This is a genomic window from Gimesia chilikensis (genome assembly GCF_007744075.1).
GTDB classification, from domain to species: Bacteria; Planctomycetota; Planctomycetia; order Planctomycetales; family Planctomycetaceae; genus Gimesia; species Gimesia chilikensis_A.
Genome location: NZ_CP036266.1, coordinates 6313248 through 6428590 on the forward strand (window position 1 = coordinate 6313248; position 115343 = coordinate 6428590).

At 52.0% G+C, this 115343-nt stretch carries 79 protein-coding genes and 2 tRNA genes (2 of these 81 cut by a window edge); 38 read left to right on the forward strand and 43 right to left on the reverse strand.

Features of this window, described 5'->3' with window-relative positions:
* Positions 1 to 435, forward strand: partial view of a hypothetical protein gene (locus tag HG66A1_RS23725; protein WP_145189970.1) — the 3' portion only. Its footprint begins 291 nt before the window's first position; only the last 435 of its 726 coding nucleotides appear in the window; its start codon lies beyond the left edge, outside the window; the stop codon is at positions 433 to 435.
* A 25-nt stretch (positions 436 to 460) separates the two neighbouring features.
* Positions 461 to 2116, forward strand: coding sequence for a hypothetical protein (locus HG66A1_RS23730; protein WP_145189973.1), 1656 nt, complete (start codon positions 461 to 463; stop codon positions 2114 to 2116).
* Positions 2117 to 2153: 37 nt separating this feature from the next.
* On the opposite strand, the gene HG66A1_RS23735 is transcribed toward HG66A1_RS23730, so the two are convergent.
* The 6 genes from HG66A1_RS23735 to HG66A1_RS23760 all read right to left on the reverse strand — a co-directional run bounded on the left by HG66A1_RS23735 (position 2154) and on the right by HG66A1_RS23760 (position 14352).
* On the reverse strand, positions 2154 to 2648 hold the full coding sequence (locus tag HG66A1_RS23735) for a hypothetical protein (RefSeq protein ID WP_145189976.1): 495 nt from the start codon (positions 2646 to 2648) through the stop codon (positions 2154 to 2156).
* Between the two features lie 293 nt (positions 2649 to 2941).
* A complete protein-coding gene (locus HG66A1_RS23740) occupies positions 2942 to 8266 on the reverse strand; it encodes a DNA repair ATPase (protein ID WP_145189979.1) in 5325 nt (1774 codons plus the stop codon).
* 152 nt (positions 8267 to 8418) lie between these two features.
* Positions 8419 to 10518 carry a flotillin family protein gene (locus HG66A1_RS23745; RefSeq protein ID WP_145189982.1) on the reverse strand — a complete coding sequence of 700 codons (2100 nt, stop codon included), beginning with the start codon at positions 10516 to 10518 and terminating at the stop codon, positions 8419 to 8421.
* Positions 10519 to 10522: 4 nt separating this feature from the next.
* Positions 10523 to 11143, reverse strand: a complete 621-nt coding sequence (locus HG66A1_RS23750) for a hypothetical protein (RefSeq protein WP_145189985.1) — start codon at positions 11141 to 11143, stop codon at positions 10523 to 10525.
* A gap of 427 nt (positions 11144 to 11570) precedes the next feature.
* Positions 11571 to 12386: an enoyl-ACP reductase gene (locus tag HG66A1_RS23755; RefSeq protein WP_145189988.1), complete on the reverse strand. Its 816-nt coding sequence runs from the start codon at positions 12384 to 12386 to the stop codon at positions 11571 to 11573.
* Between the two features lie 202 nt (positions 12387 to 12588).
* Positions 12589 to 14352: a sigma-70 family RNA polymerase sigma factor gene (locus tag HG66A1_RS23760; protein WP_145189991.1), complete on the reverse strand. Its 1764-nt coding sequence runs from the start codon at positions 14350 to 14352 to the stop codon at positions 12589 to 12591.
* Between the two features lie 1054 nt (positions 14353 to 15406).
* Here HG66A1_RS23760 and HG66A1_RS23765 point away from each other — a divergent pair.
* Positions 15407 to 16552, forward strand: a complete 1146-nt coding sequence (locus HG66A1_RS23765) for a citrate synthase (protein WP_145189993.1) — start codon at positions 15407 to 15409, stop codon at positions 16550 to 16552.
* 129 nt (positions 16553 to 16681) lie between these two features.
* Complete coding sequence (locus tag HG66A1_RS23770; RefSeq protein ID WP_145189996.1) at positions 16682 to 17569, forward strand: right-handed parallel beta-helix repeat-containing protein; 888 nt, start codon at positions 16682 to 16684, stop codon at positions 17567 to 17569.
* 32 nt (positions 17570 to 17601) lie between these two features.
* On the opposite strand, the gene HG66A1_RS23775 is transcribed toward HG66A1_RS23770, so the two are convergent.
* Complete coding sequence (locus HG66A1_RS23775; RefSeq protein ID WP_145189999.1) at positions 17602 to 18609, reverse strand: lysylphosphatidylglycerol synthase transmembrane domain-containing protein; 1008 nt, start codon at positions 18607 to 18609, stop codon at positions 17602 to 17604.
* Positions 18610 to 19008: 399 nt separating this feature from the next.
* Between HG66A1_RS23775 and HG66A1_RS23780 the strand changes: the two genes are divergently transcribed.
* Positions 19009 to 19326, forward strand: coding sequence for a hypothetical protein (locus HG66A1_RS23780; RefSeq protein WP_145043047.1), 318 nt, complete (start codon positions 19009 to 19011; stop codon positions 19324 to 19326).
* Positions 19327 to 19367: 41 nt separating this feature from the next.
* Here the strand turns inward: HG66A1_RS23780 and HG66A1_RS23785 are convergent, their stop codons facing one another.
* Complete coding sequence (locus tag HG66A1_RS23785; RefSeq protein WP_232106656.1) at positions 19368 to 20918, reverse strand: AAA family ATPase; 1551 nt, start codon at positions 20916 to 20918, stop codon at positions 19368 to 19370.
* Between the two features lie 481 nt (positions 20919 to 21399).
* Between HG66A1_RS23785 and asnB the strand changes: the two genes are divergently transcribed.
* From asnB to HG66A1_RS23825, 8 genes are all read left to right on the forward strand, one after another.
* The gene (gene asnB, locus HG66A1_RS23790) at positions 21400 to 23373 is read left to right on the forward strand and encodes an asparagine synthase (glutamine-hydrolyzing) (RefSeq protein WP_145190005.1); all 1974 of its coding nucleotides are present in this window, start codon (positions 21400 to 21402) and stop codon (positions 23371 to 23373) included.
* Between the two features lie 50 nt (positions 23374 to 23423).
* Positions 23424 to 23681, forward strand: a complete 258-nt coding sequence (locus tag HG66A1_RS23795) for an acyl carrier protein (RefSeq protein ID WP_145190008.1) — start codon at positions 23424 to 23426, stop codon at positions 23679 to 23681.
* An 18-nt stretch (positions 23682 to 23699) separates the two neighbouring features.
* Entirely contained in the window at positions 23700 to 25256 is a 1557-nt protein-coding gene (locus tag HG66A1_RS23800) for a class I adenylate-forming enzyme family protein (protein WP_145190011.1), read from the forward strand.
* Between the two features lie 91 nt (positions 25257 to 25347).
* On the forward strand, positions 25348 to 26343 hold the full coding sequence (gene nadE / locus HG66A1_RS23805; protein ID WP_145190014.1) for an NAD(+) synthase: 996 nt from the start codon (positions 25348 to 25350) through the stop codon (positions 26341 to 26343).
* 43 nt (positions 26344 to 26386) lie between these two features.
* Positions 26387 to 27436 carry a polysaccharide deacetylase family protein gene (locus HG66A1_RS23810; RefSeq protein ID WP_197996768.1) on the forward strand — a complete coding sequence of 350 codons (1050 nt, stop codon included), beginning with the start codon at positions 26387 to 26389 and terminating at the stop codon, positions 27434 to 27436.
* A gap of 298 nt (positions 27437 to 27734) precedes the next feature.
* Positions 27735 to 28340 carry a 30S ribosomal protein S4 gene (rpsD, locus tag HG66A1_RS23815; protein ID WP_145043061.1) on the forward strand — a complete coding sequence of 202 codons (606 nt, stop codon included), beginning with the start codon at positions 27735 to 27737 and terminating at the stop codon, positions 28338 to 28340.
* 207 nt (positions 28341 to 28547) lie between these two features.
* On the forward strand, positions 28548 to 29171 hold the full coding sequence (locus tag HG66A1_RS23820; RefSeq protein WP_145190020.1) for an adenylate kinase family protein: 624 nt from the start codon (positions 28548 to 28550) through the stop codon (positions 29169 to 29171).
* Between the two features lie 57 nt (positions 29172 to 29228).
* A complete protein-coding gene (locus tag HG66A1_RS23825; protein ID WP_145190023.1) occupies positions 29229 to 30704 on the forward strand; it encodes a sulfatase in 1476 nt (491 codons plus the stop codon).
* 15 nt (positions 30705 to 30719) lie between these two features.
* Here the strand turns inward: HG66A1_RS23825 and HG66A1_RS23830 are convergent, their stop codons facing one another.
* Both HG66A1_RS23830 and HG66A1_RS23835 read right to left on the reverse strand, forming a co-directional pair.
* A complete protein-coding gene (locus HG66A1_RS23830; protein WP_145190026.1) occupies positions 30720 to 31277 on the reverse strand; it encodes a hypothetical protein in 558 nt (185 codons plus the stop codon).
* A gap of 65 nt (positions 31278 to 31342) precedes the next feature.
* Positions 31343 to 32086: an SDR family oxidoreductase gene (locus HG66A1_RS23835; RefSeq protein WP_145190029.1), complete on the reverse strand. Its 744-nt coding sequence runs from the start codon at positions 32084 to 32086 to the stop codon at positions 31343 to 31345.
* A gap of 356 nt (positions 32087 to 32442) precedes the next feature.
* Here HG66A1_RS23835 and HG66A1_RS23840 point away from each other — a divergent pair, with 356 nt between their 5' ends.
* The gene (locus tag HG66A1_RS23840; protein WP_197996769.1) at positions 32443 to 33078 is read left to right on the forward strand and encodes a DUF1559 domain-containing protein; all 636 of its coding nucleotides are present in this window, start codon (positions 32443 to 32445) and stop codon (positions 33076 to 33078) included.
* Between the two features lie 206 nt (positions 33079 to 33284).
* Here the strand turns inward: HG66A1_RS23840 and HG66A1_RS23845 are convergent, their stop codons facing one another.
* The 6 genes from HG66A1_RS23845 to HG66A1_RS23870 are packed head-to-tail and all read right to left on the reverse strand — an operon-like array spanning position 33285 to position 37721.
* Positions 33285 to 34154, reverse strand: a complete 870-nt coding sequence (locus HG66A1_RS23845; protein WP_145190035.1) for a hypothetical protein — start codon at positions 34152 to 34154, stop codon at positions 33285 to 33287.
* A 54-nt stretch (positions 34155 to 34208) separates the two neighbouring features.
* A complete protein-coding gene (locus tag HG66A1_RS23850; protein ID WP_145190038.1) occupies positions 34209 to 35015 on the reverse strand; it encodes a tetratricopeptide repeat protein in 807 nt (268 codons plus the stop codon).
* Between the two features lie 24 nt (positions 35016 to 35039).
* Positions 35040 to 35510 (reverse strand): hypothetical protein, encoded by a 471-nt coding sequence (locus HG66A1_RS23855; RefSeq protein WP_145190041.1) that lies wholly within the window; start codon positions 35508 to 35510, stop codon positions 35040 to 35042.
* Positions 35511 to 35554: 44 nt separating this feature from the next.
* Positions 35555 to 36049: a hypothetical protein gene (locus HG66A1_RS23860; RefSeq protein ID WP_145190044.1), complete on the reverse strand. Its 495-nt coding sequence runs from the start codon at positions 36047 to 36049 to the stop codon at positions 35555 to 35557.
* The gene (locus tag HG66A1_RS23865) at positions 36046 to 36888 is read right to left on the reverse strand and encodes a hypothetical protein (protein WP_145190047.1); all 843 of its coding nucleotides are present in this window, start codon (positions 36886 to 36888) and stop codon (positions 36046 to 36048) included. The genes HG66A1_RS23860 and HG66A1_RS23865 overlap by 4 nt, the downstream gene beginning before the upstream one ends.
* Entirely contained in the window at positions 36885 to 37721 is an 837-nt protein-coding gene (locus HG66A1_RS23870) for a hypothetical protein (RefSeq protein ID WP_145190050.1), read from the reverse strand. The genes HG66A1_RS23865 and HG66A1_RS23870 overlap by 4 nt, the downstream gene beginning before the upstream one ends.
* Positions 37722 to 38025: 304 nt before the next feature.
* Here HG66A1_RS23870 and HG66A1_RS23875 point away from each other — a divergent pair, with 304 nt between their 5' ends.
* Positions 38026 to 39327: a carcinine hydrolase/isopenicillin-N N-acyltransferase family protein gene (locus HG66A1_RS23875; protein WP_145190053.1), complete on the forward strand. Its 1302-nt coding sequence runs from the start codon at positions 38026 to 38028 to the stop codon at positions 39325 to 39327.
* A 29-nt stretch (positions 39328 to 39356) separates the two neighbouring features.
* Complete coding sequence (locus HG66A1_RS23880) at positions 39357 to 40136, forward strand: BPL-N domain-containing protein (RefSeq protein WP_145190056.1); 780 nt, start codon at positions 39357 to 39359, stop codon at positions 40134 to 40136.
* A gap of 30 nt (positions 40137 to 40166) precedes the next feature.
* Here HG66A1_RS23880 and HG66A1_RS23885 read toward each other — a convergent pair whose 3' ends face one another.
* Together HG66A1_RS23885 and HG66A1_RS23890 are read right to left on the reverse strand one after the other, a co-directional pair.
* Positions 40167 to 40823: a hypothetical protein gene (locus tag HG66A1_RS23885; RefSeq protein ID WP_145190059.1), complete on the reverse strand. Its 657-nt coding sequence runs from the start codon at positions 40821 to 40823 to the stop codon at positions 40167 to 40169.
* 38 nt (positions 40824 to 40861) lie between these two features.
* A complete protein-coding gene (locus tag HG66A1_RS23890) occupies positions 40862 to 41869 on the reverse strand; it encodes a 6-bladed beta-propeller (protein WP_232106657.1) in 1008 nt (335 codons plus the stop codon).
* Between the two features lie 496 nt (positions 41870 to 42365).
* On the opposite strand from HG66A1_RS23890, the gene HG66A1_RS23895 reads away from it, so the two are divergent.
* Positions 42366 to 43394 (forward strand): PDZ domain-containing protein, encoded by a 1029-nt coding sequence (locus HG66A1_RS23895; protein WP_145190062.1) that lies wholly within the window; start codon positions 42366 to 42368, stop codon positions 43392 to 43394.
* Positions 43395 to 43509: 115 nt separating this feature from the next.
* On the opposite strand, the gene HG66A1_RS23900 is transcribed toward HG66A1_RS23895, so the two are convergent.
* Positions 43510 to 44187 carry a hypothetical protein gene (locus tag HG66A1_RS23900; protein WP_197996770.1) on the reverse strand — a complete coding sequence of 226 codons (678 nt, stop codon included), beginning with the start codon at positions 44185 to 44187 and terminating at the stop codon, positions 43510 to 43512.
* A gap of 369 nt (positions 44188 to 44556) precedes the next feature.
* Between HG66A1_RS23900 and HG66A1_RS23905 the strand changes: the two genes are divergently transcribed.
* Positions 44557 to 45360, forward strand: a complete 804-nt coding sequence (locus HG66A1_RS23905) for a GNAT family N-acetyltransferase (protein ID WP_145190068.1) — start codon at positions 44557 to 44559, stop codon at positions 45358 to 45360.
* A 416-nt stretch (positions 45361 to 45776) separates the two neighbouring features.
* Here the strand turns inward: HG66A1_RS23905 and HG66A1_RS23910 are convergent, their stop codons facing one another.
* Positions 45777 to 46886, reverse strand: a complete 1110-nt coding sequence (locus HG66A1_RS23910; protein ID WP_145190071.1) for a hypothetical protein — start codon at positions 46884 to 46886, stop codon at positions 45777 to 45779.
* Between the two features lie 173 nt (positions 46887 to 47059).
* A complete protein-coding gene (locus HG66A1_RS23915; RefSeq protein ID WP_145190074.1) occupies positions 47060 to 47707 on the reverse strand; it encodes a pentapeptide repeat-containing protein in 648 nt (215 codons plus the stop codon).
* A gap of 154 nt (positions 47708 to 47861) precedes the next feature.
* Here HG66A1_RS23915 and HG66A1_RS23920 point away from each other — a divergent pair, with 154 nt between their 5' ends.
* Entirely contained in the window at positions 47862 to 48398 is a 537-nt protein-coding gene (locus HG66A1_RS23920) for a hypothetical protein (protein WP_145190077.1), read from the forward strand.
* 37 nt (positions 48399 to 48435) lie between these two features.
* Here HG66A1_RS23920 and HG66A1_RS23925 read toward each other — a convergent pair whose 3' ends face one another.
* Both HG66A1_RS23925 and HG66A1_RS23930 read right to left on the reverse strand, forming a co-directional pair.
* Complete coding sequence (locus HG66A1_RS23925; RefSeq protein WP_145190080.1) at positions 48436 to 49605, reverse strand: hypothetical protein; 1170 nt, start codon at positions 49603 to 49605, stop codon at positions 48436 to 48438.
* A 377-nt stretch (positions 49606 to 49982) separates the two neighbouring features.
* A complete protein-coding gene (locus HG66A1_RS23930; protein ID WP_145190083.1) occupies positions 49983 to 51263 on the reverse strand; it encodes a glucose-1-phosphate adenylyltransferase in 1281 nt (426 codons plus the stop codon).
* A gap of 336 nt (positions 51264 to 51599) precedes the next feature.
* Here HG66A1_RS23930 and HG66A1_RS23935 point away from each other — a divergent pair, with 336 nt between their 5' ends.
* Together HG66A1_RS23935 and HG66A1_RS23940 are read left to right on the forward strand one after the other, a co-directional pair.
* Positions 51600 to 54947 carry a PVC-type heme-binding CxxCH protein gene (locus tag HG66A1_RS23935; RefSeq protein ID WP_145190086.1) on the forward strand — a complete coding sequence of 1116 codons (3348 nt, stop codon included), beginning with the start codon at positions 51600 to 51602 and terminating at the stop codon, positions 54945 to 54947.
* A gap of 280 nt (positions 54948 to 55227) precedes the next feature.
* Positions 55228 to 56568 (forward strand): replication-associated recombination protein A, encoded by a 1341-nt coding sequence (locus HG66A1_RS23940; protein ID WP_145190089.1) that lies wholly within the window; start codon positions 55228 to 55230, stop codon positions 56566 to 56568.
* 44 nt (positions 56569 to 56612) lie between these two features.
* Here HG66A1_RS23940 and HG66A1_RS23945 read toward each other — a convergent pair whose 3' ends face one another.
* The 4 genes from HG66A1_RS23945 to HG66A1_RS23960 form a co-directional block, all read right to left on the reverse strand.
* Positions 56613 to 57257, reverse strand: a complete 645-nt coding sequence (locus HG66A1_RS23945; protein WP_145043104.1) for a hypothetical protein — start codon at positions 57255 to 57257, stop codon at positions 56613 to 56615.
* A 376-nt stretch (positions 57258 to 57633) separates the two neighbouring features.
* The gene (locus tag HG66A1_RS23950) at positions 57634 to 58749 is read right to left on the reverse strand and encodes a DUF3524 domain-containing protein (RefSeq protein WP_145190092.1); all 1116 of its coding nucleotides are present in this window, start codon (positions 58747 to 58749) and stop codon (positions 57634 to 57636) included.
* Positions 58749 to 60488: a SulP family inorganic anion transporter gene (locus HG66A1_RS23955; protein ID WP_197996771.1), complete on the reverse strand. Its 1740-nt coding sequence runs from the start codon at positions 60486 to 60488 to the stop codon at positions 58749 to 58751. Before HG66A1_RS23955 ends, HG66A1_RS23950 begins: the two co-directional genes overlap by 1 nt.
* A 196-nt stretch (positions 60489 to 60684) precedes the next feature.
* Positions 60685 to 60990, reverse strand: a complete 306-nt coding sequence (locus tag HG66A1_RS23960; RefSeq protein ID WP_145190098.1) for a hypothetical protein — start codon at positions 60988 to 60990, stop codon at positions 60685 to 60687.
* A 370-nt stretch (positions 60991 to 61360) separates the two neighbouring features.
* Here HG66A1_RS23960 and HG66A1_RS23965 point away from each other — a divergent pair, with 370 nt between their 5' ends.
* From HG66A1_RS23965 to HG66A1_RS23975, 3 genes are read left to right on the forward strand one after another with little or no spacing between them, the layout of a single operon-like run.
* A complete protein-coding gene (locus HG66A1_RS23965) occupies positions 61361 to 65089 on the forward strand; it encodes a S8 family serine peptidase (protein WP_145190101.1) in 3729 nt (1242 codons plus the stop codon).
* Positions 65090 to 65131: 42 nt separating this feature from the next.
* Positions 65132 to 65527 carry a thioesterase family protein gene (locus HG66A1_RS23970; protein ID WP_145190104.1) on the forward strand — a complete coding sequence of 132 codons (396 nt, stop codon included), beginning with the start codon at positions 65132 to 65134 and terminating at the stop codon, positions 65525 to 65527.
* 21 nt (positions 65528 to 65548) lie between these two features.
* Positions 65549 to 65857, forward strand: a complete 309-nt coding sequence (locus HG66A1_RS23975) for a putative quinol monooxygenase (RefSeq protein ID WP_145043117.1) — start codon at positions 65549 to 65551, stop codon at positions 65855 to 65857.
* 6 nt (positions 65858 to 65863) lie between these two features.
* On the opposite strand, the gene HG66A1_RS23980 is transcribed toward HG66A1_RS23975, so the two are convergent.
* From HG66A1_RS23980 to HG66A1_RS24000, 5 genes are all read right to left on the reverse strand, one after another.
* On the reverse strand, positions 65864 to 69001 hold the full coding sequence (locus HG66A1_RS23980; protein ID WP_145190106.1) for a tetratricopeptide repeat protein: 3138 nt from the start codon (positions 68999 to 69001) through the stop codon (positions 65864 to 65866).
* Between the two features lie 307 nt (positions 69002 to 69308).
* Positions 69309 to 70589, reverse strand: coding sequence for a serine--tRNA ligase (serS, locus tag HG66A1_RS23985; RefSeq protein WP_145190109.1), 1281 nt, complete (start codon positions 70587 to 70589; stop codon positions 69309 to 69311).
* 227 nt (positions 70590 to 70816) lie between these two features.
* The gene (locus tag HG66A1_RS23990) at positions 70817 to 72562 is read right to left on the reverse strand and encodes an amidohydrolase (protein WP_145190112.1); all 1746 of its coding nucleotides are present in this window, start codon (positions 72560 to 72562) and stop codon (positions 70817 to 70819) included.
* Positions 72563 to 72835: 273 nt separating this feature from the next.
* A complete protein-coding gene (locus HG66A1_RS23995) occupies positions 72836 to 73147 on the reverse strand; it encodes a hypothetical protein (protein WP_145190115.1) in 312 nt (103 codons plus the stop codon).
* A gap of 171 nt (positions 73148 to 73318) precedes the next feature.
* Positions 73319 to 74296 (reverse strand): NAD-dependent epimerase/dehydratase family protein, encoded by a 978-nt coding sequence (locus HG66A1_RS24000; RefSeq protein WP_145190118.1) that lies wholly within the window; start codon positions 74294 to 74296, stop codon positions 73319 to 73321.
* 185 nt (positions 74297 to 74481) lie between these two features.
* Between HG66A1_RS24000 and HG66A1_RS24005 the strand changes: the two genes are divergently transcribed.
* Positions 74482 to 74555 (forward strand) — tRNA-Val (locus HG66A1_RS24005).
* A gap of 130 nt (positions 74556 to 74685) precedes the next feature.
* Here HG66A1_RS24005 and HG66A1_RS24010 read toward each other — a convergent pair.
* The 3 genes from HG66A1_RS24010 to HG66A1_RS24020 form a co-directional block, all read right to left on the reverse strand.
* On the reverse strand, positions 74686 to 76149 hold the full coding sequence (locus HG66A1_RS24010) for a DUF1501 domain-containing protein (RefSeq protein WP_145043128.1): 1464 nt from the start codon (positions 76147 to 76149) through the stop codon (positions 74686 to 74688).
* A gap of 2 nt (positions 76150 to 76151) precedes the next feature.
* Entirely contained in the window at positions 76152 to 78587 is a 2436-nt protein-coding gene (locus HG66A1_RS24015) for a PSD1 and planctomycete cytochrome C domain-containing protein (RefSeq protein WP_145190121.1), read from the reverse strand.
* 146 nt (positions 78588 to 78733) lie between these two features.
* Positions 78734 to 80206, reverse strand: a complete 1473-nt coding sequence (locus tag HG66A1_RS24020) for a neutral/alkaline non-lysosomal ceramidase N-terminal domain-containing protein (protein ID WP_409999487.1) — start codon at positions 80204 to 80206, stop codon at positions 78734 to 78736.
* 368 nt (positions 80207 to 80574) lie between these two features.
* On the opposite strand from HG66A1_RS24020, the gene HG66A1_RS24025 reads away from it, so the two are divergent.
* Complete coding sequence (locus HG66A1_RS24025; protein ID WP_145190126.1) at positions 80575 to 83253, forward strand: cation-translocating P-type ATPase; 2679 nt, start codon at positions 80575 to 80577, stop codon at positions 83251 to 83253.
* 108 nt (positions 83254 to 83361) lie between these two features.
* Here HG66A1_RS24025 and HG66A1_RS24030 read toward each other — a convergent pair whose 3' ends face one another.
* A complete protein-coding gene (locus tag HG66A1_RS24030; protein WP_315851616.1) occupies positions 83362 to 84414 on the reverse strand; it encodes a DUF1559 domain-containing protein in 1053 nt (350 codons plus the stop codon).
* A 471-nt stretch (positions 84415 to 84885) separates the two neighbouring features.
* Between HG66A1_RS24030 and HG66A1_RS24035 the strand changes: the two genes are divergently transcribed.
* From HG66A1_RS24035 to HG66A1_RS24055, 5 genes are all read left to right on the forward strand, one after another.
* Complete coding sequence (locus HG66A1_RS24035; protein ID WP_232106658.1) at positions 84886 to 85380, forward strand: carboxypeptidase-like regulatory domain-containing protein; 495 nt, start codon at positions 84886 to 84888, stop codon at positions 85378 to 85380.
* Between the two features lie 56 nt (positions 85381 to 85436).
* Positions 85437 to 87986 (forward strand): hypothetical protein, encoded by a 2550-nt coding sequence (locus HG66A1_RS24040; protein ID WP_145190132.1) that lies wholly within the window; start codon positions 85437 to 85439, stop codon positions 87984 to 87986.
* Between the two features lie 148 nt (positions 87987 to 88134).
* Positions 88135 to 91239 carry a TlpA disulfide reductase family protein gene (locus tag HG66A1_RS24045; RefSeq protein ID WP_145190135.1) on the forward strand — a complete coding sequence of 1035 codons (3105 nt, stop codon included), beginning with the start codon at positions 88135 to 88137 and terminating at the stop codon, positions 91237 to 91239.
* Between the two features lie 294 nt (positions 91240 to 91533).
* A complete protein-coding gene (gene mgtE, locus HG66A1_RS24050; protein WP_145190138.1) occupies positions 91534 to 92925 on the forward strand; it encodes a magnesium transporter in 1392 nt (463 codons plus the stop codon).
* A gap of 237 nt (positions 92926 to 93162) precedes the next feature.
* On the forward strand, positions 93163 to 95697 hold the full coding sequence (locus tag HG66A1_RS24055; protein ID WP_145190141.1) for a hypothetical protein: 2535 nt from the start codon (positions 93163 to 93165) through the stop codon (positions 95695 to 95697).
* A gap of 51 nt (positions 95698 to 95748) precedes the next feature.
* Here the strand turns inward: HG66A1_RS24055 and HG66A1_RS24060 are convergent.
* Positions 95749 to 95821: transfer RNA gene (locus HG66A1_RS24060), tRNA-Thr, on the reverse strand.
* A gap of 376 nt (positions 95822 to 96197) precedes the next feature.
* Between HG66A1_RS24060 and HG66A1_RS24065 the strand changes: the two genes are divergently transcribed.
* From HG66A1_RS24065 to HG66A1_RS24085, 5 genes are all read left to right on the forward strand, one after another.
* Complete coding sequence (locus tag HG66A1_RS24065; protein ID WP_232106659.1) at positions 96198 to 97868, forward strand: CocE/NonD family hydrolase; 1671 nt, start codon at positions 96198 to 96200, stop codon at positions 97866 to 97868.
* 84 nt (positions 97869 to 97952) lie between these two features.
* On the forward strand, positions 97953 to 98747 hold the full coding sequence (locus tag HG66A1_RS24070; protein ID WP_145190144.1) for an NIPSNAP family protein: 795 nt from the start codon (positions 97953 to 97955) through the stop codon (positions 98745 to 98747).
* Between the two features lie 394 nt (positions 98748 to 99141).
* Positions 99142 to 99672: an RNA polymerase sigma factor gene (locus HG66A1_RS24075; RefSeq protein ID WP_145190147.1), complete on the forward strand. Its 531-nt coding sequence runs from the start codon at positions 99142 to 99144 to the stop codon at positions 99670 to 99672.
* Positions 99659 to 100321 carry a hypothetical protein gene (locus tag HG66A1_RS24080; RefSeq protein ID WP_145190151.1) on the forward strand — a complete coding sequence of 221 codons (663 nt, stop codon included), beginning with the start codon at positions 99659 to 99661 and terminating at the stop codon, positions 100319 to 100321. The genes HG66A1_RS24075 and HG66A1_RS24080 overlap by 14 nt, the downstream gene beginning before the upstream one ends.
* A gap of 142 nt (positions 100322 to 100463) precedes the next feature.
* Positions 100464 to 101660 carry a PDZ domain-containing protein gene (locus tag HG66A1_RS24085; protein WP_145190154.1) on the forward strand — a complete coding sequence of 399 codons (1197 nt, stop codon included), beginning with the start codon at positions 100464 to 100466 and terminating at the stop codon, positions 101658 to 101660.
* A gap of 93 nt (positions 101661 to 101753) precedes the next feature.
* Here HG66A1_RS24085 and HG66A1_RS24090 read toward each other — a convergent pair whose 3' ends face one another.
* Both HG66A1_RS24090 and HG66A1_RS24095 read right to left on the reverse strand, forming a co-directional pair.
* Positions 101754 to 102296, reverse strand: coding sequence for an inorganic diphosphatase (locus HG66A1_RS24090; protein WP_145043160.1), 543 nt, complete (start codon positions 102294 to 102296; stop codon positions 101754 to 101756).
* Positions 102297 to 102358: 62 nt separating this feature from the next.
* Positions 102359 to 102871, reverse strand: a complete 513-nt coding sequence (locus HG66A1_RS24095; protein WP_145190157.1) for an FKBP-type peptidyl-prolyl cis-trans isomerase — start codon at positions 102869 to 102871, stop codon at positions 102359 to 102361.
* 279 nt (positions 102872 to 103150) lie between these two features.
* On the opposite strand from HG66A1_RS24095, the gene HG66A1_RS24100 reads away from it, so the two are divergent.
* Positions 103151 to 103573, forward strand: coding sequence for a GNAT family N-acetyltransferase (locus tag HG66A1_RS24100; protein ID WP_145190160.1), 423 nt, complete (start codon positions 103151 to 103153; stop codon positions 103571 to 103573).
* An 8-nt stretch (positions 103574 to 103581) separates the two neighbouring features.
* Here the strand turns inward: HG66A1_RS24100 and HG66A1_RS24105 are convergent, their stop codons facing one another.
* From HG66A1_RS24105 to mfd, 4 genes are all read right to left on the reverse strand, one after another.
* Positions 103582 to 104208, reverse strand: coding sequence for a peptidylprolyl isomerase (locus HG66A1_RS24105; protein ID WP_232106660.1), 627 nt, complete (start codon positions 104206 to 104208; stop codon positions 103582 to 103584).
* Positions 104209 to 104497: 289 nt separating this feature from the next.
* Positions 104498 to 109519, reverse strand: coding sequence for a hypothetical protein (locus HG66A1_RS24110; RefSeq protein WP_145190162.1), 5022 nt, complete (start codon positions 109517 to 109519; stop codon positions 104498 to 104500).
* A 400-nt stretch (positions 109520 to 109919) separates the two neighbouring features.
* Positions 109920 to 111191: a peptidylprolyl isomerase gene (locus HG66A1_RS24115; protein ID WP_197996772.1), complete on the reverse strand. Its 1272-nt coding sequence runs from the start codon at positions 111189 to 111191 to the stop codon at positions 109920 to 109922.
* 187 nt (positions 111192 to 111378) lie between these two features.
* Entirely contained in the window at positions 111379 to 114714 is a 3336-nt protein-coding gene (mfd, locus tag HG66A1_RS24120) for a transcription-repair coupling factor (RefSeq protein ID WP_145190168.1), read from the reverse strand.
* Positions 114715 to 114923: 209 nt separating this feature from the next.
* Between mfd and aroB the strand changes: the two genes are divergently transcribed.
* Positions 114924 to 115343 carry the start of a 3-dehydroquinate synthase gene (gene aroB, locus HG66A1_RS24125; RefSeq protein ID WP_145190171.1) on the forward strand. 753 nt of this gene lie beyond the right edge of the window, so only the first 420 of its 1173 coding nucleotides appear in the window; it begins with the start codon at positions 114924 to 114926; the stop codon falls past the right edge of the window.

The following is a 115343-nucleotide window of genomic DNA, read 5'->3' on the forward strand; positions in this document are numbered from 1 at the left end:
AGCAAACTCAAATCGGTTGCAGAATGCAGGCCCCTGTTCCAACAACTCAAAGCGCACCCCCGTTGTTTCCCGGAGTTTTATGACAAGTTCTGTAAACTGGTCATTGCCCCACCCGCCAAAGCGGTCACGCTCCGCATGAAATTCCTGGAAGAATCCCGCCGCGGACTGATGAGCCCCCGCTTCCCCAAGCCCAAAAAATACCGTCAGTTGGCCCAGATCATCAAAAAAGAGTTTCCCCAACTATACGAGCTGGAGAAAGTCTGGATCAATCAGCTGCTGGCGAAGCGGAATCGTATTTCGACGCTGGATAATTTCTTCTGGGCGGTCAACAGGGTGGTCTATGGAATCACCTATCTGTTTGTGATGTTAATCCTGGGATTTATCATCGTTTATGCCTCAGACTTTCTCAGCATGCTGTTGAGTTTTCTCGGCTGAGCCTAACCTTGCAGAGGAGCCGGATATGAGTGGCCCTGATGAGCCACAATGGGAATTATTGCCTGACCGACCGGAAGAATTTTTCGGCCTGGAGGGGGATTACGATGTCCTCGATCTGAAACGGAAATACAATTCCTTTATTCGGAAATTCAAACCGGAAAAATTCCCGGAGGAATTCCAGAAAATCCGCGCCGCGTTTGAATCCCTGAACGACGCCCTCCGCTATGGTGAGCCCCTGCCGAGTTCACAACACCTGCAGTTTGACTGGTCCAGTGATACGGAACAGTCCGATTCCGAACTTCAGACCGAGTTGACAGGCTCCCCCGCTGCAGATCCGCTCTACAATTCGGCCAGTGAAGCAACTGACAAAGGCCAGAAAACAGGTCTGCTGGAGCGACTCAAAGACGAACCGATCGACGTGCTGTATGCGGAACTGAAACAGCAGACCTCAAAATCTCCCTACGATTATTACGCGCTGGCCGTCTTTGCGGATCTGCTGCCTGAGACGAAAGGCCATTTTGCAGGCTGGATCCTGGAAGGCCTCAAGGTTCACCAGGAAGAGCCCGGACTGTTCGAATTACTGAAACAGTACTTCTCTCAGGAAATTCCACTCAAGGAACTCGCGTCCCTGTTGCTCAAAACGTCTCGCATCGTCAATTCAGACCGCTTTTATTATCTGACCGAAAAAGGCTGGGATCGCCTGATCCGCAACGCGCCCTTCAAGATATTTCGCAAGACACTCTCCAGCTGCGAAGCAAATTTACGCGACCATCGTGTCGACAACCTGCTGGTCTTCTATCTGCACATTCTGAAACCAGCCATCTGGAAAGCCAGTCAGAAGTGGATCGACCAGATCTTTGCTGAAGTCGACTCTCACTACGATGAACTGCCTTACTGGCTGGAACGCGAGTATTACCTGCTGGACCTGCTCCGTCAGTACCGTGAGCAGCGGGACACGTTTATCCAGGAGAGTGCCATCCGCGAGACCATCGACAGGGCCATCAGAAATTACAGTGTACTTCCCGAAAGCGAAGCCGACCTGGCCTTCCTCGAATGTCAGCTTCTACTGATCTCCTACGAAGATGATCTCCTGACGGAATTCCCCAAGCTGGACAAACAGCTGCTCAATCTGCGAATCCTTTGGGAACTCATCGCCGATGATGTCTATGAGCGCGTGGAAGTCTATGTGGAATATAGCGAGAGTGAGCAGAGAGACTCGCAAATTCAGAAACTGGCCGATCAACTGTTTCACGAAAATTATGGCCGTCGCTATCAGAACATCACCGAAATGACATCAACCACATATGTCCTGCTGTTCCTGGCTTCGATCATTTCCATTATCTATCTGATCTTTCGGATGTTTTCCTCTTTCTGGTCCTCACTGCTCTACATCGGCCTCATCGTACTCACCAACTTTATTTTCTTTATCCTCGCGGCCCTCTCCTCGAACTGGCTCAGAGACCGCTACTATCGCGCCGGCTGGCGGTTCGAGATCATGCGTTTCTTCCAGACCTGCTGGCTCCCCCTGGATGAAGTCGCCGAGGGCCTGGAAGCCCTGAACGGCACCAAAAAAGACGATATCGAATACGAAGAACTGGACGAAATAGCCAACCTCATGCGGCTCGATCCGGGGCTGTTTATCTACGTCACAGCCCAGCGATTACTGCATGCGAGTCACTGAATCTTACTGCAAAGAGAGACTTCGAAAACCGCCTCTTTCAGGCTGCACCAGCCACCAGCGCAGCAATAATCACAAAGATCACCCCAATCACGACTGCGATGAGGATCGAAATCAGATACTGACAGGCCGCGACACCCATCCCTCGCACAAAGGTCGTTGGCAAGAGACCAGCCAGCAAAGCGGAGGCTACCAGGAAACTGAAGGGCAGGGAAAACAGAGCGGGCAGCAATTCTGCCCAAGGCTGGCCCACTTCTTTCAACGCGACTGCCCCAAACAGTCCAATGATAAAGCCAACAACCCAGTTCACGAGCCCGGTAATGAAAACAATTCCCATTGCTTTCAGCATCTCAGGCTCGGGGACGCGCGACAGGTGATCTTCTCCAAAACCAGCGAATTTATTGAACAGGCTGATCGCTGCTCGCAGAATGACAGCGCCAATCGCCAATCCGATCGGAACCGCCACAAACAAGACGCAAAAAAAGGCCAGTAATGGTTCTGCAGCAGCTAATACCAGAGATGTCGCATTCAGCATTGGATTCATTCCTCGTTAAACAATTCGTCAGTACACAATCATTCAGAAATCACTTGTATACCCATTCCTGCAAAATGTCAATCATGTTAAGAAATTCAAATTCAGGTGAAATTGCATTTCACGGGATCCGAGTCCGCCCGAAAACCTGAGGCTGACCTTTTTCCCGCCGCGAGGATTTACTGAAAGGGTTCGACCAGTTGCGCACCGAACTGGACCGCTCCGGACGCCCGATCATGACGCTCCCCTTCGGAGAGCCGTTACACGAACTGGCATGATCGCGACGAGTAGACTGATTACTCGTCGTCCACGCGTTTAATCAGCGCGTTGTAGTCTTTCATGCAGCGTTTCACCAGATCCTTGAGTTCCTGGAACTCGGCCTGGTTGGCCTGCGAAGAATTGAGCAGAGGCTGCATCCAGCCCTGCATCAGGTCGAACTGCGTTTCCAGCACATTCAACAGTGAGCGGGGAATCTTATTGACCACGGTAATCCGGTCGTCGGGTTCCACAGCCGGTTTCTCAGCCGCCGCCTGTTGTGTTTCACGACTCTGCAGCGACTTCTCAAACAGTGTCGTCACATCTTTCGTCCCTGAGCTCAGGGCAGCCTGGATGGCGTGCAGGCTCTCGGAAAGATTCTGGAACCGCTCCGAGAATTCGCGGGCATATTGATCCAGATTGGTCTCTGTTTTCTCTTCAGTCAGTCTGCCGATGCCGGCGTTCATGGCTTCGCGGATGTCCTGCAGTCCTTCGCCCACATTCGCCAGTTGCAGAATGGCCTGCGCCATGCGATCTTCACCGCCCACACTCTTTAACTGCTGATTCTTGCGGAATGACTTTTTGATGTCGTTCCAGCGCTGCAGCTCGGCTTCCTTCAGGATGCCCATCAGTTCCTTGAACTTCAACAGGTTGGCTTCAGTATCCGAGGTCAGGGTCTGGGCGTCGTTTTCGTAATTGGAAACAATCAGCGTTTCCAGTTCCCTGTCATTCATCACCGCAAATACCTTCTCGGCGATGCGGTTCATGTTACGGTAGGACCCCTGCAGTTTGAACGCCGGTTCGGTCCGGTATTCGTCTGACTGGGCCGCAGAACGGATGTATTCGCGGTTCACACTCAAAATCACGTCGCGAACCCGAATCAGTTTCTTCATCGTGGAAACCATCTCGTTCAGTTCTTCGACGGAATAGTTGCCTTCCAGGTCGCCCCGTTCGCCGGTTCCATCTTCGGCCATCTGAATGATCGTATAAACGTCTTTCTGACTGCGTGACGAGAGCGGATTCAAAACCGGATTCGAGGTAATACAGTTTTCCAGGTAGCTCATTTCGAACGCATCCGCATGCTCGCCTATCACTTCACCCAGGTTATAAATGTCGGCACGGTTTGAAAGCATGTCGGGGATCTGGAACTTTTCCCCACTCTCGGTATATGGGTTTCCTGCCATGACGACCGCCACTTTGCGTCCCCGCAGGTCGTAGGTCCGAGTCTCCCCTTCGTAGACCCCTTCGATCTTCCGCTGGGCGTCACACAGAGAGATGAACTTCTGCAGGAATTCGGGATTACAGTGCTGAATGTCGTCCAGGTAGATCATCACGTTGTCACCCATTTCCAGCGACAGGTTCAGCTTCTTCACCTCTTCCCGGGCCCCCGCATTCGGTGCGGATGCGGGATCGAGCGAGGTCACCTGGTGTCCCAGGGCCGGCCCGTTGATCTTCATGAAGATGATCCCCAGGCGGTTGGCGATGTATTCCATCAGCGTGGTTTTACCATAACCCGGCGGAGACACCAGCATCAGCAGTCCCATGCGGTCGGTTCGCTTCTGTTCGCCCGCTTCCCCCATCTGCTTGGCCAGGTTATCGCCAATCACAGGCAGATAAACTTCATCCAGGAGACGGTTGCGGACAAACGAAGTCAGCACCCGCGGACGAAACTCTTCGAGTCGCATCGCATGCCGGGCTTCGTCGACGATTTCTTTCTTGAGCGTGACATAGGATTCGAAGCGGGGCACTTTCACCTGCTGGAATTCATTCAACCGCTGCATGAACCGGTTATAGTGCAGGTGATATTCGCCCTGCTGAATCCGGGAATGCGAACCCGAGAGCCCACTGATCTGATCGGTCACCCGGGCATCGATCAGTCGCTGACGATCCAGTTTGCCCGCCAGCAGCAGCAAGGCAATTTCATCCCGGTAATCTCTGTCTTCATCGGAATTCAGATGATCCAGGTAAGCGCCGACCCAGTCCCGGGCCAGCAGAAACCAGTTCAACGGATTGGCATGAGTCGCTTCGAGACTCTCCTGGAATCGTTCCAGTGCGTTATTGTGTTTTAAGTACTTCTCAAATTCCTGGAACAGCTCTCCCGCCCGCTGACTGACCACGAATTGATTGCCGTGCACGAGTTCCTGGAACAGATACTCTGCAGACTCGGGAACCAGCGCCGGTTCGAAACAATGCAGCCGTTGTACAAACTCCGTCAGCTGTTGTTGAAGTTCGCTGATATAGTACTGCTGTTTTCCGGTCTGTGGGAAGACCTGCATGATGCGACCAAAACCAGAGAGCTGCGATTCAAACAGCGTTTTCAGCTCCGGGGCACAGAAGTAATTCCAATAGAGATTAGACAGAGATCGAGCCGCAGGCTGGTATCGCAACAGTCCCAGGGCCGGCTTAATCTTGAGCAACGATTTGACGAGCAGCAGCGCATCCTGATCGTGCACTCCCTTTACGTAGCCTTCGCTGTAGCGGGGCCCCATAAACTTCTGAATGAATGCCAGCAGTTCTTCATCGGTCAGTTTCAGCACCGATTCCAGCGATGTTTCCGGATCGGAATCCAGTGAATTCAACAGCATATAGGCCAGGTATTCAACGCGATAAACGTCCCTGTTTTCGGAGACCAGTTCCTGGTTCCAGACATCGCGGGTCGCCAGCAGCCGTTCGTCTTCAATTTCAGAAAAGAAATTAGTCCCCGTCAGATGCAGTTGCAGCACATCGTCCCGCATGACCGTGGTCAGATCCAGGGACTGACGATTGACGGTAAAATTACGATTGCCCAGCCGGATGATATTTTCGCCATCAACGAACAGTTCCTGCTTGTCTTTCAACTGCCGGACCGCGTCTTCGCGAATACTCTTCAATCGGCTCTGGATGTCGTCCACCTTGACGGTGTCTTCCAGCTCACCCAGTTGCCGTACGATATCCCGCACTTTGTCGATCATCAGATCCGAGGCAAAGTAACCGTTGATCTCGTTGATCGATTCGAGCTGTTCTGCCCGACTGCGAATGCCGGTCAGAATCCGTTCGGCCGATTTCGCCAGCGAGTTGGCCCGCTTATTTCGGCTTTCCACAATCGCCAGTTTGCGCGATTCAAACGCCGCGTAGATCTCTTCCCGCTTCTCCGTCAACTGCTCGACGAACTCATCGAATTCAGCGAACCGGCCTTCCAGCTCTTCAACCTGAATCATCAGTTTCGTCAGGAAGTCATCACACTTCTCAGGGGAATCACTGACATCCAGGTAGTTAACGACTCCCTGGTTCAGCAGCTTGATCTGGGCATTGAACTCAGCGACGCCTTCGACCGACATCAGATCCTTGATGCGATTCTTCAGCGCGGCCCGGCTCTGATTGATGCGGGAGAAATTAGCGGAGATATTGTCGATGATCGCCGTCCGCTGCGTGGTATCTTCCACTTTCAGATTACTGACAATATCGATCAGCATCTCCAGTTCACCGGAACTGGCTTCGATCTCTTCTTCCACCTTCCGAGCGTCGGCGACCTTCTCGACCGTTTTGATCTTCTCAGACGCAGCAGAGATCCGATCGGCGTACGGTTTGAGGGCATCTTTTCGCAGCAGAAACTCGACACAACGTCCGGCCAGTTTTTCGGTTCGTTCGCTGACTTTGGCTTCCAGCTTTTCGACCAGCGTCACATCGACATACCGCAAATCTCGCAGGGAGATGACATCCCCCCGTAGACTTCGCAGGCTGGCGAGACTCTGGACGAAATCATCGATCTGATCGAACCGGCGATGATCGATGGCGACCAGGGTTTCGCGGGTCTGAGTTTCGACTTCGGCTGTCTTCTTCCTGGTATTCTGCCTGAGCTGCAGAACCTTTTCATACTCGGTGACCGCAGCTTCCGCAGCTTTCTTGATCTCCAGAACCACTTCACCCAGGGCATACGTATCCTGATGATTGATCCAGAAATAGGAATCCAGCACATCCGTTGACTGTTTCACCAGATCGACATACAGATTTTCGTAAGCGTCTCTGCGGTAAATCAGTCCCAGGAGTTCATGGCACTCTGCCATCCCGCGGACAATGTCCTTATTGCCGATTTTATTGAGATAGGAATCGGTCTTGTGGGGAACTTCAAACGATTCGCTGACGTAAGGCGTTTTCCAAAGCTGAATCGTGTGATGTTTTTGTGGCTCTCCCTGCCCCGAGAAACAGATCAGCTCGCCCCCTTCGAACAGCGTAAACCCATGACAGATCATCGGAGTATCGAGTTTCTGTTCGATCACATTGTACTGCAGGAGCACATGGATGCCTTGTTCGGGCTGATAGAAGACGTAGAGGAAGTCTTCCCCGTTCGGTGCCGCGATCCGTTCCTGGTAGAGCATGTCCTGCAGGTCGGTTTCAAACGTCTTCGAATCCCCGTTCTGCAGATAATAGCCGTTGGAAAACACGAGGCCATGATCATCGGGCAGCAGAATACAGGCATCCTTGATCGAATCCAGCCGCCGGGCCTGCTGCAGCTTTTCATTGTAGATGAAATAGCGAAATTTTGATTCTTTATAAGGACGAATCTTGAGCAGAATCAGTGAGCCGATCAATGCATAGAAAATCTCGGCATCATCGAGCGTCTGATCCGGGTCTTCCACAGGTTCCGCATAGATACCCTCACCGGTATCGGTGTTGTTCTCGATCTTGATGGTCAGGTCGCCGCCAATGGTCTCCACAAACAGACGGTCATCAATCGAGATGTGCGGATGCACGCCCGAATAATGCAGATCGCGGTGCGTCCGCACCCACTCAAATTCCTGCTGGGGCGGATACTCGACTTCGTGATCGCTGCGGTTATCCACATAGACCAGTTGATCTTCCTGGAAGGCCCATTTAAATGTTTTAAAATCGCGGGCTCCCTGCCCCACCTTGAACAGCATGTATAAAAAAGGTCCTTTGACAAAAAACTTGGCAAAGGTCGCATTCTTATAGTAGCGGTAGATGTCCTTGAAATCTTTTTCGAACGCCGGGTCCTGAATCAGATCCAGGGGCAGGTTGTGATAAGTTCCGTCTTTGAATTCGTAGACTGAAAACACATCACTCAGCTGGATTTCTGTTTTCAGCCCGAAACGTACGTTGTAGCCAAACAGAAACCGGTTCCCGACCGCCAGCATATCGCGGGGCACGCAGTTGTGCTCGGTCGTAATCCGATCGCTACCCAGTAACCGGGTTTCAATCGAACCAAAGACTTCCTTGCGACGTTCATTCAGTTGCGACAGGCGGGACTGCAGTTCCTTACCACGACTCTGCAGACGGTTCTGAATGATTTCATACGTACTGCTCTCCAGCGCAATGGCGTCCGCATTGTCGGCTGCAGTCTCGGATGTATGATTTTCTGAATCCGCCATTTGTATGTGAATCCCGTGGCTCACTGTTTCGGTTGATTGAGTGAAGCATTCGTCTGAGGCTGATGCCTGCTCTCACGGCCGGCTTCACCAGGCACAAGAGAGCAGACCAGACCTCTTATCCGTCCAGATAGAGCGTGACTTGCAGCTCTATTTTACGATTCCACCTTGGCTTTCATAAAGGAGGATACCTTCTGGTCGGAGATTCCGAGATTTTTGACGGTCGCCAGCAGGCGGTTCAGCGTCGAACGGTCTTCATCGCTCTCGGCCTGAACGAGCAGCTGTGAGATCAAAGCGGCAATCGACAGGTTCTTGGCATCTTCGAAGGACATGCCAAACCGGGAGATAAAGGTCTGGAGCTGGTCTTCAAAGTAGTCCGGATTTCCGTTGAAGAACGTGTTCTTGATATCCGTCAGGGTTTCACTGTTGTGCACGAAGCGATCGATGGATTTACCACTCTTGATCGAGTCCACAATCTTATCGAAGAAGGTGGTTTCGCCACCCACGATGTCGATCCGGGCCGACTTGAGAGCCTCGCCGACAATACCGGCCTGAGCCTCGGCGATCTCCTGTTGAGCCGAAATCGCTGCCAGTTCGATATCTTTCTCCTTGTTGAGTTTGATCTTGAATTCTTCGTGATCGCGGCCCACTTCGTCGAAGAGCTTCATCGCATTGGCTTTCTCTTCGATACCATTGGCTTCCGAGCTGAACTTCAGCTTCATCACGTTGGCTTCCGCGGTTCCGGTCTTCTCGGTCGCTTCGGCTTTGGCCATCATCACGTTGGCTTCGGCCTGACCGGTCTTCTCGGTGGCGGTTGCCTTGGCAATCATGACCTGGGCATCGGCCAGACCTTCTGCGGCACCGTCGGCCGTTTTGGCTTCCGCCATGACTTTGATCGCATCCGATTTCTTTTCGGTTGCCGTCTTTTCGGCTTCGGCTTCGATGACCATTTTTTCGGCCAGCAGTTCGGCAGACGACTTCTGTGCTTCGGCTGCTTTGACTTCCTTGACCAGGTTTTCCTGAGCTTCCATTTCCGCTTTGGTCACGGTGACCTGTTTCAAACGGTCTGCAGTCGCGAATTCGTGCGTATCCTTGATGCGTTCTTCTTCTTCGACCACGGCTCGTTCGACAATCACCCGCTCGCGGATCACTTCCTGAATGTTCCGTTTTTCGACTTCAATCGCTTTATCTTTCTCGATATCAGCGATGCCGACGACCCGTTCACGTTCCGTGACTTCCAACAACCGGTCTTTTTCAACCCGTTCGGTCTCGACCGCGTCGGTCCGTTCCTTATTCTTCTGAGCCACAATGATCTGGCGGAGTTTGTTTTCTTCGGCGATCGACAGTTCTTCGTCGGTGCGAATCCGCGCAGATTCGGCTTTCAGACGCTCTTGATGTTCTACCTGACGAGCTTCGGCTTCTTCACGAGCCGTCAACGATGCGATTTCCCGCTTCTGTTTCTCAACCGCTTCGACCCGCTGACGTTCCAGTTCCAGAATCGTTTCCTGGGCTTCCACGTCCTGTTTCTTGATCGTCTTTTCTTTTTCCCGCGTAATATTGTTCGACAGCACGTGTTCCCGGGCGGTGAGGTCGGTAATCTTCTTGATCCCTTCCGCATCCAGAATGTTGGTCGGGCTCAACTTCTCAAGCGGAGTCTGTTCCAGGAAGTCAATCGCACAGTCATCCAGAATGTACCCGTTCAGATCGGTGCCGATGATTTTGAGGATCTCTTCCTTGAACTTGTCCCGCTCATTGTAGAGTTCAACAAAGTCAAAATGCTTACCGACCGTCTTCAAAGCTTCTGAGAACTTGGCATCAAACAGTTCAATCAGGGCATCCCGGCTGGAAGCACGTTTACAACCCAGTGATTGAGCCACGTTGCGAATGTCATTCGAAGTATTGTTGACTCTCACGAAGAAAGCCACTTCGATATCGGCCCGGATATTATCCCGACAGATCAGCCCCGCTTCCCCTTTACGGGCAATTTCGATCCGCTTGACCGAGAGGTCCATCTGGTCGGCACGGTGCAGGATCGGAATTACAAAGATCCCTTCCCCGTTGGCAACTTTAAGGTTCCCGACCCCGGTTCGTACCAGAGCCTCTTCCGGTCCAACCTTGCGATAGAAACGGGAAAGTGCCATCGCAAAACCAGCCAGCACGACCCCGATCACGACAATTGCGGTGAAAATGGACCCACTGAATAAATCGACCCCCAGCAGTTGAGCTGTGGGTAACTGAAGTACCGATATGGACATGTTCTTAGGACTCCTGGTTAATTTTAACGACGTAAAAGGCCTGTGTTTCCTGGTTATAATCCGTCAGACGTACCAGATCTCCCTTCTGGATTGTTTCGTCTTCCGCACGAATATGCAGCTTGAGAGGGGCTCCTTCCGTCTCCAGTTCGGCCTGGCCGAACTTCTCAGTGACCGAACTGCTGGTCACACGACATGATTTGCCTAACAATGTTTCGATTTGATTGGGAGGAGTAAACTGAAAGTATCCCTTGAATGGCTGCGTGATCAACTTGGTAACCACCAGACTGATACCCAGATTTCTCAGGAACAGCGGGAGATAGTCCATCGCAGATTGAATCTCGACCCCGGCATCAAAGTTGATAGAAAGCATCCACATACTGAGCGAGAAAATACTCATCCAGACCATGACAGGCACTTCACCGAGATTCAGAAACTTCAAACCGATGAAGCCAAAATCCAGTATGGACGGGCCATGACCGCCGACTTCAAAGTCCAGATCAAAATCCAGCAGATCGAAGTCCAACACCCCGATAATCACACACAGCCAGTACAGCACGCAGATGGCGACCAGTACCGTTGCCGGCAGGGTGGGCCAGTTCAGAGCTGCGTGCAATAATTCAGTCACGGCGGGCTTTCAGCTTTAAAGGAAATAAAATCAGCTCACACCTCCCGGACAGCAGGGAAGTGCGAAATCCTCCCGTACCTCGCTGGAAAGAGAATCCAACGAGTATGGTTCTTTCAGTATGAACCATAAATCAGATTTGGCAGACTAAAGAACGTAAAAATCAGTCCACGGATCACGAAAACCGGGCAATCCGGCAGATTTTTTCCCGATAGAGGAATCGCGCCTAAAAAGGGAGTTGTTCAGCACACACCCCCTGTAGGGAAATCAGAATCAAAAACGGAGAAATCTTCTGTGAAGAAATAAAAACGGCTCAAGTAATGACTCCACGCCTCCGAAGTGCACCGCGCATGAAAAAACCACCTGTTGCAACGATTCTATGCAACAGGTGGTTCAACGGGATTATGCTGATTGCCCGCAGGGAGCAGGCTTAGCCTTCCATCTGCTGTAATTCGATTGGTGGAGCACCCATGATGTGGTAACCCGAATCGACATGGTGGTTCTCACCGGAAACACCACTCGAGAGGTCGCTCAACAGGTACATGCCTGCTTTACCGACGTCATCCGGGGTAATGTTCTTACGCAGGGGTGACATGGTGGAGTAGAGCTTCATCATCACATCGAACTCACCCACGGCTGAGGAGCTGAGTGTTTTCAGTGGGCCAGCACTCAGGCTGTTCACACGAATGCCTTCAGGGCCGAGTTCGTTGGCCAGATACATTACGGTGTTTTCCAGGGCGGACTTGCAGATCCCCATGACGTTGTAACCGGGAATCACTTTCTCACCGCCGAGGTAGCTCAACGTGAGCATGCTGCCGCCCGGCTTGAGAATTTCGCGGGCACGACGGGCGATGGTGATCAGGCTGTAAACGCTGATTTCCATCGAGAGCTTAAATCCGTCCCGGCTGACGTTGTAAACTGGTCCCTTGAGGTCGTCCATGGGAGCATAGGCGATTGAGTGCAGCAGAAAATCAATTTGTCCGTACTCAGCCTTAACCTTTTCGAACACCTTATCCAGGTCTTCTTCTTTGGTCACATCGCAGGGAATCATGATCTCTGCCCCACGAGGCTCTACCAGCTTCCTCAGCCGACGCTCCATGCGGGGACGCTCGGGGTCTTTATCGGGAAGGTGTGTGAAAGCCATCTCGGCTCCCTCATCATACAGCTTCTCTGTAATCGCCCAGGCGATGGAATGGTCATTTGCAATGCCAAATACAAGACCTTTTTTACCTTCAAAAAGCCCCATGCTGTGATACTCCGTAAATTTTTAAAAATCCAGATAGATTGAAGTGACGGGGATATTCAATCTGCTACTGTAAATCGCGTCTTAATACAGCGTATAAACTATTCGAATTGCCGCCAATAGAAAAGCCAAAGGCGGCCTGTTGTTCGTGAAAACAACAAACCGCCTTGAATCTAAGGAGTATCAATTTCAGATCAGAGCTGGTTTATTCCAGAGCTCCGACCATGCTGGAGGATTCCTGTTCTGACTGAACACCCTCTTCTGTCTGATTTTCCTCATCTTCCTTATTGGGGAAGATGGCATCCACGAACCCACGCAGGTGGGCACTTCGTGTCTGGTGCTGCAGTTTCCGCAGGGCCTTGGATTCGATCTGACGGATACGTTCGCGGGTCACCTTGAAGATACGACCGGTTTCTTCGAGGGTGTAGCTGTAACCGTCACCCAGACCATAACGCAGACGAATGATTTCCCGTTCGCGATAGGTCAGACTTTTGAGCACGTGCTCGATTTTGTCTTTGAGCATTTCCCGCATCGCGGCATCGGCGGGTGAAGATTCGTGTCCGTCTTCCAGGAAATCGCCGAAGCTGCTGTCTTCGCTTTCTCCGACGGGTGTATCCAGGCTGATCGGATGCTTCCAGGTCTTCATGATCCGCTCAGTCTCTTCCACACCCAGTCCAACGGAATCAGCCAGTTCTTCCATGGTCGGTTCGCGACCGGTTTCCTGACGAATCTGTTCGCTGCGTGCTTTGAGGGTCGAGATGCTCTGGAACATGTGAACGGGAATACGAATTGTCCGGGCATGGTCGGCAACGGCACGGGTAATTGCCTGACGAATCCACCAGGTAGCGTAAGTTGAGAACTTGTAACCACGGCGGTATTCGTATTTCTCAACGCCCCGCATCAGGCCGGCATTTCCTTCCTGGATCAGGTCGAGGAAGCTCAGGCCACGGTTACGATATTTCTTGGCGATCGAAACAACCAGTCGCAGGTTACCGCCGGAAAGTTGCTGTTTGGCTTCCGTCCAGTCATCGAAGCGACGTTTGATTTCACGTGAACGACTCTGAAAGTCATCAGCCGATTCAACAACCATGGTTGTCAGTTCTGCCAGTTCGCGTTCCAGCAGGCGTGTGTCCGTTGTCTTGTGACGCAACTGCCGAAAGTCTTCCAGCTGCTCCTGCACTTCACGCATCCGACCGGCAATCTGGTGAATGCGTTTCAGGACAGGCTGCAGACGCTGAGTTCGCAGACAGAGCTCTTCACAAAGGGTCGCCATTTTCTGACGACGAATTCTCATGCGTTTGCGTATCTCGCGTTGTTCGACCTTGCCGGCTTCGCCTGATTCTAGTTTTTCAAAATCGTCCCGATTTTTCTCCATTAACGCCTGCAAAGTGGCGATATTAAAAGGCATCCGGCCCATGATCTGATCTTTGGTGGCATCCTCAGTATCAGAAGTTCGCAGCGTGCGTTCGAAGGGCAGTTCACCCGCGTAAACTTTCTCCAGAGTATCGATGGCAATCTTCAGTGCAAAGTCAGATTCGAGCACGGTGCGGCGGAACCGCTTCCGCGTAATCTCGATTTTCTTTGCCAGAAAAATTTCACGTGAACGACTCAACAGTGGAATGTTACCCATCTGGCTGAGATACATGCGAATGGGATCGCGTGAAGAGAGAGAAGTATCTGCCTCCACCATCGACGAATTGGAATCGTCATCATCGTCTGAATTGGACGAAGCTTCCGGATCCGTATCTGCAGATGTATCCATCGCAGATACTTCTTCCTCATCGATATCTGCATTCGGATCATCAATCAGATCCAGGGCACGCTCTTCCAGACCGACGACGATGTACTCGATCAGAGACGGATCGCCACCTTCATCAGGCAGGAACGTGTGAACCTGCTGAAATGTTAGAAAACCTTGTTCTTCCGCTTCCTGAAATAATGAATTCAGATTGGCATCGAAACGGTGCACGGGTCACTCCCTTTAATATTTATTTGCAAAATTCTGTCGGTCACACGTCCGTGCGTAACCACGGCGTTTTTGTTTATGAGAATAAAAGGAAGGTCTGATCTAAAGCGTCAAAGCTGACCATCTGACATCCCTTTTCCTGTTGTTATATCTGTATTAATCGAGCGGACATGTTCTAATGCCACTCTACTCATACCTGTCTGGTTCCTATAGAGTCAGACAGTGAAATAATCATAAAACTCATCAAAACCTGAAGACGTTCTCTGAGCCCGGCGAAATAGTCCTTCAGTAACATCAACTGCGCGGAGAAAGGCTCAAAGCAGAACCTGGTCTTTTGAGGTAGATCGGGCGTCGCGTAGAACAAACTGCCGCTGGCATTGCTCAAATACGCACTCGTGCTCTTAGTCGGAGCATCCGGTTCGCCAACATCATTCTTCAAGAGGGTTCTCTCCCAAGGCATCCTTACAACTCCCGAGAACCTGAAAAAGCCAATAAGCCTCCAGCTCATATAGCCCCATACTACCACAACTTTCTGTAACGTCTACGGAAATCCCCATCACGAATTAAAAATTTGTAAAAAACCTCTCAAGCTTTACCTGTCAATAACTTACGACTAAATCCTGCCTGCACTCGCAGAGCCAGATCCACCTCCGTCCACAGGCTTGTTCATGGGATTTAAATCTCAATTGTGCAGCAATTTAAGGGCTCCACACTGAGACAGCTTCCCCAAGACGTTCCCTCGCATACTGTTATTTTCACACCACACCCCAAATAGTCAATCCCCCGATTTGGATCCTCTGCTGAACATTTAGGGGATCTTCCAGCTTTGACAGTTGTTCTGAAACCGACTCGACAGTTCTGGAGATGTCCTCTGGGAAACAATTGGTCTTGATTGAACTTATACCCGGGCTTGATATACTGGTTGTCGAGGCGTTTTCAATACATTGTTTAAAAACAATTGAGGCGGGTATCCGCCGGACCAGAGCCTTCGTTTACGTGATAGCTACCCTTTACTGTAAATTTATTGGCTGTAGATGAGAAAGTGAAATCAGTTCAAATGAGTGCAGACACAGAGAAAACATCAAGCGAAGCTGTCAAGGGTCTCAAAGGAATCATTGCAGCCGACAGTTCCATCTGTTTAGTCAACGGTACTGAAGGGAAGCTGCTGTATCGTGGTTACAACATCGATGACCTGGCGGAAAACGCAACCTTCGAGGAAGTTTCATTCCTGCTGCTGAATGGCGAACTTCCTAACGAATCTCAACTGGCAGACTACCAGAACGAGTTGAAGAAACATCGCAGCATCCCCGCAGAACTGATCGACACCCTGAAGAACTTGCCAGAGTCAGCACCACCAATGGCGCTGCTGCGGTCACTGACCTCTCTGGCTGGTGTTTACGATCCGGATGCTGAAGAAGAGTCTTACGAAAAGCGGCTGGAGATCTCGATCAAACTGATCTCTCAAATCCCCACAATGGTTGCCGCCATCCATCGGATTCGTAAAGGCCTGGAGCCTGTGGAACCCGATTCCAGTCTGTGCCACGCAGGCAACTTCATGTACATGCTCAACGGCGAAAAGCCGAGCGAAGACGCGACCCGTGCCATGGACCTGATTCTCACCCTGCACGCAGAACACGGTTTAAACGCCAGTACGTTCACCAGCCGGGTGATCATCGCCACACTGCCCGATATTTACTCCGCAATCACCGGAGCCATCGGTGCCCTGAAAGGGAAACTGCACGGCGGTGCCAACACCGAAGTTCTCAAGACCCTGTTCGAAATCGGATCAATCGAGAACATCACTCCCTACATCAAAAATGTTCGGGAAAACAAAGGAAAATTCATGGGCTTTGGCCACGCGGTTTACCAGGTGGAAGACCCGCGTGCCAAGCACCTCAAAGAATTGTCCCGTCGACTGGGAGAAGAGACCGGCGAACCCAAGTGGTACGAAATGTCGATCGAAATGGAAAAGCAGGTCTACGCGGAAATCAAGCGGAACTGCAACGTCGACTTCTACTCGGCCAGCCTGCAGCACTACATGGGCATCCCCGGCGATCTCTTCACCTGTATCTTCGCATCCAGCCGGATCGCGGGATGGTGTGCTCATATTCTGGAACAGTTGGATGGCAACAAAATCATCCGCCCCAAGGCGAACTACATCGGCTACGAAGAACGTTCTTACGTTCCGGTCAGCCAGCGTTAAGACGACGTTTTCAACTCGCACTCCAAAAACCCCGGCCAGGTTGCCGGGGTTTTTTCTGCATTTTGTAACTACACAATCAAACGCTTAATCAGTTCAATCTGGCGACAGAAATCAGTCAGGGAGTCCGCAATGCCAAATGCCAGCCGAAGTATCCGATTTCAGATCCGGTTCCTGTGCCTGCTGTTGATCCTGTCTGGCTGGCATATCACAGCAGAATGCGGCGTGATCTACGTCGACAATCGCGCGGGCAATAATTCCTTTAACGGCATCGCCCTCAAAACGACCAATGGCAAGAATGGCCCTGTCAAAACAATCCAGCGGGCCCTCGAGTATGCCGGCCCGGGAGACAAGATCATTCTGATCAACAACGATCTGCCTTACGAGGAAGCACTAACGCTCTCCGGCAAACGGCATAGCGGGCTGGGTAAGGAAAAATTCACGATCCTCGGAAATGGCGCGACCATCAGCGGAGCCATCCCGGTCCCTCAAAATGGCTGGCGCAAGCTGGACGACGGACTCTGGAAAGTCACTCCCTATCGCAAAGGTTATTTCAACCTGTACCTGGACGGGAAACCCGTACCGGAATTTAAACCATCCTCGGGCGAAGCCCTGCAGCTCTCCGAAATTCCTGCAGGAAAATGGGCGGTGCACCATGGATCCATCTTCTATCGCGAACAGAAAAACCAGCAGCCCTGGATGGAATCCTTCTCACTGGCCGGGAAGTCAGTCGGACTCTCGCTGATTGATGTTTCGGGAGTACAGATTTCAGACGTGACGTTTGAAAATTTCCGCGTGGACGGCATCAATGTCCACGATCGCTGCAAAGAGATCGTGCTGGATAAAGTCACCTGCACCGGAAACGGTCGCTGTGGGCTGTCCGTCAATGGGACCAGCCAGGTCGAAGTCATCGATTCCAAACTGATCGACAACCGCGTAGAAGACCTGCTCATCACCGAACAGGGTGTGGCCAATGTGAAGCAGACACAACTGGGCAAAGAAATAGAAGTGAAACCATAAGCTTCGTCTCAACATCCTGATGCTGCAATCGGCTAGTGTTCGCCGTCCTGCCCTTCCAGATCTTCGAGTTCCTTCTCCGCTTCCCGCTCGGCATCGCTCAGTTTCAGGCCAGTCCGATTCGAGTAATACAGGCCTACCAGTGTCACGGGAATATACTGCACCAGGTGATAGTAAATGGAAGCGGCAAATGCTTTCGCTTCAGGCACGCCAAATGGTTGCAGACTGATCTTGAAACAGAACTGAACCACTCCGAAAAAACCAGGCGTCGCGGGGACAGTCACCCCGAATGCAGTTACTCCCAGCACCACAAAAGCTGCCAGGGGAGTTATCTCGATCTGGAAACTCCAGAGTGCCACCAGAATACTCAGACCATTGACAAACCACTGTGCAAATGAGGTCCAGATGATCCCAAATGCCAGTCGCCCGCTTTTCATTGAAGCCATTCCCTCCGCTCCCGCACGCATCATTTCCAACACGAGGTGCGTCAGTTTTTCAGGCAGAAAGGGAATCAGACTGAACAGTTTCTGAAACAGGCGGATCACTGCTTCCGTCCAGATCAGATACGCGGCCAGTACCAGGATGATCACAGGCATAATACCTGCCAGAAACAGACTGGCTGTCTGATAATCTTTCGAAAGGCCAGGCGCGAAATAAATACCGCACCAGAGGTAACAGAGAATCGCCACAATATCAAACAACCGCTCCAGAACCACGGTTGAGAGAACGGTTGTTTTGGGAATCTGAAACTGCCGCCCAAGGACATAGACGCGTAAAAACTCACCCAGGTGCGCAGGCAGAATGTTATTCCCCATGAAGCCAATCATCATCGCCGGGGCCACTTCGGAGATCTTCAACTTCCGGACCGGTTCCAGCAGCATCCGCCAGCGATAGGCTTTCAACCAGAAGAAGAGAAACAGCAAGCCCAGCATCACGGGCAGCGTCCAGTAATTTGCCTGGCGGAAACTCTCCTGAATCTGCTGCAGATTGACTCCCCAGAGTGCCGCCACCAGGCAGGCAATCGTGACGATGACACCCAGCATCAGCTTGATCAGTTTTGATTTATTAATGGGAATCTCTCCAAAACACAGTCAGCGAACAAAGCAGAATACTTCAACAGATCGGAAAATCTTTTATCGCATCAACTTTATTTTTCAAAGGGGAATCCATGCGGCCGCGGTACCCACAACACATTTAGAACTCCATGTTTATCTATTTTCACAGAGATCGCACTGCTGACGCAGGAATTTTTTACAATGTTCCTACCTTTAGGTTAAAACCTCTTGCCAACTTAATAAGAGAATTTTATCCTTCTTTCCTCTTCGCACGTATTGGCATACTTTCCCAATCTCAAATTGCGTGCAGGGACTCTACCCCATAAAGATTCCAGTTCGGATTTACAGGAATATTTTATCAAGGGATTGAACGTAAGGAGCTCATGGATGAGCGTTTTAAAAATCTATTACCCCGAAGAAACTACCACCGAAACCCCCGTCACACAGACAGAATCTCAACCAACGATTCTGCCATTCCGTCGGGCACTTAACCGTCAGCCTCGGTTCGAACGACAGACTGACTGGGTTCTGAACCGCGCACGGATCCTGTTTCAAAATCAGCAGTGCCCGGCATGCAACAGTTCCTCAGTTGAAAAACTGGAACTGCGAGACGGCTTGCTCAACCGCAGGAACCGGATGATTCCGGGAACGTCTACGGTTGTCGGCTTCCGTTGTGAATGCTGTGATACGGAATGGCCTGCCTGAAACAGCTGCGATCCTTTCCAGGATAACGGTAGTTCGAGGACTTACATCACAGAGAAGTAGTTTTCGACAGCAAAGTCGAATGCCTCCGCGCTGAGTTTGCGCGGCAGTTCCTTGTAAGTGCAGAAGTTCTTGACCTGCAACAGGAGGTCGCGCGGCTGACAGGCGCGGAACGGTCGATCAACGGCTTTGTAGTGCGTATCGACCAGGTGCTGGTAAGCCTCCTCGTCAAACTGAAAGCCCATGATCGGCGACATCAACTCAAACAAGGCCCGGAATTCCTCCTCGGAGGGATCGAGGGCCTCGATTTTGTAAGGAATACGACGCAGAAACGCAGCGTCGACCAGATCCTTCGGCTCCAGGTTCGTCGAAAAGATAATCAACTGGTCGAAGGGCACCTGAATCTTTTTCCCGCTGGGCAGGTTCAGGAAGTCGTACCGTTTTTCCAGCGGAACAATCCAGCGGTTGAGTAACTCATCCACGGGCATTCGCTGACGTCCAAAGTCGTCGATCACAAACGTCCCGCAGTTACTCTTCAATTGCAGAGGGGCTTCACAGATCTTGGTCTGCTGGTTCTGCGTAATTTCCAGTTCCTTCATGGTGAGTTCCCCCCCGGCGATCACCGTAGGACGCACAATCTGCACCCACCGCTGATCAATGCCGGACAGGTCAAACAACCCCTCGCCTGTCTCTTCCTGGACGACTTCTTCGTGCAGTCCCGGGTCGAAAATCCGAATAATGTCTCCATCGATGCCCAGGCAGCGGGGAATCCAGATCGTTGAACCAAAGGCTTTGGTTATCCGCTCTGCAATACTCGTCTTCCCGTTACCGGCTTCACCGAAGAGGAACATCCCCCGGCCTGAGTTGACGGCAGGTCCCAGGCGATCGAGCATCTTGGGATTAATAATCAGATCGGAAAAGGCTTCTTTCAGATCCGATTGTGTGGCTTCCTGCTTGGCAATGCTCTGCAGTTCCATCGCCTTAAGGTAGTCTTTAAAACAGACGGGGGCAGCTCCGAAATAGGTACACTCCTGCGTATACCGTCGTGCGCGCTCCCGACCAAGTTCGGTAATCATGAATTCATAGTCGCCCATCTCGGCAGTACTGCCATAGGCAACCAGTTGATCCTGCTTGGCACGTTTCAGAATGGCGTCCACAATTCCAAAGGGCAACTTGATCTGCTTGCAGATCTGTCGTCCCGTTTGAGTTCCTTTTGCCAGCAGATACTTGAGGATCAATCTCTCGATTTCATCCTGGGTCAAACCGGTATCATCCAGCGTTTCCGGACACTGTGGAACGAATTTCCCCTGCGATTCTTCGGCACTCCCTTTCAGCAGGGACTGTACGCGATTAAACAACTGGCTCAGATGCTGATCCTTGCCAATCACCCGCATGGGTTCGCTTAATTCGGGAAGTGCAGAGGTCGACACCCCATCGGCGTCGTCTTCAGCATACGAGTCCGAATCGTCAGAAACCTCCGCGGCAGCCAGCTCCAGCATGCTCAAAGAGGCCAGAAGCTCTTCGGTATTCACCGTATTCGATGCGGTTTTCCCCGTGGCTTCTTTTTCATCATGATGGGATTGAAGATTGGACACGTCGGAAGTAGTTTCATGAGCTGACATATTCGGTTCACATTCCATCTAATGCGTTGAATGGAAAAGCCGCATCATCCGGTCGTATCTTTTCCGGCCAGGCCCGCTTTGATGTAAGTGAGAGGAAGTGCAACCTGCTTTCACACGCTGCAACGCAAACATAGCTCGGGTAATGTGAGAGTCAAATTTGTTTTTCAACTCTGATTGATCATCGCCCGCTTCAGGCAAATTGACTTGATCCACCACGGTTTGGTCACCCCCATCTCATCAGTGACCAGAAGTTCCCTGCAACAGCTGGACCGATCGCAGGAGTTGCACCAGTTAATCATCAAAATAGTCAATACCCTGTTTATTTTTCTAAACAGCCAGGCGAACACACAGGGAAAATTTGACTTGGTACCCCCTCGACCTAGATTCCCTCTGTAAGAGTATTCTCTTGCAGACAGGCAACTTCCATCTCTTCTTACTTGAACTGGATGCTTCTATGTGTGGAATTGCGGGCTTCATCCGCACTGATCGACGCCCCGTCGAACAGGCAGAACTGAAAAAGATGATTGCGACTCTGAATCACCGTGGTCCTGATGCCTCAGGCACACAGGTCTCGGATTCAGTCGGGCTGGCACACAGTCGACTCAGCATTGTCGACCTGGCCGGTGGTCTGCAGCCCATGCAGACTCCTGATGGCATGCTCAGCGTCACATTCAACGGAGAAATTTTCAACCACATCGAACTGCGTGCCGAGCTCCAGCAGAAAGGTTACCAGTTCCAGACCCACTCCGATACAGAAGTCATCCTGCTGATGTACGCCGAATATGGCCCGGAGTGCGTACATCACTTTAATGGACAGTGGGCCTTCGCGATCCATGATCGATGCAAACAGGAAGTCTTTCTGTCCCGCGACCGGATGGGAATCCGCCCGCTGGTCTATACGCAGACTCCCAGTCGCTTCTGCTTTGCCTCAGAAATCAAAGCCCTGTTTGCCCTGCCGGATGTCGAACGACGCGTCGATCACACAGCATTGAACCAGCTGTTTACCTTCTGGTCTCCTCTGCCTCCCCGTACATTTTTTGCCGGTGTCTCTGAACTGCCCCCCGGTCATTCCATGATCGTGAAAGACGGTAACGTCAAAATCTGGCAATACTGGAATCTCGACTATTCACCCAACGAAGACAACCGATCGCTGGACGACTGGGCCGACGAACTGCGGTCGCTGCTGATCAACGCCACCCAGCTCCGGTTGCGGGCTGATGTGTCCGTCGGCGCCTACCTGAGCGGCGGACTCGACTCTTCAATCACAGCAGCCATCATTCGCAATTACACCAACGCCCCGCTGAACACCTTCTCGGTCAACTTCAATGACAAAGATTTTGACGAAAGCCAGTTCCAGCAGGAAATGATCACCGAACTGGGCACAGATCATCAGACTGTCTGCTGCTCTTACGACGATATCGGCCGCATCTTCCCGACGGTAATTCAGCACACAGAAAAACCGGTTTTACGCACAGCACCTGCCCCCATGTTTCTCCTGTCGAAACTGGTCCGGGAAAGTCAGTTCAAAGTCGTCATGACGGGAGAGGGCGCTGATGAAGTCTTCGGCGGCTACGACCTGTTTAAAGAAACAAAAATCCGTCGCTTCTGGAGTCGGCAACCGGATTCCAAAATCCGTCCGCTGCTGCTCAAGCGTCTCTACCCTTACATGAAAAATCTGCAGGCCCAGTCCCCCGACTACCTGAAGGCGTTCTTCAAGATTCGTGAAGATGAACTCGACAGCCCCTTCTTCTCGCATCTCCCGCGCTGGGACCTGACAGCCAAACTCAAAACATTCTTCAGCGATGACCTCAAACAGGAACTGCAAGCACAGGATCCACAGGCTGAGTTCCAGCAACAACTGCCCGCTCAGTTTTCGGAGTGGCCCTCCTTCTGTCAGGCACAGTACCTGGAGGCCATCAATCTGATGCCCGGTTATATTCTGTCTTCCCAGGGAGACCGGATGGCGATGGGCAATTCAGTCGAAGGTCGGTTCCCGTTCCTGGATTACCGGGTGGTCGAGTTCGCTTCCCGCATTCCCGTACGCTTCAAGATGAACGGTCTCAACGAAAAATTCCTGCTGAAATACGCCTTGAGAGACCTGATTCCCGACAGCATTCGCCAACGTCCCAAACAACCGTATCGTGCTCCGGACGCTCACAGCTTCATCGACTCAAACAGCCAGCGGGCACGGTTTGCTTATGTCAACGAACTGCTGTCACCGGAACGCCTGGAGGCGCATGGACTGTTCCAGCCCACCGCAGTCCAGCGACTGGTCAAAAAGATGGAACAGGGACGCGCCATCGGCACGCGAGACAACATGGCTCTGGTCGGAATTCTTTCGACCCAGATTCTGGTCGAACAGATGATCAACGGCCAGACAGTCACAGCCGGAAAAGAAACAACAGCTCCCGCCACCATTACGAGTTAACACAATCCCTTAATAACATCTCCACTCAGTACAACTAAGAGGTTAATAACATGAATCCCATTCAATCAGAGGTCCGTAACTTTGTCGCCGAAAACTTCCTGTTCGGGGAAGATCCGGAATCTTTGCAGAACGACGACTCATTCCTGGAAACAGGCATCATCGATTCCACCGGCGTGCTCGAACTGGTTGCCTTTATCGAAGACCAGTATCACGTTGAAGTCGATGACGATGAACTTGTCCCGGAAAACCTGGACTCCATCAATCGTCTGATTGATTTCATCGACTCCAAAATCAAAGAACTGGCCTAATTTCAAAGGAGCGGGCTGTTGTTACTACAATCATTTCTGGAACAGAGCGCCAGTCATCATCCTGACAAAGTCGCCTTGATCATCAATCAGTCGCGGTACACCTACCGGGAACTGGAACAGCAGAGCAACCGGCTGGCACATGCCCTGCTGGAACGGGGGCTGCAAAGAGGAGACCGGGTGGCCATCCATCTGGATAACTCACTCGAAGCCGTCGTCGCGATCTTTGCGACCATCAAAGCGGGTGGTGTGTTCGTAATGGTCAATCCCACTACGAAAATCGATAAGCTGACCTACGTGCTCAACAACTGCCGGGCCAGCGTACTGATCATCCCCGGGAAGAAACGGACCTCGATCCTCGAACATTCCGATCTGCTGCCACACCTGAAAACCGTGGTGACCGTGGGTCCTGCCACCGGACATCCGGAGCAGACCGACCTGCAGATGCCCCGCTTCGCAGAGTGGGATCAACTGCAGTCTGATTTCGCGGACCAGAATACCCCGCCACACATCCAGACGATCAGTATCGATCTGGCGGCCCTGGTCTACACCTCAGGCTCAACCGGAAATCCCAAGGGGGTCATGCTGACTCATTTAAACATGACTTCAGCCGCACGCTCCATTACCACCTACCTGATGAATGTCCCCGAAGACATCATCCTCAATGTACTCCCCCTGTCGTTCGACTACGGTCTGTATCAGCTGCTGATGGCATTCCGCGTCGGTGCGACACTGGTTCTTGAAAAATCGTTTACCTATCCACATGCAGTGCTGCAGAAGATCATTGATGAAAAAGTGACCGGATTTCCGCTGGTCCCGACGATGTCTGCCATTCTGCTGAAAATGGATCTCTCCAAGTATGACTTCTCGCAGCTGCGCTATATCACCAACACCGGTGCCGCGCTGCCCACAGAGCATATCCTGACATTCCGCAAACGGCTGCCTCACCTGCAGATCTTCTCAATGTACGGTCTGACCGAGTGCAAGCGGGTTTCGTACCTGCCCCTCGATCAGGTCGATACCAGAACCGGTTCGGTGGGTATCGCCATGCCGGACACGGAAGTCTTCATCGTCGACGACGAAGGTCATCGCCTGCCACCCGAACATGTCGGCGAACTGGTAGTGCGTGGTGCCAATGTTATGAAAGGTTACTGGGAAGCCCCCGAACGTACCGCCGAACGTCTGAAAGCGGGAGAACTGCCGGGAGAAATGTTCCTGTATACCGGCGATCTGTTCCGCATGGACCGCGCAGGCTACCTGTACTTCGTAGGCCGACGGGATGACATCATTAAAAGTCGCGGTGAAAAAGTCAGCCCCAGGGAAGTGGAAAATGTTCTGTTTGCCCATCCGGCAATTTCGGAAGCCGCCATCGTGGGTGATCCCGATCCGGTCCTGGGACAGTCAATCCGTGCCATCGTGACTCTGATGCCCGGAGAGGAACTGACCGAAAAAGAGGTCCTTTCCTACTGTCGCAAGCACCTGGAAGATTTCATGGTTCCACAGAAAGTGGAATTCCGTGATGAGCTTCCGAAATCACCCAACGGCAAAGTCGATAAAAAACAGCTGGCTCTGCCCTGATACGGCGATCCACAAAGCGATTTCATACACAATACATACTTATTACCAACGCCTGCTGAATCGTTCTCAGTGGGCAACAGGAGAACCATAAATGTCGACCACAACTTCCACCCGTACTTTCAGTCCTGCTTTGTTAGATCTCGATTGTGCTGCAGAAACCGAACGCATTGTCCGCTGGATGCAGGAAACTGTCCGCAAGGATATGCGTAAGAAAGGCGCCGTCCTGGGTCTCTCCGGAGGGATCGACAGCAGCGTCGTGACCGCACTTTGTGTCCACGCCTTCGGTTCTGACCGGGTGCTGGGGATCATGATGCCCGAACACGACACAAAAGACGAAAGCCTGATCTACGGCCAGTTACTCGCCGATCATTACCATGTCGAGTCACTCGTCGAAAACATCTCCCCCATGCTGCAGGGAGCGGGCTGTTACGAACGCCGTGATGCTGCCATCAAAAAGGTCATCCCGGATTACGAACCTCACTGGAAATCCAAAATCGTGCTGCCCAACCTGCTCCAGGAAGGGGGCTACCGCGTCTTTTCCGTAGTTGTGCAGACTCCGGACGGGGAACTGATCAAGAAACGACTCCCTCTCTCGGCCTATCAGACCATTGTCGCAGCAACGAACTTCAAACAGCGCTGTCGAAAAATGATGGAATACTATCACGCAGACCGTCTGAACTACGCAGTACCGGGTACACCGAATCGCCTCGAATACGACCAGGGCTTCTTCGTCAAAAACGGCGATGGTGCTGCAGACCTGAAACCGATCGCGCACCTTTACAAGACGCAGGTCTATCAGCTGGCAGCTTACCTGAATGTTCCGGAACTGATTCAGATGCGTCCTCCGACTACAGACACCTACTCTCTGGAACAGTCCCAGGAAGAATTCTTCTTTGCCGTCTCTTACGACAAACTGGACTGCTGCCTGTATGGCTTAAACCACGGTTATTCCGCAGCTGAAGTGGCGGAAGGCATCGGACTGCCCGCTGAACAGGTTGCACTGGTTTACAGCGACATCGAATCAAAACGCAAAGCAGGTCATTACCTGCACATGTCACCACAATTGATTGAACGTGTCGCTAACTGAGACCGTTGCTGGAGAGGCAACTGTGATGGAAAGGATATGGGGTATGAGTAAAAAAGAACTGCTGGCCAGAGCGCTCGACTGGACAGGAATGAATCTGCTCGCGCGGAATACGCCCGTCTGGAATGGTCTGGTTGTTCTGAATTACCATCGAATTGGAGACAGGCAGAACTCACTGTTCGATCACGATCTCTGGAGTGCATCTGCAGAAGATTTTGAACAACAACTGCGATTCCTGACTCTGAATTTCGATCTGATCCGCATTCAGGATCTGGACCATATCTGGAAAAGCCCGCGGGGACGATACGTCCTCATCACATTCGATGATGGATACCTCGATAATTATGAATGGGCCTTTCCCCTGCTCCGTGCCTACAATTCACCAGCCACGTTTTTCCTGACCACCGGCTTTCTGGACGAGCGCAAGATCGCCTGGTGGGACGAAATCTCCTGGATGGTGCGCAGCTCGTCACAGAGTAATTTGAAACTGGCCCCCTGGAGTGAGCAGCAACTCTCTCTGGAACCTGCTCAGCAAAGTCAGACGATTAAAATACTCTTACAGATCTACAAGGGGCTGTCCGGGGAACAGACAGAGGACTTTATGACTGCCCTCGCAGACGCGACCGGCACCGGTCGCTGTCCCGCAGAAATCGCAGATCGGGTCTGGATGGACTGGGACATGATCCGCGAAATGAGTGAAGCGGGCATGGATATCGGCGGTCATACCGTCAATCACCCGATCCTGGCGAATCACCCGGAGGAAACTCAAAAATTCGAAGTCCAACACTGCAAGCACCGCATCGAAACTGAACTCAATCAGTCGATCTCAGCTTTCAGTTATCCCGTGGGTGCCCAAAATTCGTTTGACCAGCTCACGCGCAACTGTCTGGAGGAATCCGGATATCGCTGGGGATTCAGCTATTACGGCGGTTACTCGTCCCTGGGTGAGCATGATCCCTGGGACCTGCCTCGCATCGCCATTGAATCCGAAAATCCCGCGGCCCTGTTCCGGTCGTCGGTCTCTTTCCCGCAGGTCTTCAGCCAGAAGAAGGTGTACACTAACACAGACACCAATCCTGCAGTCTCAGCCGAATAATTCGACTCAGGGGGACTGTTTCTGATATTTTCTCAGAATTTGTGATCCGTCTCCCCAGTTGGTTGACGATTCCCTGAGAATTTGCGATAACAACGGACCGCTTTGCAGGTTGTGGTACGCGCGACTACGTGCTGTTTCCCACAATATCAACTGCTCTATCTGGTTTGATTTACCTGATACTCAGCCGCTAAGCTGTTATACAGGAATAGTTTATTTCGATCAAACCCTAATAATATTTCTTTGCCGTGTGTTACTGGAACCAAGCGGCAGCTGATGATTAATGTGGGAGAAAGACTGAATGGGTCGTTACACAGGACCAAAAGGACGGGTTAACCGCCGTTTAGGAGCTTTGGTTTTCGAAGACGCAGGTGCAACACGTGCACTGGACCAGCGGAGCATGCCGCCGGGAATGTCACAGCGTCGGCGGAAGCCCTCAAACTACGGTCTCGCATTAATCGAAAAGCAGAAGATCAAATTCTACTACGGTCTGCGTGAACGTCAGCTGCGTCGGTACTTCGACAAAGCCAAACGGACCAAAGGCAACACCGGGGAAGCTCTGCTAATCCTCTGCGAGCGTCGTCTCGACAATGTTGTCTGTCGGGCTGGATTTGCTCAGACTCGTCCGCAGGCGCGTCAGGGTATCGTTCACTCACACTTCCAGTTGAACGGCCAGACGGTTAACAAGCCTTCTATCTGGGTCAAACCAGGTGATGTCATTACCGTCCGCAACCGTCCCAACCTGAAGAAACTCTACGGCGAACTGGTTGAATCCGGTCGCCCCGGATGTGCCTGGTTGTCTCTGGACAAAAAAGAGCTGGCAGCAACCGTTGTCACAGCTCCTGGTTCAGAAGATGTCAGCCTGCCGGTTGACGTGGGTCAGGTCGTGGCGTTGATCTCTCGCTAAAGATCAATTCTCGTACAATTCAACACTCCGAAAAATCGTTCTGGTTTTTCGGAGTGTTTTTATTTACATTCGTTATAAAATCCCCTTCAGGGGTGAGAATTCTGTTGGAACACGTTATTGTGATTAACAGAATTGTTTTAATACTTGATGTACTACCCGCCGTGATCGCAACGACCTTCTACGGCCTTGAGAGAGAGAGGCATAACTATGGCAACGGACCGTCGAAAAGCCGTCCTGTTGTTTGGTGCTCCTGGAGTTGGTAAAGGAACTCAGGGGAGAATTTTAGGTCAGATCCCGGGCTTTTTCCATCTCTCCAGTGGAGACGTCTTTCGCTCGATCGATATCGAGTCTCCCGAAGGTCAGGAAATTTATAAATACAGTTCGCGCGGCGAACTGGTTCCTGATGAACTCAGTATCCGCATCTGGAAACAGGGACTCGATGCCCGGGCTACCCTCTCCATGTATAAGCCTCGTAAAGACATCCTCATCCTGGATGGAATTCCTCGAAATGTGGAACAGGCGAAAATCCTGGAACAATACATCGATGTACTCAAGGTGCTCCACTTAACCTGTAGTGATGAAGAAGAGATGATCCACCGCATCCGGCACCGCGCGATCCGCGAGAACCGGGCCGACGATGCCAACGAGAGTGTCATCCGTCGTCGCTTCGAAGTCTATCGTGAAGAATCAGCACAGGTTCTCAGCTGTTATCCACAGGATATCGTCGCACACATTGATGCGATCGGCTCTCCTGCGGGCGTCTTATTCGCCTGCCTTGAACAGCTCGTCCCCGTGCAGGATGCTCACTTCCGGGGTGAACACACTTCCTGAGTCAGAAAGAATCGTACCCGCCAGTAAATAAATCAGATTAGACAGAAAGGCGCGCTCATGGCCGGTTTGAACTGGGGTTTTTCTTTACTGCGAACGAAACTCTCAAATACCGGCTGGGCCCTGCTGCTCTGCCTGATCACATTACTGAGCCTGTCGCCCGCAAAAGCACAGGCGCGGCCGGCCCGCCAGCATCCGAACTTTGTGATCATCTTTACCGACGATCAGGGCTACCAGGATGTCGGCGTCTTCGGCTCCCCGAACATTAAAACTCCCAATCTTGACCAGATGGCCCAGGAGGGAGTTCGCTTTACCGACTTCTACGCTGCCCAGGCCGTCTGTTCCGCCTCACGGGTTGCCCTGCTCACCGGATGTTATCCCAATCGCGTCGGCATTCGCGGCGCACTGGGACCACAGTCCAAGATCGGCATCAACTCAGAAGAAACCACAATCGCGGAAGTCGTCAAGCCACAAGGCTACGCCACCGCAATCTACGGCAAATGGCACCTGGGACATCTCCCCGAATTCCTGCCGACCCGCCACGGCTTCGACGAGTATTTCGGACTCCCCTACTCAAACGATATGTGGCCGTTCCACCCGACAGCGGGAAAGCGGTTCCCTGACCTGCCCCTGATCGAAAATGAAACCGTCATCAATCCCAAAGTGACCGGCAAAGAACAGGCTCAGCTCACGACCTGGTACACGGAACGAGCCGTCTCGTTTATCAACAAACACCATGATCAGCCCTTCTTCCTGTATGTCCCACAGTCCATGCCTCATGTGCCTCTGTATGTCAGCGACAAGTTCAAGGGCAAATCAGAGCAGGGCCTGTATGGCGACGTGATCATGGAAATCGACTGGTCCGTCGGTCAGATCCGTCAGGCACTCAAAGAAAACGGCATCGCTGAAAACACCCTGGTGATCTTCACCTCCGATAACGGTCCCTGGCTCTCCTATGGAGACCACGCCGGCTCGGCGCTCCCCCTGCGGGAAGGTAAAGGCACCGCCTGGGATGGGGGCCAACGCGAACCCTGCATCATGGCCTGGCCCGGACAGATATCGGCAGGCACCGTCTGTCACGAAATGGCGATGACCATCGATCTTCTGCCCACTATCGCCTACCTCTCCGGCGGCAAGGTGCCTCAAGACCGCATCATCGACGGCAAAAACATCTGGCCCCTGATGAGCGGAGAATCAGGAGCCAAATCACCTCACGAGGTACTCTACTTCTACTGGGGCGATCACCTGAATGCAGTTCGCAGCGGCAAATGGAAACTGCACTTCCCGCATCCCTATCGCAGCCTCAAAGACAAACCCGGATCCGGCGGTACGCCCGGCCCCTACATTCAGAAGAAAACCGGCCTGGCCCTCTATAACCTGGCAGACGACATCAGCGAAAGTAAAAACGTCGCTGATCAGCATCCTGAAGTCGTCAAACGCCTCACTGCTCTGGGAGAACAGGCCCGCGAAGACCTCGGCGACTCCGGCACAAGACGCAAAGGCAAAAACAACCGCCAGCCCGGCCGGGTTGATTGAAGATAGTTCCAGAGATCATTTCAGATCTTTGGCGTGAGGAAAATACTCTCGATAGAGATCGGTCAGCTCTTTCTGATCGCTGCTCCACAATGGACGATACACCTCACCCCGATAACCGGTCCAGACATAGCCGGGCCGAAACGCTTTGCAATACTTTGGTCTCCCCAGTTGCTCATAGCGTGCTTCAGTGAAGACGCATTCAAGCCCCAGCCTACTCTCTCCCGGATCTCCCAACGGTTCCAGCCAGTCTTCCAGTTCCCATCCACCAATAAAAGTGGCCTCCCAGGCCACACGTGCAAACTGAAAATCAGGTCCCTGCTGCAAATGACGATAGAGCCTCACCCCAGCCTCTGTACATTCAATTGCATCTGTGACCGTTCTCACTGCACAGTCACTTAATTGCCGAGACCATAAGCTGCAGGCATACACGCCCTCAATATCTTCTGGCGAAAACTGCCAGTGGGTCGTTTTACCCGTCTGTAGCTCAAAGGTGAGCCCTTCGAAATGGGACTTGATCTCCCCTAGTTCTTCCGGCGTGTGGCACTCGACGTAAAGATCAAAGATGATGGCCAAAAATCAGTTCCGCAATCGATAAAGATATGTCACCAAGATGACACTTGAATTAACTAAGAGAAATCTTAATTTTCAGACATCTCGGCTTCAATCACATTTTTCGCGAAGCTCTCGTAAGCAGCTCCCATCTCTTTCGCCAGCGAATCAGGAAAGACATGAAACTCACCAGCTTGTAAAGCAGCAACCACTCCATCGGCCACCAGTTCCGGAGGCTCAGCGATTTCATCAAAGCCGGCAGTATGCCCCATATCCGTGGCGATCGGTCCCGGATGCACGCTGACGACCAGGGTCCCCTGCTCCTTCAACTGATCTTTCAAACCCTGAGTAACCGCATACGCAGCAGCCTTGGAGGCACAGTAAGTCGTGAATTCAGGAAATGTTTTTATGGATGCTACGGAATTCAGCTGCACCAGCGCGCCGCCCCCATTGGCTTTCAGTACCGGAGCGAATGCCTGTGCGACACGGATCAAACCGTAAACGTTGGCATTCATTTCGAATTCAAGTGAATCCAGTGCATTCTCAGACAGAGCGGAAGCCGTTTTCAACACCCCCGCATTATTCACGACCAGCGAGACATCACTGGCAGTCTGGGCCGCAGTCTTGATCGTTTCCGGTTTCGTCAGATCCAGCTCCAGGGGAACCACCTTATCCCCATATGCCTCGGTCAACCCGGAAACCGAAGCCGGATCACGCACCGCAGCATAGACTTTCGCCGCTCCAGCCTTCAGTAATGCTTCCAGAATCGCTTTCCCTATCCCCCGATTCGCACCGGTTACCAGTCCCACCTGACCACTGATCTCATAGCCCATCTCAGATACCTTTTTATAAAACAGAAATTCCTCCCACTGGCATCACCAGCAGTCGTCCAGGAGCGTCACCCGCATTCTACGTCACGGCTTCGCTGAGACAAGACTTGAATCTCAACTGACAACCGGGACTTCCGATACGCCCTGTATCTATGAGATTCAGGAAGTTATGATAAGTTTACATGAAGAAAATAATAGATTGAAAGAGTGTCCTAGACAGGAATTCTCAATTGAGTCCATCGCCGACAAGTGAATCAACGAAGAAAACGCTGCCATTCTCAATTCAGGCCTTAATCGTGTTCCTGATCGTCGGAGGCATGATTGCCCTGTTGTATCCTGCTGTGAAACAGGAACGTGAAATGCGTGCCAACCACAGGGGTAATCTGCGTATGCTCGGTATGGCGCTCGAATTATATAGCGACGTATCCAATCAACATTTACCAATAGGCGGGACTACGGATCAGCAGAACCAACCTCTGCATGGATGGATGACGAGCCTGCTGCCTTACATAAACGAATCCGCCATGGCGCGAGAGATTGATGATTCCCGTCCCTGGAATGCACCGGAAAACAAAAAAATATTTTCAATTGTAATCCCACTCTTCCTGAACCCTCATCTTCCGAATGGACCAAAGAAAAATACCGAGGGATATGGTTTATCTCATTTCAGTGCCAATTCGCATCTGTTTCCTGTCGATCAAAGCATCAGAGCCGAAACAATCCAGACCGCAGATGGCCTGTCCAATACGATCATGATTGGCGAAATCAACTCCCGCTTTCCAGCCTGGGGATCAGCTACGAATGTTCGTGACCCAGCCCGGGGACTAAATGGCTGCCCCGATTGTTTTGGGAGTCCAGACAAAAAAGGAGCTTTTCTTCTGTTCGCAGATGGACATGTCCGTTTCATCGATCAGAATATCGACCCCGGGGTTCTCAAGGCCCTCAGCACACCTGCCGGTGGTGAACCAATCCCCAAATGGGATCACGAGCACTAAAATTTTCAGATGCGAGGTAGCGTTATTTAAGAGTATTTAACATGATCCTGAGCTCGAAAGCCTCGTTCAAGTAAGTATTCACTGTAGCCGAGGGTATGCGCTTACTCTTGTTTTCAGGATTTCAACAACAGAACAAAATGAGCCGCAGGGCATCAGCCCCGGTTGAAACGAGTTTGGTTTTTAACATCCGAACTAAGAAACGCGATCTAGAGTCTAAAACTTTTTGATTCGAGTACGGGAGCAGGGAAAGATTTCACTTCCTCAATCAGTTCAACATCTAATGGGGACGGTAGTTCTTTGCCCGCACCTTCATCAGAGAATTCCCAGACACGCACACCCGCGCCAGCCACCCAAACCCCAAAACGGTTCTTGCTGATCCAGCCGGCTCCCCATCCAGAACGCCAGTCGAAATCCTGCGACAGGGGGACGGTTATTATCTCTTGAGGCAGAAGCAACTGTGACTCTCGCTTCTCATAGTCGTAGACGCGTACGCGTAATTCTGCCTGATCTCCTTGTGCATTCCAGACCTGATTCACGACCAGTTTCTTATCCGGAGAGCTAAGAGCGATGTTCAGAAAATGATCAATCAAATCAGAATACAGGTCCTGTCCTTCTGTTTTAAATCGTTGCAGCAGTTCAATCGCCAACAGGTACTCATTCCATTTCACTTTGCCATTCTCATCAGGCCAGGTCCGATTCGTCTTGAAATCATGCATGATCATTACATTAAAATTTCGCCTGAAGGCAATCGTCTCACCATCCCGGGTTGAAAGCACCTCCAGCCGGCCTGACGGGACCCTTTGTGATCCAATCCCACTAAAGTCTCGTTCAGGCACCACAATGCTTCCATTTTCTGTGATTTGAAATGAGACATATCCCGGTGGTTCATAAAAGAATTCACCCTCACAGTAGATATCCAGGGACCGCCCCTGCCCCAGATCAAAATGAAAATCGCTTTCTTTAGGGAGTGACGCCAGCCAGAGTATTATTAAAACCATTATCCCCACGAGAATCAGAAACAGTCCAACTGATACTAAAAGAATGTTGAACTGCTTACGAGAAGAATCAGCGCGCATCGGTAACTTTCCCTAAACAATCATCTTGATGATACACCGAAACCCTGTCCTTCTTCACTTCCAGAACTGCCACCACTTCTTTGTCAGCCGGCGTTCACAGCGTTTGCAGATCGTCAGTGGCCGGCCTTCTACGGTAATCATCACTCCCTGTTCGTAGTCCTTCCCACAGATGGCGCAGCTCGACAGATCGGGGCCCGTCGTCTCGACCGATTCGAAGTCTTCTACCATCGGTCCGCCCTGACGCAGATGCGCGATATACTTCAACTCGCTGAGTGCGATTTCACTTTCAGGGTCCAGTTCCAGCGAAGCATGAAAGGCGGCTTCCGCATCATCCAGTTTTCCCATTTCGATCAATACGAATCCCCGACCGCGACGTGCCATTGCCAGTTCAGCCTGACTGACATGCGGTCCGGTCTCCACCACCTGATCATACAATGCGAGGGCCCCCTCTTTATTCCCCAGGTGAATCAGCGCCTGCGCCTTCTCGAACAGAAACTTCGGATTCTCCGGCTCCAGGCTGCGGCCCTTGTCGAGATACTCTACAGCCTGGGCATACTGCTGCTGTTTCACACACAGGAACCCCAGGTAGTAATAAGCCCGCGGATAGGCATTCCCGATCCACTTCACCGCCCGCTCGGTTCCTTGGTCCTGCATCCAGCTCACGTATTGCATGAACTCATTCATGCTCCAGAACTTGATCGCCACCCCTTCCCCGTCTGCCTCTTCATTTTCATAGGTCTCCGGCGTATTGGCAATCACCTCCTGAAGCAGCCGCTCCCCCTGTTGCAGCTTACCCGCCGTCAAAGCTTCCAGAGCCGCTTCAACTTTGGTCACGTCCTCTATTTCGACTTCACTTGCCATGCAGCCAGTCTTTCTAAAAGGGAATTACCAGATCAGTCCTTTGGTTGCCAGTACGATTAGTCCCTCTCGATTTGTCCCTGCCTCACGAAATGCCCCCAGTATCCGTTCGCCTCTCTCATCATCTTCGAAGCGGACTTTTAATGTCACAGATGCTCCAGGTAAGAGAGAAAAGTCTTTTTTTCCTAAACCACACCAGTCCCAGTTTGCTTTTCGCCAGAGTCCTCGCCGAAACACTTCCTGATATGACTGGATGTATTCCGGTCCTGCTGAGTGATAGATTAAGGTCGATTCCCCAGTATTCCTCACAACGACGAAGACCTCATCTTTAACCTGATTGCGGGAAATAATGACAGGACGATTTTTCAAAGGCACCATCTCTTCAAATTGAGTCCTCCGCCAGGCTGGATCCGGCAGTTGATCAGGCGGAATCGTTAAGCGAACCCGCTTGTCCTCTGCTGGAACGTTCGAAATGGGACTGAATGAAAACAACAGCAACAGGAGGCACCTGATTGCATTCCACTGAACTAGTTGATGATACATTAGTCAAATCCCCCACTCTCAGTCGCCAGAACGATCATCGCTGAATGCAGATAATCCTCATCTCTGAAATGCCCCAGCATTCGTTCCCGAATTCCCTGTTCCCAGAAATCCACTTTCAGTTCAACCGTCTCACCCGGTTTTAATAGAACGGACTTTTTCCCCATACCACACCAGTCCCAGTTGGCCGCCTGCCAGCGCCCCGACAGATCGGTTTCCTGAAACAGTTGAATTCCACTGCGCCCCACTGAGGTATAGCGCAGAACTGTATTTCCCGAATTGCGAACCTTCACCCAGATCAGATCCCCTTCACACCTGCGGGAGATCACTTCTGGAATATTATGTAGCGGTTCATCTCCTCGAAAGAGGGTTTGTCTCCAATATGGATCCGGTGACTGTGTTACAGATGCCCTTGCCAGGCGCTCTCCGCTACTGCTGGAGATCACAGCCAGTGCAGACATCAACAGCAGGATACGACAGATAGCAGACTGACTCATTTTCTCACTCCTTCCACCAGCAATTGCTTGTCGTCCAACCCTGCCATCCACACCGCCAGATCACGAAATGTCTGTAATTCGGGTGGAAGTGGATTCGATCGTCGCTCCATCAGCCAACCGACCAGGCCTGTCAGAGGAATCAAAGTGAAAGCACTAAAGTAGTAGCAGGATGGATCGACCTGTAACGAGAACAGAATGGCTCCCATGAACGACACATAGGCCAGCATCAAGCAAAGTACTCGTCTCCCCAGCCTGTGATCGAATTGCGCGAGATCCGGCGCACGTTGCTTTGTGATCCAGCGCACTTTCAACCAGAATAAAGCGAACGCGTTCCCCGTCAGCACGTCCCGAATCCGGGTGCCTGGTCCAAAATCCCGAGGACGCTTTTTAACCTCGCGTACCAGTTCCTGGATCCCGTGAAACGCCCCCGCAGGACCGCACTCCTGCCCGATGACATTGACCGGCTCAAAAGATATCGCCGTCGCACGCGCCGCGATTAACTGTGCGACCCGACGATAAGTAAAGTCGGCTGCATGCAACCGCTCCCACGCCTCAAAATCATCCCGGCAGACATCCAGCCTGAAATAATCGGACCATTCCTGGCGCGTACATTCAAATCGAAAGCAGGATTGCAGACTTTTGTACAAGTCGACCAAGTCACTAAAATTGATCTCTTCCCCGGCCCACCTCGGTATTCCGGATTTCTGATGCACATCAATCCGATCATCGGGCTGGAAGGGCGTATAACGGGGCAGAAAGAACCACTGCGTCTGGTGCCGTTCCCATAACTCCTGCATGCCACACAGTATCTGCGTTTCGGAATAACGAGTCTCATTCATGAAGACTCCTCTTCACCCTTACAAAGCAGATCCGTCTGAAGAGGTCGCACCGCATCGCAATCGAGATCAGCAATGAACAGTGCCAGATCGCGGAACGTCTGTAGTTCTGGTGGCAAGGGATCGGAATAGTATTGATAAGCGGAAGACAGGATCCAGAACGCAAGCAGATACACGAATAATGCGGCCGCGTAGACAGCATTGCCTGTCGCAAAAGAGGAAGGTATAGCAATCAGAGTTGCCCCCCCTGCTACCAGGCAACCGGCAGCAATCAGAACATCCCAGGTTCGTGATATTTGCGGAACCTTCTGTTCGGTTCTCCAGTGCAATTCATCCCAGAATCGATCCAGACGCGAACCTCGCAAGACCCCGAGTATCCTGGTACTCGGTGCAAAACGGCATGGGGCACGCCAGGCTTCCGCTGTTGATGTCGCTACCTGCTGGAGACCATAAAAAACGCCAGCGGGACCACACTCGCGATTCATCACTGTCACAGGTTGAAATGAAACAGTATTGATTGCCTTCTTCTGGATATATCGCGCAATGACACCGAAAGTGAACCGGGGAGCCACATCCCGCTCCCACTCTTCCAGGGTAAACGGTCCCTTGATTTCCAGTTCCCGAATCCATTCATCCAGAGTAGATTCGAAACCAAACTGTCGTTCAAAGCGATAAAAAACATCGGCGAGATCAGTATCATTCCAGAGGTTTTCTGATTTCATGTACTGATATACCTGAGTGTCTGCATCAAAGCGAGTTTCCGTCCCCATCGCATCGCACCAACAGACATACATGCCACACATAATCTGTTTTTCAGTATATCGCATTTCCTGCATCAAAGTCCCCTTTCCGGATGCAACACTGTAATGACAGCGAACACAGCTGCTTTCCTGCCTCCAGCATAAGACATCTGCATCCTACCTGACAGAATATCTTTCCTTTTCCTCTCCGAATCTTAATTTTTTGTTTTCCTGCTGGGAATGACATTGCACAATATGAAGATTTGATGCAGGTTTCGTGCAGGCACCTCTGCTGACTTGAGGTTCTCAAAATCGGAACCCAAAATGTCCTCAGAATTTAGATTCTGGACGGAATCACCATTAAGAGACTTCTGGTTCTTCATAGAAGGTCTGACACGACATGGCTCGAAACGTGACTTCACTGCTGCGGATGCTACTGCTGCTGGTTCTGATTTCAGGAACAGGGTCTGCTTCCTCCCGCGCCTGCACGACCGCTGTTATCAGTGGCAAAGCGACCGCTGACGGCCGACCACTGCTCTGGAAAAACCGGGACACCTCAAACATTCATAATGAAGTGGTACTCTTCAAAGAGGGTCCGCTCCGCGCCATCGCCGTGGTCAATGCAGGCAGCCGAAAATCCGCATTCATGGGCGTCAACGAAGCCGGCTTCTGCCTGGAAAACTCGTTAAGCAAAGATCTCGGCACTCCCGGTAAAAAGTCCGGCATGGGCAATGGACGTTTCATCAAACATGCTCTGGAAACCTGTGAAACAGTCGAGGACTTCCGTAAACTGCTCGACGAAACCAACAAAACAGGCCGTCGCACTGTTTCCAACTTTGGTGTCATTGATGCTCGGGGAGGCGCCGCCCTCTTCGAAACCGGTCCCGACAGTTACACGATGTTTGACGTCAACGATCCCCGGACAGCCCCCAATGGCTACATCGTTCGCTCAAACTTCGCCACTACTGCCCAGGGTCTGCCGGCCCTTCCCGAGCAGCGACACCTGGGGAAGATTTATTCCGCCGAACGCTATTCCCAGGCCTGTTCCCGACTCGAACAACAGCGGGGAACTGGTATCACCGTGGAGTATCTGCTCCGCAACCTGACACGCGACCTGTCTAACCAGCAAGGCACTCCTCACCCCGGCACCGTCAACGGCACCAAAGGCAAGCTGCCTGAAATCATCCAGACCGCAAACACCATCAGCCGATCCACCACCGTTTCTGCAGCCGTCTTTCATGGCGTCAAACCCGGAGAAAATCCCGGCCTGACAACCATGTGGACCATTCTGGGCAATCCCAGTTTTTCACTGGCCGTTCCCTGTTGGGTCGACATGAAACAGGTCGCTGACCCGCTGGAAGATCGCAAAGGAGCCGAGCTGGGAGAGATTGCGATTTCCCTGCGCGCCTGGAGTAAATCAGCCGAGGGTGACGGCATCGATACCCAGGCCCTCCCCGGCATCTGGGAAGACCTCTGGAGAACAGAAGACAAGATCCTCAAGCTCACGCATGCGTTTCAGACCAGCCGCAGACAACACGGTTATTCACAAGGCGCAGTCACCCGCTTTCATCAGAAGATGGCGGCACTCGCCATGCAGGCGATGCAACAGGAACTGCAGGAAATGAAGCAGGCCGCGATCGACCTGCCTGCTCCTCCGCCTCCCCGGTTCGCACCGGTCAAGAAAACAATCGTGATCCCCTGAAACATCTAACGAAACCAAGGATAGCTTCCATGCGTTCTACTATTATATTCCGTTGTGCGAATTTCTTCATCCTGTGTCTGGCCTGTCTGCCGATCACAGTTCAGGCAGAAGCACAGACAGCTGAAACGAAACTGGTTCGTGTCGCCGTGTTTGACTATCCGGACAAGGAATCAAACGGCCCGCGTAATCTGAAACAGTTCCTCACGCCGGCCAATGGATTCAAGTATCAGGTCGTCCGTCCTGCCGAGATTCGTAACGGCATACTCAAAGACTTCGACGTTCTCATCATGCCCGGCGGCAGTGGCAGTAAGCAGTCGAAAGCACTGGCACCGGAAGGTCGCAAAGCCGTCCGCCAGTTTGTGCAGAACGGCGGTGGTTATGTGGGGATCTGCGCCGGGGCCTACCTCGCCTCATCGCACTACCCATGGTCGCTGGGAGTGATCAACGCCCGCGTCTGGGATCGCCAGCACTGGGCCCGCGGCGCTGAAACCGTTGAAATCGGTCTGACACCCGCCGGACAACAGGTCCTCGCCCGCGGTCCAAAAAGTTACAAAGTACGCTACCAGAACGGGCCACTGCTGGTCCCCGACAACCAGCAGCACCTCCCGGGCTACGAAGTACTGGCGAGTTTCGAAACCGAAGTGGCCCGTAACGGTGCCCCCGCGGGAGCGATGGTAGGCACTCATGCCATCATCCGTTCCAAATTCGGTGCCGGTCGCGTGATCTGTTACAGTCCTCACCCGGAAGCCCAGGACGGTCCGAAATCACTGGTCGCCTCTGGAGTCTACTGGGCCGCCCAGGTGGACTGAACGATTCCCCCGCTCAGCCAAAGAGAGACTTCATAAATCCCAGCGGGAATACCAGACCCGATTCTGCACAGGATCCAGCAGCAGGATCTCTCCATTGTTCCAGGAGTTCTTTGCCCGCTGTCGTGCGGTGTAGCGAACCTCTGGAGAATCCAGCAGGCGTTCTATCTGCGACTCTTCGATCGGGCCCACAGCTTCAGTTCCCAGAACGGAAGCACTAATCCCTGAGACACCAAAGTTGAAAAACCGGGGAATCTCAGCTGGCACCGGTCCCTGTTGCCAGTCAGTTTCTCCCCACGGGGCAGGTTGCTTTAACCAGTGTAATATGGTCTCCGCATCGGTGTCGAAGACCAGGTAGTATTCACCATCCCCCAGGAATTCGAGCCTCACTTCACCCGCAGAGACAACCCGGGCCAACCCCGGCCAGTCGAAACCGGTATAGTGCTTGAAGTCACTTCCCGGGTCGGTCACTTCATAGTAGCGTGGCGCTTGTGAATATTTCGCAGGAGGCAACAGGAACAAAGCCGCCAGCAATCCCACAGGCACGCCCACAAACAGGACCGCCAGCAGGAACAAGAGGATGACATATCGCTTTCGCAGAGGGATGTCCGGCCCCGCGGAGGCGTCCACATCACTGGGAACATCTTTAGTATCACCAGCAATACGAAACTCCTCCGGAATCCCATTCATCGACAGACTCCTGTTGAGGCAGGATCAGCTCTTCCCCTTTACTTCACCCGCACCAGCTTCATCAGCCGCCCGGAAACGTTCCAGTCCTGCACATAGAGGTTGCCCTCTTTGTCCCAGTAGGAACCGTGAGTACCGCTGAAGATGCCTTCGCGCCACTGATCCTGGGGGACGTTGAAGTTGCGATGCGTTTTCGGATCTTCGTTGTTACCCAATACGGCGACGATGGTGTTGGTCTTGTCCAGAATGACCAGCCGTCCGTGCAGGTCGGGAACCGAAACGTAATCTCCCTGGATCGCGACTGAAGTCGGCATGCCCAGTCCGGTGATCACTTCTTCGATGTAGTTCCCATCCAGATCATAATGCACCAGGCGGCCCTTGGGCTGATGGTTACGGTCGCAGATCAACAGGCGAGGCGGATTGTATCGCGTATCCAGCGTCATCCCGTGTGCGGTGTTGAATTCCTTCAAGCCGTTCCCCTTCTTACCGAAGTGGGATTTGTATTTGCCATCCTTGTCGAACTTGAAGATGTAATTACTGGCGTAACCGTCTGAGAGAATAATGTCTCCATTGGGGGCGACGGTAATCGCGGTCGGGGCAAACTTCTTGAGGTTCAGTCCGGACTCTTTCGGGAACGGCAGTTTGAGAACGATGTCTCCCGTCTCGGCGTGAAACTTGATCCCTTCCCCTGCCACGTTGCGGGCACCGTAGATGAATTCCCCTTCGGGCTCATCCCGGATTTCGATATCGTGAATGTTAGAGTACTCGTCTCCCAGAAAACGGCGTACCACTTTCCCGTCGGGTGAGAAGACGAACACGCCCAGCTTGGCACTCGTGTAGATATTTCCCTCTTTGTCGACAACCACGCCGCCATGGGTGGGGCCCAGAACGGAACGGCCCTGTTCGTCGAACCCCCAGCCGGGCACCGTATCAAAAGTCATGATACCACAGCCCATCCGCACCGGTTCGACCTTCTCCGCCGCCATCACCGGCACTGCCAGACAACAGACCACAGCTACCGCAATTGAACGCAAGCACTTCTTCATCATCCGGATTCCTGTCCATTAAATATTCAGATTAATAAGTCAGCCGAAATAAGACGTTTCCCCTGTTCAGAGGCCAACCATTCCAGTATCCGCGGACCATCAATTGATTGCAACCTGCTCATCAAAAAACCTGCATATGTCACATTTCCACGCGCCAGACAACGCGACAAACACCTGCTATTTAACAAGTTAGAACTTTTCTCATTTTTCCTGTAACAGTTTTTCCCGCTTCACGCTGAGTAAGTCAGACAGGCATGGGACCTGTTAAACAAAACAAACACAATCGTGGAAACTGATACGAAATAAGGGGAACAGGACAATGAAACGCTTTACACTCAGTTTGGTAATTGTGGCGATGGTCGCCGGAACAATGACATTAGACGCTTATGCCGGGGGAAGAGGACACTCGAACGGTCGCTCTGGTTTCTCCCGCTCGAGCTCATCTCGCTCAAACTTTTCCTCTCGATCACGAGGGAATTTCCAATCACGAAATAATGGGATGCGATCCCGAACATCGACGATGAAGGCTCCTCAGAACTTCAACCACCGTGTCACAAACACGCGGATGAATCAGAACTCGTTTTCCAAGATGCAGCATAAGGGTTCTTCCCTGCAGCCACGCACTTCGATGAAACAGGTTCACTCCCAGTTCAACAACAAGAAGCCTGGCAACACTTTTACTCGACCAACCAGAAAACCGTTCACGGGCAATAACACAATGAAACCCAAACCATTCCCCAAACCACTCGATCCGGGTATTGGAAACGGGAAACCAGGTAACGGCGGCATCACACGTCCGGGTAAGAATCCGTTCACAGGCATCGGAAGCACCAAACCCAAACCGTTCCCGAAACCTCTCGATCCGGGTATCGGTAATGGCAAACCAGGCAATGGCGGAATCACTCCTCCGAAACCTGGCATGGGAGCTCCCAAACCACGACCTCGTCCACGGCCTCCCGTTGGCAACGGTCCTCCAAAACCACGGCCTTCCAAGCCCATGCCTCACAAACCAGGTCAGGGCAACGGACACCATAATGGAAACCACAACGGTCACCACAATGGACATCATAACGGACACAATCACGGTCACCACGGAAACCATCACTGGCACAACCATCGTCCTCGCTTCTCCTGGTGGTGGTACAACTACTGCACACCACTGCGGACCTGCGTGCCCGGTAACTACCAGTACTGCAACTACGTGTATCCAACTTGTGACTATGTCGCTCCCAACGGAGTGGTTGTGGAAGACGTTCGCTGGTTCCTCGGTCTGAAAGGAATGATGCTGCCCGGCAAAGGGATTGGTGTGGAAACAGTCGCAGAAAATTCACCTGCCGCTGCTGTCGGCCTGCAACCGGGAATGGTGATCACGAAGTGTAACGGTGTTGTCATCACCGACAACGAAGTGTTCGGCCAGGTCATCGCTCAGTCAGGTGGCGTACTGGAAATGGAACTGCTGGAATCCATCGAAGGCGAGCCCCTCCAGGCAACCGTTCAGATGACTCAGCTGCCCGCAGCCAGCTTCTAGGAGTAAGCAATACATGACACTGCAGGCAACCCGTAAAACGTCCGATGAGGTGTGAACCTTGTCGGGCGTTTTTTTTTCATTCAAATCGTTGTCGTAGTTGACCTGCCCCAGATGCTTAGGATAGATCAACGCGTTTCATCACTCCACGTTTAATATCATAGTCAAATTTTCGATTCTCTCGATCTTCAAATAGTTGCAGCAGCTCTTCACCGTTTTCAATTGTCAGACAGGACTCATTTAATTCTGCCAACCTCTGCTGGTGAATTTGAATCAACTCGATGAGTGTGGCGTCAGGATCGCAACTTGCAGCGTCTCCTGGTTCAATATCAATCAGATTCCGCTGGTCGCTTGTTGTAATCGAGCTGGTAGAGTCCGGAAATGAAACGATGTAGTACGACGATCGAATCGATTCAGTTTCATCCGGAAAATAAATCACAAAACTGATGCCCATCACCTTGTCTTGATGTAGAGCATAAATCGTGACACCTGATAGCTTGGAGTCATCCTTAATCGGACCCGAATTTAGCTTTAGCAACTGCGGTTCAATGAAACCGGCTTCATCAAGTATTTTCAGCTCCTTCGAAATATCAGGCTGGTAACGCTCTGGAATTTGATCCAGGTCAACCTGCTTTTCCTTAAAGGATCGGCACACAGCAAAAGGCTTATTTTGTGGCCTGATAAGATAGATTTTCATCAAAAACCAGAGAATAACCCCCAGCAAAGTATTGACCGAATAGTTACTCAAGAACTCCCGTAATGAGTACCTTCTCAAGTCCTCTACATAATATTCCATCAAGATTGCTTTCCCATAAGACTAAAAGCCACGTTAATTAGTCCTGAACGACCCAATAAGTTTTTTCAGAACTGATAATAAAACAACTACAAATTCACCCCTGACATGTGAAATATTTTCCTGCCACCCAGGTCCTTCAAGAAATATTCACCCGACAACATTAAACAGAACATACATACAGAAAGAAGATCAGAAAACTGTTCCGGATGCAAGTTCATACATTTTAGAAACAATCACCCCTATTTCGGGCCGGAGTAAGCAGCGCAATCACAACTCTCATGAAACGAGAACCTTGTCTGGCATAATTGTGTCTTATACGATTGACCGCCACAGATTTTGTCACACTGTAAACTTCGGAACCGACACTCCATGCTTCGTGAACTAACCGCCTCAGATCAACAGCTCATTCTGGACTATGCATACCAGCACGAACTCGAAAACATGTTCGTGATCGGCAGCTTTGAATTCTCTGACAATCCCTTCGAGTTCAACACTTACCTGGGCTATTTCGAAAATGATGTGCTGACAGGTCTGGGCGTCTACTTCGGCCTCTGGAACGACATCACACTGCACGCTGAGAGCACCGCTGTCATCGATGCCTTTGTCGATGAGTTCGTGAAACAGAACCGGCCCCTGAAATATGTGGTCGCCTTCCAGCGGCATGCACTCCCAACCCTCGACCGTCTCCAGCAGCATGGCATCACCCCCATCAAAGTTCGGGAGCAGACCCTGTACCTGTTGGCGCAGGAGAATTTCCATGACTGTTCCACAGGAGCAGAAGTCCAGGGAACGTCAGGCGACATAGACGGTATCATTCGCCTGGGAAACATCATGGATGAGCAACCTGCCGACAGAGAAGTGCCCGAAAACGAGCGGGCGCGCATTGTCCCCGAGTACGAATGGCTACTGAAACAGGCAGGTGAGATCATCGCCAAAGCCAATGTCCACGGGCTATCTCAGCACTACGCCCAGGTAGGCGGCGTGATGACACATCCCGCTCACCAGGGAAAAGGCTACGCCAAACAGACCGTCAGCGCCACCTGCAGACACTGGTTCGCCCGGGGCAAACAACTCACCCTGTTCGTCAACAACGACAACACCCCCGCAATTCGAGCCTACACCAGACTGGGATTCCAGCCAATCGGGGAATACATTCATGCAGAATTTGCGTGAGCCTGTTTTAAAAGTCATTATTTCGCGCGTACATAGATCGCGCTGAACCGGATCTCAGTCTTCTTTCGTCCCTCAAACGTCACCCTCACCGATACCGCTCCAGCAGACTGGTCACATTGGTCTGACCATTCCAGGTGATCGGTGTCTGAAATCCATTCATCTTCACAACCGCCGTCTGCTTTCCCGAATAGCCCGGCAGCGGAATCGTATTCGCACTCAGCAGTTACACTCTCAGCTACGACTCTGTTCTCAGCCCATCCGCTTTCCTGACAACAGCATCAGACACGAGCGCAACATCATGCTGCTCCTGGAACAACTTTAGACATGAGAGAGGTATTTCAGTGTAGATGATGGGGGTGGTGACGCAATGATATTCCTGGAAAATAGTCTTCTGGAAATACTGTGCAACTCGACTACTATTTCAGGAATTGAAATGACGTACGTGCATGAGAAAACAGATCGCGATAATGCTCTATCTGATCTGCATCGCAGTGAAAACTCATAACATATAAGTCTTCATTTCTGATAAACAGATAGATCTGACAGGCAATCAACCGGGCATCCAAACGAATTCTTCTTGTATGAAAATATCTGGCAGGTACATCGCAGACAGTCGTCGTCCCCGAACAGACAATAGAGTCTCCGATTCGTTTCATGCGCTGATCAGCAACTTCAGTTAATATCAGTTGGGGAGCCATCGTCTTCATCTGATCTGTCAGTTTAAAGTTGACGTCGCGCCCACATAGGATCATGACAGTATGAAACCTTGATGGAGTAGCATTGTAGTAGGACAGAACAGAATCAGGCTCAGTATTTGTCTCTTCAAAATCAGCTGGGAGCTTCATCGTGAAGGTCTGTTTTGAATATTCTTTAAATTGTTGATCAACAGGTGAATCAGAATGAGTCAAAAGATCGACACACTGTTCCGGGACTGCAGTGAATTCAGCAATCGTCTGTTCTGTTAATACAGACTTCTCAGAAGCCCCTAGTGGGTATTGGTTAATTTTCTTCCAGAGCCCCGTATTAATCATTGATGCATGTTGTGCTAAACTCGCCAATACAGATCGTACTGCGACATACTCTCTGGTATCAACACAAGACCGGTCGATTTCTAACGCTTGCTGTAGTTCGCCAAACGCACGATCAGCTGTTTCTAAATCCAGAGATTCAAGCCCCTGATATCTTACAGAACGTGCCTGGTATGCTGCTCTTACCAGGCACGCCCATACCTGTAAATCACTGGGTGACTGTTTCGTGACCTCTTTTGAAAATGCCCTCCAGTCAGGAATTGATTGTCCGGTAATGCCTATGCTGGCTTCGAAGGCAGCTTTAAACTCTGCACTGGTAACATCTCGGTAGGCCTCCAGTTCAGTATATGACTGCGAGTTTTGAGTATCCTTGAGAGGTGTCATAGTCTCAACTGGAACTGGAATCTCCAGTTTTTCAGAAGTACAACCAGTCAACAATATGATCGCAGAAAACAGAAACCAGCCCCTATCATTCAATCTCGACGGTCTTAAACGCATAACCAGCAGCCCTCGGTAATAGCTATTTTATTTGAATTGTATTTCAGTGTAGATAATTTGTGTCGGGAAGCAATGATGTTTCTACTCACACGAGCCTGAGGACAGAACTGAAAGCAAACAGATTTACCTCTCGGTTAATGAATAGCGAGATGTAGATGATGGTGGAGCACATGTCAGAAACTGTCTGGGAATTCACCTGTTTTCAACATGCGCAGCTGAAAACAGGCATTGTTGAACTCTACTCCTTCCAGCCGGGCCCCTTGAAAAGAAGTGTCGCTCAGCACGCTTCCGACAAACCTGGCACCGCGTAAATCGGTATAAGAGAAGTCAGAGCCCTTTAGCTCCGAGTCCCAGAAATCAGCACCTCGCAGTGACGCCCGCTGAAACGAGAGCTTCACATAAGCGTTGCGGAGCACCAGACCATTCAGAGTACAACCCGCCAGAATTCCACTTTCGTCCGTCTCAATCCGGCTGCCATTGAAAACACGTTCTCCCGCCTGATAACGTTCCAGTAACTCTTCTGCGGAGCGGGCCGGTCGAATGCGACGCTGGGCAATCTCATAGGCAGTCAGCAGTCGCAAGGCGATCACCTTGTCCCTCTCAGGATCAGTCGGACTGATCCCCATTGAGTTTTCCTGAATTCGCAGTAGATGCTCTGCAACGCGCCGTTCATCCGCCCCTCTCTTGAGTAATTGGAGAAGCACAACATCGTACCTGGAATACTCACTGAAGGCGCCTTCATCTGCATTCACACCCAGCGGGTCCCACTCACGAAACAAAATGTCATGCACCAGACGAATCAAATGAGAGTCAACGTTCATGCTACTTCCATCTCTAGCAGACTTATTTGATACAGGTATTGTGTTTCTAAAGTAGAGTTCGCACAATCAAATCGCCTCTACAAAATAATGATGCGATATCATTCATGATATTTGGATGATATTCATACCAGAATTGTTATTTAATCTGACAACCATGCACAATCTCATCATCGACACCCCACTGGGGGAAATCAATTTTTTCGTCTTTGGCGTCACACCAGGGGTGCAGGTGCAGCTTGATCAGGTGCCGCTCTCACCCCGGTTGCCGGCTGGGATGTCACTAGACAATTGCCTGGGGATTCTGCTGCAAATTAACTGTCGCGAACCAGTAGAAGACCTGATATTCGAGTGCCGACTGCGGGGACACAAGTACGACTCCTGCTCTTATGAAGGGGGCCAGCATCTGTTTGCAATGTCCTGGGAGAATGCTCAGACGCAGCTTATGATCGGCACTGAAGATGAAGAGTGCCTTAATGCGCGTCTGCCGGAAGAGCAGAAATATGAATTCTGCCCGCTGGGACACGACGAAAAAGGGATCACGCTGACACTGCCTGACCTGGAAAAAGGGAACCGATGCAGTTTCCACTTCATTGTCGCCTGGCAGGATTTCCCCGCAGCAGATTCGGGAGCCTGCTGGCACGCCGTCGATGTCCGGCACGCGGTTCTTTGGAAAGCGTTCAACCATTCTTGAGCTAAGAGAGACTTCTCGAGTTTGAATTGATCGACGACTACTGCACCTTACCTCCCTGCTCAAAAAAGACGTCTAATACAATTTTCATCTGCTCCCTCTGAGCGGCAGAGACTGTAAATTTCTGCCCCGGAACGCTCGCGTGATGGACTGTCACATTATCCGATGAAATGATATCCCGCAGTAGTTTCAACTGCTGCGGATTCACAGGTGCGTCATACCATTTCCAGCCTTGGCTGGCTCTTTTCAATTTGATTTCCCACTCAGCGAATCCCGTTTCTTCCAGTTGCAGTAGACCAGCTTCATTGAGAAATGCAGGAGTTCTGTGAGATACAACCGATTTTCTGACGATCTCCTGCTGCTCTGGCGTGAGCCCCGTGTAAAGAGCTCGAATCGCCTTTCGCGATTGATCTGTCAGTTGCCTCGAATTTCGGCCTGAGATACTCGCTGGATTCGCCAACTGTTCCTGACGACGCAGGAGACGCTGATGGTTTTGTTCGACTCGCATCAGCTCGGCATTGATCCGTTCCATCGCGGCAATCTGTTTTAATCGCTCTTTATTCCGTTCCTGGTATGCTTTGTCGGTCCGCTTTTCATCGAATTTAAAATCTTTGAATTCGCGCTCATACGCTTCTTCTGCAACCCGGAATTCCTCTTTGATTTTCCGCTGACCTTCTTCAGACAGCAACAGTTGCAGTTCAACCTGGATCGGCCCCCACTCTGGACTTTTCGATCGTCGAAAAATACTCGGTTTGTGATCTCTGTCAAAGCCATCCTCGGGCACGAAAGCAGTTTGACCATCTTCGGTCGCGATGATGAATGTTCCGCCAACTGTCTTACCTGGAAGTAATTGAGCCATTCTCAGATGGAGTTGAGTGGGACGTGAATTCGTTTCCGTAAAGTAGAGCTGGAAATTATCCGGAGAAAATATTGTAGCCGGAGATTCCCGATGCCTGACTTTGACCACAGGCAGCAGCTCGGAATCGAGACCTGGAGTTTTCCTCAATTTCAGTCGGAGTGCCGTCTCATCTGAGATCGCAGGTAGCACAACGGAGATTCGATTCCATCGATTTTCCTCCCGTCGGATCACTCCCAGTTTCAACTCATCCTGACTGGTGATTCGACTGAGTTTCTTATCTCCCGCGCGGGGAGCACGCAGGTGACTTCCGTTGACAATGTGAATCAGATCATTCTCCTGAAGTCCTGCCATCGAGGCTCGTGATTTGTCCGCAACGGCCCTCACAATTAAAGCATTACTGGTGCGTGTTGGAAAAATTGGAATCGGCTGATTCGTCTCACGAAGCGACTTGATATATTCAAAGACTTCAACTGTCTCAAAACCCATCTCATAGTGTTTAACAGGCGGTTGTGCTTGAACCTGAGACGATAGCAGAAACAAAACCACAAAAATACAAAGCACTCTCATCTGATCGACCTCGATTCAACAGATAGCCCAAAGCGAGTGAAATTTAACCTGAAATCCACACTCGCCCACCATATGATCGCATGAACACAAAATCAAGCCGGGCGTAAAAAAAGCAGCCCCTGAGGACTGCTTTTTGATTTTCTGTTTTCACAGTGGTGGCTTTACAGCTTCCACCCCTCCTCTAAAACAGTGCCCTTAGGGACGACAATAATGCCGTCGCGAATCATCACATCGCTCTGGTCAAAGTCGGTCTCGGTATGACCGTTGAGTTCAATGCGTGCTCCTTTGCCGACGCGGCAATTCTTGTCGACGATCGCACCGTCAATATAGGCACCATCGCCAATACCGATCGGCGGACGGTCGTCCTGGTCCAGCTCTTTGCATTGGTCCTGGTAGAAGTCGGCCCCCATAATGACCGAGTTGCGAATGGTCACGTTTTTACCAATTCGACACCGCAGGCCAATGATGCTGTTTTCAATCACAGAGCCTTCATCAATCTCACAACCATCGGCGATCAGGCTGCGGGTGATCTGCGTTCCTTCGCAGCGCGTCGGAGGCAGGAAGCGGGGACGCGAGTAGATCGGCGCCTTCTCCACGACGAAGTCAAATGGTGGCTGTGGATGAGCCAGAGCCAGGTTCGCTTCGTAGAAAGAACGGATCGTCCCGATATCTTCCCAGTAACCGTCGAACAGGTGCGCGTGTACTTTGTGAGTCCGGATTGACATCGGAAAGATTTCTTTACCGAAATCTTCGTAATCGGTCGCCTTCAACAGATCAACGAGCAGATCGCGATTGAACAGATAAATGCCCATGCTGGCCAGGCAGTCCCGGCCACGGCTTTCGATGCCCTGCTGGTCAATCCACTCGGGAGAAGTCCGCACCATCGACAGGTCTTCTTCGGTCTGCGGTTTTTCCAGGAAGCCTTTCACGCGGCCTGTGTCATCAACCCGCATGATCCCAAACGCCGAGGCCTGTTCGCTGGAGAGTGGCACCGTCGCGATCGAAACGTCGGCCTTAGACTCGATATGATTGGTCAACATTTCCGAATAGTCCATGCGATACAACTGATCGCCGGAGAGAATCAGCACGTAATCGATGTCCGACTGTTCGATACAGCGGATGTTCTTACGGACAGCATCTGCTGTTCCCTGGTACCAGTCGGTCCCTTCCATCGTCTGCTGGGCTGCCAGGATCTCGACAAAACCGCCGCCGAAGGAATCAAATTTATATGTCTGTCGGATGTGACGGTGCAGACTGACCGAGTTGAACTGCGTGAGCAGATAGATGCGATTCAGTTCACTGTTGATACAGTTTGAGATCGGAATATCGATCAAACGATACTTGCCGGCCAGGGGAACAGCGGGTTTGGAACGGAGCTGTGTTAGTGGAAACAGACGAGTTCCTTTGCCCCCTCCCAGGATGAGGCTGACAATATTTTTCATGGATTAACCTGATTCTAGTGCGTTGCGCACACTCTAGACGAATGACACTCTCTTTTATAAGCAAACTTAATGAACGGCTTGCCTCTTAGTGATACTGTATTGTATTTAGTTCATGTTACTGAGATTCTACCCTGCAAACCAGTTGAGAATGAACTGTACTCTCACAGCTCTGGAAAAATTCCGATTCGGGTTCAAATCTGTATTGATCAGCGAATATAGGAGAAACTCAGTCTGTGAACCGCTTCTACAGGCGGTTAAGATAGTAGTGATTTTCCGACCTGAATTCATACAAATTTCATCCACAGAATCCCGCCGCTCACCCCAAGGAGTGTTACTTTGTTTCCTGCCCACTGTCTGCAACTCCCGTTTCGTTTACGTCTCCTGCTGGCCTGTTCGGTCAGTCTGATCCCCTTTCTGAACCCTCACAAAGCTTTCAGCGAGACACCCTATACACCTGCGATTGCCGAGGCATCGCAGGAAGGGGAACAGGCAATTTCGGGCTTTCGCGTTCCTGAAGGAATGCATGTCAGCCTGTTTGCTGCGGAACCGCTGATGGCCAATCCGGTCGCCTTCTGCATTGATGAACAGGGACGTTTTTACGTAGCAGAAACCTACCGGCAGTCTAAGGGTGTGGAAGACAACCGGAGTCATATGGACTGGTTGCATGATGACCTCGCCGCAGAAACCGTGGCCGATCGCGTTGCTTACTTCAAGAAACATCTCAAGGAAAACGTCAAAGACTACACGCTCGAACACGATCGGATCCGCCTGGTCGAGGATCGGGATCACGACGGCAAAGCCGACCATGCCGGCGTCTTCGCGGACGGCTTCAATAACATTGAAGACGGTACCGGGGCCGGCGTACTGGCCCGCGGTGGATACGTCTATTACACCTGCATTCCCCACGTCTGGCGTCTCAAAGACACGGCAGGTGAGGGGAAAGCCACCCTGCGGGAAAAACTGAGCAGCGGTTACGGGGTCAGGGTCGCCTTCCGCGGACACGACCTGCACGGACTGAAACTCGGCCCCGACGGTCGGCTCTACTTCAGCATCGGCGACCGGGGATACAATATCAAAACCAAAGAAGGCAAACACCTGTTTCGCCCTGATACGGGAGCCGTCTTCCGCTGCAACCTGGACGGGACAGAACTCGAAGAATTCGCTTACGGTTTGCGTAACCCGCAGGAACTGGCGTTTGACGATTACGGCAACCTGTTCACAGGCGACAACAACTCAGACAGCGGCGACAAGGCCCGCTGGGTCTATGTTGTCGAAGGGGGAGATACCGGCTGGCGGATGTACTACCAGTACCTGTCCGACCGTGGCCCTTTCAATCGGGAAAAGATCTGGCACCCCGCTCACGAAGGTCAGCCGGCTTACATGGTTCCCCCGATCGTAAATTTGTCTGATGGTCCATCCGGACTGGTCCACTACCCGGGCGTGGGTCTCGCTGATCGTTATAAAGGTCACTTCTTCCTGGCCGACTTCCGGGGGACTCCCTCACGCAGCGGTATCCGTTCGTTTGCCGTCAAACCGAAGGGAGCTTCCTTTGAACTGACCGACTCCCATGAATTTATCTGGCAGATCCTCGCGACCGATGTCGACTTTGGCTACGACGGCAGCCTGTATGTCTCTGACTGGGTCAACGGCTGGAACGGACTGGGCAAAGGCCGCATCTATCAGTTCACTGATACCAGACATGCAGGGGAAGCGAAAGAAGTTCACTCTGCAGAACTCATGAAAGCAGGCTTTTCAGAACGTTCCACTGAGGAACTGGTCGGTCTGCTCGCGCATCCGGATCAGCGAATTCGCATGGAAGCCCAGTTTGCCCTCGTCAATCGGAGTGCCCTGGATTCTCTACAGAATGTCGCCCTGAATGGGAACGATCTGTTTGCCCGCCTGCATGCCATCTGGGGCATCGGACAGTTGGGGCGTCAGACAAGTTCTGCAGTCGCCGGCATTCAAAGTCTGCTCAAAGATCCGGACAGCGAAGTCAGAGCTCAGACTGCCAAAGTGATCGGGGAAGCCGGATTTACTTCTGCAACTCCGACCCTGATTGAACTGCTCAAAGATTCGAATGCCCGCGTACAATACTTCGCCGCAGTTGCCTTGGGGCACTTTAAGTCACAGGCAGCGGTTCCCGCATTGTTTGAGCTACTCAAGCAGAATAACAATGCCGACCCGATGCTGCGTCATTCTGCGATTCTGGCACTGTCCCGCATCGGGGCAGCAGACCAGTTAGTTGCCGCGGTCAACAACGAATCGGCGGCAGTTCGCCTGGCTGCGGTTGTTGCTCTGCGTCGTCTGCAGCGTAAGGAAGTTGGTCTGTTCCTGCAGGATTCCGATCCCCAGATCGTGCTCGAAGCGGCCCGGGCGATTAACGATGCTCCCATTCCCGCTGCGGTACCAGACCTCGCAGCGGTTTCCCTGAATCCGGACATGGCCGATCCCCTGCTCCGCCGGGTGATGAATGCGAACTTCCGACTGGGAGGTGCTGAAAACGCCGCCCTGTTGGCAAAGATTGCCGCCGATAAAAATGTCCCTGAAACGCTCCGCCTGGAAGCGATTCAAGAACTGAGCCAGTGGAATGAGCCGGAGCCCCTGGATCGGGTTCTTGGACGCTGGCAGCCCATCGAAAACCGGCAACCGGTCGAACTGGCGGAAATCGTCGGTCCCATCGTCCCCGACCTGTTCAGCAGCTCGGAGAAGATCAAGGAAGCAGGCACCGGACTGGCAGCAAAATATGGCATCAAGGAAGCCGCCCCCATGCTGGCCAAAATGGTGGAAGATGTAAAACGTCCCGTTGATGTTCGAGTCGCTTCACTCAAGGCACTGGATAAACTCGGCTACCCGGGCATTTCAGAGATCGCTAAAACCGCTATTCGGGACAAGCATGCCGCATTGAGAGTCGCTGGTCGCAATGTACTGGCTCGCCATGAACCAGAGGCCGCCCTGCAGCCCCTGGAACAGGCCATTGAATCGGGACAAACGTCAGAAAAACAGGGCGCCATCGCCACCCTGGCTGAAATGCAGATCCCGGAAGCAACTACCATCCTGACCAGATGGATGCAACGACTGGTCAAGCAGGAGGTTCCCGCGGAAATTCAACTGGATCTGCTCAAGGCAGCCGCGCAGAAGAAATCACCCGAACTGGACCAACTCCGTGATCAGTATGAAGCTCAGCGCCCCGAGGGGGATGCGTTAGCGAACTACCTCGAATCGCTGTCTGGTGGGAATGCTGCCCGGGGACGTGAAATCTTTTTTGGTCGCAGCGACACTTCCTGTCGTCGCTGTCATCAAATCCGCAATAACGGCGGCGAAGTCGGCCCCGATCTTTCGGGAATCGGCCGTGATAAAGATCGCCGTTATCTGCTCGAAGCAATCGTCGCACCGAACAAAGCGATCGCGAAAGGATTCGAAACTGCCGTGCTGGCTTTGCTGGACGGCAAGGTGGTCGTCGGTATCATCCGCAATGAAACCGATGATACCTTGGAGGTTATGGATGCCAAAGGGACCGTGATTCGTGTTCCCAAGGACGAAATCGACGAACGGGCGACCGGGAAATCGGCAATGCCTGAAGAAATCGTCAAGCAGCTCAGTAAAGACGATCTGCGGGACCTCGTTGAATTTCTCATTCAACAGAAACAGAAACCAAAAGGTCCATCGGCTAAGCACGAAGGCTGATCTGGTTGTTTTTGAAGAATATTATTTCTAAAATCGGCTCCTTGTTTTACAAAGGGTAGCCGGTTAAAATGAGAACATACGAAACAGAGAAACAAGCCTCTGTCATGTTGATTCAAAATCGTGAGTTGACCCTACAAATATTTCTAGGGGGACCCACGAGATTCGGCCGCGTGTAAATCCGGTATATCCGGCTCACACAACCCGAGTTATCAGGTTCCCACTTTGCAATCACGGGTTCTAATAACACCCGCGAACGAATCACTTGGCGGAGGTTTTTTACATGGGCTTGTTCGATCAGCAGGAATCGCAGCACCTCGAAAAGGCGAAACCGCTGGCAGCCCGCATGCGTCCGCGCTCCCTGGAAGAGTTTGTCGGACAGCAGCATTTTCTGGGCGAGGGAAAACTTCTGCGACGCATCCTCGCCGCCGACCGGATTGGCTCGCTGATCTTCTTCGGCTCTCCCGGCACCGGTAAAACCTCACTCGCAGAACTGATTGCCCGTCAATCTAACCGCCGCTTTGAAGCACTCAATGCCGCCTCTGCCGGTATCAAAGAAGTCCGCGCCGCCCTGGACCGGGCCCGCGATGAACTGGCCTCGGGGGGCATGCAGACCATTCTCTTCATTGATGAGCTGCATCACTTCAGCAAAGTTCAGCAGGACGTCTTGTTACCGGATGTGGAATCGGGGGTTGTCTCCCTGATCGGTGCAACGACTTCGAACCCGTTTTTCTCGCTCGTTTCTGCCCTCATCAGCCGGAGCCAGATCTTCGAATTCCAGGCACTGACGGCGGACGAAATCCGTACGCTGATGCACCGGGCCCTGCAGGATGAAAAACGGGGACTGGCCCGCTACAGCGTTGAAGTCGAAGCCGAGGCTCTCGACTTTCTGATTGAAGTCTGTGATGGAGATGCCCGACGCTCTCTAAATGCACTGGAAATCGGGGTCCTCTCCCTCTACGGTCAGGATCGAGTATTCGATCTGGAAGTCGCCCAGGAATCGATTCAGAAAAAAGCGATTCAATACGACCAGGATGGCGATGCCCACTATGATTCCGCTTCTGCCTTGATTAAAAGTATGCGCGGCAGTGACCCGGACGCCGCCCTGTACTGGCTGGCCCGTATGATTGAAGCGGGCGAAGACCCGCGTTTTCTGGCCCGCCGCATCGTGATCGCTGCCTCAGAAGACGTAGGCAATGCAGACCCGATGGCACTCCTGATCGCGAATTCCACCTTTGCGGCGGTCGAAAAAATCGGTATGCCCGAAGGTCGGATCCTGCTGGCACAGGCGGTGACCTATATCGCCACCGCGCCGAAATCCAACGCTTCCTATGTCGCCATTGATGAGGCACTCTCTGACGTGCGAAACAAGTCTCTGCTGCCTGTCCCCGTGCATTTGAAAGACACACATTACCGCGGGGCCAGTCAACTGGGACACGGCGAAGGTTACCAGTACGCCCATGCGTCAGAGGAGGGCTGGGTCGACCAGGATTATCTGGGAGTGGAACGCGAATACTACCGCCCCGTTGAACGCGGCTTCGAAGCGACAATCCGCAAGCGGCTGGAGGTATTCAAGGAACGGCGCGAAAAAAAATCAGGAACGGATGATAACAACCGTTCCTGATCCCCCTCGTTGCATCTCGTCAGTCAAAGCCTGACCGTGCTGAATCAGCACAGTGGCTGCTGTTTCAGACCGACGATTGTGATCGCCCGGGCGACTTCCCGTTCCTGCAGCAACCCTTCCAGGTTGGGCATGAAGTCAACCGACATGTACCATTGCATCAACACATCGAACATGGGTTCAATTTCTTCTTCCTGAATCCCAAATTCTTCTTTCATCGGCAGAGCCTCTTCAGGAGACATATCCTGAAACTGGCTGATCAGCAGGAAATCGCCTTCGTTAGACAGATTCAAATGCAGATTGCGAACTTCCGATGACAGGAAATGATCAATGGCGATATGCACGTCGAGTGGTCCCCCCTCAAGGTAACGACGTGCTTCGTCAGGTTGTTCGTCGATGATGCGGGCAGCCGTTTCACAGACCGCGTATACAACGCTTTCATCAACGAGGTCGCCTTCCACGTTTTCACTGGCCAGATGCTTGGCCCAGGTGACTGACAGCAGATCCAGTTGCACGTGTGGCGGCACACTTCTCAGGAACGGGACCTCAGTCAGATATCCGAATGATTCGAACGGATCGTCTCCAACCTGCTTTGCCAGAGCAATGCGTTCCAGAGTGTCCATGAATGCAATCCGGAAGGCGATGTAGCTCAGAAAAGTCTGTGGCAGGATGTCTTTTGAAATTGTAAGCATGATGATAATCGCTTGGCAAAAGTGGGTAGATCTCAGATGCTTCATACAGTCTTTAATCAAAGTTGGTGAGACCGTCATGAAATCAGAATCACGCGGTCACTGACAGGTATTACTTTGCCAGAGCAGTATCCCAAACACAATAAAAAAGTTTTCAATTTACAGCGAAAAACGCTGGATTGATTCAAGTGCATGACTCTCTGTCAGTACTATAAAACAGGGCCCAAATTACTCATCAAGCCAGATTTCATGCATCTCGCGTAACCGGCATTCTGGCTCCGATTGTTATAACCGTTACAGTCCTCTGGAACGGGTACCAGTTATACATATCAGCACAATTTTGAAGCGGGTTTATGCCGGTTATGACTTCAGATCTTATTCAGGCACGACGGCTGCGACTGCACTCTGAAACACCTTCATCCAGCATCCGGGCGACCCGCTCCCAATGATAGCGGAGACAGATTTTTTTCAGCCGCTCCCGCATGTCCGTGTTTACCTGGTCCGATTGCAGCAGTTGCGAATACTCCATGACCTTCGCAACCAGTGCCTCGGTTGATCCGTCATAGAAACATTCGGGAGCCTCAGCAAATATCTCGGGATATGAAAGTCGGTTCGGCAGCACTGGCAGACAACCGGCTTCGACCGCTTCCAGGATCGAAATCCCAAAGAATTCATGCCAGGCGGTTGAGATCACAATATCCGACGCCTGCAGGGCCCGCTGATAGTCGGATCGACTTTCGAGAAACCCCCAATGATCAATCCGGTCTGCAAATTTTGATTTCAATTCCAGAAAGCAGTCGGGGATTTCCGGAGTGGACTGGCCCAGCACACTCAGTCGGAAATCAACACCCTGTGTATCCAGTTGCGCCACCGCGTCACAGAACTGCTCCGGATTCTTATCATATTCCCAGCGAGCCCCCCACAGTATCTGTAGCGGACCGGACTTCCTTTCCCGGGTATTTTCTGTCAGAGAGGGAATTCCCGGGGGGCGCACGGACGACTTTTGCTGCAGTGGTTTCAGCACGTCTACTGAAGCATAGTCCGGCATACGTTGCAGGAACTCAGCCGAACCCTGAAAAAACTCCCGTCGATGAAAGTCGGAATTAAACCAGAGTGCGTTCGCAGAAATAGCCGATTTCAGATTGATAAATCCGTAGGTCAGATCACGGATTTCGTTTTCAGGAACCGGATAGGTCCACTGGTTCTCATGAAAATAGACGATGCGGGGCAAGTCCGTAATCTCTTTACGGACCAGCCCCAGAAACGTCGTCAAATCGAACATGTCGGTCACAAACAGCACATCCCAGCAGGCGCCGGATGCAAAGCGCTGCTCAACCTCGGTAGCGAGGGTTAAAGCAGCGTGCTGCATTCTCCACTTCCAATGCCGCGGAGGTAATGTCAGGACAGTGAATTCATGGCAACTATGCGAGACCCAATGCTGCAGGAAATCGCGATGACTCCCACCATGATACGCATTGATTGCCAGTATTCGCATTAAACCCTGCTTACGTCTTCGTACTCAACCTGATGTTCTGTGTCAGACTGCCGGCTTTCCAGTTCCTGAATCCGCAGAATGGCGTCATTGAAGGTCGCCAGGCAGTTCTCTTCAGACACCTTTTCGATGACCTTCAAGCGGTTCAAGGTTCGCTCCACCTGAGGGCGTAAACCGGTAAAGAACACGGTTGCCCCCTGGTCATGCGCTTTGTCGATGATATCTTCCAGGAGATACGCCCCCGACATATCCACCATGGGCACCCGTGCCATGCGGACGATCAGATACTTGTAATCGACCAGCGCTGAGGAAGTCCGGTAGATTGTATCAGAAACACCAAAGAACAGCGGACCTTCCAGTCGCAGTTTGAGAACTTTTTCTTTGAGGTCCTCCGGCATGGAGACATCAGCGGGCAGTGGCCGGCTGATTTCATTCAGATTGACCACATTCTGCTCATATGCTTGCCCCAGTTCCTGCACAATCCGCACAAAAGCGATCGTAATACCGACTCCCATCGCCACGAGCAGGTCGACCGAGATCGTCAGAATCAAAACTGCCCAGAAGCAGATCGAATCCGTAAACGGCATACGATGCAGGACCGGCAGCACCCGGTAGTCAATGATATCCATACCGACTTTCAACAAAATTCCCGCCAGACAGGCCATGGGGATGTAACTGGCATAAGGCGCCAGCCCGAGCATGAGTGCCAGCAGCACCAGGCCATGCGTGATCGAAGCCAGGCCGGTCTTTCCGCCACACTTGATATTCGCCACGGTCCGCATGGTAGCGGTTGCAGTTGTCACGCCCCCGACAATCCCGCAGCCCATGTTGGCAATTCCCTGACCGAAGATTTCCCGGTCGCTGTTATGCCGTTCGTTGGTCATATTATCTGCCACCAGACAGGTCAGCAGCGAGTCAAAAATACACAGTCCGGCCAGAGCGAACGCGCCGCCGACCATATCACCAAAACGGGAGAAATCGGGCCAGTAGAGATGAGGCACGCCTACCGGCATCGAAGCGATATATTCTATGTCCTTGAATTGCAGCAGATGCGCAAGGCTGGTTCCCACGATCAGCCCCATCAACGGGGCAGGCAGCCACTGTTTCTTAGTCAGTCGCGGCCAGATAAGAATCGTCGCGAATGTCGCCAGGGACACAATCAGGGCATGCGGCTTTTCGTGCATGATGTCATACGGAATCTGCTTGATGGCACCCATCACGGAATTGGGAGTGGCAAAACCGAGCATGGGTGGAATCTCAAGCAGGATGATGATCACGCCGATACCGCACATGAATCCGGAGACAACCGAATAAGGAGTGTAATAAATAAACCGTCCAATCTTCATCAATGCCAGAGCAACACAAATCAGACCGCTCAGAAAGACCATTGACATCGCAAAGACAATATCGGGTTCTCCACTGGCCAGTTTGGTTGCCGCGATAATCGCAGCCAGCTGAACGACTTTGGGCCCCGTTGGACCACTGACTCCGGTGTTGGATCCACCGAATAGACCGACCAGAATCCCACCACAGATGGCGGCCCACATCCCGGCTTCCGCTCCCAGCCCGGAAGCAACCCCGAACGCGAGTGCCAGTGGCATCGCGATAACAGCCACCGTGATCCCCGCGAGAATATCGTTGGGGACATTGGTATGCATAATTTTAATATTGTGCCAGGGGTTAAATTCGTTGAGATAGCTTTTGACGTTGAACCTGGGTTGATCGAATTGATTTTGTGACATTGAAAGAATCCATGATCGATGGACCTGAATCATTTAAGCTCAGGCGGGGTGAACTTGAAGATATCCTCTATCCCGGGAACAACGACCAGACTGGTCATGCACCAACATAGAATTATTCGCGCAGCAGACTCAACAGTGGAACACATGAGGAACGTTAATGAGCGCGATGGAGAATATCGAAAAAACAGGCGTGAACTCAGCTAAGCGCTGGCGGCCCCCGAGAAACATGGGTTTCGTCTCGATCGGATTCGTTGATATGAAATTCAACATCAAAGAGGGGTGAGCTCAAGTGGGAAACTTCGACAAGCAGTTCCACATCCTGGATCAGCGGTTCTTCTTCACCAGATTCTTCGTTTTCTTCAAACTCAAATTCAGAGCAGAACCAGTCCTGATTCTCACCTTCAGACTGCACAAGAGCAGGTCCGCCCAGAAACAATACGATGTCGAGTGCAACAATGGCACAGCAGAGAAACATCAGGGCGTGGCGGGCAGTCTGAAACATGTATCAAAGGTATTTTACCCGATTCGATTTGTCAATTATTTCTTGACAAATTTATCTGAATTCAGGGAAGCCCCCGCAGGGTAATAAAGTTCAGAATTTAACCCTAAGTGCTTTGCGAGTCATGATTAAATCACATTTTCCTCGGTCTGTGGTATTCACATTCACCTCTTATCATGTGAGAATATGAATAACTTCAACAAAATGTAACCTATATTAAAGTGTGGTCTTATAGAGAAAGCTTAACGATCATGCTTAATTAAGTGTGATCCGGGAGCCCGATAACTCGACACGACCCACCTGCCCGCTGAATTCCAAAACATAATCATTTTACAGGACCTAGTGTCCTGATGCTCGAAAGCTTGAGGGACGGATGAACTTTTTCAATTTATCTCGATTGTCGAAATACACCCTGATCCTGACCATCATGGCCGCTGGTTTCAACCAGTTTGCTGCCCCGGCTGACGCCCAGCTGAAAGAAGAACTCTGCGACTGCTCGCCGGAGTTGACTGTATTGCTGCGGGTAAACGACGTCCGACGCACCGCAGATCTGGTCAAGAAAGCGGGTGGAAAAATTGTCTACGACCCTAACCTGGGAATCGGCAATGATATCCCCTTCCTGGTGGTCAACCTCCCCCCGAGCAAATTGAACGACAAGAAGTTTATTGATTCTCTGAAGCTCCCCTCAGGAGTCATGGAAGAGATTCTGCCTCATAAAAACACACCTCAGGGTGTACTGGAACCAACGCCGGAACAGCCCAAGGTCCCTGAACTGCAGGAAGTCCCTGAAGCCGACTTCGATTCCCTCTATGTCCCGCTGGACGACATCAAAGTCCCCGCACTGCGGAAACGCGTCGCCGGTAAAGGTCTGGGCGAGGGTACGATTGTAGCGATCATTGATACCGGCATCGATACGAGCCACCCCGTCTTTCAGGATCGCGTAATCTTCTGGGATGATGCCACCCGCGAAGGTCGTTCTCCCCTGACCCGCGTCCGTCAACTGGATGGCAAATTTGAAATCGCAGACCGTAAATTCGTCGCCCTGCCGGAGCTGATCAAAGAAAATGAAACGGTCTTCTTCGGTTATATTGATGAAAAGAAGCTCGGTTTTCAGCAGGGAGACCTCTGGACTACCCTGGGTCGTGAAGGGGTTGATATCAACCGTAACGGCACCAAGGATGACAAAATGCTGGTTGTTGTCGGAATGATCCCTAACCCCATCCTGAAAAAAATCGAAGAGGAAAAGAAGGCAGAAGCAGAAAAACGAGCCAAAGACCCCGAAGCCCCCGCGGTCGCCCGTAAGCCGGATCCGACCATCCATGACCTTCCCAAAGAGTACGCACTGGCGTTCGTCGACGTGGACATGGACGGCAAATTCACTGGGGAAGAAGCAAAAACAGCAATTATCGATTTCAACACCGCCCGTAAAATGCAGAAAGACGGGTTGAAAGTGCCTTACCAGAGTATGCTGGAATTTCCGTCACGTACGAAACGGATCGCCTATCCGCTGTTATTCCGTCCTGATTCCAAAAAACAGATCACTGAAATTACCGTGGCCTTCGATCAGCAGTCACACGGAACCCATGTGGCCGGTATCGTTGCCGGTAGCGGACTCCAGATTGAAGGAGCCGCCCCAAAAGCAGAACTGATGGCAATCAAGGTCTGTTCGGGACGCAGTTGTACCGACCAGGCAATCCTGCGGGGCATCATCTCGGCCTTCTTTAATCCACAAGGGTATGTCCCCGACGTGGTCAACATTTCCCTGGGTAGTCACGAAGGTTATCTGAAGCGTCCCTTGAGCATCCTCTTGCAGGACCTCTCGGCGAAATTTGGAACCACCTTCTTTGTCTCCGCCTCAAATGATGGCCCAGGCTATCGTACGATTAACGGTCTGGGAGGCTCCAGCCCTGCCGTCTTTGTGGGTGCCCATGTGTCGGCCAATACTCTGATGGAACATTATCGACTGGCCGAAGGGGTCAAAGCCCCGGAACACGGGCTGCTTTACTTTTCCTCATTAGGACCTTCCTACACCGGTGAAATGCGACCTAACGTCGTAGCCCCTGGTTCAGCCCTGTCTTCGACACCGTTGAACTCGGATGGTTCCAGCATGTTCAACGGAACCAGTATGTCGTCACCGATTGCCGCCGGTGCCGCTGCAGCCATGCTCTCTCTGATCAAGGCTGACAAAGAATATGCAGAAGTGTTGGAACGACAGCAGAAGAAAATTGAGTCTATCCGTAAGAAATCGTCTGACAGTCGCTATTCCCTGACTTCGCTTGCGTTGAGCATGCGTATCGCACTGGAAAATACAGCGCAGCGGATGACTGGATTTACTTATGCTCAGCAGGGAGCCGGCTTGATCGATATCGATAAAGCCTACACCGAATTCCTGCGACTGGCGAAAGAGACCCTGGATCCCAAGAAACAGTCTGCGGAATTCAGTATCAATCATTATTCCAAATTCAACCGTCTGTATGACCGGGCCAATAACATCGCCGCTCACAAGCGGGTCGACCTGGACCTGAATATTGACGGGGAAGTTTCCGACCAGGGAAGCCTGTTACTGAAGAACACTCCCGCCATCGTGAAGCTGGAAAAAGTTGAAATCCAGGATACCGACGGTTCCGTTGTGACTCTGGATGTCAAAAAGGACAAAGAAAAAATCCCGTTCTCAATTGCCCTGCCCGGTAAGGAAGAGGCACTGGGGAACCAGATCACCCTGGTCCTTTCCAACAGCAGCAAATCATTTTTCTACAGTACCCGTAAACGCCACCTGATGGAGCGTGGAAAAACCTACCTGGCTTACTACACCGTCACTCAGCATGGCGAACGGGAATTCAGCTTTCTGGATGTGGTTCACAAACCGATCGAACTTTCGGACCTTGAAACCGAAGTCAGCCTGCCCGGACTGGGCCTGCGCGACTCCGATCGCCAGGCAGCGTTTGTCGTTCCTCAGAAAACGATTACTGCAGGTGCCTATCACCGCTACCCGATTGCAGTCACCCGCCGGGACAGCAGTCTGACCGTCATGCTGGGTTTTGAAGCCAACAGCTCAGGTCGTCTGCTCGTCAGCGTATTCAACCCGGATGGAGACGAGATCGGCTACCGTGTGATTCAACAGACCTCGCAGCTGGGAGGAGACCGTTCTAACGCCACTCTGACTGTCTCAACCAAGGAAGAGGGCATCCACGAGGTGCTCGTGAGTACCTTCAGTGGTAACTGGTTGAACGAATCCAAATACGATCTGCTCATCGAAGCACAACGATTCCGCGCCTCGTCCGACGAACTCTCTCTGTCGACCGTCGATTCCGGCAAAGAATCGGAAAAACTGATTACCTACTCCAACTCGTCCAATCAGGTACGCAGCATGTCCGCCAGCCTGGGCAGCCTGACCCGTGTCGTTCCCCAGGATCATTTTCCGATCATGGCCAACTACCGTACGTTCCGTAAACTGGACATTCCCGAGTGGAGACCGGAGAGTGGTGAGAGCCAGACCACAACGGTGCGGCTGACCTTCCCCTCCGACGATAAAAAAACAAAGGGCTTCAGTGGCCGTATCGATCACCGACTGTATAAAAAAGGTGCGGATGGGAAACTGGTCGAAGCCTATAAAGGTTCGTTCTACGGACGCGGAAAATCCTTCAACAATATTCCCCGTCCCGAACCGGGCAAACCCTACGAAACGCTGTATGCCGCTGTGGATACCTACTTCACGGTTCCCTACGACGAAGGCTTAAAGGACAGCCAGGGCACCATTACCCTGGAAGCACTCTTCCCGAGTATCCCAGTCAAAATGGAAGGATCAATCAATCTCAACATCCTGACTGTCGGACGCCCTGATGTTTACATCCTTAAGGTCACAGGTCCTCAGAAACTGATTGATGCCTCTGCTGCCAAAACGGATCCCAGCAGTTCCTCACAGGCGACACTGGAGATTCCTACCAAAATCAATGGTATCTCCAAGATCAAAGTGACCCTGCCTGTGACGGTGACCCCGGATGTCAAATCGACTCTGGCGAAACAGATCATTCGCTCTTACATCAGTGTCTCGACCAGTGATGATCGGATCTCAGATTACATACCGATTGAAATCTCGCAGTAGTCTGCTGACCGAAAATCAGAATCGAGAAAGACAGGCACCAGCATGCAGGGGCAGCGTCCCAAAATCGGTGAGAGCAAGTCGATCACCTTTGAAGTCACTCCCGAATTGACGATCACTTTCGGCGGTGGAGATACAGAAATTTCCGTACTCTCCACCCCGTCGCTGATTTGGTTTCTGGAGCAGGCTGCGTTACAATTTCTGGAGCCCTGGCTGGAACCGGACTCTTTGAGCGTCGGCACCCATGTGGATATCGAGCATCTGGCTCCCACTCCACCAGGCAAGCAGGTGCAGTGCACCGCACGGCTCATCTATCAGGACGGTCCGGTGTATCGCTTCAATGTAGAAGCGTTTGCAGGTGGTGACAAGATCGCCAGCGGCCTGCATTCCCGCCGCATCGTACGTCTGAGCCAGTTGGCAAAACGCTTACGAAAACAATAACTCCCTCCAGAAAGCAGTAACATGATTTTTGTGATCGCAGATATCGAAATCGCGGAAGGCAAACAGGCCGCCTTCCTGGAAGCCTTCCACAACCTGGTTCCCCTGGTTCACGCGGAAGATGGCTGCATCGAATACGGACCGGCCGTGGATGAAGATACCGACATCCCGGTTCAGGTGAAGAACGGCAGCCAGATTGTGACCGTCATGGAGAAATGGGAAAGCGTCGATGCCCTCAAGGCACACCTCGCCGCTCCCCACATGCTGACCTACCGCGAACAGGTCGCAGACCTGGTCAAAGGGACCACGATCAAAGTCTTGAAGCCGGCTTAATCATATTCAGGGTTTCGGAGCTACGAGGGGAAGTTCTACTTCCTCTGGCTCCGTCTGCCCCGCAGGTGCTTCCGGTTGTTCCGGAATCAACTTGCCCGTCAGCTGATACAGGTAAAAGCGGATCATCGGTCGATACGGCGTGTCCGGCGCGTCATCAATGATCTCCTGAAACAAAGCCCTTGCCTGCTCCGGTTGACCCGCTTCAATTTCACAGCGGGCCATGTTCAACTTCAACGGCGTCTGCTGCTGGGCCAGTCCATACTGATAGTTGATTACCGAGACCGCATGCTGAGTGGGCCAGAAACTGTTGGTGGGAGGTTGAACCAGAGGCAGTGTCTGCAACACACCTGCAATCCGGGCCTCTTCGTGCTCTCTAATCTCCTGTCGCCAGAGATCAAAGCATCCACGGTAGTTTCCATTCCCCAGACTGGTAAATGCGGCTTGCGCCCGCCAGGGAATCTGGGGCTGATTCTGTGCATCACGCTGTAACTGCGACACCTGATTCGCGGCTGCTTCAGACTGACCGACTTCCATCAGAATCGTCGCCTGCAGATTCTGCGCGAGGGGATTCTGCTTCACATAGACCGGGTCATCCAGGTATTGCTGTGCCAGCAGGACAAATCCGTTCTGGTAAGCCTGGCTCGCCAGCTGTAACCGATCGCCGCCCTTTTCTTCCAGCTGCGCCAGTTCCTCAGAAATCTGATTGATCTGCCCTTGCAGTTTCTCAACGTGTTCTGAATAGGCACGCAGACGGGCAAAGGCTTCGTCGTCCATCTGTTCCTGACCTTCTACCATTTCCAGGTAGGCTTTCAGTTCCCGATGCGCGAGATCGACTTTCCGCATATTGGAATAGATCTCAAACAGCAGCATATGAGTGGGGGCAAAGTCGGGTTCAATAATCAACGACTGGTGGTAGGCATGCAGGATCTGGAAGTAACGCATGCGGTCGATTCCGACCTGTTGTCGTTGCTGACCATTGGCGCCGGGGGGAATCAGCAGTTGTGCTTCCAGACGCGCCAGATAACTGTAGGCACTTCCCAGGATGCGGTAGGCTTCCGCACTGTTTGGATTTTCGATCAACCCACGATTGGCCAGTTGAATCGCCAGAATCGCAAAGCTGGAGGTTAATTCATGGTTCCCACCTGCCTGTGACATCAGTCCCAGATAATGACGTGCGGTCTGCACATCGTTCTCCAGACTGACCGTCTGAGGCAGCAGGTAGCGACTGTAAATCGACTGCGGACGTGCCCAGTCACTGCGAATTTCAGGAAAGTCTTTCTGTTGCTGAAATGCGAGCTCTTTGAAATTCAGCTTATGGGATGCCAGGAATTCGACTGTCTTTTCATTTTCGGTATCGGTGCGATAAAAGACGGCTGTTGCTGCATTAAGGCTGGTCAATTGCCAGTCCGGCGTGGTCAGTAAATCGAAGAAGGTGCGGTAGTCGGGGTTCATTCCCGAGAGTCGCGGCAACACGTGGGTCACGTGATAATGATTAAAAGTGGCTTTCCAGATCTCAGGCTTACCGCTTCCCTGCTGCTCTTTACGCTCCGAGCGGAGCGCCCGGCGCGTTGTGTCGTGCAAGGCAATCAGGTCGGATTCCCCGGTTCCAGTAAACAGAGCCAGACGATTATCGACGAAGGATTTCTGATCCAGCCAGATCAACAGGTCGCCCTGCTCCAGCACGAAATGGAAAGGACGATCATCAAGAGACTCTTCCAGGGCGGTACGATAGCCGTCAATTGTCCGACTGAGTGAAGGGCTAAGCCCCAAACCGATGGCGTGCCGGGTCACTCCCTGTCCCTGGAAACGTCCGCACACGACCAGGTAAGCCAGGGCGAAAAACGTCAACACAGTCAGAGCGCGGCCGCCCCGTGAAAACAGCAGCTCCGAAGTCTCGACACTGTAGGTCTGCCGGAAGTTATCGCGATACCACAACTGAAAATTACGGTTTGCAAAGATGGCACACAACACACTTGTGACCACCAGTTCATGACTGGCCAGGACAGAGAATCCACAGAAACCCAGAAAGACAAACAACTGCCCCCAGCTCATGCGCGACTGATTCAACACGAAACTCACCAGTGTCAGCAGCATCAGAATAAACGCTGCAACGGCATAATGATTGAGCGAGCTCCAGAACTGGGGAGAGGTCATCGGGAAATACCCCAACTCTTCCGGTCGCAACTGGCCCTGGAACATGGACTGCATGATGGGATAATCGACTGAGTAATAACTCAGACCTGCCGTCAGAGAATGCCAGCCGGTCGGATTCAACAGCGTCGCAACAAGGCTGCCTCCCAGCACCATCCACAAGGCTTTGTAATCGGTATCATCATTGAGCACTGAGCGATCCAGCATCGCTGCCACGGTTTCACCCAGGGCATATAACAACAGTAGCGCAATCCCCAGCACCACTCGTGAATCCATATTAGCCCAGACAAGAAACAGCGGGACCAGAGCCCAGAGTGCGCGGGGAGAATTCTGCTTCTGCCACGCCGATAGAAAATACAGGGTCAAAACAACGCCCAGTATTGTGATGATCTCCGGTGTAACCGTGAGTTGTGGAAAACAGGCAATCAGAGCCAGCACCGCGAGTATCGAGCCCCACCAGGTGGAAATCTCCCGCTCACTCTGCCGGACAATGAAATAAAACGTCACTCCGAGTAACAGGACTTTCAGGAGCGTGAGACCAGCCCCTCCCAGGACGCCATAAACGGCGGAGAGTGACAGGTCAAACAACCAGCCATTGTTATGCCAGGGACGATCGGTGGCCGTATAGGAGAAAACATCGTTCGCGGGTGGCCAGAAGCCGTGACTGGCCAGGTACTGGCCCGTTTTGACATGCACCAGGGTCTGGGTATCAGTGATATAGGTCGCTGCAAACAGACAGGCAAGCAGAATCGCTGCCCAGCGTAACATGAAGTCGCCCCGGATCGCTTCGTCTTCGACCAGTTCCGGGGTCAATGGTTCCCATTCGGGCAGACCTTCTTCCACAGGATCCTGGGAATTTTCTACATCAGTCTGACCAGCCTCCCCGGCGGGTGTTTCTTCCGAGTCCTCGGGGCCCTGATTCTGATCAGCAGCGTGCTCGGAAGCGTCGGGAGTATTGTCTTCAGGCAAATCTTTGTCTGGTTGATCGTTCACGTAAATTCTCTGGATCTGAAACGGGAATAGAAACAAACAGCGAACCACACGCCGGGATCAGATGGGGCGGGTCTGTACAGATCCAGACCGGTCCGGACAGCACGATAATACTGTCCGGGGAGGAATCATGTACTCGGTCTAACTTACCCTGTATTCCTGACAAATAAACCCGAAATCGGTCTAAATCCAGTAATAATCAGGATCTAAATCAGGTCCGCCCCTCTGCAGGGAGACCTTGTCCGTTTGCAAAGCCACCCTGCTTTACTACGAGTTCTGAACTGACCGCGTTTGTTCCAAAGTGGAAGATTTAACCGATCCGCTCTTTTCCGACCCAGGGACGGAGCACTTCTGGAATCAGAATGGAGCCGTCTGCCTGTTGGTTGTTTTCCAGTACCGCGATAATCGCCCGGGCGATTGAAACTGCGGTCCCGTTCAGCGTGTGAACGAATTCGGTCCCTTTCTGGCCGCTGGACTTGCAGCGGGTCCCGAGTCGGCGAGACTGGTAGTCGGTACAGTTAGAGGCAGAAGTCACTTCGCCGTAGTCGCCGGCATCGCCTCGACCAGGCATCCAGGCTTCCAGATCGTATTTACGATAAGCGGGGGCTCCCAGGTCTCCGGTGCACGTATCGACCACGCGATAATGCAGGCCCAGTCCCTGGAAGATCTCTTCTTCGATCCGCACGATTTCTTCGTGCATCGCGTCAGAAGCTGCATTAGTGGGCTCGGTGAAAGCAAACATTTCGACCTTGGTAAACTGGTGCACGCGATAGATACCACGTGTCGCTTTACCGTGTGCGCCCGCTTCAGTACGGAAACAGTGTGACAGCCCTGCGACTTTGCGGGGCAACGTTTCCCGATCCAGAATCTGATCTTTTTGCGAGCCCCCCAGGGTAATCTCTGCAGTCGCAACCAGGCTGAGGTCGGTGTTTTCGACAGAGTAAATCTGGGTTTCATCGCCGCGGGGATTAAAGCCAATCCCTTCCAGAATCTCTTTCCGCGCCAGGTCCGGCGTGCTGTGCAGAATGAATCCTTCCTGCACCAGCTTCTGCATGGCATACTGGCAGAGGGCCATTTCCAGCAGAACCGCCTCATTTTTCAGGTAGTAGAAGCCGTGTCCCGCCACCCGCGTACCCGCTTCGAAATCGATCAGATCATGTTTTTCAGCCAGGGCCACGTGATCCAGGGGAGTAAAGTCGAAGGCGGGCTTCTCACCCCACAACCGCACAACGGTGTTCGCCTTGTCCTCTTTCCCAATGGGGACATCCGGATGGGCCAGGTTGGGTACCCGTGCCTGCTCGGTTCGCAGTTCGGTTTCGACTTCCCGCAGTTCGATATCGATGGCAGAAACCTGCTCGCGGAGTTCTTTGCCTTTGGCAATCAAAGACTGCTTCTCATCGTTGTCTGCGGCTTTCGGAATCTGGGAAGAGACCGATTTCTGTTCCTGACGAACCTGATCGCCTTGAACAATCAGCTCCCGGCGACGCTGATCCAGTTCGGTCAGCCGTGCCAGATCGACTTCAATTCCCCGATTACGACAATTCTCAAGAATCGCTTCCTGATTCTCGCAGATGAACTGCAAATCCAACATAAGAAATCAATTACCCCGTCAGAGTCCTGAAATGAGTCAAATTCCGATACGTACGGTCTCTCTCCTGAAATAGAGATCGCATCATATCTCATGACAATTTTAATGTCCAAGGGTAACGCTTTTTCGATCGGAAAAATGAAGATTCAGCCCGATTTACGGCCTGTCATCGAGACATCTCAGACCGAATATACCCGTTGTAACGGTTTCAGAGAGCATTCCCTGACAAATCAGGTTCCACTGTCTTGCGCTGCATCGTAGACGACTTTTCCATCCAGAACCGTCAGCAGGGGTTTGATCTGCTTGATCTCTTCCTCAGGACAGGTCAGATAGTCCCGATCCAGCACAACCAGGTCAGCCAGCTTGCCCGGTTCCAGCGTCCCCTTTTTATCCTCTTCAAAACTGATGTAGGCGGCATCGCTGGTCATGCAGCGAAGGGCCTGTTCCCGGCTCAGTTTCTGCTGAGGACCATACACGTCCCCGTAGATATCGCGCCGACTGACCGCGATATACAACGCCAGAAACGGATTGAAGGCGTTCATCGAATGATCGGGGTCAAAGCCATTCATGTGATCGCTGTTGATCGCCACCGGCACGCCGGCATCCACAAACATTTTGAGCCCCATGAAACGGTTCACCCACGACGGACCATAGACCTGATTGATGGCATCGGCGTCGCGATAGAACAGGTAGGTCTGCGTATCATAGCAGACCCCGAGGTTGTGCGAACGCTTGACTGATTCATTCGAGGGGAAGTAGGCATGCGTGATACAGAACCGACGCCCCTTGACGGGCAGCCGCTGATTCACCTCTTCCAGAGCTGAGAGAATTTCATTCACACTCCCGTCCCCGGTCGCATGACAACACATCTGCCAGCCCAGTTTCTGTCCCTCTTCAAAGATTTCCGCCATCAGCTCACGCGAATAAGCCAGGTCTCCCCGATAGTCAGGATCTTCGAGTACATAAAACTTGATTCGCTTTTCTCCGTAAGGTTCAGAAAGCCGGGTACTCCCCCAATGAATCCCGCCATCCACGGAGATCTTCAGCGGACCTACGCGAACCCAGTCGTCTCCGTCTCCGGTAATCAGTCCCAGTTTCTTTGTGAACTCCCGCACCGCCTCAGCGCTCCGCAGCTGTTCGCGAATCGTCATCGTCATCCGCACGGTCAGCTCATTCTGCTCCTTCAACAGCTCATATTCCCGATACTCGTCGACGCGCGAGCCCCGCTCCAGGATACTGGTAATACCAACAGAATTATAAATCGCATGCAGTTTCTTTAAAGCTTCCCGCGTCGCTTCGGGGGGAACGGTCTCCCGCGGAATCAGTTTGCTGATCGCACCGCCGCCCCCTTCCATCATTAAAGGTTTGCCTGCTTCATCGAAAATCACCTTAGCCCCCGCCAGCGTATCTCCCTCTTTTCGAATGCCGATCAATTCGAACCCGCGGGTGTTTAACACATTCTTACGGGCGATATTCATATAGACCGGATGTGTACTGCAGGCCGCATCCAGTTCTGCCGGGGTGGGACGTCGACGTTCTTTCAGCCGCGTAATATCGGTGCGGGGAACGGTGATCCAGCGTCCCGGGGGCACCTCTTTGACTTTTTCCCGAATCCAGGCCTGAATCTCTGCAACGGAATTCAATTCCTGATGCGGCTGAATCAACTCTCCGCGGGCCGCCCGCAGAGCATGAACGTGCGACTCAATCAATCCGGGAATCACAGTCTTACCGTCCAGGGAGACCACCTTTGTCTGTTCCCCCTGAAAAGCCTTCATCTCAGCATTTCTGCCTACCGCCAGGATTTTTCCGTCGCGAATGGCAATCGCTTCTGCGATCTGTGATTTGGAGTCGAGAGTAATGACCTTCCCGTTTTTGAAGATCAACGTCGCTGTCTCGGCGGAGACCATCGATGTAAACAGGCAGACAAACAGAACCAGGCAGGTGGAACGAAAGCAGTTCCGGAACAGGACAGACATAAGCACTCCAGCGGGATGAGATCAGGCGGGTTACCAGCAAGGTTCAGCCCCATTCCATCAACGGTGACTGATCTATACAGTGTAACCGGCCTCGCGCATCAGGAGCAACAATCCCGGAACGGTTTTCAGCGTAATCCCGCACACCCTGTCTGTCTGTAAAAAAACAATCTCCTGCGAGTGCTGTTCGAGATGATGGGAACCATCTGCAAACGTCACTGCAGGAGAGATATAACTGAGAATAAATGCGAGTTGCCTGAGCGTTCTGTCCTCAGATCAGGGATTGATCTGTCCCGGGAAGGGCTGCGGGCTTTTCACGTGGTAGCGTGCATATTCATATCGTCGATACAGCCCGGGCTGATATTCGTTGTTGCAATGCTTACCCCGGTACTGATGGTAAGAATAGAGGGGCCAGGGATACGTACTGCCTTTGGCCTGTTTTCCCCGGCTGGTTTCCTGGCACAGTTCACAAAACGAGAGAAACATCCGCCCCCCGCCTGCCTGGGCGTTCTGGACAGAAAGACCTGTTCCCCAAATCCCCAGTAGAACTGCTGATACAAATAATTTTTTCTGGAATCCGTTCATCATCTCTCCCATCCATTGGACCGCATGTTGCCAGGATAACTGCAATATTCGCCATACTACTCATCGGATCAGGAGCGCGGGCGAGATGAGAGAGTGCAGCCGGGATCGAATTCAGAGCGGATTTCCTGCTCGAATTCTACGGATGATTCCAGTTTTAACGGTTATTCCTGACGCTCAGGCCAGGCCGCGGGCCTGTTTTTTGAAGGCGATGATGTCATCCAGGATCGCATCCAGCTTCACGCTTGGTTTGCGTCCCAGTGTCTGCTCCAGCCGACCCAGGTCGGGAATCCGGCGCTGGACATCTTCGAAGTCTTCATTATAGGCCTTGTTATAAGGCAGGTAATCGACTTTAACGTCCGGGTTGACCTTAGCGATAATCGCTTCGGCCAGTCCTTTGATCGAAACCGGCTCATCACCGCCAATGTTATAAACCTGTCCGGAAGCAGAATCCAGATTGGTCAGATCGACCACGCAATCCACGATTTCGGAAACGTGTCCAAAGCAGCGGATCTGGGATCCATCATCAAACACAACTACCGGACCACCGTCCAGAGCCTGATCGATGAAACGGGGAATCACCATGCCGTATTGTCCCACCTGTCGGGGGCCCACCACGTTGAAAAAGCGGCCGATCCGCACATCCAGCCCGTATTTCTGGTGATAGGCCAGTGCCAGAAATTCGTCGATGGCCTTCGAGGCTCCATAAGCCCAGCGGGGTCGCGTCGTCGGTCCGAACTGCAGATCGTCTTCTTCGGTCCAGCGTTCTTTGGGGTTTTTGCCGTAAACTTCACTGGTGGAAGCCAGGAAAAATTTCTGTTTTCCCTGCACGGCGTGTCGCAGCAGCACTTCAGTTGGATAAATATTGGTCTCAATCGTACGTACCGGGTTATCTGCGACCAGTTTCACCCCGACGGCTGCCGCCATGTGATAAATTGTGTCAACGCCCTGCACCATTTCTGCCATCAGCACGGGGTCGGTAATCGACCCGGTCCGGAAGGTAAACTGCGGATGGTCGATAATCGCATCCAGGTTTTTCAAGAACCCGGTCGAGAGATCATCTACGGCTGTAACCTGTTGTCCCTGCTGAATTAATTGTTCACAGAGGTGACTGCCAATAAAGCCGGCCCCACCGGTAACGAGGCAATGAGACATAACGAAATTCTTTCTCGAGATAAGGAAAAAACCGCAGAACGGATAAATTCGGGCCAATGTCAGCGAAGGCTTAAAACAGTTTACACGCTAGAGTTGCATTTCGCTACGAACCTGCCATAATACGAACGTGTCATTAAGAATGACGCAACAAAAACATCGGATTTTCCGATGTATATTGAAAATCCGGGCGATTAGCTCAGTTGGCTAGAGCATCTCGTTTACACCGAGAGGGTCGGGGGTTCGAGTCCCTCATCGCCCACTTTCAGCAGGAAACTGTTGATTCAAACATAAAAAGCCCCTGTTTTACCAGTTAAAACAGGGGCTTTTTCTATTGGTTCTCGTCTTTGTCAGATCTGATCAGCTTATTTGACTTGAACAATGTTCAGATCTCAAGCCAGCAATCGTTGCACAACAGTCCCTTCGACATCGGTCAACCGGAAGTCGCGGCCCTGGAAGCGGTAGGTCAGTTCTTCATGATTCAGGCCGAACAGATGCAGAATCGTGGCGTGCAGGTCGTGGACGTGGATCGGATCTTTGGCGACGCCCCAGCCGATTTCGTCGGTCTCGCCGATCGTCTGGCCCCCCTTGATGCCCCCCCCCGCCATCCACATGCTGAAGGAATAAGGGTGATGGTCGCGGCCGGTGACTTTCTTGAAATTGACCCGGTTTTCTCCCAACGGCGTGCGGCCGAATTCGCCTCCCCAGACAACCAGGGTGTCTTCCAGCAGGCCACGGCGTTTGAGATCCTTGAGTAGAGCCGCAACTGGCTGATCGGAGATTTGAGTATAACGCTCCAACCCGCTGTCGAGTGAACTGTGATGATCCCAGGTGGAGAGGAACAGCGTCACGAAACGCACGCCCCGTTCGACCATCCGTCGTGCCAGCAGACAGTTGCGGGCGTAAGAACCGAGGAAACCGGCGGTGCCACTCTTCGAAGCCTCGTCGCGGGTCACGCCGTACTCTTCGAGTGTCGCTTTCGTCTCACCCGAAAGATCGAGCAGTTCCGGTGCAGTCTGCTGCATACGGAATGCGAGCTCGTACGCATTGATTCGGCTGGCAATTTCCGGATTCCCCACCTGCTCGAACCGCAGACCGTTTAATTCATTAATCGCCTGCAGGCTCCGCATTTGTGCTGCGGAAGAAACCTGTTGGGGTGTCTCCAGATTCAGAACCGGGCTTCCCTGATTCCGAAAGAGTGTGCCCGCATATTGCGAAGGGAGAAAACCGCTGGACCAGCTGGAGGCACCGCCGGGCAGACCGCGTCCCAATGTTGCCAGTACCACGTAGCCCGGCAGGTTTGAGGATTCGCTTCCCAGCCCATAGTTGAGCCACGAGCCCAGTGTGGGGCGCCCCTGCAGATCGGATCCGGTGAGCATCATCAGCTGGCCGGGCAGGTGATTAAACTGCTCACAGTGCATGGAACGGATCATGGCGATGTCGTCCACGCAGGTGCTCAGGTGAGGCAGCAGATCCGAAAGCTCCATGCCACACTCGCCGTAGCGTTTGAAGGTGCGCGGGCTCCCCATCAGGCGAGCGGCCTCTTTCTGAATGAAAGCAAACTTGATGTCTTTGAGCATCGACTCGGGCATCGGCTGACCATCGAGTTCATTCAGCTTCGGTTTGGGGTCGAACAGATCCATCTGGCTCGGCCCCCCTTCCATGAACAGATAGATGCAGCGTTTGGCCTTCGGGGCAAAGTGGGCCTGCGGCGCGGAAGTTTCGGAAGCGAGCAGGCCTTCCTCTTTCAGCAGTGAAGCCAGGGCCAGCGTTCCCAGACCACTGGCACCGGTGGCGAAGAACCGCCGCCGATTCAGCAGCGTCTGCTCAGAATGTGACTGTGGTGGAAACAGCATGATCAGTCTCTCGTAACAAATTCATCCAGGTTCATAATGATGCGTGCCAGCTGGACCATTGCGGTCTCTGCCGGCTTCTGCTGCGGTTTCATTTCAGCTTGCGTCGCTTCCGCCAGATGCAGCAGATCGCTCCAGGCAGACTGCAGGGCGACCGCTTCCGGCTCACCGGCAGGTCGCGACAGACAGCGGAGATACATTTCCTGAATCGCTGCGGAAATGTTGTCGGCGTGTTTCTCCTGCATCTGTTTTCCCAGTACTTCTGCACATTCGTAAAACATGGGACTATTGAGTAAGGTCAAAGCCTGCAGCGGTGTATTGGAACGTTCGCGTCGACTGCAGGAGACGGTCGCATCCGGAGCATCGAACGTCATCAGCATCGGGAACGGTACCGTCCGTTTAAAGACAATGTACATCCCCCGGCGATGACGGGCACTCCCCTGGGTGGCGGGCCATTTGACGCTCCGTCCTACATCGGTTACGAAGGCAGGCAGCGGCGGACGAATCCCCTTGCGGCCGATGGTTCGATCCAACAGACTGCTGGCGGTCAGATGAATATCGCGGATGATTTCCGCTTCGACACGAAAACTGTTCTGTCTCCAGAAAAGCAGATTGTTGACATCCTGGGGTACGTCACGTGCATTGGCGGCGGACGACATCTGATAGGCTGAAGACATCACGATCAGTTTGATCATCGCTTTGCGGCTCCAGTCACGTTGTCTGTATTCTGAAGCAAGCCAATCTAATAAAAGCGGATGTGTAGGCGTGGCTCCTTTAGTGCCAAAGTCGTTCGGCGTTGAGACGATGCCCCGTCCGAACAGATGCTGCCAGATGCGATTCACCGCCACCCGTGCGGTTAATGGGTTCTCTTCCCGGAAGAGCCAGTTGGCCAGATCGAGTCGATCGGGCGTCGGCTGACGCGACTGCAGGTCCGGCAGTACAGAGGGCGTCCCCGGACTGACCTTGTCTCCCGGCCGATTATAAACGCCGCGGACATGCACGAACGTTTCGCGACGGTCTTTGGTCCGTTCCGTGAAAATCGGGGCACGCGTAGAGGGGGCCTGCGGCCGGGAGGAGAGGAGTTTCCCCAGCCTGGCTGAGAGCTTATCCCACCCCTCTTTTTTCGTCTGATAAAACGGTTCCAGCTTTTTCAAATCGGACGAGCGTTTATAGCCCTTCAGAATCTTATCAATTTCCGTGCGCTGTTTTTCGGTAAGGTCTGCAATTTCGTAAGTCTTGATTTCCTGCTGACAGCGATCGTAATCGGGTTGCCAGTCAGCGAGAGCCTGCTGGTATTCCTGTTTTTCCCAGTCCCGCGTGACCTTCACCGTGGTCTCATCCGCGTTGTTAAAGAAAGAATACAGCTGGTAAAATTCGTTCTGCGAAATGGGATCATGTTTGTGATCGTGACACTCGGCACAGCCGAATGTCAGTCCCAGCCAGACCATGCCGGTCGTGTTGACACGGTCGACGATCTCTTTAGTCCGATAGAGTTCGAGATCTACGCCGGCTTCTGTGTTTTTCAGAGTATTGCGATGAAAGCCGGTCGCCACCTTTTGCGAAACGGTCGGCTTCTCAAACAGATCACCGGCTAACTGTTCTTTTGAAAACTGATCGATGGGCAGATCCTGATTGATCGCCTCGATGACCCACTCCCGATAAACCCAGACGTGCGGTCGTATGCTGTCCCCCAGGTAACCGGAACTGTCCGCATAGCGAGCCATGTCCAGCCAGTAGCGTCCCCAGCGTTCGCCAAAATGGGGTGAGGCCAGCAGTTTGTCGACGAGTTTTTCGTAGCTTTGAGGATCGGTATCGGCCACAAAGGCTTCGACTTCATCAGGTGGGGGGAGCAGTCCCACCAGATCCAGATACAGACGGCGGATCAACGTCCGTCGATTTGCAGGCGGAGCTGGCTGAACACCGGCCGCTTGCAGTCGTGAGGCAATAAACGCATCAATCGGGTTGCGAAGCGGGAACTGATCCGTCGATTGTACATCCATGGGAACCGCTGGTTGACTCAGCGGCGCGAGTGACCATAAGAGTGGTGCTTCCAGCTCCAGTTTTTCCGGCCAGACAGCACCCTCTTTGATCCAGCGACGGAGGATTGACTGCTCCTGTTCCGAGAGTGGAGGTGCCTCGCGCGGCATCTCTGCAACTCCGTTACTGGGAGTGATCAGATCCAACAGGTAGCTCGCGTCCGGATCTCCAGGATCCACGATCTCCCCACTTTCGCCCCCGTGTAATGTTGCGTCCAGGGAATGCAGCGATAGTTCCCCCTGTCGAACCCGTCTGTTATGGCAGACCAGACAATGCTGTTCCAGAATCGGTGCCACATCACGACGAAAGTCAACCGGCTCTGCAGCGCAGAACTGATTGCCAGCCATCAGGCACAGGCCACTCAGGAGAATGATCAATGTGGTCCGAATTCTCGAATCAGTCATAAATCAACGATCTTTCGGGTTGCTTGCGGGAGGCTGGGATCGTGAGGCAGGATAAACGCATTGGTGAGAAACCATTCTAACCCGAGTCTCTCACCTGAAACAACCCCCTTATGGGCTGCGTTCCACAGGGGGGGACAGACTGCTGGTTACGAGTCTTCTTTTTTCAACTGGGCAAACAGTTCCAGCAACATGTTTACAATTTTGGTACTGGCGTCCTTTTCTACGTAGTTGGTTCCCAGCCAGGTTTCATAACCGCCCAGCCGATGCTGATCGGGCGTGGGCAGATATCCGAACGAACCATTGGCCAGTTCGATGGTAAATGTGGGCTGGAAGGGGCTGCGTTCTTTGAGCTCCAGACCGGTTTCGGTAAACGTTTCAAAGGGAATCGCACAGATCCCCAGTGAGCCGATCCGCATCACCTGCAGCGGGACTTCGATCTGATCCGGTGCTTCCATGATTTTGGCAATCCGGTCTGCATAGATTTCTTCCCGTCGATGCTTTGCGCGATTCGCGTCCCCGGTTTCGGATTTGATTTTCTCGAAGTGTGCCAGCATCTCCGGCGTTGGTTTGCGGAGTTTCAAAGGGAGTTTGGCGGCAGCAGCCCCCAGCGGGACCCAATTGTGATACTTGATGGTCTGCTGTGCTTCATAGACGCGGCTGGCCACTTTCTCAGCGACTTCCTGCATTTTTTCATAACGCTGATAACGCTTGCCCCCCTTCTCGGTGAAATTGATGTTGTTGACATCACCACTGGTACCGTTGGATAAAATACCGACAAAAGGTGGCGACTGATCCTGAGCCCCCAGCTTCTGCTCAATGTATTTCGCAAAGTAGCCGAAGTAATCAGCCGAGACATCACCGGACTGCACGCCGCCTACGTAGTGCAGCGAGTAATTTGCCAGCAGAGCGATGGGGCGTCCCTTTTGACTTTGGATCGAAATAAAGCTGACCTGCGGGTCAGTCGGACCAGCCGGACGATCCAGGGCTTTATTTCCCCGCGGAGGATTCATGCGGACGCGATCCAGGCCACCAAAGGGATTGGTCAACAGGGAAGTGTCATTCACATACCAGCGACGATTAAAGACTTCTGACGGCTCATCGACCTGTCCCCAGCCAATTCGTGCCGGCTCCAGTTGATACAGGGCACGACGCACGCCATCCGAGATCCGGCTGGCCAGGAATTTCTGATACTCGGTGAATTCGGTTTCCCGCAGCACCTTGGAAGGCCCGCGGGCTGTGGTGGCGGAATGCGTGTGCGTTGAAGCCATCAGCAGATGTGATTTGGGAATGCTGGTATGCTTATGAACCTGCTCTTTCGCCAGGTCAAAGACCGATTCCGGAATCCCGACGTTATCGCAGAGCACGATCGCCAGTTTGACCTTACCATTATCGAGCACGATGCAGCGGGCATGCAATTCGTCGTGAATGCGTTTGGCGGGAATCGGTTTCCAGCCTCCCACAATCAGTTCGCCTAAGGGGGGAGTGATATTACTGGTGGCCGCTCCTGCCAGTAAGACAGGCTGTTTCTCTTCGGCCTGCGTTTTAACACACAAAGTCAGCGCCAGGGTAATGCAGATTGTTATTGGCAAGATGCGATACAGGTTCGAAAACATGTCCAGACTTCCTCTCGGATTCAATTCTTCAGATGCGACACCCTCTGCAGATCCTACTGCAGACTGATTTCATTCTAACCATCAACCAGCATTGATGCCAGAAGGAAGACCAGTTCAAACATGAGTCAGATACCGGCCGAACTGTTTTGGACAAAGACCGCTCCTTGTACAAGCCGTAGCTGAAATGGTTTTGATCCGTTAGAATCGAATATGCGTTCCAATCCAGGACCGGTTCCGAATCGGAACGTACGCCTCGATCCAAAGATTTGAAAGCCCATGAAATCAATACTGAGACATCCTGACGTGATCCCTGGTTTTCAGGTTTACCTGTCACTTACCAGCAACTGCTCTTTAACCGAGAGGAGTGTTGCCTGATGAACTCTGCAGACCACACCTCACCCGCCTGGTATCTGCTTGATGTCAATGCTGCGGCAGACCGACTGCACTCCCCTGAGCAGGGATTGACTTCCGCGGAGGTCGAATCCCGCCAGGCTGAGTACGGTCTGAATGAACTCGTTGAAAAACAACGAAAATCAGTCTGGATGATGTTTCTGGACCAGTTCAAAGATTTCATGATTCTGGTCCTGATCGCGGCTGCAGTCGTTTCCGGGATCATCGGCGAGCCAGCCGATACGATCGCCATCACCGTAATTGTGTTACTGAATGCCATCCTGGGGTTCGTACAGGAATATCGGGCCGAAAAAGCGATGGCAGCATTGAAGAAGATGGCCGCCCCTTCGGCCAATGTGCTGCGCGGAGGAAAAGTCACAACGCTTCCGGTGAATCAACTGGTTCCCGGCGACCGCGTCATCCTCGAAGCGGGGAACATTGTTCCTGCAGATATGAGACTGACGGAGGCGGTCCAACTGCAGATCGATGAAGCAGCTTTGACAGGGGAATCATTGGCGGTAGAGAAACAGACCGGCCTGCTTAGCGAAGAGGAACTTCCTCTCGGTGATCGAAAAAATCTTGTTTTTAAAGGAACACTGATTACCAAAGGTCACGGTCAGGGGATCGTCACTGAAACGGGAATGCGGACCCAACTGGGACAGATCGCTGCGCTGCTCCAGGACCAGGAACAGGGGCGCACACCACTCCAGAAACGACTGGCGACGTTCGGTCAGAAACTGGCTTATGCCATTTTCGCGATCTGTATCATCGTGTTCGTCGCAGGTCTGTTACGCGGTGAACCACCTTTGCTGATGCTGCTGACGGCAATCTCGCTGGCAGTCGCCGCCATTCCCGAAGCACTGCCTGCGGTGATCACGATTTCGCTGGCTCTAGGTGCCCGCAAGCTGGTTAAGCAGCAGGCACTGATTCGCAAACTCCCCGCGGTAGAGACCCTGGGATCAGTCTCGTATATCTGCACCGACAAGACAGGAACCCTCACCCAGAACCGGATGACGGTCGAGCAGGTTTACCTTGACAGTCAGATCCTCTCTACGGATAAACTCCCGAAAACCGAATCTGGTTCTTCAACCAGCCAAAGTCTCGCTGACAAACCGCACGCGGAATTACTACTCTCTGCCCTGGCACTCTGTAACGACACACGACTGGACGGCGATGACGAAGTCGTTGGTGATCCAACAGAAACAGCACTGTTTGAACTCGCCCGGGAAAAAGGTTTCCTGCGCGATGAGCTGGAATCCGCTTTTCCCCGCCTGGCTGAAATTCCATTCGATGCGGAACGCAAACTGATGACGACTTTTCATCCCTGGAGCGATGGGAAAGTCGTATCGATCACCAAAGGGGCTGCCGAAGAGATCGTTGCGCGTGCGACTCATCTCCATGCGAAAGCGGGACCGACCGACATCGACCAGAGCCAGGTGATGCAGCATACCGAACAGATCGCCGGCGAGGGATTGCGAACACTCGGCTTCGCTTTGCGGATCTGGGACGCTGTTCCAGAGTCTCTGATATCAGAAGAAGTTGAAGCAGACCTGGCCCTGGTGGGGCTGGTCGGCATGCTGGATCCTCCCCGTCCGGAAGCAGCCGAGTCGGTCGCCCTCTGTCGGACTGCAGGCATCCATCCAGTGATGATCACCGGAGACCACCCGCTGACCGCAGCAGTCATCGCCCGACGGGTGGGAATCATTGCTGAAGAGGAAACGGATTCGGTCATTACTGGAAAGGAACTCCAACCGCTTACACTGGAAGAGCTGGAAGCACGAGTGGAGAAAATTCGGGTTTATGCACGCGTTTCACCTCAACAGAAACTGAAGATTGTGCAGGCCTTACAGAATCGCGGTCACTTTGTGGCCATGACGGGAGACGGCGTTAATGATGCACCGGCCTTGAAACGGGCCGACATCGGAGTGGCAATGGGCATCACCGGCACAGATGTCTCCAAGGAAGCAGCGCACATGATTCTGCTGGACGATAATTTTTCGACGATCGTCAAAACGGTCAGAGAAGGACGGCGGATCTTTGACAACATTCGCAAGTTTATCAAATACACAATGACCAGCAACCTGGGTGAAATCTGGACGATCTTTCTGGCTCCCCTGCTCGGCTTGCCGATTCCGCTGCTGCCGATTCATATTCTGTGGATCAATCTGGTCACCGATGGTGTCCCCGGTCTGGCTTTGACGGCAGAGCCTGGTGAAAAAAATCTGATGCAACGGTCACCCCGTCATCCCCAGGAAAGCATTTTTGCCCACGGACTGGGCGCGCATATCATCTGGGTTGGATTATTGATGGGAGCGGTTTCGCTGTTTACTCAAGCCTGGTTTATCGATCGCAGTCAGGAACACTGGCAGACGATGGTCTTTACCGTCCTCTGCTTAAGTCAGATGGGCCATGTTCTGGCCATTCGCTCAGAACGGGAATCGTTCTTTTCGCAGGGGCCTTTTTCGAACAAGCCCCTGTTTGGAGCCGTTCTGCTGACATTCATTTTGCAGATGGCCACGATTTATATTCCGATTTTGAACGATGTCTTTAAGACCGCTCCCTTAACGGCGGCTGAGTTGGCCATCACGCTCGCGCTCTCTTCAATTGTGTTCATCGCAGTCGAAGTAGAAAAAACATTCAAGCGAAAAAAGAACTCTCACTGAAAAAATACGTAGAGAAAGAGAAAGCCCTCTTTACAGGAAAGTAAAGAGGGCTTTGCTAAGCTTCGGCGGTGCCTGAGATCAACTTGAATCTATCAGGCCGTGTCAGGATTAAAACTCACCCAGCACTTCTCCACCTTCTTTGGTTCCCAGGGCACCCCAGACACCATAAGGGCTCGGTGACAGGGCACTCGGGCTGGGACTGGCTGTGTTTAAGTTGCCGGTGTCGATATTGGAAGAAATGAAACGCACGGCACCATCGGCCATCAGCGCGTGAACCCCACCAGTGTGCATACTGGAAGGTGCCAATGCAGCATGAGTGGAATCGGCATTAACGTTGGTTCCTTCTGCACAGGAAGGTGCATTGGGAGGTAGAATTGTATTAAACGCACAACGTTCTGCCTGACCGTCCCATAAAGAAGTACCATGCCTCCCTTTAACGGATGTTCCACTGACCCAGCCGGAGCCAGAAGCGAGTGACATACAGGCTCCCGGGTTGGTTCGGGGGGCCTGCCCCATGGCGACACCTTCAACCCGATTGCGGCTGGCATTGGAGGTCGCAGGAGCATAGTTAGCACGCACATGCTCACTCATGGCGATGGTGTTACTGGTTCCATCGGTAATATCTCGTATGCGTGTTCCATTCCGATAGGGGAACATCCCACGAGAACTGGTTCCATTGATACTGGTCGCTGAATCTCCCAGAGAGAACACATAGTTATTGGTCCGAACGATCTGTTTGTTGCGCCCATCAGAAGGACAACGCAACATGGGAATCGATACGTTCCAGACACTCCAACCTGTCCAGGCTGAAGGTCCAAAAGGTGGATTAGTTGAATCACCGGCAGAAATTTTATTGAACAGAGGCGCCTGATCCATGTAGGGCAGAAGACCTACAAAACCACTCAATCGGGAAGAATTATTAATAGGTCCAGTGTTGGTCCCTCCACGACGCAGCACAAACATACCGAAAACGTCATGGTAATTGTGTAATGCTAATCCGAGTTGTTTCAAATTATTTTTACAGGTCGATCGACGGGCTGCTTCCCGTGCCTGTTGGACAGCTGGTAATAGTAACGCAATTAAAATTGCAATGATGGCAATCACAACCAGCAGTTCAATTAACGTAAAACCGCGGCGTCTTTCTCTTACAATGTTCTTCACCAAAGTACTCCTTATTTTTACTTACACTAGTCGAGAACCCTTTTCTCCAGTTCTTACAAGAGAATCATAGCGCTTACAGGATTCACTCATACCTGAGGCAAATTGAGACTTCTTCAAGATGCAGACCAGAAAACAACCTGAGCCACTTTGAGCAACCGTGGCTCCCCAGAACAGCAATATGCTTGGCGGGTTAATAGAAGGTAATTGATTTTGAAATGAGATAAGAGACAGATTCAGCATAGCTTAATTAAACAACTTCATTAAGCAATTATTGATATATCTCATTTAAACTCTCCACTTGATCATATTAGTGGTTTCTACCTGAATTTCAATACAGTTTATTGATCGATTGTTGATTTTATGCTGTCGGTTCACCTATGATCCCAGCAGAGTTGCGGGCACATCAATTTTCGCAAGATTACTTAATTTAACTATCAAAAATACCACTCAACACTTAAGCGAGAGAATGAAATGTTCACACTCAAACGAAGTAAAAGCCTCCTCTGCTGCGCTGCAATGATTTGCACAGCCAGTCTGTTAACCACTGGCTGTGGTGGAGGCCCTGAAGATGATCGTCCCGCGCGAACTGCCGTCTCAGGCACAGTTACCTATAACAGCGAACCCGTAGAGGAAGCTGTGATTGCTTTCATTCCCGTTGACCAGACTAAGGGACGCAATGCGAATGGACGCACCAATGCCGAGGGAGTGTTTCAAATGGGAACCTTTGAAGGTACTGATGGCGTCGTGCCTGGCGAATACAAAGTCATGATCACCAAATTTGAAACTGCTGAAACTCAAGAAGCGCTGCCGGAAGACGACCCCAATTACGATCCGAATCCCAAACCACAGCCTCCGCCAGAAAATCTGCTGCCGGAAAAATACGCCTCTGCAGAAAATTCAGGTCTGACCGTCACCGTCGAGGATGGTAATGAAATTACTGATCTCAAATTTGATCTGCAGGATTAAGTGACTGTCACTGCTTTCGAATACCACCTGCATCCTCCTAATCGGAAACGATAGCGATGCCACAGCGGTTTCTTCTGATCATTGCGTTTCAAACTCTGATTCTGCTTCCGCCGTCACAACTGACAGCGGAAGCTGCAGTAGTTCAACAGCCACAACGACCACCCGCAGTGGAAATCCTTCGGACCGTTGAGTCCCCAGGAGGTCATGGCAGGGAATTACACCGTCTGACAGTCTCCGGAACGGCCCGTAATGCTGAAGGTGCTCCAGTTAAAAACGCGACCATCTTTCTTGCCAACAGTTCCAAAAAGGTATCTGAAGTTTATATCCCCCGTAACTTCAACCTGCTGCGAGGTCAGGTGAAGACGGACGTGAACGGACACTATGAACTTCAAGATATTCAACTGCTCGTCAATCGAAATAAACACCAGCCCGGCCCCATCAATGGTAAATTTGTTCTCTTTGGAACTTCCCCGGACTATGGGTTCACCTGGCATCGCACCTGTCGCTATATCCCCATTGAGCGTCCTGAAAAACGCACTCCAATCGATCCGAGTGAAGGCGGCGCACTCAAGGTATTCTACCAAAACGAACCGATCATCCTCGATTTGACATTTGATCGACCAGCACAACTCAAAGGACGGATCTCTGATAAACAGGGGCGTCCTCTGGCTCATACGAGAATCAGCCTGGGGCATGGGAACCTTTATTCATCTGGTCGTGGTGGTCCCTGGAATTGTCAATTTCTGGGCAATCATAATCAGCCTCTTTCACAGCCGCTCTCCTTTGAGGCGATCGAACAACTCCCCAGAGAATTGCGTGAAACATACACCGACACGCATGGTAATTATGAATTCACAAACCTGAGACGCGATACCATCTATCTGGCTGAAGTCGATCCAGGACCAGCCTTTGATATTCAGCGATTCACCGTGGGTACTGCCAGTAAAAAACTGACGCGAGGCAGATGCAATTTCAGCGTGGGCTACGATGGAATCTTGAACCAGGAACTGGAATCTCCTCGCAGCACTACGATTCAGGTGCACCAGGCAGATACCGGCCTACCGCTGAATCATGTTCTTGTCTCAGCCCAACCGGGCAATGTGACCCGTAGAGCCGGTTTTCAGGCACGATCTGACAGCGAGGGGAATGCACGCCTGCAACTACTCCCAGGACAGTATCAACTGATTGCAGAACCCACACCGGACGAGCCCTTCTGTTTTTTCAACGAATCATTTTCAGTTTCGGATCAGAGCGAGGAAGCGCATCATCGGATCAAACTCAGACAGGCTGCGGTTGTAATCCTGAGAGCAGTTAATGCGGAGACGGGAGAACCGCTGCCTGGCATCCGCTTCAATCAGCAGAAGCAAGACTCCGAAAAAGTCTATCCGGTTTCAACTCAGACCGTCTATCTGGATTATCCGAAGACAAACTCTGCAGGAGAAATTCAAGCCTTCCTGGAACCGGGAACATACTGGTTTACAGTGGCTGATCCCTTCACATCTAAATCTTCAATTGTAAAACTCCCGGTACCAGGTAATCCGGTCAAGCTGACAGCTGGTGAAGCAACTACGGTTGAGTTTCCGCTCTCTCCAGCACAGATACGCGTTTTATTACCACTCACAGCACCATTTCGACCAGAGCGTGTTTCCAGCCTGCCCGCAATCGTACAGGAACACAAACACAGACAGGAACAGATACTGCAACAATCCAATCTGCAGGTGATGGTTCGCGAGCTGTTTTTCAACTGGAAGAACATCGATTCTCAGGGATTACTCCAGGAACTTCATTCTCTGCCTCCAGAGGACGTGCCTGAGATAATCAATCTGATGGAAAAATATCGGGGAGAAAAGTTATCTCAACGAAAATACTCCCTGTTAACGAATGGCGTTATTCATCGTGAGAGCATTTTTAATACCGTTCCCATACAGGAAGAAGCTAATACCTTACATGGTCAGCAGGTTACTCCCTCTGCCGTTCATTCGTACGACGGTAGATTTCTTCTGGGACATAATCCCGGTAACAGTGCCAGGGTTAGCCAAAGCCGCACCCCCTTCGTCAGAACGGTTTCCAGTCTGTGCGACTGGACTTCGCTGACTCAAAGGCAGACCATCGTCGAAAAATCCGGAATCTCAACGCATCAACGCGGGCAACAGTCCGTCTGTGAAATGGAGACGGGTGAGTTTTTCAGTCGATTAATCTTCGATACAGATTCCGGTTTTCTCTACTCTAATCATCATCACGATAAACGCAGAGCAACTCAGATAACCACGCTGTTCTTTGCCCCTGCCAAACTGGAGAATGGTCTCATGCTGCCTCGCCTTTCGATCACCATTCAACTGATGCGTGACAGATTGATTACCCTGAGAATTTTCCAGCTTGATCAGGTTCGGCTGCATCCCAGGTTTCCTGTTGACGCATTCTCGATCTCCTTACCAGCGGGAACACATATTCTCGACTCCCGACACATTCCCGCTGGCTCATCACGATACGGTCAACTCCGACCAGTTCAGTTTACGGAACGAAATCCGATCACTGACTTTGCAGCCTACCTGCAACGACACCCTCACCTCAAGCCACCAGCCAGTCCTGAAAAAACAGATCAATAATCCTCCCTGCTGGCCTTGCACATACCGCCTTTACACAAAAGCAAATTTGCATTCCCGGTTCACCTGTGTATACTGACAGAACCACCCCAGATGAACACGCGGCTAGCGTGTATCGTTCGCTGAGGCAATTACTGTAAGGAGCACGGGAATGAGTCTATTCAGGGTTACCGGCAAGGGGTCACAATTCATATCAACGCGATCACTGTATTCACTCTTCGCGATCGTATTCTTATCTCTCTGGGGATCTGCATTACAGTCAGCAGAACCTCAAAGCATTCAGGAAAGTTCTCCAGTCCAACTGGCGCTGAAACCTGAACTCGGCTCAGCCGATAAGACAAAACAGCAGTCAGAGAAAAAACGACCTCCCCAGGTAGAAATTCTACAGACTATAGAGGATGGTGGGGGCTATGGAGCAGAACTGCATCGAGTCAGCATTTCAGGAACCGCACGCACTTTTGACGGTACCCCACTGAAAAATGCAACCATTTATGTGGGGTCGGCAGCCAGACGCATGCCGGGCGGCTTTGAAATGTTGCGCGGCCAGACGCGAACTGACGAAACAGGCCATTACGAACTGAAAGACATTCAACTCCTCGTAAATCGCGAACGTCCCAATCCGATTCCGAAACCTGCAGAAGGCAGATTCGAGGTCTTCGGTATCTGCGATGGATACGGTTTCACCTGGCATGAGACCTGTTATTACCGTCCCGATACGCGCCCCCAGGGAACCGAACTGGGCGATAAAAATGCGCGTGCTACCGAGAATGCGTTTTATCTCGATGAACCGTTGATTGTCGATCTGATGTTTGACCGCCCTGCTCTGCTCAAAGGCCACATCACCGACAAACAGGGGCACCCACTCGCCAATGCTAAAGTACAACTGGGGCTTATTGACAGTCAACGAAATCCTGCAGGCTGGGGCATAAGCTCGTGTCGATTTCTGGGAAATGACAACCAGCCGATCAAAGACCCCTTCAGTTTCTCCAGCATCCGTGTTCTGCCCGCAGAATTTCGAGAAACACACACCGATGCAGAAGGTTTCTACGAATTCAAACAACTCCGTCGTGATACCAGTTATCTTACGCGAATCGACCCTGGCCCCACTTTTGATCCCTGGCAATCCACTATAGTCACCTCTCCTGCAGAGAAGGCAAACAACAAACGTCGGGGAGCGGTAGGCTACTCGGGAGAATTGAACCGGGAGTTTTTCGCGCCCCGCAATGTAACAGTACAAGTAGTGCAAGAGCAGACTGAGCAGCCGGTCGCAGGCGTGTTGGTGACAGCGCGATCTATCGGTCCCATTCGTCGCGCCGGGATTCAAGCCCGATCGGACAGCCGGGGTAATGCCCGTCTGCAACTGGTGCCCGGCGAATACAAATTAATCACTGAGCCCCAACCGGATCAGCCATTTTATTTTCAGAGCGAACAGTTTTTCGTAAAAGAGCAGCACGGCCCTGTTCAGCATACGTTTAAATTAAGACCAGCGGCGACTGTCATCTTAAAAGCCGTCGATGCGCAGACTGGCCAGCCGATTCCCGGAGTGCGGTTTAACTATGAATCTCCCGATTCCAGCGATCCACGGCCTGTTTCTACTCAGTCGGTCTATGTGGATTATCCCAAAACAAACTCTGCCGGTGAAATCCAGGCTTTCATGACACCCGGCCAGCGACGGTTCGTCGTAGCAGAACCATTAACGCTGGCACAAGCTGAGGGGAGCCGGGGCGAATTAATCAAACTCCCCGCAGGCGAAGTGACCACAGTCGAATTCAAATTAAGCCAGCCGCAATTCGTGGATGCCGAAACATTCAGAGAAGAGGTCAAACCGAATCCCGATTCGATCTATCCACCCGAATTACAGTTAAAATGGCACAGGCAGTCCGAACTGCTGCGAGGTTCCTCTATGCGGGTGACGGCGCAATTGATGCTGGGACGACAACCCGGCCTGGATACGAAAGGCCTGCTCAAAGACCTGCGTGCGCTGGATCCCTACCAGATACCTGATATCGACGCGCTGCTTAAAAAACACGGCGGAGAAATCAAACGGGGAGGCCGAACGATCATGACTTCGACCGGTCAATTCCACAAAGAAGAACGCCTGTATGAATGGCGCAAGCATCTCTATGATGCACAGGGGAGACTCCTGCCCGACAGTATTTCATTCCGGGATGGATGGGAGACATTAACGTATGATGTTTCCAATAATCAGGCCTCGGTGTACCGGAGAAATTTTTTACATATCCATACTCCTAATGACTTCACGGACTGGCCTACCCTGCGTTTCCAGCGTCCAGCCCCTGAAGACCGGCCCAGGCCCGAAGTGGAAATCGAACAGTCAGGGCGACGCACGATCTACACAACTCAGACGGATTCGGAAAGCCGGGGACAGAAATTAACGTATCTCCAAAGACGTGTTTTTGACCGGGACACCGGTTTCATTTTTGAAAGTTATCTGGAAGAACCAAAATTTGATGTAGAGCGTGTTTCCCTCGCTTTCGCCCCACAGGAGCAGAACAACGGTCTGCTCCTGCCGCGCTTCTATATGAGCTGGCAACGCTACCGGGGTAGACTGAATTTAGTACAAATCTTTGAAATTGAAAAAGTCGAACTCTTCGACCAGTTGCCCCCCGATGCATTTGCCGTTGCGATACCTCCGGGAGCGGTTTTCGTCGACTCCCGCCACCTTTCTCCGGAGGCTTCCAGGACTAGACCAGGTCGCCCCTATACGACGACGCTAAGAGGTCCCGTCACAGATTTTGCCGCGTATCTGCAGCGTCATCCCCGGCACACCCCTAAGCTCGAACAGCAGGTGCACTACGGCAGGCCAGCTCCTGAAATCAAACCTGTCAGCTGGATGACGCGCGAAGGTGTCTCCGCTCCGCCGGATACGAAAGGCAAGGTCGTGCTGATAGAATTCTGGGGCACCCACTGTGGCCCCTGCATCTCACAACTGCCGGAAGTTCGGACCGCCGCCCGTTACTACGCAGACCAGCCGTTCGTGTTAATTGGCATGCACGACAGCCATACCAGCGTTGCGGAATTGCAGGAGTTCGCACAAAAAGAAGAGCTCGACTTCCAGTTGGCCATCGACCGTCCTTCGACCCGCAAAGGATTCTTTGGTGAAACCATTCGCAATTTCAACGTACGCGGAATTCCCTCTGCAGCCGTCATCGATCAACAGGGAAACGTGGCTTATGTGGGGCACTTCAGCGAAGCTTTGAAGACAGTCGATCGCCTGTTGAAAGAGAAAAAGTGACACCATAATCCCACCTGCCTCACTGGCTCCATTGCGCACATGGATATTCTGTGCTCACAGTTTCTCTGCGTCTTCTGTTCAAACGCTCCCTCTCAGTCGACCTGATTTTAGACCGAATGTCCGTTTTTGCCCGAATTGAGTCGTAAACGTAAGTCGAATGGACTTCATTTTTTACGCGGTTTGACTATAAAATCAGTAGTCACGCGTTCCACGGGCTTTCACTTAAGAATTCAACTAAGACAGACAAATCCAACCTGAACCGGCTCAGCCTGTTCCAGGAAGGGAGAAGGATAAATGAACGACTCACAGCCACTCAGCGAATCGACACATATCGAACTGCCTGATGTCTGGGATCAACTGGATGAGATCGTCAAAGCTGGTGAATCCGAAGCGGCGATCAACTTCCTGAATGCGCTGCCCCCCGGGGAAGAAGCGCGTATTCTGGCACAGCTCTCCCTTGATGAACAGCAGGCGTTTTTGAAACTGCTGGATGGCGAACATGCCGCCTGGTTGATGGAGACGCTGCCAGAACTGCAGGCAGCACAGTTGCTCTCATCCCTGTCGCCCGAACAGGCCGCTCATATTGTTGATGAAATGAACAGTGACGAGCAGGTCGACCTCCTGGATCAACTACCCGAGGAACAATCGGAAAAGATTCTGGAAGTCATGAATCCGGAAGAAGCGGAAAACGTCCGCTTCCTTTCGAAATATACCAGTCTCTGTGCCGGCGGTCTGATGATCACCGAGTTGCTCTCCTTTGAAGAGTCGCAAACGGTCGACGATGTGGTATCCGACCTCCGTCAGAATGCCGAACGATACGCCGAATATAACGTGCAGTACATTTACGTCATCAATCATGACCTGCAACTGGTCGGTGTTCTGCGCCTGCGGGACCTGCTGATGGCGCCTCCCGGCAAGCGTCTTTCCAGCCTGATGATTCCCAGCCCACTCTGTGTGCCTGACTCCACGAGCCTGCAGGAGTTACAGCACTTCTTTGATTCACACCCGCTGTTCGGACTGCCGGTTGTCGACGAAGCCAATGTGCTGGTCGGCGTCGTTCGACGGGAAGATGTGGAAGAAGCTGGGGAAGAACAGGCCGGTAAGACCTTTCTGCGATTTGCAGGGATTATGGGCGGGGAAGAACTCCGCAGCCTGCCACTCAAGATTCGCAGTGCCCGGCGTCTGTCATGGTTGAGCATCAACATTGTGCTGAATATTGTTGCCGCCAGTGTGATTGCCATGTATGAAGATACACTTTCCAGTGTCATCGCTCTGGCAGTTTTCCTGCCGATTGTTTCCGACATGAGTGGTTGCACAGGTAATCAGGCGATCGCGGTGAGTACGCGGGAACTGGTCCTGGGTGTGATTCGACCGCGCGACTGGATATACGTATTCAAAAAAGAATTCGCATTAGGTATGGTCAACGGCCTGGCCCTCGGGTTGCTGTTGGGCATCGTCGCCTATATCTGGAAAGGGAATGCTTATCTGGGTCTGGTGATCGGTGGCGCCTTGGCCGCGAACACCCTCATGGCGGTCTGTCTGGGTGCCCTGATTCCGATGGTTCTCAAAGGATTCAAACTCGACCCCGCCCTGGCCTCAGGTCCGATCCTGACCACCATCACCGACATGTGCGGATTCTTCCTGGTCCTCTCTTTTGCTCAGGCATTTCTACCCTTGCTGACGTGAGAATCAGTATAAATCGACAACTTCAAGAGGCGAGGAACAACAGGCTGCTTCATAATCAGTAGAATCGCTTTATCTGGTATATCCCGGCCTGCATTCAGAGGGATTTCCACAGTTTCATTTCGCCTGCGCCCCCACTGCCGGTTTATGATCGGTGTCTTACAACACAGTTGCTGTCGCTGTGTTTCCCGATTGAGATAAGGCTCCCGGCCTGTCCTGCTCTTTCAAACCTGTAGTGCCATGAACAACAAAGTACAATCAAAAAACAGGGGAGCCCGTTATGCGCTGGTCGTCATCCTGTTCTGCTTTGCTGGTCTGGCAGCGGCCCGCTTGAATCAGCTCTACTTCTTTTATCCGGACAGTGCCGACTATGTCCTGATGTCACGGGGACTGGTGAATCATCTGGCGTATGAGCAGTTCGATTATCCCGGCTCTCCGCCATTCACTCTGCGTCCCCCCGGCATGTCACTGCTGTTGATCCCCGCTGCGTTAATCGCTCCTTACCAGGCGATCCTCGCGAAAGTGACGGTCATTCTGTTCGGAATTCTGCTACTGGTCCTGTTCTATGCTTACCTCTGCAAACTTGAGGACATGACAGGTTCGTCAACTGGAGAAGAACAACCCGCGCGGCGCTGGCCAGTGTTGTGCATGGTACTGCTCCTGGCGACCAACCCGTACTTCCTGCTCTTCTCTACCCTCATCATGAGCGAAATCCCTTTCATGGCATTGAGCCTGGGAATCCTGTATTTAATCGCCAGCGAGAACGAAGGGAATCGCAAACGGAATCTGATTCTATTAACCGGTCTGTTCCTGTTTCTCCCTCTGCTGCGGACCGTCGGAATCGCACTGACTCTGGCTCTGGGAGCCTGGGCGATCACCAGTCGACACCGCTGGCGTTATCTGATTCCGGTCACCGGTTCGCTGGTCACTCTGGGACTCTGGATGCTGCGTAATCGCTCGTTGAACTCAGATCTTTACAGTTCCCTGATTCTGAATAATCTGCGGTCCGCCGGTCCCGTTGGTACTGTTGCTTCTATGATCAATCGCAGCCTGACTCACTTTCAAAGTCTGTGCGAAACATTGATCCCTAACATGCCAGGGGCAACTCCCGCGTATGAACGCTACCTGCTGGATGGGCTGGTGTTTCTGCCGGGACCGCAATGGTTGTACTCGTTAGTGAGTCTGCTCGTACTAGCCGTTTCCATCTATGGGATGCTCCAGCTAAAAGATCGGGGCGGCCTGTTCTGCCTGCTGTACCTGATCTTTACGTTTGCGATTCTCTCTGTCTGGCCCTGGATGCAGCCCCGCTTTGTCCTGCCATTGTTACCCGTCATCCTCGCCTTTGTGCCTGCAGCACTGAGAGCGATCGGCAGTCGGCTGGGGAATCCCAATCCTGGTACTCGAAAGACGCTGATCTGCCTGCTATTAGTTCCTGCGATGGCCCTGTTCTGCGTTCAAGCGATGACCGATGCGCAGCTGGTAACAACCAATGTGCAACTGCTGCGTAACGGCGAAACGTTTTATCAGACGCAGTATCCCTCGAGCCACTTCAGTAATTTTGTGACTGCCGGAAACTGGATCAGGGAACAAACGCCGCCGGAAACTAGAATTTTGACGAGGCGCAACGATCTCGCAACATCGGGACACCGCTTCCAGAAACTCGTCTACTTTGAAAAGACCAGCCCGGAACAGTTGCATGAGCAGATTCAATCACTGGGCGCACAGTATCTCGTCTGTTTCGACGAAAATACCATCGACGGATTTCCCCGGCATCTGTTGAACGACGATCTGGTTTATCGTCTGACTCCCGTTTATGACGAGCAGGGAGTCGTCATAATAAAAATCGAACCGAATTATGAGGGAACCATTCGTGAAAACTACTGGCAGGAAAACGCAGGGCTGAATCGGGCCCGAACGATTCTGGAAAAGTTTCCGCACCGGTTGTCAGCGCAGGTTTCTTATCTCAAACAGTTGCTCGAAGCGGAGCAATATAAAGAGGGCATTGAATTTGTGAAGCAACTGGGAACCGTTCAGGACGTTCACCTGACGAACTATCTGGGCTGGGCCTATGTAGGGAATCGTCAGTTCCAGCAGGCGCTGACAGAATTCACCAAAGCCAGCCAGATGCCAGGCCACGTCGCACAACGCGGTAGTATTCAGCGCGGCTTAAAACTCTGTGAACAACAACTGTCGAATAAAGCCGCGAATACAAAACAAAATTCAGTGGAGACTCCCCAGCGAAATCTGCAGATCGCCCAGGCATTCTGGAAGCTGACATTTTATCGAAAAGCGCAGCGGTACGCCCAAAAAGTGCTTGAGTCTCAGAACGCCGATGAGCAAACGAGTGACAAGGCACGACTTATTCTGGCACGGCTTGACCTGATCAACGGACAACCAGAGCAGGCTACCGCACAACTCAAACAGATTCAGGATCACGAGAACAAGGAATACCAGAGCTTATCCGAGCGACTTGAGTTGGAGAAGATGCTGGCCGAACTGAAACCAGATCAGCAAGAAGCTGTTTTGAAACTGGCTTCGCTTTACCAGTCAGAGGGAATTCCCGGTAAAGCGCTCACTCTCCTGAGCAAAGCCCACGCGTTGACACCTGATAATCGACAGATTCTTCAACGCCTGGCGGAACTGCAGTTGTTTTATCATCTGCTCCCCGAAGCGGAAGCCAGTTATCTGAAACTGAAACAGTTTTCCCCTGCGGATGGCGATGTGAACGCGGCTTTGAAAAAGATCGCCGATTTGAAGCAGGTTCCACAGTTCTGAATCAATCGCAGAATCAGAACACAAGTCAGAGAGACTGGCAGAAAAAAGAAGAGCCGCCGAGGAGAGTCGAACTCCTGACCTACGCATTACGAATGCGTTGCTCTGCCAACTGAGCTACGGCGGCGTTTTGTTCCCGATGCTTATGCATCTGGATACATCAGGCGTCCATCAGGTTCGCCCGGCGGGAATCGATTCAGCAGTCAGGTGGAGAAAATTTTTCACTGCTGCTCTGCGGTAGCATACCCCCTTTTTATGGCTTGTGAAAGGATTCTGCCCCGATTTCAGCGCTGAAAAATCGATTTCCCGCCTCTGTATAACTACTGAATCAAGGGTAAGAATTTCTGCTGCACTGACGAAAACAGGGGGGATGTCGCTTCTGACTGTTGTGCGGGTTCCGGAGACTCTTCAGATCTACCGGCGTTTATGCTTGCTGAATTGACGATGGTTGACCACAATCGAAGAAGAAATACCTGCCCTGAAAATCCAACCGGAGATAGCCCATGCGAAAACTGGCCCCTGCCTGCCTGTGGATGATTTTATGCCTCGTTCTCTGTCCTGCCTTGTTCGCGCAGGAAGCCCCGCCACTCAAATTTGAAAAAGGGGTCACCGAGAAACATGTCATGATCCCCATGCGGGATGGCGTCAAGCTCTCTGCCTACCTCTATATTCCACAGGGTAAAGGCCCCTGGCCGGTTCTGATGGAACAGCGATACGCCAGCCTGCGGAGCAAGGGTTCGCGGCTCTCATTCGCGGAAATGGCCGGCCATGATTATGTAGTCTGTGCAGTCAACTACCGGGGTTCCCAGCAGTCAGAAGGCACCTGGGTCGGCTACCGGGACCTGCAATGGGGTGAAAAGCAGGATGGCTACGATGTCGTGGAATGGCTGGCGAAACAGCCCTGGTCGACTGGCAAGATCGGCACGTTCGGCAGCTCCCAGGGAGGCTATGCCCAGAACTATCTGGCAGTGACACAACCGCCCCACCTGGTCTGTCAGTTCATGATTGATACGGGGCTCAGTCTGTATCACGAGGGTTATTTCATTGGTGGTGCAGCGAAACCGAATCGATTCAAGGGTATGGATGCTGTCTGCCGCGTGGCTGCTCACAACCGGGCTCTGATGGAAGAATGGTTTTCGCACCCCGATTACGATGAATACTGGCAGGCAGAAGACTGTACCCTGCACTTCGATAAGATGAACGTCCCCTGCTTTACCGTAGGCAGCTGGTACGACTTTATGTGCGTCGGCTCGATCCAGAGTTACATCGGACGTCAGCACAAAGGGGGACCGAATTCCCGCGGTCATCAGAAACTGTACATCGGGCCTTGGTTGCACGGCCGGTTTAATAAGGTCAATAAAGTCGGCGACATGCTCTATCCGGAGAATGCGAACTTCGACATGATGGCCGAGATGATCCGCTGGTTCGATCACTACCTGAAGGGAAAGCGGAACGAGATCGAACTTGATCCCAATGTCCGTTACTACGTGATGGGGGCGGTCGGCGAACCCGGGGCACCAGGTAATGTCTGGCGGTCGACCAACGACTGGCCGGTACCCGTCGAGGAAACCCCCTACTACCTGCAACAAGATAGCAAACTGTCGACCTCTAAGCCGACGTCAGCAGACTCGTTCACCCAGTTGATTGCAGACCCATTGAACCCGGAGAAAATTGAAGGCCGGGGCTTCCCAGGTGCCCGCGATGCCCGCGTTGTCGAAGAACAGGAAAATGTACTGACCTTCACGACCGATACACTGACCGAAGCGGTCGAATGGACGGGAAATGTGAAGGCGGAGCTGCTGGTCTCATCCTCGGCCAAAGATACCGACTTTATTGTCCGCGTCAGCGATGTCTATCCGGACGGGCGTTCGATTCTGATCATTGATATGATCCGTCGCGCCCGCTACCGGGATGGTTTCGAGCAGCAGAAATTCATGGAACCGGGAGAGGTTTACAAGGTCGGCTTCAATGTAGGCTGGCTGAGTCAGATCTTCAACAAAGGGCATAAAATCCGGGTAACCGTCTGTTCGACAGGAGCCCCATTCTACGAACCGAACCCGAATACGGGAGAGCCGATTACAATCGAGTTTCCCGAGAAAGTGGTCGTCGCCAAAAATAAAATTCATCACAGCAGCGGACAGGCATCCCGTATTCTGGCGCCTGTGAAACCTTGAGCTGGTGTGACAATGTGCGACCGTCTTTGTAAGTTTTGAACCAACTCTGAATCAAAATCAGTTCAGGATAAAAGTGAGGTAATCATGCAACAGAATCGAATTAACCGACGCAGCCTGCTGGCAGGTATTCTGGGAGCCGTTGCTGCCCTGGGACTGGGACAACCCGTGCCCGCGGCAGAGCAGCAGAGTCAGGAATATTATGAACTGCGGACCTACCGCATCGCGAATGAGCAAAACCAGAAGGTGGTCAGCGACTATCTGGAACAGGCGCTGATGCCGGCGCTGAATCGTGCGGGAATCAAGAAAGTGGGCGTGTTCAAAGAAATCGATGCCAAGGATGACTATTCCCTTTACATGCTGATTCCCTTTCAATCCCTGAATCAACTGGCGAGCCTGAATGATAAACTGGAAGCAGACAAAGCATATCACGCAGCAGCCGCTTCCTACTTCTCCATTCCTAAAAAAGACGCCCCCTACAGTCGGATTGAAAGTCGTCTGATGAAAGCCTTCAAGGGGATGCCGATTCTGGAAACACCAAAAGGAAAAGGCCCCAACCTGTTCGAATTGCGGACCTACGAAAGTCACAATGCGAATCTGGCCCGCCTGAAAGTGGACATGTTCAACTCAGGCGAGATTGACATCATGCGTGACGTGCTGCTTGCTCCCGTTTTCTATGGCGAGATGCTGATCGGCGATGATGTACCCAACCTGACCTATATGCTTTCCGCCCCGAATCGGGAGGCACATGACAAACACTGGGAAGGATTCCGCAAGCATCCCGAGTGGGACCGTATGAAAAAGATGGACAAATACAAGGGAACTGTATCCAAGATCACAAACTGGTATCTGGAACCACTGCCGTACTCCGAGATTCAGTAAGCGTGTGCCTGACAGTGTCCGCTTGACTATCAGATCCCAACTGACAGCCATCGACAGAGGTAGGGGCATTTTCGAATTCAGTCAAAATGACACCTAGCATCTGGTCGTCCAGGCAGTCGACGCTATAATCGTTATAAGTTGTTTAACTATATAGTGATAGTATAAGTTTGAACCATCACCATTCCTGTCAACCTGGTGAAACCCGGGGGGTTGGGATCACCATTTTCAAATGGAAACTCTAAATATCCCGAAACGAGGTTAGATTCTGGTTCAGATTCCGTCTATTCTAGTGCATGTGAGTTAGACGAGTGTTGTTAATCTGGTGAGAGAAACCAGTCCATTAACACTCTCCAATCGACTTAGATAATCCCTCTTCTAACGTATTGGAATTTGCATGCCTGATAAGCAGGCCAATAACTGGTCGGCAGAGATTGAGGCGGTCTATTTGCGTGAAGGACGAGAACTTTGGGCTTTATTATATGCCCAGTGTTCCGATTCGGATCGCGCATATGACGCGCTGCAGGAGGCGTTCGTACGTTTACAAAGCCAAGAAATAGAGTCAATTCGAAATATCCGGGCCTGGGTTTTGACTGTTGCTCAAAACTGGTTGCGTGACTATGCACGAAGGCAGAATCATGCAGCTAAGCCCGCAGATTTTTTAGACAATATTGTGGGAAAACCTGCAGACCCGTCAGAGGATCTGCAGAGAAATGAGACTAACAGCCGAATCCGGCAAGCACTTCAACAACTTCGATCCGAGGACCGCGAGGTTCTCGTACTTCGTTATGCACTAGGATGGTCATCAAAACGAATGTCAATTGCTCTGAATACTTCAACTTCAGCAATCGACATGAGGCTTTCTCGCGCCAGAAAGCGCCTTTGTGAAGAGTTGGAAAAAGTGGGGATTGATCATGAAACCGTATGACACTTCAGGAATGCTCGAGAATGAAGATGAGCTGGAGAGTGTTCTGCGCGAATATTTCCAGCAGGAAATGCCTCCTGAATTGCAGGAGTTATCCGAACTCACTGATGAAGAATTCGAAGCGCATTACCAAAAGTTGCGCGCCGAAGAGAATTCTGTTTCCGTGGCGCAGGAACCCGCGTCTCGTCGTGGCTTTCAGTTGGGATTGCTGGTATCTGCTCTCTCGATCTGCCTCATGGCGGGACTGGCCAGCCTCTTTATGCAGAAGACTCCCGATGAGTCGGGACTGACAAATCAGCCGACCGCTGAACTGAACATACAACCCGAAATTGAAAAACCGGTCGTAGCGACCATTCCAGAGATTGAGCCGGATACACTGGCAGTTCTGGATCAGGGAGAGACTCCCCTGGAGATGACCCCTGAAGTAAATGACAACATCAAAGAATCGATTGATATCACACTTTATAATACGGAACTCGGTCCGGTAGAACAGCGAACTGAATTGTCGTGGACAAACATCACTGTTGAAAATCCGGAAACTGGTTCCCACGTCAAGATGTCAATGCCTGAGCTCACCATTGATTTTGTGCCTGTCAACAAAGCCGGTCTGTCACTGATTGGTGATGAAATTGAGAGTCACGAGCAGCAGTAACAACTGTTGCAATCAATGAGCTGATAAAGCGGAATAAGTAGGAATTTAACGGGCCACAAAAAGGATGTTCGCAGCCGGGCCGGAATTTTAGTATTTTCCGGTACGAGGAAGGTCTTTTTTGAAACAAATCCAAGGCATTACAATGAAACAGTTTCGATGGTTCTTTTTGAGCGGGCTGATTACGTCTCTGATTGCCATTCAGACATCCGTTGCTGATGAGACTCCCCTGCAGGCACCAAAACCAGGGCAACCTCAGTCTCTCCAGCAAAACCCCACTCTGAATCCAGCGCCGTCTACGTCAACAGATGCAGCGGGCCCGCAGGGAAAGTTCCGGGTTACTACGCGCTCAACCGGCGAGACCGAAATGCGGAACTTCGTGGGTGTCGTCACGGAACCGATCCCAGCTTACCTGGAGGCCCAGCTACACGACATGCTGACAGCAGGACAGGGAATCGGTATCAAGATGGTTGTGCCAGATTCTCCTGCTCAACAGGCAGGTCTCAAACCATTTGATGTGCTAACGAGCTACAACGGCAAAGCCATCACCTCATCTGATATTTTAAGGAAGTTTGTCCTCGATTCAGACAAGGGTGAGACCATCCAGCTGGAAGTCATCCGCGCGTCTCGAAAACAGACAGTCGAACTGACCCTGACTCAGAAACTGTTTCGCTACTACAAGTTTCAGGTCACTCCACTCGGTCAGAAACCACAACTGGCGGACAATAACCAAAAGAGCAAACCGAAAAAACCAGATACCGGCAAAGATGCACCCATTGCAGCCCGTTCAACGGAAACGGATCCCCTTGGAAGAAAAGAACCACTTAACTTTAACTCGCCAACCACGATCAGCACCCACAACCTTTGTCTGCTGTTTGTAGGTAAAGCCAAAGGGGATTATTCTGTCGAAGTCAATTACCAGGATGAGACCGAGACTCTGCAGTCTTATCACTTCGCTGGCAATCCCCGGGAAATCACCGAACAGATCGTCGACCTGCCTGAAAACGTGCAGTTAATCATCAACGAACGCCTGAAAGAGCTGAAGCTGGCACTGCAGGGCAAAGCCAGTTTTCGGTTGCAGATCAAACCACATATGCAGGGGAAAGATCGCTTTACCCGCGTACTGTTGAGCCGGGCGACCAAAGAGAAGTCGGTTCGCATGGTTGAACTGGACCATCCGCTGGGAAACAGACCGAGTCTGAATGTCAATCAGATTCTGGGGAATCAGGTCTTCACGAATGAACTGGAACAACTGACACCAGCGATCCAGGAACAGATTCGCACCATGCTGCATCGCATCCGGATTCCCACCATCCGGGTCCATGCAGACAGCCCGATCTAAGCTGATTAGAAACAGCAGGAACAAACAATTCAGGCAGCTGATTCCACAGGGAACCGGCTGCCTGTTTTTGATTGTTTCTAGTCGCAGTTAATCTTATAGAAAACCGCGACGTCGCTGGCTGCTGTACCGCTGCAGCGAATCTTCGATGATCGGAAACGCTTCCGAGGCCGCCTGAAATTCTTCGACCTCAACCGTCTTTCCTTCCAGCATTTTGTAATCCTGGAAGAAGCGTCTGAGCATGGCCAGACGATGCGGTGGTAGTTCAGAAGCATCAGTATATGGATTGTATTCCGGATCATTCACGGCGACCGCCAGAATTTTATGGTCTGGTTTGCCGCTGTCGATCATGGTCATCACCCCGATAGCCCGGGCATCCAGAATTGTCAGGGGGTCTACAGGTTCCTGACAGAGTACCAGAACGTCCAAAGGGTCGTCGTCTTCAGCCAGAGTCTGGGGAATGAACCCATAGTTGGCGGGATAATGGACTGCTGAGTAGAGCATCCGGTCCAGCCTGAGCAGGCCCGTGCCTTTGTCTAACTCATATTTCACTTTGGAAAAAGTAGGAATTTCGATAACGGCCGTGAAATCGCGAGGCAGGTTTTGCCCCGGAGTCACATCGTGCCAACAGTGGGTCACTGCTATTCTCCTGAATTATGGCTGAATAGTATCAAGAATCAGCTGAAGTTGCGCAACATCAACTAATTCACTTTAAAGAGTTCCACTTTGAAATGCAGAGTGGCATTACCGGGAATCACTGGTGGAGCACCAGCGGCACCATAGCCCAGTTCCGGCGGAATGACCAGTTCGACCTCTCCCCCTTCACCGATGAGTTGAAGACCTTCGGTCCAACCGGGAATTACACCGTTGAGAGGGAATGAAATTGTCTCGCCCCGTTTGTAGGAGCTGTCAAATTCGGTACCATCTTCCAGAGTGCCCCGGTAATGAACGGTCACCTGATCCTGCGGACCGGGCTTGGTGTCATTTCCTTCACGCACGATACGATACTTGAGTCCGGAGGCGGTTGCTGAATATCCGGGGTTTGCTTCGTCTGCCACGGCTACTTCCATTTCTGTTTGCTCATTGTCTGCTGGACTGACTTGCGCTGAGGCAGCCGGGGGATCAACCTGTTCTCCCTGGCGAACATAATTACTACAGCCAGTGGCTGTCAGGCAGATCAGACTGCATCCCAATAAAAATCGTGATTTTTTCATAGGTTGATTACCTTTGTATCAGGCAAATAATAATACTGCGGGCCTATTCACAGAATTGCCTCTGAGCGATAACATAACGCATAGGACTATCGGTTGCACCACCAAGCTGTCCTAGTTTAGTGGACTTCAGAAAAGATTATGGGATTCTGATGTCTGCCGGCAATCCGGGCACTGATTCTGGAGTTGCAGGAGAAATCGATCCTGCGTCCGCGTTCTCATACGTTTCTGGCAGGTCATTCCCCGTAAAAGACCACCATTTCAGCACGAAAACCTTGGAAGATGATTGACCAGATAGAGATTCGCCCTGCTAAACATGAGGATATCACCCCGCTCTCCGAATTCATTATCCCTTTCGTAGAGCAAGGCAAGATTCTGCCACGGACCTCAGAAGAACTGGACGAACTGGTTGAAACCGGATTTGTGGCGATTGAAGCAGGTACTGAGATAGTTGGATTTGCATCCCTGGAAATCTATTCTCGTAAACTGGCAGAAATCCGCAGTCTGGTAGTAGCAGATCACCGCCAGGGAATTGGAGTAGGGAAAAAGCTGGTCTCCGCATGTGTTGATCGCGCACGACAGCGGAACATCCTGGAAGTGATGGCAGTGACATCTTCAGACGTATTCTTCCGAAGCTGTGGGTTTGATTTCACGTTGCCTGGTGAGAAAAAAGCGCTGTTCATCCAGCCGCATCTGACGGAATAAACCCCCAATCAGCGTTTCCCGTTTTTCACGACTGACGCTTTGATAATGTAATCCAGTCGAGGAAATTCGCGTTTCAGGTAGGCATTACCTTCAAGCTGAAGTCGTGACTGCGAGGGACCACGTCCTCGAGGTGCAGCCTCTCCGTAGCCGTTATACAGCGTATCCACTACGCGCATGCCTTCCGGGGAAATATAGCCAAAGGGAGCGAACCCCATCTGATCCAGCCGCCGGTTATCCTGAAAATTGATGAAGAGCTGAGTGGTTCTGGAATTAGGAGCTCCCGTTTTCGCGAACGTCACATAGCCCCGCAAATTGGATTTGGCCACCGGATCATCCTGAATGGTCTGATCCCGCCACTTGGCCTGCGTTTCGGGATCGCCGTTGATACCCACCTGGGCCATGAAACCTTCAATCACCCTGAAGAAAGCACACTGGTTGTAAAAGCCTGAGTTTACCAGTTCATAGAAACGGTCTGCGCCGTGAGGGCTCCACCTGCGTTGCACATCGATGTAAAATGTCCCTTTGGTGGTCTCCATCTTCACCTGATAGGTTGCTGGTGCCTCTGCCAGGCAACTCGAAGCGCCCAGCATTACCGTAGCTACCATTATCCAGACCAATGTGAATAAGATTTTCATCGCAACATCCCTCTTGCTTGTCTCTATGAAATTGCAGGGTCTCTCACGGCTCAGTGAAGCGTTCAGTCTAATCCATTTACCACAGATTTCACAAGAGGGTTTCGAAAGGCAGCATCCAACACAACTACTGGAGTTGAACTGCGATTAATAGAAAAAAGCCGCCGCGAATCAGGGGGGGAGAATTCGCGACGGCCAGAGCCCGGGGCTGCTGACGATCAGCCCCTCTGCAGATCCCGCGATCTGCAATTTCCAGGAATCGCCCGATTTCTCAGGCGATTCCTATTTCCTTTTAATATCCGAGGAGAGCTTCCTCTTCTTCTTCCTGAATGATGATTCGTGGTGTGACCATCATCATCAGGCTTTCGGTTTCACGACCAACCCCGGTGTTCTTGAACAGACGGCTGACATACGGCAGCTTGTTCAGGATCGGGACACCAGCCATGCTGCGTCCTTCGCGGAGTCGTTTGACGCCACCCAGGAGAACAGTACCACCATCGGGCACACTCACAGTCGTGGTGACAGTCACCTGTTCCACCACAGGCTGCTGAATGGTTGTGGTTCCCAGACCACCGCCACCATTCTGGCCCTGCTGGCCTTGCTGGCCCTGTTGGCCCTGCTGACCTGTCTGGCCGCCAGCACCACCACCGCCGCCGATACCACCGATACCACCCAGGCCGGCACCAACCCCGTTTCCGAAGTTACCACCACCCTGTTGACCGAGCTGACCACCCTGCTGGCCTTGTTGCCCCTGCTGACCCTGCTGGCCACCAGTGGTTCCACCCTGGAAGGAGAAGGTAAAGACGTCGGTCACGTTGGTGAAGTTCGGATTGACTGAGAGTCTTACATAACGGCGGTCTGCTGAGATCACAGCTGACACAGTCAGTGAGACCCCTTCAGGAATGTTCGCGATGATCGGCGTGAATCCGACTGAGAAGTTACCCACGGTGGGCACCAGGCTGATCACGAAGGGTCGCGATACGTTACTGGTCACAAAGGCGACCTGACCGTTGAACAATGTCACTTTCGGAGCGAACATCAGGTTCGATCGTTCATCTGCCTGAGCGGCGTTGATGAAGAAGAAGGCTTCGATGTCACTCAGAATTGCCAGACCCACGTTTACACCAGCGTTCGCATTGAAGCTGCCGAATTCAGGTACACCGATTTCGAATGATCCCTGACGGAACTGCACATCCAGGTCTGGTGTGAAGGATTCCGGAGAGTCCATACCGACAATCGTACCTTTCTTGGGCCAGTTGTCGAAGTTGAGCAGGGTTCGTGAAGGTGGGTTACTGAAAGGTGCAACACCCTGACCACCGGTCTGACCAGAAGACGTGTTCTGTCCCTGCTGGCCACCGCCCTGGTTGTTATTGTTATTACCTCCGCCACCGCCACCGTTCTGGTTAGTGCTGTTCAACAGGTTAACCTGACCGAAGGCAGGAACCGGGTTCCCGTTGTTGTCAACGGTTGGACCGCCGACGGTATCAGCTACGTTGAAGTCGAAGTCGACACCAATTCGCTCGAAGAAGCGGTCGGAGACGGTTACAAAGCGGACTTCAATGGTGACCTGCAGGTCCTGCAGACGTCGCAGCTGTTCCAGCAGGTTGGCGATTTCATCGTGTACTTTCTGTGTCTGACGAATCACCAGACTCAGAGTTGTTTCAAACGGACGCACGCTGCCTGCTCCACCGATTTCTTCCCAGGAATCGGGCTCGACAGTGGAGACAATCAGTTCGGTCAGTGAATCGAAGTCAATGTTTGATCCACCACCGGCAACCTTCGAAGTCGGAGCATTACCGGACCAGGGATTGGCACCGGGAACACCACCAATCAGCGGATCAGCAACCTGGAAGTTACCGGGAGTCGACTGATTACCGCCGATACCGGATCCAAAGCTGACTGCACCCATTTGACTGTAAGGGTTGCTGGCCATGCTGCCGTTTGCAGCGAAGTTAGGAATCGGAACCACCAGGTCAGCCACAGGGTAGGTCATTGTTTTCAATGTACCCTGCTGACGAATACGGCTGGTGATCTTCAATACTTCGTTATCAATTGTGTAAGACAGGTTCAGTGGTTCCAGGAGCAGGTTCAGGGCACTCCGCAGTTTGATGCCGTTCACATTGATCGTGACGGGTGCGTCGGTGGTTACCCCTTCCTCTTCCAGTCCCAGGCTGTCCAGGAAGATGTTAATCCCGGTCAGTGCCTGAATCTTATTCATCACGTTCGACAGCGGTTCGCCTTCGAATGCGAGGTTCACTGGACGATCCAGGCTCTCCTCGATCTGAATTTCGCGTTCCGTTTTCTGGTTGTGATTCTTAGCGTGATATTTTTCACGACGTTTGGTTAATTCAGCCCACTCTTTGGCATCCTTTCCAAACTTGATATCGGGAGTGTAGGCATCAGCCAGTGCTTCTTCTACATCGTTCAGCTGATTCCAGACATTCTGTTCTTTACGATCACGCATGGAGTTGTTGGATTCTTCGCGACGCAGGAAGCGAGATTTCCATTCCATGGTGACGGTGACAGGGTTCTGCGGATCCAGATCTTTGGCCTGTTTAGCAACCACTTCTGCTTCCGCATAGCGTCGCTGATCGATCAGTTCGTTGAACTTTTCTACCAGGTCGGCCAGTTCCTGTTCGACGCGAATCTTATTTTTGATACGTCGGTTGATATACTCTTCAACTTCTTCGTTCTTCTTCTTCAGTTCTTCCAGCGGAGCAACCTGTTTGCGGAAAGAATCGATTGAAGTACGAGTACGCTGCAGCGAGCCGATCAGTGCCTGAGTCGATTTCTGATTCAGGCTGGAGCTTTCGACTTTAGCCATAGTCTGGTCGATAATTCCCAGAGCTTCGGTCGGAGCAGATTCCCGCATTCTTTCAGCTTTGAAGATGGCATTCAGAACTTCTGAACGAAGTCGGCTGAATTCGATCGCCTGTTTCTGTTCAACCAGATCAATGTTGCTGGGCTGATCAGAGGCGGCTCCCGGTACATCGGTTGAGGTCTGGCTGGCAACCTGACGAATCTTGTCAGTTCGTGAAGGAGCCAGTTCTCGGACTGCATCCTGCAACTGCTGTGCACGATGAGTGTCAAGTTTTTCACCAGACTGGTAAGCAGCCAGGAATGCCTGATAAGCGGCACCACGGTCGCCTTCAGACAGTCGCTGCATACCAAGGTTATACAGTTCCAGAGCAGAGGCACCAGGATGAATCACAGCGATCTCGCTGGCGACATTCTTCTTGGGGGAAACCTGAGCTGTTTGAGTGCTCATGCTGGTTTCCAGATCACGCAGAATGGTCTGAGGACTATCCTCACCCGGTTTGAACTCGGCCCCCACTCTCAGAGCTTCCTGAGCGTTCATGCGGGCAGAGTCAAATCGACCGGCTTTCAGATCTGTGCGAGCCTGAGCCACCAGTTTCTGAGAGAACTGTTTTTTACGTTCCTGTTCTGCAGCGTACATTTCTTCCTGTGAGAGTCCGCCAGGCTGTCCAGCCATTTTACGGATGTCTGCCAGGACCTGCTCGGGACGATCTTCGAACAGGCTGTAAGCTGTATCAATTTCCTGTGCCGCTTCCGCCTTCTGACGAGCATCCTGCACCCGACCTTTGGACAGGTCTTCGCGTGCGGAAGAGAGCAGACGACGAGCGTATTCACCATTCGCTTTTCCGTCAGCACTGGTGTTACCAGGATTGAGACGGGTATCGGAAGCAGTTCCGACGCGGCGGATAAAGTCTTCAGGAGATTCGGTACCAGGTGTGAACTTCAGGTCCAGGGTCTGAGCGAGTTTCTGAGCAGATGACGCCAGCATCAGGGCTTCATCTTTGTCTCCCTGCTGCAGAGCCAGTTTAGCCTGTTCCATCAGACGGTTCACCCGGGGACGAACAGCGTCCTGATTCTGTTGCAGACCTTTCATACCAGAGATGGTCGCTGCCTCATCGGAAATCCGATCGATGGCTGCCAGTACCAGTTCCGGACGGTCATCAAACAGGTCATAAGAAACTTTCATCTGCTCAACCTGAGCTACTTTCTGGCGTGCACCAGCGAAGTCCCGTTTCTTGATATCCAGACGAGCCTGTCTCAGCAGTTCATTAGCCTGAGCTTTCGAGTCACCCTGTCCTGCGTTGGCAGCAGCCATCTGAGCACGGTTGTCTTCGGTAGAAGCCAGCTGTCCTGCAGACTGTGCACGCTTGATCTCATCCAGGATGAGTTCGGGACGTTCATCAAACAGACGATAGGCAACATCCAGCTGGCTGGCCTGCTGGGCCAGTTCGCGAGCGGAATTCAGATTACCTGAGTTAAGTTCGGCCCGAGCCTGTTTGAGCAGTCGCGTTGCCTGATCTTTGCTGGAGGAACCAGAGTCAGACTGAGCGACCTGCATCGAAGGTTTAGACTGACCTGCGAAGATTTTCGCACCCGTCTTACGTTCGATTTCAGCCAGGATATGTTGGGGGCGTTCTTCAAACAGTTTATAAGCAACATCATAATCTTGAGCCTGCAGGGCAAGTGTGCGGGCATCATCATAGTTTCCGGAGTTCAAAGCTGAGCGTGCCTGTTTCAGCAGCACAACAGCCTGTTCTTTTTCGGACAGTTTGCGAGTCTGTGTTCCATCGAACGGGTTGGCCCCCGGGTTACCGAAGGGATTGCTTTCAGCAGCTTCTTCTACTGCAGCCACCTGCATCACACCAGAACCGGTTTCGGTAAAACCGCCGGCCTGCTGGATTGGTGAGCCTTTCTGCAGTCGCTGTTCTGCGCGAGCAATATCAGCCAGAACCTGTTCAGGGCGTGGATCGAACGGACCGTACTCCAGTTTCAGAGCCGCTGCCTGGCCGGCTTTACGTCGGGCCTTGGCAAACTCGTTTAACTTGAGGTCTTCACGAGCGGACTGTAGTAACTGGCGGGCCAGCTGCTTCTTTTCTTCCAGGGATTTCCCATCGGCATTCGAATAGCCTGTGGAAAATTCGGAATCAGGAGCAGGAGACTGTGCCCGGACTACCTGTTTGCGTTGAGGAGCGGCAGCTCGTGAACGGGCCCTTCCCAGGTACTCGTTCATTTTGCGAAACTCTGCCTGAGACAAACGTCCGGGAGAGACAGAAGCTTTTTCAAGAGCTTCTACCGCCTCGGAGAATTGTCCCCGCTCATAGTATTGAGTCCCCAGACTCAGATAGTAACGAGCTGAGCGTTGTTGACGCTCAGAAACCGACTGACCGTTACTCTCGACATCAGCAGCGACCTTCCTGGTCGTGTTGCCAAGATTGGCCAGCCACATCGACGCTGCAATCAACGTCGTACAGGCCAGTACTCCAAATGCCTTGCCCAATGTAGGTCCCTCCTTCAAGCCAGAACACCAACTTTGATTATGATTGTTTTGAGGAGTCATCATGACTTCCAACTCGCTATCTAATGTGGGTAGGATTTTAGTCCGAAATACGAATTTCGTACCATACGAATTTCGTACATCAATTCTGGGATTTTATTAACAGAAATACGTTTTGTTATGAAAGGTGTGCCCGGAGGCAATCTGAAAACAAACGACTGTAGTTGAGATGAATCGTGATTTGATTTTTTGAGAGTAGAGAGAAGTGTGTGCGGTTAATAATCGATTTCCGCAGATCAGGTCAATATGTTTATGACAATATTTGCAAAAAAGTTTGTACGGTTTTCAAAAAAGTTTTTGAGTCTGTATTTCATGACTTTTGTCTTCATCAGAAGTTCATATTTCATTTTGAATCCGATGTTGCATTTGCAGGTTTTACATCGTCTTCGCGTTCAATTTCAAACTTCGATTCGATAATGGCTTTGGCATACAGTTTATCCAGAATGTCTTTGGTCGCTTTCATTCGGGATTCTGTAATCATGGTCTGTTCCAGTTTTCCCTGGACATCAGCAAAGGGAACATGCCCTGCTTCTTTACGACCATTGACCTTTACGATTTGAAAAGAGCTCTCTGTTTCGAATACCTGGCTGACTTCACCCACGGGGAGTGAAAACAGCGCTTCTTCAATTTCTGCCTCTGCCAGACTGCCACGTCGGGTCCAGCCCCAGGATCCGTTCTTATCGGAACGGGTTCCATCAGAGTATTGTTTTGCGATCTCTCCAAAGTCGGCACCGGACTGCAGTTTGTGAATGACTTCATCCAGCACAGCGATGGCTTTATCCTTGCCGCCGTGTTTGGAGTAAGTAATCCGGATTCGTTGCCACTGCACTTTGGCGGGAACTTCGTAGTCTTTGATACGGGATCGATACCGGGCCAGAACTTCTTCCCGGCTGAATTGATCTTTCGCTTTGGCTTTCACGGCCATGAACTGCACAGCAGCCTGCTGCTTCATGAACAGGTCTTTTTCAAAAATCAGGCTGCGGCCTTGAGAATTGAGTTTTTCTTCCAGCTCCTGTGGAGAATTCACTCCCATCTGCTTCTGCAGTTCAGGAACCCGCTGATCATCAAACGCTGTTTCCAGGTGCTGATTCAGCTGATCGAGTTGCTCTTTCTTGAGCGTGCTTTTCATTTCGTGCAGCAGGAGCAACCGTTCGACATGGCCTTTCAAGTCACGCTTGACGAGTGCCTGTCGTAGTTTTTTGTAATCTTCCGGCTCCATCCGCTGCTCAGCCTGCAGCAACTGGAATTCGTAGACGCCCAGAATATCAGATACGAACAGGGGCAATCCGTTGACGATGGCCACAACCGTACTGTCGCGAAGTTCTTCTACATCTTCCCCAGCCGGGCTGACGGAGATTTCTTCAGAAGTAGTCGACGCGGTAACGATCGGTGTTTCGAAGGGGTTATCGGATTCTGAAAAATCACCTTCGATCAGTTCATTTCGTTCCTGTTTGTGCCGGGCAACTGCTGTCTCTTCGAGTTTCTGCTGCTTGAGAGCGGATTCCAGGCGCGGCGGTGGTGGTCCCAGCACGGGGTTATCTACTTTGGGAGTAGTTTCACACCCGAATAAGCCAGGCAATGCCAGTATCAGAAAATAGATTTGCGCGTGGCGCATCAAGAGCATCCTGCAGTTGATGAACGAACTAATTAATTGGGAATTTGAGAGACAACGTAGTTTCAGATGTTGTCAGCAGCCCGGTTTACATGGGAAATGTAAGGAAGGGAGATTGGACTTCGACACCATCTTAATCATCCCTCTGTGACTGGAATTGAGCTTCTCGATTGCCCAATCCTGAAACCATTCAGGACGACGAGGCGAGATTATATGCCGGATCGAAACTTTGTTGCAATACCGATTTGAGCTCTAGCATGATAGACTCAACGGCATCTGCCTGTGCCGGCAGCGGGATGTAGGCAGACTTATGATCCACGATTCTCACGGGGATGCGTTTCTTATTACTTTTCGCCAGAGCGAGAATATGATTTTTATCGCGATACCCCAGAACGGCGAAGTGATCTTCCAGATGAATGCTGTCGATCTGCCAGCGCTGACACAAAATCTGTATTTCTTTCAACGCAACTAAAGTGTGTGCTGGATCGGGGATAGCTCCAAATCGGTCCTGCATTTCCTCTTCCAGAGCAGCCAGTTCTTCTAAACTTCGGACCGCGGAAAGTTTGCGGTAAAACTCAATCTTAATTCGACCGGGAGGGATGTAATCGGAGGGCAGATATGCGGTCACTGGTAAATCGATGGCGACGTGATGATGCTCACGGAGAGGCTCATTTTTGAGTTTTTTGCAGGCTTTTTCCAGAAGCTGGCAATAAAGTTCGTAACCGACGGCGGCAATATGTCCGCTCTGCTCCGTTCCCAGGATGTTGCCTGCCCCTCGAATCTCAAGGTCGCGCATGGCTATTTTAAACCCTGCTCCCAACTCGCTGTATTCTTCAATCGCCTTTAACCGCTTGGCTGCGATGGGCGTCAGAATCTGACCATCACGCAGCAGCAGGTAACAGTAAGCGCGGTGGTGAGAGCGACCTACGCGTCCCCGCAACTGATGCAGGTCAGACAGGCCATAGTTTCCTGCATCATGGATGAAGATGGTATTGGCATTGGGAATGTCCAATCCACTTTCCACAATTGTGGTGCAGACAAAAATGTCGACCCGCCCGGACACGAAATTGAGCATGGCTGCTTCCAGCTCTGATTCTTTCATCTGACCATGGCCGATTCCGATACTCGCTTCCGGAACAATCTGCTGAAGCCGATCCGCGTATTTCTGCAAATCATGAACCCGGTTATGTACGAAATAAACCTGACCGTTACGGTTCAATTCCCGTACGATCGCATGCCGAAGAAGCTCTTCATCGAAGCGGGAAATACGGGTTTCAATGGGAACCCGATCCCGTGGTGCTGTGGTCAGATTAGAGATATCCCGAATCCCCAACAACGACATATGCAGGGTCCGCGGAACAGGTGTTGCGCTCAAAGTCAAAACGTCAATCTGCAATCGCAGATGCTTGAGCATCTCTTTTGCTTCCACACCGAACCGCTGCTCTTCATCGATGATCAGCAACCCTAAATCTTTGAACTTGATATCTTTCTGAATCAAGCGATGCGTGCCGATCACCAGGTCGACACTGCCACTGGCCATCCCTTCCAGAATCGCCCGTTGCTCTGCTTTGGTCTTGAACCGCGAGAGCCCAGCGACGGTAATCGGATAATCCGCCATGCGCTCACTGAAAGTACGCGTATGCTGTTCGGCAAGTACCGTGGTAGGAACCAGCATCGCCACCTGTCGGCCGGCATCAATGGCTTTAAAAGCGGCACGAATAGCAACTTCAGTTTTCCCATAACCGACGTCCCCGCAAATCAGGCGGTCCATGGGTTGAGGACGTTCCATGTCGTGTCGCACATCGCTGATCGCATGCAGCTGATCGCTGGTTTCGTTGTAGGGGAAAGACGCTTCAAACTCTTTCTGCCAGTGACTGTCCGGTGGATAAGCAATGCCCGGCTGCGCCGACCGCATTGCCTGCAGCCGGAGCATGTCGCTGGCCATATCTCGCACAGCCTGGGCTGCTTTTTCTTTTTTGCTGGCCCAGCCGCGCGTTCCCAGTTTGGAGAGTTGGGGAACATGTTTTCCACCGCCGATATATTTCTGTACCAGATGGACCAGTGAAACAGGCACATACATCTGGACTTTTTCACGAAATTCCAGTGAGAGATGCTCTTCGCGGCAACCATCTTTCTCCAGCAGTTCCAGTCCTTTGAAGCGGGCAATACCGTGCGTCAAATGCACGACAAAATCGCCTACATTCAGATCCAGAAAGCTGTCGATGGCCCGGCTTTCCACCTTGCGTTTGCGGGGTTTATGGCGAATGTCGGCGCGACCAAACAACTCATGGTCGCTCAGTACGACGAGGTGTTCGGGAACGATTCGAAATCCCAGTGCCAGATTGCCGATGCTGGTTGTGACTCTTTCCGAGATATCCAGATCCGACTCATTGAGCAATTCCCGTAGTCGGTCCTGTTCTCCCTGGTTATGACAGCAAACCACAATGCGGTCCTGTGGACCGGTAATCGAAGCCAGTTCTTCGATCATTTCCGATTTGGCACGTGTGAAGCGTTCAATCGATTCAATCTGCAAATGACAGGAGATCTCCATCGATTCTGCAGAAATCGGGGCGATCGTGACAGTCGGAAAGTCGGTACAACGGGACATGGTCGCCGGGACGCTGAACAGACCACGGGGATTGTCCAGTCGATCCAGGTACCGTTTTCCCTCTTCGATCAACTCGGGGAGTTCGATCAGCACGATACAGGTATCTTGTGGAAGATTATCCAGCAGGCTCTCGGACACTATTTCTGCCGAGTCCCGTGCTTCCGTACGTCGTGAGACTGTCTGCCCGCTGTCAGGCGCAATCAGGGTGAGATCGATCTGCTGACAGGTCTCAACGGTCCGCTGTGTCTCGACATCAAACTGTCGGATCGAGTCGATTTCGTCGCCAAACAGTTCAATTCGGATCGGTAAGGTGGCGTCAGGAGAATAAATATCCAGGATCCCGCCATGCATACTGAATTCGCCGGGCAGTTCGATCGCCGTGGTGCGTTCGAAGCCCCGTTCCATGAGCCAGCTCATGAATGACTCGGTCTCGATTTCGTCTCCCACACGGAGGGTCCGCGTGGCAGCTTCACGTGCTTTACGACCGGGAACCGGCTGTAACAGGGCGGGAAAGGAGGTGACAAACACCTGCTGCCGATCTTCAGTAGCAGTCTCCAGTTGCAACAACTGACTGAGAACCCTCAAGCGGGCCCCAAAAACGGCATCAGCCACATCATGTTCGTCGGGGAGTGTCTCCCAGGCAGGAAAGATATCCGGCACCTCTCCCAGAAAACTGGCCAGATCTCCGGTGAATTCATCTATTTCCGCGAGTCGGGGCAACACGACCAGCAACGGTGATTTTAATGAAGTGGCGACCGCTGCGGTGGTCAGCGCGCACGATCCCCCCCAGGCTCCGTCAATTGTCCCGCTCTGGCCGGCCTTGAGAGCCTGCATGACAGCAGAAAATCCATCACTGCGTGCCAGTATCGGGACCAGATCCTGCATCGACTGAATCGGACTGTCGACTGGTTTGATCATATTCGCAGTTATTTTAGCAGGCCGGAGCAGATTGTCACGTGCGGCCCCTGAAAAACACGCTCAGCACTCGATTTCCGTCTTCAGCCGCGTGACTTCAAACTCTGTCAGAGTTAGGATAGAATCACCCGCCAGACCAGCCCGGTCGTGATCAAATCAATGGACAATTTGGGGGCTGTCGTCTTGATTCGATTCTGGATGAAGGAATTACCGTGTCAGAAAGCTTAGATGTTAACGTCGCCCTGGGCCCCCGCAGTTATCATATTTCGGTGGTCAGCCATCAGTTTGACCGGTTTGCAGAGACACTGGAAACCTGGATGAGCCAGAGTCCGGCCTATCATAATGCGATTCAGGAAGGGCATAAGACGGCATTTATAGTCACGGATCGGAACCTCTCGAAACTCCATACTCCCCATATCGAAAAAAGTCTGACTGCCCAAGGTTGGAAATGGGAAACCGCGATCATCGAACCGGGTGAAAAATCAAAGTCACTGCCCGTGATTTCTGAACTCTACGACCGTCTGGTGGCAATGAAAGCTGATCGCCAGACCGTGCTGATTGCTGTCGGGGGAGGCGTCACTGGAGATGCCGGTGGGTTTGTCGCAGCGACTTACGTCCGAGGTCTGCCGTTC

Bases quoted from the DNA above. Each gene is read 5' to 3' on its own strand.
- HG66A1_RS23925 (WP_145190080.1), bottom strand. From the start codon at position 49,605: ATGGCAGGACTTCAGGAGAATGATCTGATTCACATTGTCAACGGAAGT.
- HG66A1_RS24095 (WP_145190157.1), bottom strand. From the start codon at position 102,871: ATGAAAAAATCACGATTTTTATTGGGATGCAGTCTGATCTGCCTGACA.
- HG66A1_RS23920 (WP_145190077.1), top strand. From the start codon at position 47,862: ATGCACAATCTCATCATCGACACCCCACTGGGGGAAATCAATTTTTTC.
- HG66A1_RS23860 (WP_145190044.1), bottom strand. From the start codon at position 36,049: ATGAGTCAGTCTGCTATCTGTCGTATCCTGCTGTTGATGTCTGCACTG.
- HG66A1_RS23775 (WP_145189999.1), bottom strand. From the start codon at position 18,609: ATGCTGGGTGTCATCGTCACGATTGCCTGCCTGGTGGCGGCACTCTGG.
- HG66A1_RS24105 (WP_232106660.1), bottom strand. From the start codon at position 104,208: ATGAAAATCTTATTCACATTGGTCTGGATAATGGTAGCTACGGTAATG.
- HG66A1_RS24075 (WP_145190147.1), top strand. From the start codon at position 99,142: ATGCCTGATAAGCAGGCCAATAACTGGTCGGCAGAGATTGAGGCGGTC.
- HG66A1_RS24070 (WP_145190144.1), top strand. From the start codon at position 97,953: ATGCAACAGAATCGAATTAACCGACGCAGCCTGCTGGCAGGTATTCTG.
- HG66A1_RS24000 (WP_145190118.1), bottom strand. From the start codon at position 74,296: ATGTCTCATTGCCTCGTTACCGGTGGGGCCGGCTTTATTGGCAGTCAC.
- nadE (WP_145190014.1), top strand. From the start codon at position 25,348: ATGTCGACCACAACTTCCACCCGTACTTTCAGTCCTGCTTTGTTAGAT.
- HG66A1_RS23825 (WP_145190023.1), top strand. From the start codon at position 29,229: ATGGCCGGTTTGAACTGGGGTTTTTCTTTACTGCGAACGAAACTCTCA.
- HG66A1_RS23745 (WP_145189982.1), bottom strand. From the start codon at position 10,518: ATGTCCATATCGGTACTTCAGTTACCCACAGCTCAACTGCTGGGGGTC.
- HG66A1_RS24065 (WP_232106659.1), top strand. From the start codon at position 96,198: ATGCGAAAACTGGCCCCTGCCTGCCTGTGGATGATTTTATGCCTCGTT.
- HG66A1_RS24035 (WP_232106658.1), top strand. From the start codon at position 84,886: ATGTTCACACTCAAACGAAGTAAAAGCCTCCTCTGCTGCGCTGCAATG.
- HG66A1_RS23905 (WP_145190068.1), top strand. From the start codon at position 44,557: ATGCTTCGTGAACTAACCGCCTCAGATCAACAGCTCATTCTGGACTAT.
- HG66A1_RS23945 (WP_145043104.1), bottom strand. From the start codon at position 57,257: ATGCTTACAATTTCAAAAGACATCCTGCCACAGACTTTTCTGAGCTAC.
- mgtE (WP_145190138.1), top strand. From the start codon at position 91,534: ATGAACGACTCACAGCCACTCAGCGAATCGACACATATCGAACTGCCT.
- HG66A1_RS24010 (WP_145043128.1), bottom strand. From the start codon at position 76,149: ATGCTGTTTCCACCACAGTCACATTCTGAGCAGACGCTGCTGAATCGG.
- HG66A1_RS23835 (WP_145190029.1), bottom strand. From the start codon at position 32,086: ATGGGCTATGAGATCAGTGGTCAGGTGGGACTGGTAACCGGTGCGAAT.
- HG66A1_RS23840 (WP_197996769.1), top strand. From the start codon at position 32,443: ATGCGTGCCAACCACAGGGGTAATCTGCGTATGCTCGGTATGGCGCTC.
- HG66A1_RS24115 (WP_197996772.1), bottom strand. From the start codon at position 111,191: ATGCGCCACGCGCAAATCTATTTTCTGATACTGGCATTGCCTGGCTTA.
- HG66A1_RS23735 (WP_145189976.1), bottom strand. From the start codon at position 2,648: ATGCTGAATGCGACATCTCTGGTATTAGCTGCTGCAGAACCATTACTG.
- HG66A1_RS23900 (WP_197996770.1), bottom strand. From the start codon at position 44,187: ATGGAATATTATGTAGAGGACTTGAGAAGGTACTCATTACGGGAGTTC.
- HG66A1_RS23885 (WP_145190059.1), bottom strand. From the start codon at position 40,823: ATGAATGGGATTCCGGAGGAGTTTCGTATTGCTGGTGATACTAAAGAT.
- HG66A1_RS23795 (WP_145190008.1), top strand. From the start codon at position 23,424: ATGAATCCCATTCAATCAGAGGTCCGTAACTTTGTCGCCGAAAACTTC.
- HG66A1_RS23730 (WP_145189973.1), top strand. From the start codon at position 461: ATGAGTGGCCCTGATGAGCCACAATGGGAATTATTGCCTGACCGACCG.
- HG66A1_RS23870 (WP_145190050.1), bottom strand. From the start codon at position 37,721: ATGCAGGAAATGCGATATACTGAAAAACAGATTATGTGTGGCATGTAT.
- serS (WP_145190109.1), bottom strand. From the start codon at position 70,589: ATGTTGGATTTGCAGTTCATCTGCGAGAATCAGGAAGCGATTCTTGAG.
- HG66A1_RS23780 (WP_145043047.1), top strand. From the start codon at position 19,009: ATGAGCGTTTTAAAAATCTATTACCCCGAAGAAACTACCACCGAAACC.
- rpsD (WP_145043061.1), top strand. From the start codon at position 27,735: ATGGGTCGTTACACAGGACCAAAAGGACGGGTTAACCGCCGTTTAGGA.
- HG66A1_RS24085 (WP_145190154.1), top strand. From the start codon at position 100,464: ATGAAACAGTTTCGATGGTTCTTTTTGAGCGGGCTGATTACGTCTCTG.
- HG66A1_RS23765 (WP_145189993.1), top strand. From the start codon at position 15,407: ATGAGTGCAGACACAGAGAAAACATCAAGCGAAGCTGTCAAGGGTCTC.
- HG66A1_RS24080 (WP_145190151.1), top strand. From the start codon at position 99,659: ATGAAACCGTATGACACTTCAGGAATGCTCGAGAATGAAGATGAGCTG.
- HG66A1_RS23845 (WP_145190035.1), bottom strand. From the start codon at position 34,154: ATGCGCGCTGATTCTTCTCGTAAGCAGTTCAACATTCTTTTAGTATCA.
- HG66A1_RS23890 (WP_232106657.1), bottom strand. From the start codon at position 41,869: ATGATGAAGAAGTGCTTGCGTTCAATTGCGGTAGCTGTGGTCTGTTGT.
- HG66A1_RS23910 (WP_145190071.1), bottom strand. From the start codon at position 46,886: ATGCGTTTAAGACCGTCGAGATTGAATGATAGGGGCTGGTTTCTGTTT.
- HG66A1_RS23940 (WP_145190089.1), top strand. From the start codon at position 55,228: ATGGGCTTGTTCGATCAGCAGGAATCGCAGCACCTCGAAAAGGCGAAA.
- HG66A1_RS23955 (WP_197996771.1), bottom strand. From the start codon at position 60,488: ATGTCACAAAATCAATTCGATCAACCCAGGTTCAACGTCAAAAGCTAT.
- HG66A1_RS23915 (WP_145190074.1), bottom strand. From the start codon at position 47,707: ATGAACGTTGACTCTCATTTGATTCGTCTGGTGCATGACATTTTGTTT.
- HG66A1_RS23995 (WP_145190115.1), bottom strand. From the start codon at position 73,147: ATGATGAACGGATTCCAGAAAAAATTATTTGTATCAGCAGTTCTACTG.
- HG66A1_RS23865 (WP_145190047.1), bottom strand. From the start codon at position 36,888: ATGAATGAGACTCGTTATTCCGAAACGCAGATACTGTGTGGCATGCAG.
- HG66A1_RS23960 (WP_145190098.1), bottom strand. From the start codon at position 60,990: ATGTTTCAGACTGCCCGCCACGCCCTGATGTTTCTCTGCTGTGCCATT.
- HG66A1_RS24045 (WP_145190135.1), top strand. From the start codon at position 88,135: ATGAGTCTATTCAGGGTTACCGGCAAGGGGTCACAATTCATATCAACG.
- HG66A1_RS23755 (WP_145189988.1), bottom strand. From the start codon at position 12,386: ATGGGGCTTTTTGAAGGTAAAAAAGGTCTTGTATTTGGCATTGCAAAT.
- HG66A1_RS23875 (WP_145190053.1), top strand. From the start codon at position 38,026: ATGGCTCGAAACGTGACTTCACTGCTGCGGATGCTACTGCTGCTGGTT.
- HG66A1_RS23930 (WP_145190083.1), bottom strand. From the start codon at position 51,263: ATGAAAAATATTGTCAGCCTCATCCTGGGAGGGGGCAAAGGAACTCGT.
- HG66A1_RS23970 (WP_145190104.1), top strand. From the start codon at position 65,132: ATGCAGGGGCAGCGTCCCAAAATCGGTGAGAGCAAGTCGATCACCTTT.
- HG66A1_RS23950 (WP_145190092.1), bottom strand. From the start codon at position 58,749: ATGCGAATACTGGCAATCAATGCGTATCATGGTGGGAGTCATCGCGAT.
- HG66A1_RS24040 (WP_145190132.1), top strand. From the start codon at position 85,437: ATGCCACAGCGGTTTCTTCTGATCATTGCGTTTCAAACTCTGATTCTG.
- HG66A1_RS23820 (WP_145190020.1), top strand. From the start codon at position 28,548: ATGGCAACGGACCGTCGAAAAGCCGTCCTGTTGTTTGGTGCTCCTGGA.
- HG66A1_RS24055 (WP_145190141.1), top strand. From the start codon at position 93,163: ATGAACAACAAAGTACAATCAAAAAACAGGGGAGCCCGTTATGCGCTG.
- mfd (WP_145190168.1), bottom strand. From the start codon at position 114,714: ATGATCAAACCAGTCGACAGTCCGATTCAGTCGATGCAGGATCTGGTC.
- HG66A1_RS23965 (WP_145190101.1), top strand. From the start codon at position 61,361: ATGAACTTTTTCAATTTATCTCGATTGTCGAAATACACCCTGATCCTG.
- HG66A1_RS23975 (WP_145043117.1), top strand. From the start codon at position 65,549: ATGATTTTTGTGATCGCAGATATCGAAATCGCGGAAGGCAAACAGGCC.
- HG66A1_RS24015 (WP_145190121.1), bottom strand. From the start codon at position 78,587: ATGACTGATTCGAGAATTCGGACCACATTGATCATTCTCCTGAGTGGC.
- HG66A1_RS24025 (WP_145190126.1), top strand. From the start codon at position 80,575: ATGAACTCTGCAGACCACACCTCACCCGCCTGGTATCTGCTTGATGTC.
- asnB (WP_145190005.1), top strand. From the start codon at position 21,400: ATGTGTGGAATTGCGGGCTTCATCCGCACTGATCGACGCCCCGTCGAA.
- HG66A1_RS24100 (WP_145190160.1), top strand. From the start codon at position 103,151: ATGATTGACCAGATAGAGATTCGCCCTGCTAAACATGAGGATATCACC.
- HG66A1_RS23880 (WP_145190056.1), top strand. From the start codon at position 39,357: ATGCGTTCTACTATTATATTCCGTTGTGCGAATTTCTTCATCCTGTGT.
- HG66A1_RS23810 (WP_197996768.1), top strand. From the start codon at position 26,387: ATGAGTAAAAAAGAACTGCTGGCCAGAGCGCTCGACTGGACAGGAATG.
- HG66A1_RS23895 (WP_145190062.1), top strand. From the start codon at position 42,366: ATGCGATCCCGAACATCGACGATGAAGGCTCCTCAGAACTTCAACCAC.
- HG66A1_RS23990 (WP_145190112.1), bottom strand. From the start codon at position 72,562: ATGTCTGTCCTGTTCCGGAACTGCTTTCGTTCCACCTGCCTGGTTCTG.
- HG66A1_RS23850 (WP_145190038.1), bottom strand. From the start codon at position 35,015: ATGGCAAGTGAAGTCGAAATAGAGGACGTGACCAAAGTTGAAGCGGCT.
- HG66A1_RS23740 (WP_145189979.1), bottom strand. From the start codon at position 8,266: ATGGCGGATTCAGAAAATCATACATCCGAGACTGCAGCCGACAATGCG.
- HG66A1_RS23770 (WP_145189996.1), top strand. From the start codon at position 16,682: ATGCCAAATGCCAGCCGAAGTATCCGATTTCAGATCCGGTTCCTGTGC.